The 112,299-nt window shown below is 70.0% G+C and carries 109 protein-coding genes, 2 tRNA genes and 4 pseudogenes (1 of these 115 only partly in view); 61 read left to right on the top strand and 54 right to left on the bottom strand.

Going from position 1 to position 112,299, the window contains the following annotated elements; genetic code table 11:
• Positions 1 to 150, bottom strand: the beginning of a protein-coding gene (gene rocF, locus J2754_RS12205) for an arginase (protein ID WP_188878414.1). Its footprint begins 777 nt before the window's first position; only the first 150 of its 927 coding nucleotides appear in the window; it begins with the start codon at positions 148 to 150; the stop codon falls past the left edge of the window.
• A gap of 380 nt (positions 151 to 530) precedes the next feature.
• Between rocF and J2754_RS12200 the strand changes: the two genes are divergently transcribed.
• The 3 genes from J2754_RS12200 to J2754_RS12190 all read left to right on the top strand — a co-directional run bounded on the left by J2754_RS12200 (position 531) and on the right by J2754_RS12190 (position 3,331).
• Positions 531 to 1,064, top strand: a complete 534-nt coding sequence (locus J2754_RS12200; RefSeq protein WP_188878413.1) for an Rrf2 family transcriptional regulator — start codon at positions 531 to 533, stop codon at positions 1,062 to 1,064.
• Between the two features lie 84 nt (positions 1,065 to 1,148).
• Complete coding sequence (locus J2754_RS12195) at positions 1,149 to 2,315, top strand: NAD(P)/FAD-dependent oxidoreductase (RefSeq protein WP_211087585.1); 1,167 nt, start codon at positions 1,149 to 1,151, stop codon at positions 2,313 to 2,315.
• A gap of 104 nt (positions 2,316 to 2,419) precedes the next feature.
• Positions 2,420 to 3,331, top strand: coding sequence for a DMT family transporter (locus J2754_RS12190; RefSeq protein WP_188878410.1), 912 nt, complete (start codon positions 2,420 to 2,422; stop codon positions 3,329 to 3,331).
• Here the strand turns inward: J2754_RS12190 and cdd are convergent.
• The 3 genes from cdd to J2754_RS12175 are packed head-to-tail and all read right to left on the bottom strand — an operon-like array spanning position 3,328 to position 5,669.
• Entirely contained in the window at positions 3,328 to 3,747 is a 420-nt protein-coding gene (gene cdd / locus J2754_RS12185) for a cytidine deaminase (protein WP_483420146.1), read from the bottom strand. The two genes, J2754_RS12190 and cdd, sit on opposite strands and share 4 nt — an antisense overlap.
• A 40-nt stretch (positions 3,748 to 3,787) precedes the next feature.
• On the bottom strand, positions 3,788 to 5,143 hold the full coding sequence (locus tag J2754_RS12180) for a phosphohexomutase domain-containing protein (RefSeq protein ID WP_211087583.1): 1,356 nt from the start codon (positions 5,141 to 5,143) through the stop codon (positions 3,788 to 3,790).
• 52 nt (positions 5,144 to 5,195) lie between these two features.
• Positions 5,196 to 5,669 (bottom strand): DUF5793 family protein, encoded by a 474-nt coding sequence (locus J2754_RS12175; RefSeq protein WP_211087582.1) that lies wholly within the window; start codon positions 5,667 to 5,669, stop codon positions 5,196 to 5,198.
• A 108-nt stretch (positions 5,670 to 5,777) separates the two neighbouring features.
• On the opposite strand from J2754_RS12175, the gene J2754_RS12170 reads away from it, so the two are divergent.
• The 4 genes from J2754_RS12170 (at position 5,778) to J2754_RS12155 (ending at position 10,284) form a co-directional block, all read left to right on the top strand.
• On the top strand, positions 5,778 to 7,397 hold the full coding sequence (locus J2754_RS12170; protein ID WP_211087581.1) for a type II/IV secretion system ATPase subunit: 1,620 nt from the start codon (positions 5,778 to 5,780) through the stop codon (positions 7,395 to 7,397).
• Positions 7,398 to 7,400: 3 nt separating this feature from the next.
• Complete coding sequence (locus J2754_RS12165; protein WP_211087580.1) at positions 7,401 to 9,509, top strand: type II secretion system F family protein; 2,109 nt, start codon at positions 7,401 to 7,403, stop codon at positions 9,507 to 9,509.
• Between the two features lie 3 nt (positions 9,510 to 9,512).
• Positions 9,513 to 10,166: a class I SAM-dependent methyltransferase gene (locus J2754_RS12160; RefSeq protein ID WP_188878404.1), complete on the top strand. Its 654-nt coding sequence runs from the start codon at positions 9,513 to 9,515 to the stop codon at positions 10,164 to 10,166.
• A 46-nt stretch (positions 10,167 to 10,212) separates the two neighbouring features.
• Positions 10,213 to 10,284: transfer RNA gene (locus J2754_RS12155), tRNA-Gly, on the top strand.
• A gap of 385 nt (positions 10,285 to 10,669) precedes the next feature.
• Here J2754_RS12155 and J2754_RS12150 read toward each other — a convergent pair.
• The 3 genes from J2754_RS12150 to J2754_RS12140 all read right to left on the bottom strand — a co-directional run bounded on the left by J2754_RS12150 (position 10,670) and on the right by J2754_RS12140 (position 13,505).
• The gene (locus J2754_RS12150) at positions 10,670 to 11,962 is read right to left on the bottom strand and encodes an MFS transporter (protein WP_229772835.1); all 1,293 of its coding nucleotides are present in this window, start codon (positions 11,960 to 11,962) and stop codon (positions 10,670 to 10,672) included.
• A 154-nt stretch (positions 11,963 to 12,116) separates the two neighbouring features.
• Entirely contained in the window at positions 12,117 to 12,944 is an 828-nt protein-coding gene (locus J2754_RS12145) for an HD domain-containing protein (protein ID WP_188878402.1), read from the bottom strand.
• 84 nt (positions 12,945 to 13,028) lie between these two features.
• Positions 13,029 to 13,505, bottom strand: a complete 477-nt coding sequence (locus J2754_RS12140) for a redoxin domain-containing protein (protein ID WP_188878401.1) — start codon at positions 13,503 to 13,505, stop codon at positions 13,029 to 13,031.
• A gap of 94 nt (positions 13,506 to 13,599) precedes the next feature.
• On the opposite strand from J2754_RS12140, the gene J2754_RS12135 reads away from it, so the two are divergent.
• The 3 genes from J2754_RS12135 (at position 13,600) to J2754_RS12125 (ending at position 16,097) form a co-directional block, all read left to right on the top strand.
• Positions 13,600 to 13,896, top strand: coding sequence for a Sec-independent protein translocase subunit TatA/TatB (locus J2754_RS12135; RefSeq protein ID WP_188878400.1), 297 nt, complete (start codon positions 13,600 to 13,602; stop codon positions 13,894 to 13,896).
• Positions 13,897 to 13,953: 57 nt separating this feature from the next.
• Positions 13,954 to 14,026 (top strand) — tRNA-Arg (locus J2754_RS12130).
• Between the two features lie 379 nt (positions 14,027 to 14,405).
• Positions 14,406 to 16,097, top strand: a complete 1,692-nt coding sequence (locus J2754_RS12125) for a polymer-forming cytoskeletal protein (protein ID WP_188878399.1) — start codon at positions 14,406 to 14,408, stop codon at positions 16,095 to 16,097.
• A 9-nt stretch (positions 16,098 to 16,106) separates the two neighbouring features.
• On the opposite strand, the gene J2754_RS12120 is transcribed toward J2754_RS12125, so the two are convergent.
• Genes J2754_RS12120 through J2754_RS12095 form a run of 6 tightly spaced genes read right to left on the bottom strand, consistent with a single transcriptional unit; the run spans position 16,107 to position 23,081 of the window.
• Complete coding sequence (locus tag J2754_RS12120) at positions 16,107 to 16,835, bottom strand: DUF7289 family protein (RefSeq protein WP_211087579.1); 729 nt, start codon at positions 16,833 to 16,835, stop codon at positions 16,107 to 16,109.
• Entirely contained in the window at positions 16,828 to 17,283 is a 456-nt protein-coding gene (locus tag J2754_RS12115) for a DUF7266 family protein (protein ID WP_188878397.1), read from the bottom strand. Before J2754_RS12115 ends, J2754_RS12120 begins: the two co-directional genes overlap by 8 nt.
• Entirely contained in the window at positions 17,271 to 17,879 is a 609-nt protein-coding gene (locus J2754_RS12110; protein WP_211087578.1) for a DUF7288 family protein, read from the bottom strand. The genes J2754_RS12115 and J2754_RS12110 overlap by 13 nt, the downstream gene beginning before the upstream one ends.
• Positions 17,876 to 18,292, bottom strand: coding sequence for a DUF7287 family protein (locus J2754_RS12105; protein WP_211087577.1), 417 nt, complete (start codon positions 18,290 to 18,292; stop codon positions 17,876 to 17,878). Before J2754_RS12105 ends, J2754_RS12110 begins: the two co-directional genes overlap by 4 nt.
• A gap of 2 nt (positions 18,293 to 18,294) precedes the next feature.
• A complete protein-coding gene (locus J2754_RS12100; protein WP_211087576.1) occupies positions 18,295 to 20,325 on the bottom strand; it encodes a type II secretion system F family protein in 2,031 nt (676 codons plus the stop codon).
• Positions 20,322 to 23,081 carry a type II/IV secretion system ATPase subunit gene (locus J2754_RS12095; RefSeq protein WP_245333007.1) on the bottom strand — a complete coding sequence of 920 codons (2,760 nt, stop codon included), beginning with the start codon at positions 23,079 to 23,081 and terminating at the stop codon, positions 20,322 to 20,324. Before J2754_RS12095 ends, J2754_RS12100 begins: the two co-directional genes overlap by 4 nt.
• Before the next feature lie 105 nt (positions 23,082 to 23,186).
• Here J2754_RS12095 and J2754_RS12090 point away from each other — a divergent pair, with 105 nt between their 5' ends.
• The 3 genes from J2754_RS12090 to J2754_RS12080 all read left to right on the top strand — a co-directional run bounded on the left by J2754_RS12090 (position 23,187) and on the right by J2754_RS12080 (position 24,665).
• Entirely contained in the window at positions 23,187 to 23,585 is a 399-nt protein-coding gene (locus J2754_RS12090; RefSeq protein WP_211087575.1) for a CBS domain-containing protein, read from the top strand.
• 165 nt (positions 23,586 to 23,750) lie between these two features.
• The gene (locus J2754_RS12085; protein WP_211087574.1) at positions 23,751 to 24,146 is read left to right on the top strand and encodes an OsmC family protein; all 396 of its coding nucleotides are present in this window, start codon (positions 23,751 to 23,753) and stop codon (positions 24,144 to 24,146) included.
• A 75-nt stretch (positions 24,147 to 24,221) separates the two neighbouring features.
• Positions 24,222 to 24,665 (top strand): DUF5799 family protein, encoded by a 444-nt coding sequence (locus J2754_RS12080; protein WP_211087573.1) that lies wholly within the window; start codon positions 24,222 to 24,224, stop codon positions 24,663 to 24,665.
• A 12-nt stretch (positions 24,666 to 24,677) separates the two neighbouring features.
• On the opposite strand, the gene J2754_RS12075 is transcribed toward J2754_RS12080, so the two are convergent.
• Positions 24,678 to 24,827, bottom strand: a complete 150-nt coding sequence (locus J2754_RS12075) for a DUF7557 family protein (RefSeq protein ID WP_188878388.1) — start codon at positions 24,825 to 24,827, stop codon at positions 24,678 to 24,680.
• A gap of 82 nt (positions 24,828 to 24,909) precedes the next feature.
• Here J2754_RS12075 and J2754_RS12070 point away from each other — a divergent pair, with 82 nt between their 5' ends.
• The 6 genes from J2754_RS12070 (at position 24,910) to J2754_RS12045 (ending at position 29,886) form a co-directional block, all read left to right on the top strand.
• Positions 24,910 to 25,209, top strand: a complete 300-nt coding sequence (locus J2754_RS12070; protein ID WP_188878386.1) for a DUF5779 family protein — start codon at positions 24,910 to 24,912, stop codon at positions 25,207 to 25,209.
• A 44-nt stretch (positions 25,210 to 25,253) separates the two neighbouring features.
• On the top strand, positions 25,254 to 26,183 hold the full coding sequence (locus tag J2754_RS12065; RefSeq protein WP_211087572.1) for a 1,4-dihydroxy-2-naphthoate polyprenyltransferase: 930 nt from the start codon (positions 25,254 to 25,256) through the stop codon (positions 26,181 to 26,183).
• The gene (locus J2754_RS12060) at positions 26,180 to 27,190 is read left to right on the top strand and encodes a mandelate racemase/muconate lactonizing enzyme family protein (protein ID WP_211087571.1); all 1,011 of its coding nucleotides are present in this window, start codon (positions 26,180 to 26,182) and stop codon (positions 27,188 to 27,190) included. The genes J2754_RS12065 and J2754_RS12060 overlap by 4 nt, the downstream gene beginning before the upstream one ends.
• Positions 27,191 to 28,687, top strand: a complete 1,497-nt coding sequence (locus J2754_RS12055; RefSeq protein ID WP_211087570.1) for a class I adenylate-forming enzyme family protein — start codon at positions 27,191 to 27,193, stop codon at positions 28,685 to 28,687.
• 26 nt (positions 28,688 to 28,713) lie between these two features.
• Complete coding sequence (locus tag J2754_RS12050; RefSeq protein WP_211087569.1) at positions 28,714 to 29,415, top strand: NRDE family protein; 702 nt, start codon at positions 28,714 to 28,716, stop codon at positions 29,413 to 29,415.
• 72 nt (positions 29,416 to 29,487) lie between these two features.
• Positions 29,488 to 29,886, top strand: coding sequence for a helix-turn-helix transcriptional regulator (locus J2754_RS12045; protein WP_188878377.1), 399 nt, complete (start codon positions 29,488 to 29,490; stop codon positions 29,884 to 29,886).
• Between the two features lie 39 nt (positions 29,887 to 29,925).
• On the opposite strand, the gene J2754_RS12040 is transcribed toward J2754_RS12045, so the two are convergent.
• The 3 genes from J2754_RS12040 to gatC all read right to left on the bottom strand — a co-directional run bounded on the left by J2754_RS12040 (position 29,926) and on the right by gatC (position 33,574).
• On the bottom strand, positions 29,926 to 31,815 hold the full coding sequence (locus tag J2754_RS12040) for an SLC13 family permease (RefSeq protein ID WP_188878375.1): 1,890 nt from the start codon (positions 31,813 to 31,815) through the stop codon (positions 29,926 to 29,928).
• Positions 31,816 to 32,017: 202 nt separating this feature from the next.
• Complete coding sequence (gene gatA / locus J2754_RS12035; RefSeq protein ID WP_211087568.1) at positions 32,018 to 33,295, bottom strand: Asp-tRNA(Asn)/Glu-tRNA(Gln) amidotransferase subunit GatA; 1,278 nt, start codon at positions 33,293 to 33,295, stop codon at positions 32,018 to 32,020.
• The gene (gatC, locus tag J2754_RS12030; protein ID WP_188878373.1) at positions 33,296 to 33,574 is read right to left on the bottom strand and encodes an Asp-tRNA(Asn)/Glu-tRNA(Gln) amidotransferase subunit GatC; all 279 of its coding nucleotides are present in this window, start codon (positions 33,572 to 33,574) and stop codon (positions 33,296 to 33,298) included. It lies immediately after the preceding gene.
• A gap of 170 nt (positions 33,575 to 33,744) precedes the next feature.
• On the opposite strand from gatC, the gene J2754_RS12025 reads away from it, so the two are divergent.
• Both J2754_RS12025 and J2754_RS12020 read left to right on the top strand, forming a co-directional pair.
• Complete coding sequence (locus J2754_RS12025; RefSeq protein WP_188878372.1) at positions 33,745 to 34,734, top strand: transcription initiation factor IIB; 990 nt, start codon at positions 33,745 to 33,747, stop codon at positions 34,732 to 34,734.
• Positions 34,735 to 34,819: 85 nt separating this feature from the next.
• Complete coding sequence (locus J2754_RS12020) at positions 34,820 to 35,290, top strand: NUDIX hydrolase (RefSeq protein ID WP_188878371.1); 471 nt, start codon at positions 34,820 to 34,822, stop codon at positions 35,288 to 35,290.
• On the opposite strand, the gene J2754_RS12015 is transcribed toward J2754_RS12020, so the two are convergent.
• Positions 35,287 to 35,685: a hypothetical protein gene (locus tag J2754_RS12015; RefSeq protein ID WP_188878369.1), complete on the bottom strand. Its 399-nt coding sequence runs from the start codon at positions 35,683 to 35,685 to the stop codon at positions 35,287 to 35,289. The two genes, J2754_RS12020 and J2754_RS12015, sit on opposite strands and share 4 nt — an antisense overlap.
• Before the next feature lie 38 nt (positions 35,686 to 35,723).
• Positions 35,724 to 36,407: a PHP domain-containing protein gene (locus J2754_RS12010; RefSeq protein ID WP_188878368.1), complete on the bottom strand. Its 684-nt coding sequence runs from the start codon at positions 36,405 to 36,407 to the stop codon at positions 35,724 to 35,726.
• Between the two features lie 153 nt (positions 36,408 to 36,560).
• On the opposite strand from J2754_RS12010, the gene purL reads away from it, so the two are divergent.
• Complete coding sequence (purL, locus tag J2754_RS12005) at positions 36,561 to 38,753, top strand: phosphoribosylformylglycinamidine synthase subunit PurL (RefSeq protein ID WP_188878366.1); 2,193 nt, start codon at positions 36,561 to 36,563, stop codon at positions 38,751 to 38,753.
• A gap of 1 nt (position 38,754) precedes the next feature.
• Here purL and J2754_RS16485 read toward each other — a convergent pair whose 3' ends face one another.
• Positions 38,755 to 38,916, bottom strand: a complete 162-nt coding sequence (locus J2754_RS16485) for a DUF7550 family protein (RefSeq protein ID WP_425350994.1) — start codon at positions 38,914 to 38,916, stop codon at positions 38,755 to 38,757.
• A gap of 50 nt (positions 38,917 to 38,966) precedes the next feature.
• Between J2754_RS16485 and J2754_RS12000 the strand changes: the two genes are divergently transcribed.
• On the top strand, positions 38,967 to 39,626 hold the full coding sequence (locus J2754_RS12000; RefSeq protein WP_211087567.1) for a hypothetical protein: 660 nt from the start codon (positions 38,967 to 38,969) through the stop codon (positions 39,624 to 39,626).
• A gap of 125 nt (positions 39,627 to 39,751) precedes the next feature.
• Complete coding sequence (gene hisF / locus J2754_RS11995; RefSeq protein WP_211087566.1) at positions 39,752 to 40,564, top strand: imidazole glycerol phosphate synthase subunit HisF; 813 nt, start codon at positions 39,752 to 39,754, stop codon at positions 40,562 to 40,564.
• A gap of 12 nt (positions 40,565 to 40,576) precedes the next feature.
• Here the strand turns inward: hisF and J2754_RS11990 are convergent, their stop codons facing one another.
• Positions 40,577 to 40,858: a DNA-directed RNA polymerase subunit L gene (locus J2754_RS11990; RefSeq protein WP_188878361.1), complete on the bottom strand. Its 282-nt coding sequence runs from the start codon at positions 40,856 to 40,858 to the stop codon at positions 40,577 to 40,579.
• A gap of 93 nt (positions 40,859 to 40,951) precedes the next feature.
• Here J2754_RS11990 and J2754_RS11985 point away from each other — a divergent pair, with 93 nt between their 5' ends.
• Complete coding sequence (locus J2754_RS11985; RefSeq protein ID WP_211087565.1) at positions 40,952 to 42,754, top strand: rhomboid family intramembrane serine protease; 1,803 nt, start codon at positions 40,952 to 40,954, stop codon at positions 42,752 to 42,754.
• Here J2754_RS11985 and J2754_RS11980 read toward each other — a convergent pair.
• The 3 genes from J2754_RS11980 to dph2 all read right to left on the bottom strand — a co-directional run bounded on the left by J2754_RS11980 (position 42,745) and on the right by dph2 (position 45,285).
• The gene (locus J2754_RS11980) at positions 42,745 to 43,365 is read right to left on the bottom strand and encodes an METTL5 family protein (protein WP_211087564.1); all 621 of its coding nucleotides are present in this window, start codon (positions 43,363 to 43,365) and stop codon (positions 42,745 to 42,747) included. The genes J2754_RS11985 and J2754_RS11980 overlap by 10 nt on opposite strands.
• Positions 43,366 to 43,409: 44 nt before the next feature.
• Positions 43,410 to 43,928, bottom strand: a complete 519-nt coding sequence (locus J2754_RS11975) for a DUF8173 domain-containing protein (protein ID WP_188878357.1) — start codon at positions 43,926 to 43,928, stop codon at positions 43,410 to 43,412.
• Between the two features lie 322 nt (positions 43,929 to 44,250).
• A complete protein-coding gene (gene dph2, locus J2754_RS11970) occupies positions 44,251 to 45,285 on the bottom strand; it encodes a diphthamide biosynthesis enzyme Dph2 (protein ID WP_188878355.1) in 1,035 nt (344 codons plus the stop codon).
• Positions 45,286 to 45,458: 173 nt separating this feature from the next.
• Here dph2 and J2754_RS11965 point away from each other — a divergent pair, with 173 nt between their 5' ends.
• The 7 genes from J2754_RS11965 (at position 45,459) to J2754_RS11935 (ending at position 52,208) form a co-directional block, all read left to right on the top strand.
• A complete protein-coding gene (locus tag J2754_RS11965) occupies positions 45,459 to 46,595 on the top strand; it encodes an ABC transporter substrate-binding protein (RefSeq protein WP_211087563.1) in 1,137 nt (378 codons plus the stop codon).
• Positions 46,595 to 47,704, top strand: coding sequence for an ABC transporter ATP-binding protein (locus J2754_RS11960; protein WP_211087562.1), 1,110 nt, complete (start codon positions 46,595 to 46,597; stop codon positions 47,702 to 47,704). The genes J2754_RS11965 and J2754_RS11960 overlap by 1 nt, the downstream gene beginning before the upstream one ends.
• Positions 47,704 to 48,600 carry an ABC transporter permease gene (locus J2754_RS11955; RefSeq protein ID WP_342590124.1) on the top strand — a complete coding sequence of 299 codons (897 nt, stop codon included), beginning with the start codon at positions 47,704 to 47,706 and terminating at the stop codon, positions 48,598 to 48,600. Before J2754_RS11960 ends, J2754_RS11955 begins: the two co-directional genes overlap by 1 nt.
• Entirely contained in the window at positions 48,593 to 49,408 is an 816-nt protein-coding gene (locus J2754_RS11950) for an ABC transporter permease (RefSeq protein ID WP_211087561.1), read from the top strand. The genes J2754_RS11955 and J2754_RS11950 overlap by 8 nt, the downstream gene beginning before the upstream one ends.
• 203 nt (positions 49,409 to 49,611) lie before the next feature.
• A complete protein-coding gene (locus J2754_RS11945; RefSeq protein ID WP_211087560.1) occupies positions 49,612 to 50,439 on the top strand; it encodes an MBL fold metallo-hydrolase in 828 nt (275 codons plus the stop codon).
• 65 nt (positions 50,440 to 50,504) lie between these two features.
• Entirely contained in the window at positions 50,505 to 51,413 is a 909-nt protein-coding gene (locus J2754_RS11940; protein ID WP_211087559.1) for a phosphoribosyltransferase HisG-related protein, read from the top strand.
• A 45-nt stretch (positions 51,414 to 51,458) separates the two neighbouring features.
• Complete coding sequence (locus J2754_RS11935) at positions 51,459 to 52,208, top strand: CehA/McbA family metallohydrolase (RefSeq protein WP_211087558.1); 750 nt, start codon at positions 51,459 to 51,461, stop codon at positions 52,206 to 52,208.
• A 4-nt stretch (positions 52,209 to 52,212) separates the two neighbouring features.
• Here the strand turns inward: J2754_RS11935 and J2754_RS11930 are convergent, their stop codons facing one another.
• Positions 52,213 to 52,497, bottom strand: a complete 285-nt coding sequence (locus tag J2754_RS11930) for a DUF8113 family protein (protein ID WP_188878347.1) — start codon at positions 52,495 to 52,497, stop codon at positions 52,213 to 52,215.
• Positions 52,498 to 52,578: 81 nt separating this feature from the next.
• On the opposite strand from J2754_RS11930, the gene J2754_RS11925 reads away from it, so the two are divergent.
• The 3 genes from J2754_RS11925 (at position 52,579) to J2754_RS11915 (ending at position 55,912) form a co-directional block, all read left to right on the top strand.
• Positions 52,579 to 53,121, top strand: a complete 543-nt coding sequence (locus J2754_RS11925; protein WP_211087557.1) for a SprT-like domain-containing protein — start codon at positions 52,579 to 52,581, stop codon at positions 53,119 to 53,121.
• 51 nt (positions 53,122 to 53,172) lie between these two features.
• Positions 53,173 to 54,471, top strand: coding sequence for an MFS transporter (locus J2754_RS11920; protein ID WP_211087556.1), 1,299 nt, complete (start codon positions 53,173 to 53,175; stop codon positions 54,469 to 54,471).
• Positions 54,472 to 54,592: 121 nt separating this feature from the next.
• Positions 54,593 to 55,912, top strand: coding sequence for an MFS transporter (locus tag J2754_RS11915; protein WP_425350993.1), 1,320 nt, complete (start codon positions 54,593 to 54,595; stop codon positions 55,910 to 55,912).
• Here the strand turns inward: J2754_RS11915 and J2754_RS11910 are convergent.
• Together J2754_RS11910 and J2754_RS11905 are read right to left on the bottom strand one after the other, a co-directional pair.
• On the bottom strand, positions 55,909 to 56,205 hold the full coding sequence (locus tag J2754_RS11910) for a DUF7521 family protein (protein WP_188878344.1): 297 nt from the start codon (positions 56,203 to 56,205) through the stop codon (positions 55,909 to 55,911). The genes J2754_RS11915 and J2754_RS11910 overlap by 4 nt on opposite strands.
• A 4-nt stretch (positions 56,206 to 56,209) precedes the next feature.
• Positions 56,210 to 56,563, bottom strand: coding sequence for an ArsR/SmtB family transcription factor (locus J2754_RS11905; protein ID WP_188878343.1), 354 nt, complete (start codon positions 56,561 to 56,563; stop codon positions 56,210 to 56,212).
• 92 nt (positions 56,564 to 56,655) lie between these two features.
• On the opposite strand from J2754_RS11905, the gene J2754_RS11900 reads away from it, so the two are divergent.
• From J2754_RS11900 to J2754_RS16220, 11 genes are all read left to right on the top strand, one after another.
• Positions 56,656 to 57,174 (top strand): PadR family transcriptional regulator, encoded by a 519-nt coding sequence (locus tag J2754_RS11900; RefSeq protein ID WP_188878341.1) that lies wholly within the window; start codon positions 56,656 to 56,658, stop codon positions 57,172 to 57,174.
• Between the two features lie 52 nt (positions 57,175 to 57,226).
• On the top strand, positions 57,227 to 57,526 hold the full coding sequence (locus J2754_RS11895; RefSeq protein WP_188878339.1) for an ArsR/SmtB family transcription factor: 300 nt from the start codon (positions 57,227 to 57,229) through the stop codon (positions 57,524 to 57,526).
• Positions 57,516 to 57,932 (top strand): DUF8036 family membrane protein, encoded by a 417-nt coding sequence (locus tag J2754_RS11890; RefSeq protein WP_245333006.1) that lies wholly within the window; start codon positions 57,516 to 57,518, stop codon positions 57,930 to 57,932. The genes J2754_RS11895 and J2754_RS11890 overlap by 11 nt, the downstream gene beginning before the upstream one ends.
• 177 nt (positions 57,933 to 58,109) lie before the next feature.
• A complete protein-coding gene (locus tag J2754_RS11885; RefSeq protein ID WP_188878338.1) occupies positions 58,110 to 59,333 on the top strand; it encodes a COG1361 family protein in 1,224 nt (407 codons plus the stop codon).
• Complete coding sequence (locus tag J2754_RS11880) at positions 59,330 to 59,995, top strand: ABC transporter ATP-binding protein (protein ID WP_188878336.1); 666 nt, start codon at positions 59,330 to 59,332, stop codon at positions 59,993 to 59,995. Before J2754_RS11885 ends, J2754_RS11880 begins: the two co-directional genes overlap by 4 nt.
• Positions 59,992 to 61,149: an ABC transporter permease gene (locus tag J2754_RS11875; protein ID WP_342590122.1), complete on the top strand. Its 1,158-nt coding sequence runs from the start codon at positions 59,992 to 59,994 to the stop codon at positions 61,147 to 61,149. The genes J2754_RS11880 and J2754_RS11875 overlap by 4 nt, the downstream gene beginning before the upstream one ends.
• Complete coding sequence (locus J2754_RS11870; RefSeq protein WP_342590121.1) at positions 61,146 to 61,556, top strand: DUF8036 family membrane protein; 411 nt, start codon at positions 61,146 to 61,148, stop codon at positions 61,554 to 61,556. The genes J2754_RS11875 and J2754_RS11870 overlap by 4 nt, the downstream gene beginning before the upstream one ends.
• Before the next feature lie 77 nt (positions 61,557 to 61,633).
• Positions 61,634 to 61,879, top strand: a complete 246-nt coding sequence (locus tag J2754_RS11865; protein WP_188878331.1) for a DUF7123 family protein — start codon at positions 61,634 to 61,636, stop codon at positions 61,877 to 61,879.
• Between the two features lie 85 nt (positions 61,880 to 61,964).
• Entirely contained in the window at positions 61,965 to 63,248 is a 1,284-nt protein-coding gene (locus tag J2754_RS11860; protein WP_188878330.1) for a DUF7405 family protein, read from the top strand.
• Complete coding sequence (locus J2754_RS16630) at positions 63,241 to 64,353, top strand: iron transporter (RefSeq protein WP_188878329.1); 1,113 nt, start codon at positions 63,241 to 63,243, stop codon at positions 64,351 to 64,353. Before J2754_RS11860 ends, J2754_RS16630 begins: the two co-directional genes overlap by 8 nt.
• 27 nt (positions 64,354 to 64,380) lie before the next feature.
• Positions 64,381 to 64,695: a hypothetical protein gene (locus J2754_RS16220; protein WP_229772829.1), complete on the top strand. Its 315-nt coding sequence runs from the start codon at positions 64,381 to 64,383 to the stop codon at positions 64,693 to 64,695.
• On the opposite strand, the gene J2754_RS11845 is transcribed toward J2754_RS16220, so the two are convergent.
• The 5 genes from J2754_RS11845 to trkA are packed head-to-tail and all read right to left on the bottom strand — an operon-like array spanning position 64,696 to position 70,116.
• Positions 64,696 to 65,376, bottom strand: a complete 681-nt coding sequence (locus J2754_RS11845; protein WP_188878327.1) for a potassium channel family protein — start codon at positions 65,374 to 65,376, stop codon at positions 64,696 to 64,698.
• A gap of 25 nt (positions 65,377 to 65,401) precedes the next feature.
• Positions 65,402 to 65,623, bottom strand: coding sequence for a hypothetical protein (locus tag J2754_RS11840; protein ID WP_188878326.1), 222 nt, complete (start codon positions 65,621 to 65,623; stop codon positions 65,402 to 65,404).
• Positions 65,620 to 67,200: a TrkH family potassium uptake protein gene (locus tag J2754_RS11835; protein WP_188878325.1), complete on the bottom strand. Its 1,581-nt coding sequence runs from the start codon at positions 67,198 to 67,200 to the stop codon at positions 65,620 to 65,622. The genes J2754_RS11840 and J2754_RS11835 overlap by 4 nt, the downstream gene beginning before the upstream one ends.
• 40 nt (positions 67,201 to 67,240) lie before the next feature.
• Positions 67,241 to 68,782 (bottom strand): TrkH family potassium uptake protein, encoded by a 1,542-nt coding sequence (locus J2754_RS11830; RefSeq protein WP_188878324.1) that lies wholly within the window; start codon positions 68,780 to 68,782, stop codon positions 67,241 to 67,243.
• Positions 68,779 to 70,116 carry a Trk system potassium transporter TrkA gene (trkA, locus tag J2754_RS11825; protein WP_188878448.1) on the bottom strand — a complete coding sequence of 446 codons (1,338 nt, stop codon included), beginning with the start codon at positions 70,114 to 70,116 and terminating at the stop codon, positions 68,779 to 68,781. Before trkA ends, J2754_RS11830 begins: the two co-directional genes overlap by 4 nt.
• 917 nt (positions 70,117 to 71,033) lie before the next feature.
• On the opposite strand from trkA, the gene J2754_RS11820 reads away from it, so the two are divergent.
• The 3 genes from J2754_RS11820 to J2754_RS11810 all read left to right on the top strand — a co-directional run bounded on the left by J2754_RS11820 (position 71,034) and on the right by J2754_RS11810 (position 74,579).
• Positions 71,034 to 72,731, top strand: coding sequence for an ABC1 kinase family protein (locus J2754_RS11820; protein WP_188878322.1), 1,698 nt, complete (start codon positions 71,034 to 71,036; stop codon positions 72,729 to 72,731).
• Between the two features lie 427 nt (positions 72,732 to 73,158).
• A complete protein-coding gene (locus tag J2754_RS11815; RefSeq protein ID WP_188878320.1) occupies positions 73,159 to 73,545 on the top strand; it encodes a DUF5805 domain-containing protein in 387 nt (128 codons plus the stop codon).
• The gene (locus J2754_RS11810; protein ID WP_211087554.1) at positions 73,542 to 74,579 is read left to right on the top strand and encodes a tyrosine-type recombinase/integrase; all 1,038 of its coding nucleotides are present in this window, start codon (positions 73,542 to 73,544) and stop codon (positions 74,577 to 74,579) included. Before J2754_RS11815 ends, J2754_RS11810 begins: the two co-directional genes overlap by 4 nt.
• Before the next feature lie 13 nt (positions 74,580 to 74,592).
• On the opposite strand, the gene gfo6 is transcribed toward J2754_RS11810, so the two are convergent.
• The gene (gfo6, locus tag J2754_RS11805; protein WP_211087553.1) at positions 74,593 to 75,672 is read right to left on the bottom strand and encodes a D-xylose 1-dehydrogenase Gfo6; all 1,080 of its coding nucleotides are present in this window, start codon (positions 75,670 to 75,672) and stop codon (positions 74,593 to 74,595) included.
• 645 nt (positions 75,673 to 76,317) lie between these two features.
• Between gfo6 and J2754_RS11800 the strand changes: the two are divergent.
• Positions 76,318 to 77,536 (top strand): annotated as a pseudogene (locus J2754_RS11800) (anion permease).
• Here the strand turns inward: J2754_RS11800 and J2754_RS11795 are convergent.
• The 4 genes from J2754_RS11795 to J2754_RS11780 all read right to left on the bottom strand — a co-directional run bounded on the left by J2754_RS11795 (position 77,537) and on the right by J2754_RS11780 (position 82,407).
• Positions 77,537 to 77,860 (bottom strand): hypothetical protein, encoded by a 324-nt coding sequence (locus J2754_RS11795; protein ID WP_188878314.1) that lies wholly within the window; start codon positions 77,858 to 77,860, stop codon positions 77,537 to 77,539.
• 241 nt (positions 77,861 to 78,101) lie between these two features.
• Positions 78,102 to 79,607, bottom strand: a complete 1,506-nt coding sequence (locus tag J2754_RS11790; protein WP_188878313.1) for an oligosaccharide flippase family protein — start codon at positions 79,605 to 79,607, stop codon at positions 78,102 to 78,104.
• The gene (locus J2754_RS11785; RefSeq protein ID WP_188878312.1) at positions 79,604 to 81,358 is read right to left on the bottom strand and encodes a glycosyltransferase family 2 protein; all 1,755 of its coding nucleotides are present in this window, start codon (positions 81,356 to 81,358) and stop codon (positions 79,604 to 79,606) included. Before J2754_RS11785 ends, J2754_RS11790 begins: the two co-directional genes overlap by 4 nt.
• The gene (locus tag J2754_RS11780; RefSeq protein WP_211087552.1) at positions 81,355 to 82,407 is read right to left on the bottom strand and encodes a DUF1616 domain-containing protein; all 1,053 of its coding nucleotides are present in this window, start codon (positions 82,405 to 82,407) and stop codon (positions 81,355 to 81,357) included. Before J2754_RS11780 ends, J2754_RS11785 begins: the two co-directional genes overlap by 4 nt.
• 164 nt (positions 82,408 to 82,571) lie before the next feature.
• Between J2754_RS11780 and J2754_RS11775 the strand changes: the two genes are divergently transcribed.
• Positions 82,572 to 83,207 carry a DUF7982 domain-containing protein gene (locus J2754_RS11775; RefSeq protein ID WP_211087551.1) on the top strand — a complete coding sequence of 212 codons (636 nt, stop codon included), beginning with the start codon at positions 82,572 to 82,574 and terminating at the stop codon, positions 83,205 to 83,207.
• Between the two features lie 19 nt (positions 83,208 to 83,226).
• Here the strand turns inward: J2754_RS11775 and J2754_RS11770 are convergent, their stop codons facing one another.
• Positions 83,227 to 83,517 carry a DUF8044 family membrane protein gene (locus tag J2754_RS11770; protein ID WP_211087550.1) on the bottom strand — a complete coding sequence of 97 codons (291 nt, stop codon included), beginning with the start codon at positions 83,515 to 83,517 and terminating at the stop codon, positions 83,227 to 83,229.
• Between the two features lie 85 nt (positions 83,518 to 83,602).
• On the opposite strand from J2754_RS11770, the gene J2754_RS11765 reads away from it, so the two are divergent.
• Together J2754_RS11765 and J2754_RS11760 are read left to right on the top strand one after the other, a co-directional pair.
• A complete protein-coding gene (locus J2754_RS11765; protein ID WP_211087549.1) occupies positions 83,603 to 84,160 on the top strand; it encodes a metal-dependent hydrolase in 558 nt (185 codons plus the stop codon).
• 30 nt (positions 84,161 to 84,190) lie between these two features.
• Positions 84,191 to 85,105, top strand: a complete 915-nt coding sequence (locus tag J2754_RS11760) for an NAD-dependent epimerase/dehydratase family protein (protein ID WP_188878306.1) — start codon at positions 84,191 to 84,193, stop codon at positions 85,103 to 85,105.
• Here the strand turns inward: J2754_RS11760 and glmM are convergent.
• A complete protein-coding gene (gene glmM / locus J2754_RS11755) occupies positions 85,102 to 86,433 on the bottom strand; it encodes a phosphoglucosamine mutase (protein WP_211087548.1) in 1,332 nt (443 codons plus the stop codon). The genes J2754_RS11760 and glmM overlap by 4 nt on opposite strands.
• An 81-nt stretch (positions 86,434 to 86,514) precedes the next feature.
• Here glmM and J2754_RS11750 point away from each other — a divergent pair, with 81 nt between their 5' ends.
• On the top strand, positions 86,515 to 88,527 hold the full coding sequence (locus J2754_RS11750; RefSeq protein ID WP_211087547.1) for a hypothetical protein: 2,013 nt from the start codon (positions 86,515 to 86,517) through the stop codon (positions 88,525 to 88,527).
• Here J2754_RS11750 and J2754_RS11745 read toward each other — a convergent pair.
• The 3 genes from J2754_RS11745 to J2754_RS11735 all read right to left on the bottom strand — a co-directional run bounded on the left by J2754_RS11745 (position 88,524) and on the right by J2754_RS11735 (position 91,639).
• Positions 88,524 to 89,282, bottom strand: coding sequence for a glycosyltransferase family 2 protein (locus tag J2754_RS11745; protein ID WP_211087546.1), 759 nt, complete (start codon positions 89,280 to 89,282; stop codon positions 88,524 to 88,526). The genes J2754_RS11750 and J2754_RS11745 overlap by 4 nt on opposite strands.
• A 150-nt stretch (positions 89,283 to 89,432) precedes the next feature.
• Positions 89,433 to 90,437 carry a glycosyltransferase family 2 protein gene (locus J2754_RS11740; RefSeq protein ID WP_188878302.1) on the bottom strand — a complete coding sequence of 335 codons (1,005 nt, stop codon included), beginning with the start codon at positions 90,435 to 90,437 and terminating at the stop codon, positions 89,433 to 89,435.
• Positions 90,434 to 91,639, bottom strand: coding sequence for a glycosyltransferase (locus tag J2754_RS11735; protein ID WP_188878301.1), 1,206 nt, complete (start codon positions 91,637 to 91,639; stop codon positions 90,434 to 90,436). Before J2754_RS11735 ends, J2754_RS11740 begins: the two co-directional genes overlap by 4 nt.
• 82 nt (positions 91,640 to 91,721) lie before the next feature.
• Between J2754_RS11735 and J2754_RS11730 the strand changes: the two genes are divergently transcribed.
• Both J2754_RS11730 and J2754_RS11725 read left to right on the top strand, forming a co-directional pair.
• Positions 91,722 to 92,501 carry a polysaccharide deacetylase family protein gene (locus J2754_RS11730; protein WP_188878299.1) on the top strand — a complete coding sequence of 260 codons (780 nt, stop codon included), beginning with the start codon at positions 91,722 to 91,724 and terminating at the stop codon, positions 92,499 to 92,501.
• Positions 92,502 to 92,522: 21 nt separating this feature from the next.
• Positions 92,523 to 93,755, top strand: a complete 1,233-nt coding sequence (locus tag J2754_RS11725; protein ID WP_211087545.1) for a hypothetical protein — start codon at positions 92,523 to 92,525, stop codon at positions 93,753 to 93,755.
• Here J2754_RS11725 and J2754_RS11720 read toward each other — a convergent pair.
• The 4 genes from J2754_RS11720 to J2754_RS11705 are packed head-to-tail and all read right to left on the bottom strand — an operon-like array spanning position 93,752 to position 98,573.
• Positions 93,752 to 94,900: a glucosamine inositolphosphorylceramide transferase family protein gene (locus J2754_RS11720; protein ID WP_211087544.1), complete on the bottom strand. Its 1,149-nt coding sequence runs from the start codon at positions 94,898 to 94,900 to the stop codon at positions 93,752 to 93,754. The two genes, J2754_RS11725 and J2754_RS11720, sit on opposite strands and share 4 nt — an antisense overlap.
• Positions 94,893 to 96,134, bottom strand: coding sequence for a bifunctional sugar-1-phosphate nucleotidylyltransferase/acetyltransferase (gene glmU, locus J2754_RS11715; protein WP_211087543.1), 1,242 nt, complete (start codon positions 96,132 to 96,134; stop codon positions 94,893 to 94,895). Before glmU ends, J2754_RS11720 begins: the two co-directional genes overlap by 8 nt.
• 31 nt (positions 96,135 to 96,165) lie before the next feature.
• Positions 96,166 to 97,482, bottom strand: coding sequence for a hypothetical protein (locus tag J2754_RS11710; RefSeq protein ID WP_211087542.1), 1,317 nt, complete (start codon positions 97,480 to 97,482; stop codon positions 96,166 to 96,168).
• Entirely contained in the window at positions 97,479 to 98,573 is a 1,095-nt protein-coding gene (locus J2754_RS11705) for a LamG domain-containing protein (protein ID WP_211087541.1), read from the bottom strand. Before J2754_RS11705 ends, J2754_RS11710 begins: the two co-directional genes overlap by 4 nt.
• A gap of 254 nt (positions 98,574 to 98,827) precedes the next feature.
• Between J2754_RS11705 and J2754_RS11700 the strand changes: the two genes are divergently transcribed.
• On the top strand, positions 98,828 to 99,835 hold the full coding sequence (locus J2754_RS11700) for a glycosyltransferase (RefSeq protein WP_211087540.1): 1,008 nt from the start codon (positions 98,828 to 98,830) through the stop codon (positions 99,833 to 99,835).
• A 25-nt stretch (positions 99,836 to 99,860) separates the two neighbouring features.
• On the opposite strand, the gene J2754_RS11695 is transcribed toward J2754_RS11700, so the two are convergent.
• The 6 genes and pseudogenes from J2754_RS11695 to J2754_RS11675 all read right to left on the bottom strand — a co-directional run bounded on the left by J2754_RS11695 (position 99,861) and on the right by J2754_RS11675 (position 106,977).
• Positions 99,861 to 100,529, bottom strand: coding sequence for a response regulator (locus J2754_RS11695; RefSeq protein WP_188878291.1), 669 nt, complete (start codon positions 100,527 to 100,529; stop codon positions 99,861 to 99,863).
• A 7-nt stretch (positions 100,530 to 100,536) separates the two neighbouring features.
• Positions 100,537 to 101,613 (bottom strand): two-component system sensor histidine kinase NtrB, encoded by a 1,077-nt coding sequence (locus J2754_RS11690; RefSeq protein WP_211087539.1) that lies wholly within the window; start codon positions 101,611 to 101,613, stop codon positions 100,537 to 100,539.
• A gap of 90 nt (positions 101,614 to 101,703) precedes the next feature.
• Positions 101,704 to 102,741: a zinc-dependent alcohol dehydrogenase family protein gene (locus J2754_RS11685; protein WP_188878289.1), complete on the bottom strand. Its 1,038-nt coding sequence runs from the start codon at positions 102,739 to 102,741 to the stop codon at positions 101,704 to 101,706.
• A gap of 115 nt (positions 102,742 to 102,856) precedes the next feature.
• Positions 102,857 to 103,576: pseudogene (locus J2754_RS16745) on the bottom strand (helicase-related protein); the annotation flags it as partial.
• 12 nt (positions 103,577 to 103,588) lie between these two features.
• A pseudogene (locus J2754_RS16740) lies at positions 103,589 to 105,658 on the bottom strand (DEAD/DEAH box helicase family protein); the annotation flags it as partial.
• Positions 105,659 to 106,278: 620 nt separating this feature from the next.
• Positions 106,279 to 106,977: an ArsR/SmtB family transcription factor gene (locus J2754_RS11675; RefSeq protein ID WP_211087537.1), complete on the bottom strand. Its 699-nt coding sequence runs from the start codon at positions 106,975 to 106,977 to the stop codon at positions 106,279 to 106,281.
• 153 nt (positions 106,978 to 107,130) lie between these two features.
• Between J2754_RS11675 and J2754_RS11670 the strand changes: the two genes are divergently transcribed.
• From J2754_RS11670 to J2754_RS11655, 4 genes are all read left to right on the top strand, one after another.
• Positions 107,131 to 107,793 carry a DUF47 family protein gene (locus tag J2754_RS11670; protein ID WP_188878287.1) on the top strand — a complete coding sequence of 221 codons (663 nt, stop codon included), beginning with the start codon at positions 107,131 to 107,133 and terminating at the stop codon, positions 107,791 to 107,793.
• 279 nt (positions 107,794 to 108,072) lie between these two features.
• Positions 108,073 to 108,849: a helix-turn-helix transcriptional regulator gene (locus J2754_RS11665; RefSeq protein WP_188878286.1), complete on the top strand. Its 777-nt coding sequence runs from the start codon at positions 108,073 to 108,075 to the stop codon at positions 108,847 to 108,849.
• 96 nt (positions 108,850 to 108,945) lie between these two features.
• Positions 108,946 to 110,100: a thiolase family protein gene (locus J2754_RS11660; RefSeq protein WP_211087536.1), complete on the top strand. Its 1,155-nt coding sequence runs from the start codon at positions 108,946 to 108,948 to the stop codon at positions 110,098 to 110,100.
• The gene (locus J2754_RS11655) at positions 110,097 to 110,465 is read left to right on the top strand and encodes a Zn-ribbon domain-containing OB-fold protein (RefSeq protein ID WP_188878283.1); all 369 of its coding nucleotides are present in this window, start codon (positions 110,097 to 110,099) and stop codon (positions 110,463 to 110,465) included. Before J2754_RS11660 ends, J2754_RS11655 begins: the two co-directional genes overlap by 4 nt.
• 99 nt (positions 110,466 to 110,564) lie before the next feature.
• Here the strand turns inward: J2754_RS11655 and J2754_RS11650 are convergent, their stop codons facing one another.
• Both J2754_RS11650 and J2754_RS11645 read right to left on the bottom strand, forming a co-directional pair.
• Complete coding sequence (locus J2754_RS11650) at positions 110,565 to 111,254, bottom strand: DUF7547 family protein (protein ID WP_211087535.1); 690 nt, start codon at positions 111,252 to 111,254, stop codon at positions 110,565 to 110,567.
• Between the two features lie 42 nt (positions 111,255 to 111,296).
• Positions 111,297 to 112,205: pseudogene (locus J2754_RS11645) on the bottom strand (oxidoreductase); the annotation flags it as partial.
• Positions 112,206 to 112,299: the final 94 nt, after the last annotated feature.

Genomic DNA, 112,299 nt, shown 5'->3' with positions numbered 1-112,299 from the left:
GCCGACGTCCGTGACCGACGCCCCGGTCGCCTCGATCCCGGCCGCGAGGTCCGCGTACCGGATGGCGGACGGCCCCATGTCGACACCGCGTCGGTTCGCGCCGTAGTCGGAGGGCGCACCGATGATCCGCACGTCTCGCGCTTGCGTCATGTGTATCCCGATGCGTGGCCGCGGGTAAAAGCCGACGGGCTCCGGCGACGCCGGCGCGCACCCGTGGTGACACGACGGGGCGTCCCGCCGGTGCGACCGCCCCGATCACCCCCCGCGGCTCGCGGACCGAGGCGGCTCGCGGGCCATCTCGACGCCGTCCGTCCGAGCGCTGTGCGTACGACACCTTCCCCGACGACCCGGTTCGTTAGGCGTCGCCCGTTCGCCAATACCCGCTCCGAGAACCGGGGCGTTGACACTCTCGTACCGCTTCGGTGGTCGCGGCCGAGTGGACGATTCTGAGCGTGTGTCGTGCGTCCACGTGTGTGGGTGGTAGTTTGGTAGTCGGGGGATTTATGCGCGCGCCAACCGTACAATGAGCAATGTCATCGATCGAACTTACGCCGAGTCAGAAGACCATTTTGCGGGCGCTCGTGGATCTCTACACGCAGCAGGACGGGGCCGTGAAAGGCGAGGACATCGCGGAAGAGGTCGATCGAAATCCGGGAACGATCCGAAACCAGATGCAGAGTCTGAAGGCCCTCCAACTGGTCGAGGGCGTCCCCGGCCCCAAAGGCGGGTACAAGCCGACTTCGAACGCTTACACGGCACTCGACGTCCAGGAACTCGACTCGGCCGCCGAGGTACCGGTGTACCACAACGGGGAGCCACACGAGGAGGCGAACGTCCAAGAGATCAGTCTCACGAGCGTCCATCACCCCGACCTCTGTCGCGCCGAGATCCACCTGCGCGGAAGCGTCCGGGACTTCCACGAGGGCGACGACGTGAGCGTCGGCCCGACGCCGCTCTCGAAGCTCGTCGTCGAGGGAACGGTCGACGGCAAGGACGACACAGGGAACGTCCTGATCCTGAAGATCGACCGGATGGAAGCCCCCGCGGAACCCCCCGAGCACTGAGCTGACTCGGCGACCGTCGATTTCGACCCTTCTCTCTCGTCGCAATCCAAAGGCTTTGTATCCCCGGCCGGCGCACGATACCGTATGGCAACACGAGTCGTCGTTCTCGGCGCCGGCTACGCGGGTGCCGGGGCGATCAATTCGCTCCAGAAGCACCTCCCGGAGCGAGCCGAGCTCACGTGGGTGGCGGAGAACGATTACCACTTCGTCCTCCACGAGTCCCATCGCATCATCCGCGACGCGGGCGTGCAGGACAAACTCACCATCCCCGTCGGCGAGATCGCCGAGCCCGAGACGGAGTTCGTCGAGGGCGAGGTCGTCGACGTGGACGTCGACGAGCGCGTCGTCCACCTCGCTGACGACACCACCGTCGACTACGACTACGTCCTCGTCGCGATCGGGTCGGAGACCGCGACGTACGGCATCGAGGGCATGGACGAGCACCCCCTCACCCTCAAGAGCCGCGCGGACGCCCTCGAGATCCACGAGCAGGTGCGCGAGGCCGCGCGCGACGCGACGCGCGACGACCCAGCACAGGTCGTCGTCGGCGGCGCGGGGCTCTCGGGCATCCAGTCCGCGGGCGAGGTCGCGGAGTTCCGCGACAGGAACCACGCGCCGATCGACGTGACGCTCGTCGAGGCGCTCCCCGAGATCTTCCCGCCGGGCAACGCGGAGATCCAGGGCGCGCTTCGCCACCGCCTCGAAGGGCGCGACATCGACATCCTGACCGACGACCCGATCACGGCCGCGACGGCCGACCACATCGAGTTCGACGAGCGCGACGACCTCGACTACGACGTCTTCCTCTGGACCGGTGGCGTCACCGGCCCCGCCGAACTCGGCGACGTCGATCTGGAGAAGGAGCACAACCGCCTGAAGGCGGGCTCGAACCTCCGAACGGAGGACGATCGGGTCTTCGCCATCGGCGACAATTCCCTCGTCGATCAGGGTGAGAACCCCGCGCCGCCGACCGCCCAGGCCGCCTGGCAGGCCGCGGACGTCGTCGGCGAGAACATCGCCGCCGCCATCGAGGGCCACCCGCTCAAGCGCTGGACGTACGAGGATCAGGGGACGCTCATCAGCATCGGCGAGGAGGCCGTCGCCCATCAGGTGTCGTTCAACGGCTTCGACAGCCCGATCGAGACGTTCGGCGGCCCCGCGGCGAAGAACCTGAAGAAGGCCGCCGCGGCCCGCTGGATCAACAAGATCACCGGCCCGAAGCGCGTCGTCGACGCGTGGAGCGTCCTGTAACGGCCGCTCACACTCGACGCGGGCGACGGAGACCGTACGCGACGCGGCCGCGTCGCGTGCCGCTTCCGACAGCTGAAAACACCACCCGATCGTAGCGACGTCTCGTGTCACGGAACCGGATCGCCGCCCTCTTCGCGTACGTCGCGCTCGCGTGGGGCGGCTCCTTCGTCGCCATCAAGGTCGGTCTGAACGCCCTCCCGGACGCCCCGGTCTTCTTCGCCGCGCTCCGACTCCTCGTCGCGGGCGTCGTCGCCGTTCCCGCGGCCGCGCTCCTCGCCGACAGCGATGACCGGTGGCTCCCGCGCTCGCGCAGCGACTTCGTCGTCGTCGGCTTCGGTGCGCTGTTCATCACGGGCGGCGCGAACGCCCTGCTCTTCGCTGGCCAGCAGTACGTCACGAGCAGCGTGAGCTCCGTCCTCTTCAGCCTCAACCCCGTCATCGCCACGGCGCTCGCGGCGATCGTCGTCCCCGAGGACGAGCTCTCGGCGAGTCAGGCCATCGGCGTCTTCCTCGGGATCCTCGGCGTCGTCGTCATCGCGCGGCCCGACCCGAGCCAGTTCGGCGGCGCGCACACGCTCGGTGAGGTCCTCCTGCTCGGCGCGGCGATCTGCGTCGCCGTCGGGAGCGTCGGGAGCCAGCGTTTCCCGGCGGACATCGACACGGTCGCGAGCACGTCGTGGGCGCTCCTCTGTGGCGGGATCGGCCTCGCCGCGACGGCGTGGGCACTCGGCGAGCCGCTCACTCTCGGTGCCGCCGGTCCGACCTTCTACTGGTCGCTCGCGTATCTGGCGATCGCCGCGACCGCGATCGCGTACGTCGCGTACTTCACGCTGATCGCGGAGATCGGCGCGGCCAGAACGACGCTCGTCTCCTACTTCGTCCCGATCGTCACCGCGGTCGTGAGCGTCCTCTTCCTCGACGAGCCGCTGACGCTCCCGCTCGTCGGCGGCTTCGCGCTCATCGTCTGCGGGTTCCTCCTCGTCAACCGACGCGTCGTCGCCCGACTGCTCGCCTAGTCGAGGTTCGCGGCGGTGATCGTGTCCGGCAGCAGGACGCCGAGCTCGTGGCGCTCGACGCCGTCTCCGGTGTCGCAGTAGATCGGGAGGTCGTCGTCGCAGAACTCGACGAGCGTCTGCCGACACATCCCGCAGGGCGTCACGCCGTCGCGGGCGCCCGAGGAGACGGCGAGCGCGTCGAACGCGTCGTGGCCGTTTTTCACGGCGTCACCGAGCGCGACCTCCTCCGCGTGCAGGCTGTTCGAGTAGTTCGCGTTCTCGACGTTACAGCCGACGTACACCGTTCCGTCGGCGGTTCGGAGCGCGGCGCCGACCGGGTAGTCGGAGTAGGGGACGTGAGCGTTCTCGCAGGCGTCGCGGGCGGCGTCGAGCAGCGCGTCGACTGACATAACTACGATATCGGGCGACGCCGACAAAAGCGTCGCGCGGTCCGACGACGGGACGGGTAGTCCTCGACTACGTCGCGTCCGAGATTGCGTCCGCGACGACCGCGCGCACGTCCGCGACGAGCGCGTCGACGTCCTCGCTCTCGGCGTAGATTCGGACGTAGGGCTCCGTTCCGGACGGACGCACGAGCGTCCACGCGTCGTCGGGGAGCGTGAGGCGGACGCCGTACTCCGTCTCGACGTCCGCGTCGGGGAACGCCGCCGGGAGCGTCTCCTCGAGAGCGGCCATCGCGTCCGCCTTGGCGTCGTCCGGACACTCGACCGAGACCTTCCGATAGGGGCGTTCGGTCACGGGCGCGCGGAGGGTCACGAGGTCGCCGGCGTCGGCGACGAGACGCGCGAACACCGCCGCGGAGGCGACGCCGTCGATCCACCCGCCGAACGCCGGATGGACGTGTTTCCACGGCTCGGCCGCGAAGACGACGTCGCCACCGGCCTCGCGGGCGGCCGCGATCCCCTCGTGGAGCGCACCGAGGCGGACGCGTTCGGTTCGCCCGCCGGCCGCGCGGACGCGCTCGTCGATCCGCGCGGAGGCGTTCGGCGTCGTCACGACCATGGGGTCGTCGGCGTCGCTCGCGCGCGTGTAGTGCTCGGCGAGCACCGCGAGCACGGTGTCCTCGTGGACGATGTCGCCGTCGCCGGCGACGACGACGATCCGATCCGCGTCGCCGTCGTGCGCGAGGCCGATATCCGCGCCGCCGTCGGCGACGACCCCTCGGAGGTCGCTGACCGTCTCGGGCGTCGGCTTGCTCGGCCGTCCCGGGAAGTGCCCGTCGACGTTGGCGTTCAGCGCCGTGACAGTCGCGCCGAGCGCACGCAGGACCTGCGGGACCGCGCGCGCGGCCATCCCGTTCCCGCAGTCGCAGGCGACGCGGAGCCCGTCGAGGGGCGCGCCGTGGCCGCGGGCGTAATCGACGACTGCCGTGCGGTAGTCATCGAGGACGTCGACGCGCTCGCGCGACCCCCACGCGTCCCACGCGACGGGACCCTCGTCGGCCGCGACGCCCGACTCGATCGCCGACTCGGCGTCGTCGCCGTACTCGACGCCGTCCGCGAAGAGCTTGATGCCGTTGTCCGCCGGCGGGTTGTGCGAGGCGGTGAGCATGACGCCGTGGCGGCCGCGCGAGGCCCACGCGAGGGCGGGCGTCGGTACCCGTCCGACGACCCGGACGTCCGCGCCGGCGGATTCGAGACCGGCGACCATCGCCGCTTCGAGGGCGTCGCCCGTCTCGCGGCCGTCGCGGCCGACGACGAACGCGTCGGAGCCGACGCGCCGACCGGCCGCGCGACCGACGGCGAGGGCGAGTTCCGGCGTCACACGGTGACGCGCGCTCCCGCGGATACCCGCGGTGCCGAAGAGGTCCATACGGGGGAGTGGCGGCGCCGTGGAGAAAGGCCTATGGTTCGGTTCGCTTCGACTACAGCTCGACGCCGCCCGGGATGAGGCTGCGGCTGCGCAGGAGGTCGCCGTCCTCGCTGTAGACGAGGAAGGTCTCCTTCTCGTAGGCGCGCACGGGCTCGCCGTCGACGGCGACGACGACGCGATAGCCGCCGTCGTCGGTCTCCGAGCGTTCGCCGTACGTGCGCGCGGCCCGGACGAACCGGAGCACGTCGTCGGCGTCCTCGTCCAGTTCGAGGAGGAGGCCGCCGGTGACTCGATCCGTGACGGCGACGACGCCCGTCGTCGTGGGATCGTCGGGGTCTCCCTGCAAACGGAGCGTTACGTCGGTCTCGTCGGCATCGAGCGCCTGCTCCTCGGGGCCGGTGAGTCGTTCGTCGAGATCGGTTCGTGAGCCGTCGAAGTCGATGGTGACCGTCGGCCGCTGCGGGTCGCCGCCCGTCTCCACCCACTCCACGTCGCTGACGTCGAGCGTGAAATCCTCGCGCCGCATCTGAGTACGCTCTACGGTACGGTGTCCCACGACTTGAACGTGACGCCGCGATTCCGCGTGCGGACAACTTTTTACCTGCCGGCGGTGTGGTTGTCGGGTAGAGCCTCGATGTCCAGTCAGTTTCCCGACTCGGTCTCGGGCCGCGTCGAGCGGTTGCAGTGGCGTCTCGCCCGAACGGTCGAGGTGCTCCGCGGTTCGACGGTCCCCGCCGAGGACTACCGACCGGCGGACCACGATCCCCTCGTCACGTTCGACGGGCTGGAGGGGTACGAGGAGGTGGACCGCTACTGGGTCAACGCCCCGTACGCGTTCGTCTGGGTCGGGTACGACGACGAGGCCAACGAACACCGATACCACGTCGTCGAACCCGACCTCGACGACGTCGAGCGCGACCTCCTCTCGAACCTCTTCGCCGACGTCCGCGACACGCTCGTCTACGACGCCGAATACGACCCCGACGAGGCCGAATCCGTCCTCCGGGATCGGACCCGTGAGCTCTTAGAGGAGTACGGCGCGGACGTCACTCCCGAGACCTTCCACCGGCTCTTTTACTACCTCCACCGGGCGTTCGAGGGGTACGACCAGCTCGACCCGGTGATGCACGACGACCACGTCGAGGACATCTCCTGCGACGGGTACGAGATCCCGCTGTTCGTCTATCACGACCGCTATACCGACATCGAGACGAACATCTCCTACGAGCGCGAGGAGCTCGACAACTTCGTCGTCCGCCTCGCCCAGCAGTCGGGTCGCCACATCAGCGTGGGCGATCCCGTGACGGAGACGACGCTCCCCGACGGCTCGCGGGCCGAGCTCGCACTCGGCGAGGAGGTGACGCCGCGCGGGTCGGCGTTCACCATCCGCCAGTACTCGGAGGAGCCATTCACGCCCGCGACGCTCGTCGACTACGAGACGTTCGACCTCGATCAGATGGCGTACCTCTGGCTCGCCATCGAGTCCAACAAGAGCCTGCTGTTCGCCGGCGGGACGGCGTCGGGGAAGACGACGAGCATGAACGCCGTCTCGATGTTCGTCCCGCCGCGCTCGAAGGTGCTCACCATCGAGGACACCCGCGAGCTCACCCTCTACCACGACAACTGGCTCTCCTCCGTGACGCGCGAGAGCCTCGGGGAGAACTCGGACATCACGATGTACGACCTGCTGCGCTCCGCGCTGCGCCACCGCCCCGAGTACATCATCGTCGGCGAGGTGCGCGGGGAGGAGGCGATGACGCTGTTCCAGGCGATGAACACCGGCCACACGACGTACTCGACGATGCACGCCGACAGCGTCCAGACCGCGATAAATAGGTTGGAAAACGACCCGATCAACGTCCCGCGGGCGATGATCCAGAGCCTCGACATCCTCTGCGTCCAGACGCTCACCTACGTCGGCGACGAGCGCGTCCGGCGCAACCGCGTCATCGCCGAGATCGAGGGGATCGATCAGCGGACCGGCGACCTCGACTACTCGACGGCGTTCGAGTGGGACGCGGGGAGCGATCGCTTCGTGCAACACGACAGCGCCGTCCTCGACGAGATCCGCGCCGATCGCGGCTGGGGGCGCTCCGAACTCCTGCGCGAACTCCGCAACCGCAAGCGCGTCCTGCGCTATCTCGTCGAGCGCGACGTCACGGACTACCGGGAGTTCACCGCCCTCGTCAACGAGTACTACGCGGACCCCGAAGCGGTCGTCGAGCGCGTCGATCGCCACCTCGAAACGGAGTGAGCCGTGCTGGAGTACCTCCCGCTCGCCGTCGGTAGCGTCCTCCTCGTCGGTCTCGCCTGCGTCCCGTTGAGCGACACGGTCGAACGACTGATGCGACGCCTCGCCATCGGCCTGTTCGGCTCGCTCGCCCGCTCGCGCCAGCGCGTGAATCAGGGACACGTCCGCTCGCTCCGTGCCGCACACGTCTCCCGACCGTACGCGGCGTACGCGTCCGTCACCTACCTCTACACGAGCGTCGCGCTCGTCATCGGCAGCGTCTTCGGCCTCTATCTCGGCGTCGCGGCTCTCCTCCTCCTCGACGTCGCCGCCGCCCGACTGAGCACGACGGTCCCGATCGCCGCGTCGTTCTCCCCGGTCGAGCTGTTCGCGGTCGTCGCGCTCGCAGGCGTCGGCGTCGGCCTGCTCGCGGGCGTGAGCGCGTACCAGTACCGGTGGTACCTCCCGCAGTACAGGGCGGGCGAGCGCGAGCGCTTCATCGACAACACCCTCCAGCGCAACATCGCGTTCATGTTCGCGCTCTCGCGCTCCGGGATGGGGTTCACGAAGATCCTGCGGATCCTCTCGGGCAACCAGCACGTCTACGGCGAGACCGCCGCCGAGTTCGGCGTCACCGTCCGCGACATCGACCTCTTCGGCGCGGACGTCATCAGCGCGCTGCGCCGGACCGGCCGGCGGACCCCGAGCGAGGAGCTCCAAGAGTTCGTCGAGAACCTGACGAGCGTCCTCCAGTCGGGGCAGAGCGTCAGCGTCTTCCTACGCAACGAGTACGACCAGTACAAAGAAGAGGCCGAAAGCGACCAGCAACGCTTCCTCGAACTGCTCTCGACGCTCGCCGAGGGGTACGTCACCGTCTTCGTCGCCGGTCCGCTCTTCCTCATTACCATCCTCGTCGTCATCGGCCTCGTCTCCGGCGGGACGCTGGACTTCCTCCGCGCGTTCACCTACCTGATCCTCCCGCTGGCGACGCTGGGGTTCGTCGTCTACCTCGATACGATCACGAGCGACACGCAGGGCGGGAACGGCGAGCAGGAGGCCACGGTGCGCTACGACTACGTCACCCGGACGCCCGACGAGGTCAGCACCGCGGCCGACGGCGGCGTCGCGGCCCGAGCGATCGAGTCGGACGGCGTCACGACCGCCGCGCGAAATCGCGCGCGCCTCCGTGCCTACAACGCCCTCGCTCCGATCCGGTACGCGCTCACGCATCCGATCGAGACGGTCACCGAACGCCCGGTCTGGCTCCTCGCCCTCACCGCCCCGCTCGCCGTGCTCTCGATCGCCGTCCGCTGGGGGCTCACGCTCGCCGAGCGTGAGCTCTCGCTCCTCGCGCTCGCCCGCCCCGCGACCCTCGAAACCCTCCTCCCGGTGTTCGACGACGCCGTCGTGCAGGCGCTGCTCTTCGTCATCGGGACGTTCGCGGTCGTCTGGGAGATCCGAAAGCGCCGACTGGAGGCCGTCGAGCGCGCCGTCCCCGACTTCCTCGATCGGCTGGCGAGCACGAACGAGGCCGGGATGCCGATCGTCGCCAGCATCGAACGCGTCGCCCGCGGGGACCTCGGCGGCCTGAACGAAGAGGTCGACCGGACGTGGACGGACCTCCGCTGGGGCGCGCCGGTCGAGGCCGCGCTCAAGCGCTTCGAGACCCGGGTTCGAACGCCGATGATCACCCGCGTCGTCACGCTCACGACGAACGCGATGAGCGCGACGAGCGATCTCGCTCCCGTCCTCCGGATCGCCGCCGACGAGGCCCAATCGACGCAGCGCCTCAAGCGCGAACGCCGGAACGAGCTCGTCACCTACCTCGTCGTCATCTACCTCGCGTTCTTCGTCTTCATCGCCATCATCGTCGCGCTCGACACCATCTTCGTCCCCGCGATCCCGACCGCCGATCAGTTCGCCGGTCCCGCCGGCCAGTCGCTCGGGAGCATCGGGCAACTCACCGAGGAGAAGAAGGCCGCCTACAGCCTCCTCTTCTTTCACACCGCCCTCGTCCAAGCCGTCTGCTCGGGGTTCGTCGCCGGGCAGATGAGCGAGACGGACATCCGCTCGGGCGCGAAACACGCCTTCATCATGCTCGTCATCGCCTACGGCGTCTTCCTATTCTCGGCCTGATCCATGCCCGATCCACCCACCCCGACCGGCGATCCCGCCCCGCACCGCGTCTACGACCGCATCGCCGCGCACTTCTCCGAGACCCGCGCGCACCCGTGGCCCGACGTCGCCGACTTCGTCGCGGAACGCGAGGGAGCACGCGGGCTCGACCTCGGCTGCGGCAACGGTCGGCACGCTGAGCTCCTCGTCGAGCAGTGCGAGACCGCGATCGGCGTCGACGCCAGCGCGGGCCTCCTCGCTGAGGCGCGAGCGCGCGCCGCCGAGAGGGGATACGCCGACGCGCTCGCGCTCGTCCGCGGCGACGCCCGACGCGTCCCGCTCGCCGCCGAGACGATCGACCTCGCCGTCTACGTCGCCACGCTCCACCACCTCCCGAGTCGAACGGCGCGCGTCGCCAGCCTCGACGAGCTCGCGCGCGTCCTCGCACCCGGTGGCGAGGCGCTCGTGAGCGTCTGGAGCACGACCCACGAGCGCTTCGCGGAGGACGAGGGCTTCGACACGACCGTCGAGTGGACGCTCCCCGGTGGCGACGTCGAGGGACGCTTCTACCACATCTACGACCCCGCGGAGTTCCGCGCCGACCTCGACGCGTCGGCGCTCGGCGTCGTCGACGTCTCCGAGTCCCGGGGAAACTCCTACGCCGTCGTCACGTCGTGAAAGGAAACCGTCTTTAGCGACCGACGAGAAGATGGGAGCGAAGCCAGCACCGATGGTCTAGTGGCTAGGACCTGAGCCTTCCAAGCTCATGGCCCGGGTTCAAATCCCGGTCGGTGCATCTCGCGGCTCACTGTCCGTACCACATCGGAGTCTCGACTCTCCAGTGTGGTACTCGCTCCGTTCGTACCTCTCCTCTGGGCGTTTCCGACACCGCGGTTCCGGCAGATGGACGGAGGTATCACTCTCTCACCGACTCCGATGAGTATGGTGTCTCCTACGATCGGATTGGGCGGAAAGTTCCTCTTCGTCGCACTCTCGGGGGCCGTCGTCGCGTACCCCGGGACGCGTTCGCCGGGATCCGGGCCGTCTTCTTCCTCGCGGCCGGGCTGGTCTCGGTTTTCGGAACGGCGTGGGCGATCACGCCGACCGTTCGCGGTATGCTGATCGACCGGGAAACCGCCGCGGGCGAAGCGAACTAACGGGAAGCCGACGAGCGCCTCTCGTCAGCCCGCCCCCGCCCGCGCTCCGCCCATCACGTGGTGGCCGTAGCGGTACATGAGGAAGAAGCCGGCGCTGGCGACGAGGATGAAGGCGGCGGCGGTCCAGAAGGCGATGGCCATCCCGTACCCGTCCTTGATCGCGCCGACGGCGACGGGGCCGACGACCTGTCCGACCTTCCACGAGAGAGAGCGCAGGCTCATGGCGGAGGCGACGGAGTCGAGGCGCTCGCCCTCCTCGACGAAGAGCGACATGCTCGCGGGGAGGCGGATGCTGTCGGCGACGCCGATGATCCCGTAGGCGACGAACATCGTGAGAAAAGCGCCGTCGAGGCCGATCGTGTGGCCGAGTGCACTAATGTCGAACGCGGGGAGGAGCGCTTGAGCGGGGCGCGCGAGGGGGATGAGCGCGGTTCCGAGGGCGTACGTCAGCGCGCCGCCGAGGACGAAGTACTGCTCGTTGCCGAGGCGGTCCGTGAGATCGCCCATCCACCCCTGAAGGAGCGCCTTGATCAGCTTCCCGCCGGCGAGCAGGAGGCCGATGGCGAACGCGGAGACGCCGAACTCGGTCCGGGCGTAGATGGGCAAGAAGAGGATGACCGCCATCTTCCCGACGCTGAAGGCGAAGCGGAAGGTGACGAGGGAGTTGACCATCGGGCGCGCGAGGAGGTCGCGGAAGGTCTCGATGCCGCCGGCCTCCTCGGGGTCCATCGTGCCGCCGGGGTCGTCGCGGAGGTAGAGGTAGACGAGGCCGAAGGCGACGAGCGTGACGCCGGAGAGGAGGACGAACGTGACCGACGTCTCGAAGGTGTAGAGGAGCGCGCCGCCGACGAGGTCGCCGACGAAACTGGAGAAGGCGGCGACCTGGTTGTACGAGCCGAGCCAGCGCCCGCGCTCGCCGTCGGGGCTGATCTCGCCGACGACGCTGGAGCCCGTGATCCAGAGGACGCTCGAACCGAGCCCCTGTAGCATCCGGACGAGGATCACGTCGATGGCGTTCGAGACGAAGATGAAGCCGACGAACGTGGCGACGTTGACGAGGAGGCCGACGAGGAGGAAGCGCTTCGCGTTCCGGGTGTCGACGAGGCGGCCGAGGGGGAGGACGATGAGGAGCTGGACGGCGGCGAACGCGGTTCCGAAGAGCCCCTCGACGAACCCGGTCGTGCCGAAGGCGTCCGCGAACAGCGCGATGGCGATGAGGATCGTCGAGTACGCCTGCGCGCGGGCGAACGCGGTCCCGGAGAGGGCGATGAACTCGCGGTCGGCGAAGACGCCGAGCCGGCCGTCGGTCGTGGACACGTGGTGGCAGCTTATCGCGCTGGCGGGCATAAACGACCCGACACGCGGACGACGCGAGAACGGAAGGGGGAACAGACCGTGCGGACGAGGATGCGAGGATTGGGGACGTGGGAACGGCCGGAACCGCCGCGTCGTCCGCGTCTCGCGCGTCTCCTCAGAGCTCGATCCGCTCGACGAGCTGGTCGTCGTCGCTGCCGACGTTCACCGCGACGATGCGGATGTCGGATTCGAGGGTCGACTCGTGGAGTTTCTCCTTCAGGAGGTTGTCGACCTGGTAGACGCCCGCGGCGTTCCGCATCCGGATCTCGACGAGGACGGGCACGTCGTCGCCCGATCGGAGCGTCACGGACTCGATCGCCTGACTCGAGATCGTGTTGATGCCGCGCCCGCCGCGCTCGTAGGGGATGCGCGAGCGCCCGCGCTCCATATCGAGGCCGTCCGCGACGCGGATCACGCCCGCCTCGCGCGTCAGGGGCTTTTCCTCCGTGTGGTGACAGAGGATCGCGTGGAGCACCTCGGACTTCACGCGGACGGCGTCTGCGGTGTCGTAGAACTCCGGGAGGAGGCGATCCAGGACGTCGGCCGCGAGCGGAATCGACCAGTAGGCGTGCTCGTCTCGGTGCACGACGTGACCGATGTCGTGGAGGGTCGCGGCGAGCGCGACGATGACCGGCTCGTCCGCCTCGTCGAGGCCCTGGTCGGCCGCGCCGTTGAACTCGACGTCGCCGCGCTTGAGTAGGTCGTAGAGGCGCAACGCGCGGTTTCGGACGATCTCGACGTGTTTCGCCCCGTGATCGTTGTACCCCTTGCGCGTGACGGGGTTGACGTTCTGGGCGTCGAGGAGCGCGGTGATCTCGGGGTCCTCGCGGACGACGGCGAGGACGTCGTTGAGTCGCTCGTCCGGGAAGGCGTGCTCGGCCTCGGGGTCGTACTCGCGGAGTCCGCCGGACCCGTCGGCGTCGGGGAAGTCGCTGTCGCTCATGTGTGGACGTGCGACCGGACGCGCTAAAAAGACGGTGGGGTCGGGTCGGTGTGCCGGCGTGTCCGCGCGACACCGATGGGTGCGTTACGCGGCGTCGGCGGCCGCGTCCTCGACCTCGTCGTAGTCCGGCTCGACGCCGGGGTCGTCGGTCACCCACTTGTAGACGACCTCTCCGTCGGTGTCGACGACGAAGACGGAGCGCTTGGCGGCCGCGTAGCCGAAGCCCGCGAAGTCGTCGTCGACGACGTCGAAGGCCTCGATGGCCTCCTTATCGGAGTCGCTCACGAGGCCGAACGAGAGGTCGTTCTGCTCGCGGAACTCGTTGTTCGCGAAGGGCGTGTCGACGCTGACGCCGTAGACGGTCGCGCCGATGTCCTCGAACGCGTCGAGGTTGTCGCGGAACGTGCACATCTCGTCCGTACAGACGCCCGTGAACGCGCCGGGGTAGAAGGCGAGGACGAGCGGCTCGTCGCCGACCGCCTCGGAGAGGGTGAACGAGTCTACGTCGCCGTCGGCGAGCGGTGCCGTGAAGTCGGGTGCGTCGTCTCCAACGTCAACCATACGCGTCGTTTCGGACGCATCCGGTATGACGGTTGCGCTCTCGGCACAACGAGCAAAAGGCCTATAACCAGCAATTTGCTACGGTGTGGTAGAGATGGTCACCAGTACGCCACTGTTCCTGGGCGGCTTCCCCGGCGGGATGGAGTTGGCGCTCGTCCTGCTCATCGCGGTACTGCTCTTCGGTGCGAACAAGATCCCCAAGCTCGCACGCTCCACCGGGCAGGCGATGGGGGAGTTCCAGCGCGGCCGCGAGGAGATCGAGAACGAACTCGAAGAGGTCCGCGAGGGCGGTTCCACGACGGAGAGCGAGGCCGACATCAGCACGGACACCGACGTCGAGACGGAGTCCGTCGGCGCCGACGCCGAGAGCGCGTCGTCGAAGAACGCCTGAACGCCGCCACCTGAAGAGCAACCGTTTTTCATCCCCGGTCGCGTAGCCACCGCCGCGGGGCGTGTGGCCAAGCGGATACGGCGAGCGGTTCCTAACCGCTAGACCGCGGGTTCAAATCCCGCCACGCCCGTGCAGTGAGGAGCGAAGCGACGGTCGAACCGGCACGGTGGAATTTGAATCAGTGAGGTCGCGCGCAGCGGAGCGAACACGTCCGACCGTGGTTCGAATCCCGCCACGCCCGTTTTCACGACTGCGTCGGAAAACGGGGGTGGCTCCGCGAGACCTACGGTCTCGCTGAGTCTCCCCCCCTCGCTCACTACGTTCGCTCGCGAGACTCCCGTCACGCCCGCTATTCTGTCGAACGTCGTGGGACGAATAGCCGACGCGTCTGAGGTGTAAATCAACGAGTGGATCGACGCGATCCGCTCTCCGCGGAACGTCTCGTGGCCGACGGCTCGATGTCCGACGGCGCCAATAGGTTCATCCGTAACGAAGCGCTCACTAGGCGTATGAACGGCCCGCGACGGGCCCAGTCCGAGGTCGTCGGCGTCGTCCTCCTGCTGGGGTTGACGATCGTCGTCACGGGCGCGACCGTGGCGATCGGGAGCGACGCGATCGATTCGACCCAACAGCAGGTCGAGTCCACGAACGCCGAGAACGTGCTGTCGCACGTCGACGCGAAGGCCTCGCTCGTCGCCCTCGGTTCCGCCGAGAGCCAGTCGATCGACCTCCCGCGGACGGACGCCGATCGGTACGCGGTGAACCCGGACGCCGGATGGGTACGCGTGCGCTACGTGAACGGAACGGGCGACGAGAACCTGAACGAGACGATGCCGCTCGGCGCGGTGACGTACACGAACGACGACGCCGAGATCGCCTATCAGGGTGGTGGCGTCTGGCGCTCGCAAGGGAACGGGACGATGATGATCACGCCCCCCGAGATCCACTACGAGGACGGGACGCTGACGCTCCCGATCATCTCGATGAACGGGTCGGCGAACGGCGGCGGTTCGACGATGACGCTCACCCAGACCGGGGCGTCGACGGTCGTCTACCCGAACGCGAGTCGGGACTGGACGAACCCGCTGACCGAGGGGACGGTCTACGTCACGATCCAGAGCGACTACTACCGCGCGTGGGCGCGGTACTTCGAGTCGCGGACGCGAACCGACATCGACGTCGACGATTCGCGCCAGCAGGTGACGATGCGTCTCGTGGAGTCGACGAACAACCCGACCGTCGGTGGGGCGATCGTCTCGACCGCGGGCGACCACCTCCGCATTCAGAGCGGTGCGATCGTGGACAGCTACAACTCTTCCGTGGGGAACTACAGCGAGACCGCGGCGGAGAACACGTCCGTCATCACCGCCGGCTCCGTGAAGGTACAGGGGTCGGGGACCCGAGTCAAGGGCGATCTCGTCGCGGGCGGTGACGTCACCGTGCAGAGTGGTGCGCAGATCACGGGGGACCTCTCCTACGGCGGCGACCTGACGCTTCGAGGGAGCGACCCGGTCGGTGGCACGGTCTCCGGTGACGTCTCGATCCCGTCGCTCAGTTCGGCGGACGGTATGATCAACGCCAAGCGAGACACCCTCCGGAACGACTCGGTGAACGATAACGACGCCGCGGACGACATCGACGCCAGTACCGACTCCCTCCGCGACGGCCAGACCTCGTGGGAGCTCGACGCCGGTCGCTACTACCTCTCCGACCTCGTGTTGAAGCAGGACGAGCAGCTCACGCTCGACACGACCGACGGGAACATCGAGCTCGTCGTCGACGGCCGGTTGAAGCTCAAGGGCGACTCCGACGTCACGGTCGAGGGGGAGGGGCGCGTCAACGTATACACGAACGGTCCGCTGCGCGTACAGAGCGACGCGAGGATGGTCGTTCCGGATCAGAACGCCCCCCAGCTCTGGGTGTACATGAAGTCGCACGAGCAGGCGAAGATTCAGGGGCACGGCGTCTTCGTCGGGGTCATCTACGGTCCGTCGTCGGGACCGAATCCGGGGGTGTCGGTCCGCGTCCAGAGTACGGCTGACGTCTACGGCGGGATCGTCGGCTACGTCGACCACACCCAGGGATCGGGGAACATCCACTACGACGAGGCGCTCCGCGGCGAGAACGTCTTCGACACCGAGTACGTGGCGACGATCAACTACCTCCACGTCACGAACCAGACCGTGAACGTCTCGACGTGAAGCGCGCCGCTAGCGGAACGTGACGTCGATGTCCGTCTCGGAGACGACGACGGACTCCGTGTCGACGGTGCACGTGAGCTCGGTCCGGCCGTCGCCCACGTTCGTCTCCGTGCAGTCTTCGACGCGCGCTTCGTCCGTGAAGTACCGCCGCCACGGCGCCGGGCGCGGCGTCGTGAGCGTGACGTTCGCGCTGCCCCCGGCATCGTGGATCCGAGTGGCACGGTCGTTGGCCGCGACGCGGACGAAGACGCGCGTCTGCCCGCCGACCGTCGTCGGGTCGCTGAACTCCGTGTCCACGACAGGGACGAGCGAGCGTTCGCCGAACCGGAAGTCGGGCTCTTCGAGCATCGCGGCGCCGCCGTCGGGTTCGACGCGAATGACGGCACCGTGGGCGTAGACGAGTTTCGCCCCGCCCTCCGACGTGTACACGACGGGTCTGACGGTCGTGTTCGACGCCGTCCCGGCTCCCGAGACGTTGATCGAGACGCGGTCACCGGGACCGAGACGGGCGTTCGAGAGGCGGATCTCGGTCATCCGCGACGGTGCGCCCCGATACCGGACGTCGTTCGTGTTCGACTGAAGGACGGCCAACGCCTGCTCCGCGTTCGAGACGCGCTCCGCGTCCCGCGTGTCTTGGAGCGTCGTGACCCCCGTCGTGTAGACGACGCCGACGCTGGTGAGGATGAGCGAGATGATGAGGACGTATCCGACGACGTCGCTGACGGCGCGCTCAGTCATCCGCCACCACCAGCGTCCCGTTCCCGTCGGTGCGGACCCGGATGGGGCCGCCCGCGCGAGTCGTGTTCTCCACGTCCGTCTCGATCGGCACGCGGCTGATCACGGAGATGTCGGACTGGGGTTCGACCAGACGGATCTCGACCGTCGATCCGTAGTCGGTGACGGAGACCCGGTAGGAGCGCCCGGCGACGCGCCGCGGGAAGTCGGACGTCACGGCGACCCGGCTCCCGCCGCCCTCGGCGGCGCGCGCGAGGCGGTCGGCGGTGGCGAGGTCGGCCGCGACGCGCTCCTCGATCACGGTGAGTTCGGTCCGGACCGCGCGGTCTCGCTGATCGGTGATTAGCCCCGAGGCGGCGACGAGGAGGCCGGTGACGAGCAGGAGCGCGACGGCGAGGTTCAACACGTAGCCGACGGCGGTCGAGACGCCGCGGCGGTCTACATCCGCCACGCGACCACCTCCACGGAGACGGTCGTGTGCACCGGCGACCCGCGCGCCGTGTCGTTGTTGGCGAAGTACACCGGGTCGGAGACGGTCCGTCCCGACGAGCCGTTCGGACCGACGAGGCGGTCGTGGTCGTAGAGGGTGACGACGCGGGTCGCCGTCACGGCGTTCGACGTCGGACGCCCGTTGTAGACGAACTGCTGTCGCACGCGATCCCCGTCGGGGTCGACGTAGACGAACCGGACGTTGTACGCGATCCCCGTCCCGGCGAACGTCTCGTTCAACCGCGAGAGGAATCCGAGCTCGTCGACGGGACCCTCGCTCGTGTAGTAGGGTTCGGGGTCGGCACCGTAGAAGCCGGCCGTCGTCTCGTTCGTCGCGTTCCAGTACCGGACCGCGCGCCGGAGCTCGCCGTCGTCGCTCGTGGCGAGGACGCCCTGCGCCGCGGCGCGCTCCTGTGCCTGGATGTACTGATTCGACGTCGAGGCCGTCAGCGGCGTCACCGCCGTCATCTGGAGCGCGAGGAGCATGCTCATCACGACGAGGAGCGCCGCCGCCACCCCTTCGAGCGTGTGCGCCTGCCCCCGATCGGTTCCGCTCACCACACTCGCACCTCGAGTTCGGCGTGCTCGCCGTCGACGGTCACGACCCGCCACGCGACGGACGTATCGGCGTTCGGTGAGACAGACGGGCCGCGCGACGCGACGACGCCGCTGGCGTTCGTGACGGTCACGTTCACGGACACCGTCCCCGGCGCGCTCAGCGTCGCGTTCGTCAGCCTCGCGTCGACGTCACCGCCCAACGCGTACGGCTCGTCCGGAGCGGCGAGTTCGTCCTGTACGAGGTCGTTGGCGATCCGGTCTGCGACCGTCGAGGTGGCGACGTTCCCGCCGGCGAACGGGCTCAACAGCCCCGGCGCGGTGGCGAAGACGAGGACCAGCGTCACGAGGAAGACGCTCGTTCCGATCGTGAAATCGAGCGTCGTCTGCGCGCGGTCTCGGGTGTTCCGTGCCATCGTCAGATGAACGCGAAGACGAGCAACGCCACGGTCGGCAGGACGATGGCGAACTTCACGCCCGAGAGGAGGTCGGCGTCGCGGATGTATCCCGCGATGAACCCGGAGAGGATGCCCTGAATCGTCACCGCGTGGAAGAACATCATGTTCATCATCTGGATGTCGATGTTCGCGCCGAAGCTCATGCTCCCGCCGCCCGCGCTGCTCGACGCGCCGCCGCTGGCCTGCGTGGCGAGCCCCGCCATCACGTCGAGGAACTTCACCTTCAGGATCGCCATGACGGCCAGCAGGGTGAGGTACGTCATCATGATGATGACGATCTGCATCCGGGTGCGGGACTTGCGCTCGCGTTCGAGGTCGTCCTGCGTCTCGGAAGCCTGCGCGGCCGTCGTGAGCACTGCGGAGATCTGACTGGACGCCTCCTGGGCCTTGCTGACGAGCTTGAGGGTGCGCGCGAGGCGGGGGATGTGGTACTTGTTGTTGAATTCGACGAGCGCGTCGCGCAGGCTCGTCCCGTAGTTCACCTTCGCGTGGATGACCCGGAACTCCTCGGCGAGCTTCCCCGAGGACGTCTCGGAGACCGTCTGGATAGATTCGAGGAGGGTGAGGCCGGTGTCGTTCGCAGAGGAGAGCTTTCGGAGGTCGTCCGAGAGGTTGTTGACGACGCGTCGACGCGAGCGGAGGTTCCACATCCGGAAGACCGCGAGCGGGAGAAAGACGATGTACAGCGGCACGTAGACCCACACGAACGTCCCCGCGATCGGGTTGGCCTCCATCCGGGCGAGACTCGTCGGCGCGGTTCCCTGCGCGACGGCGAGCCCGAGGATGACGAGCGCGACCGGGACCGTGAGACCGAGCGTGTAGAGCGGGTGGCGCTTGAAGAACAGGTGGGGATGCGTGAGGAGCCACTTCGCCTCGTGGGTCCCCTCGCGGCTGTAGATGCGCTCGAAGAGCCTGCCGTTCCCGCGGAAGCGTTCGATGAGGCCGAGGTTGAAGAGCCCGGGTTCGCGGCTCGTCGAGGCGGCGTCGCCCTCCTCTCCCTCGTTGAGACGGAGGTAGCCGTCGCCGGGTTCGTCCTCCTTCACCGTCGAGACGAGGACGAGGAAGCCGACGCCGACCAGCGGGATGAGCGCGTACACCGTCCCGTAGAGGAGCGTCGTCTTCGAGTCCCCCATCATGCTCATGATCACGAGGATGATGATGAGGAGGAGCGGGAACAGCGAGAGCGTCATGTACATCTCGCCGAAGAGCTCCAGGGTGTCCAGGGTGAGCTCCTGTTCCTGTTTCGCCGTCCGCATGTGCTTGTCCTTCTTATCGGAGAGGAAGTCCGTCATGTCGCCCCCGCTGTTGACGATGGAGAGCATGTCCGTGAGGAACTGTCCGAGTTCGTCCGACGGCGTCTCCATCGAGCGGTTGCGCACCGCGCTTCGGTAGTCCGTATCGAAGTATTCGGTCTCCTGGACGATGCTGCGGAACTCGAGGGCGACTTCGCCGTACGTGTCGTCCGCCTTCGCCATCGCGGAGAGGATCTCCAGTTGGTTCATCCCTCCCATCGAGAGGGCGTACATGAACGCGATGGCGTCCGGGAGCAGCATGTTGATCTCGCGTTTGCGCTCGCCGGCCTGCATGTACGGGACGCCGACGAGGCCGCCGAACCCCGCGGCGAACCCGATCGAGCCGAAGAAGATCCCGGTCAAGAGCACCAGCGCCGGGACCTTGATCGCGTTGATGACCGCGAGCAGCGCGTCGTTGGCGACGTAGAGGCCGATGATCGTCTCCGTGTTGATCACCGTCACGAACAGCACCCAGCCGAGCAGCGTCCCCACGATCCAAAAGAGACCCCCGACGATCGCGCCGACGCCGAGCGCGCGCGAGAGGAACAACTCGACGGTCTCGTCGCGGCGCGCCTCGGCGAGCGTCGTCTCGACGCTGGCGACGAAGTCGCTCGAATCGTCGAACAGCCACTGATAGAGCGGGAAGAAGGCGTCGCCGAGCGCGTCCGACGAACTGTAGCTCGCGTCGCCGAGGCTCATGCGTCCGACGCCCCGGTATCCGTGTCGTCCGTCTCGTCGCCCGTCACGCCGTCAGCGGCCGAGGGCTCGCCGCCGTCCGCTTCGGCGTCGCGTGATCCCGCCGCCTCCTCACTGGCGGCCTCGATTGTCGGCGTGTCGCCGCTGTCGTCGACGACGAGGTCCTCGTCGGCGGCGCTCGCCGCCGCCTCCGAGAGCGCGAAGCTGATGTCCGGGGCCTCCTCGCCGCGGTACTCTTCGAAGAGGCCGTCCTCCGCGCGCGCAAGGATCTCCCCGGCCTCCTCGTAGACGTCCTCGGTCGGGTCGGGACGGGGAACCATCTCCTCTTTCTCCGGGTCGACGTCGATGAGGACGGACTCCATCCCGCGCAGGTCATCGAGGCTCGCCGTGAGCGCGTCGTTCGCCAGCAGCGTCAGAATAGTGTCGGGATCCGCGATGTACGCCTGAAGCGTCGCCGCGACCTGCGTGTAGTCGCTGAGCCCGTTGCGGACGAGGTAGGCGAGGACGACCTGTCGCTCGAAGACCTCGCGTTCGAGGCGATCGCGCGACCAGCCGCGGTCGAACTGGATCTCGTCGAGGGTGTTCGAGTCCGTGAGCTGGCGGAACTCGTCGCCCTCCGGTTCCCACTGGAAGACGTCGCTGACGTTGATCTCGTCGTTCTCGGCGTCGTAGCGGTTGATCTCCGTGATGTTCCGGTTCCGGCGGACCTTCCGGCCGTTCACGCGGGTCTGCGCCTGAATGGAGACGAGATCGAGGGCGGTGAACAGCGTCTTCGAGACGTTGATCGGCTCCGTCGTGAAGCGCTTGAGCACCTCCCCGACGTTGTCCGCGTGGAAGGTCGTGTACGTCGTGTGGCCGGTGCTCATCACCTGGAAGAGCGTCCGGCCCTCCTCCCCGCGCACCTCGCCCATGACGATGTAGTCGGGCCGCTGGCGGAGCGCGGCCTCCAGCAGATCGAACTCGTCGATGTCGCCCTTCTCGTCCTCGCCGAAGCTCGGACGGGTCACCGACGCGACCCAGTTGCGCTGCGGGAGCTCGACCTCCCGGGTGTCCTCGATGGAGACGATCTTCGCGTTGGACGGGATGAACAGCGACACGGCGTTCAGGCTCGTCGTCTTCCCCGACGCCGTCCCGCCCGCGAAGATGAGGCTCTTGTTGTTCTCGATGCAGAGCCAGAGGAACGCCATCTCCTCCAGGGAGAAGGTCTTCCAGTTGATGAGGTCCACCGGCGTGAACGGGACGTCCTTGAACTGCCGGATGGTGTAGTTCGTCCCGTGGTCGCTGACCTCCTGCCCGAGCGTGAGCTGGGCGCGCGAGCCGTCGGGGAGCGTCGCGTCCACCTGCGGTTGGCGCTTACTGATCCCCTTCCCGGAGCGCTGGGCGAGCTTCACGACGAAGTCGTCGAGGCTCTCCTTGCCGTGGTAGACGTTCGTGATCAGCTGCTCGTAGTCGGAGTGGTACGCGAACACCGGGGAGTTGTAGCCGTCACAGGAGATGTCCTCGACGTTCACGTCGTGTTTGATGCCGTCGATGCGCTCGTAGCCGATGAAGTCGCGCTTGAGGTAGTAGAGGAGCTTCTCCACTTGGTACTGCGTGAGGGTGTCCGTGTCCTCCGCGAGCACCGCGGGCTCGGGACGCGCCGCGATGCCGTCGAGCGCCGCCGGGACCTCCGAGCCGTCTCCCTCGTCGCCCGTTTCCGCGTCGCCCTCACCGCCGCTCAACAGCCCCTTCACGCGCTCCAGCGGCGAGGCGTCCTCGTCGCCGTCGAGGGCGTCCCGGAGCCGATCGGCCGCCGAGCGGGAGTCGTCGTCGCTCCCGTCGCCGTCCGCGTTCGACGCCGATCCGTCGCTCGTGCCGTCACCGTCCGCCTCGTCGTCCGCATTCGCCGTCGTTTCGTCGACCTCGGAGCCCGTCGAATCGCCGCCGTCCGTTACGCTCGGCGCGGTGTCGTCGGCGTTCTCTCCGCGATCGACGAGCGAGCGAAGCCGCTCGGTGACCGGCACGTCGTCGGTCGCGTCGCCCTGCCCCGTGAGCGTCTCGACGAGCGAGCGAAGCCGCTCGGCCGCCGACGGGCCCCCGCGCGTCTCGGCGTAGATGTCGTATCGTTCGAGCAGGTCGCGGGTCTCGCGCTCGATGACCGCGCGGCGCTCGTCCATCGTCCCCTCCGCCGCGACGTCGCCGCTCGAATACTTGATCGCGGTGCGGAGCTTCCCCGTCAGGAACTCTTGGAGGTCGTCCTCGATCGCGTTCCGGTACGGCTCGACGAGGTAGTACTTCATCTCGTTCTCCTTATCGGAGTGGAAGAGGACGACGAACGCGTACGGCTTGTTGACCCAGTAGCGCTCGACCTCCGAGAAGTGGGTCTTCTTCGGCGTCGCGACGGCCTTCTCCAGGTCGTAGCGGTTGGCCATCGTCGTGTTGCCGTGGACGTCGGAGAAGAACGCGTCCTCGTCGACTTCGGCCTCGACGTCGATCGTCCGCTCGTCGACGACCGACTCGATCGCGGTCGCGGCGTCGGCCCCGCGCGCGAGGACGTCTTCGAGGTCGTCGCGCTCGAACCCGAGGTAGTCCGCGGGGTCGAGCGCCCCCTCGGCCTCGTCCTCGTCGCGGTGTTCGGCTTCGAAATCCGCCCACGTGTACTCGTCCTTGGCGACGCGTGGGCCGTCGTCCGCCGCCGGTGTGGTGGTCGCACCGTCGACGTCGTCGGTCGGGCCCCCCGCGCTCCCGACCGCCGCGTCGTCGGCGTCGTCCGTGGACATCATGCAACGTTCGGCAATCTACTTGAAAAACGTTTGTGGCCGACTCACCGCGCGATCGGATCCGCTTCGATAGCACTTAACTCGCGGGCGTCCGATGACGAGTGCATGGAAGACGTCTTCATCGCACGCCTGATGACGGCCGGAGCGACGACCGTCACCCCGGAGACCTCCGTCGAGGAGGCCGCGCAAGTGATGCTCGATCAGGGGATCGGCTCCGTCGTCGTCGTCGACGAGGAGGGACGGCTCGCGGGGATCCTGACGACGACTGACTTCGTCCGCATCGTCGCGGAGCGCCAGCCGAAAGACGAGTCGACCGTCGCCGAGTTCATGACCACGGACGTCGTGACGGCGAGCGCACAGGACGTCGTGACCGACGTCGCGGAAAAGCTGCTCGAACACCGGATCCACCACATCCCGGTCGTGACCGACGACGACCACATCATCGGCATCGCGACGACCACGGATCTCACCTCCTACGTCACGTCGCTCGAAGAGTACGAATAGCGACCCGCGGCCCCACGAGCACGACGCCGTCGTCGGTTCTCGCGGCGTTCGATCCCGACGCGGAGCGTCGCCGACGCCGCGCGGGGCGTGCCCCGTACCGGGTGCGTCGACACGAGCGGGACGGGGACAACGCTTAGGCGGGGGGCACGCGTCCGATCCGACACCATGGCCGACCTCGAAACCACGACCGTCTCGACCGAGGGACACGTCGCGTCGTCCCGACTCGGCGACTTCCGCCTCACCACCGGCGCGGACGGCGACGCCGGCCCGAACCCGAGCGCCGTCCTCCTCGCGGACTACGCCGCCTGCTACGTCTCCGCGCTGCGCGTCGCGGCCGCGGACGCGGGCCACGACGACCTCGGGGAGATCCGCATCGAAGCCGAAGCGGACCGAGCGGACGGGGTGCTCGACGCGATCCGCTTCGACGTCGCCGTCGAGGCCGCCATCGACGCGACGGACGCGAACGCGCTCGCAGCGGACGCCCTCGACGCGAGTCACGTCGGCGCGGCGCTTCGTGAGGGCCTCCGCGCCGACGTCTCCGTCGAAACGGACGCCGTCTGAGCGCGGGATCGTAGCCGCGGCCGGCGGTTCTCCCGCAGGGCAAGAGACAAACCACCCACGGTCGTATCGTGAAGTATGGCAGATTGGAAGGACCGCGTCGTCGGCGAGCGCATGAGCGTCGACGACGAGTTCGGCGAGCAAGTCGAGGCGTCCTCGTTCTCACGCCAGCAGTGGGGCCTCATCATGACGGCAGTCAATTTCCGCATCGAGAACCCGGACGATCCGGAGACGGCGCGTCTCACGGTCGACACCGGGAAACTCCCGCAGGTGATGCCCGAGATCGACAACGTCGAGAAGCAGATGGCGTCGATGGGCGCCGGCGGAAGCGGGAGCACGTCCTCCGGCGAGGGGTTCCTCGGCGGCGTCAAGCGCGCACTCGGCTTCGGCGGGGGCGACGAGGACGAGCGCTACGAGGAGGCCGAGACCCTCGTCCGCGAGTACGCGTCGCTCCTCCAAGAGCGCCTCGAAGAGAACGGTCGGTGGGCGGAAGCCTGCCGCGTCGCCGCTAGCGACGAGTAACGCGCGCTCGGCTTATTCGACGTCGCCGCCGTGGAAGATCGTCAGCTCCTCGGCCTCGTAGATGTCGATCAGTTCGTTCACGATCTCGTCGTACGACTCGTCCTCGGTGCGGAGGCCATCGAGGCGCTCGATGGTCTCCTCGTCGAAATGCACTTTCGGCATACACCGACCGACGTGGGCGAGGGGGATAAATAGACGGGCTCCGCCGCGAAGCTTTGAGGTGACTGGCCGCGACAGTAGCCGTATGAGCGACGGCTTCGGTCTCGACTTGCGGAACGCGGAGGACCAGATCGACGAGTGGGACGTCGAGGGCGGGGCGGACGACGTCGTCCTCGGGGTGCTGAACGGCGAGACGCCCGACGCGGAGTGGTTGGCGGCGCTCGAGGCCGGCCGCGTGCTCGTCCTCGCCGTCGACGGCGACCTCAACGACCTCGCGGCGGGGTTCGCGGGCCCGGCGAAGGACGCGGGCGCGACCCTGATGCACTTTCGGGGCTTCCTCGTCGCCACGCCGCCGGGGGTCTCGCTCGACACCACGCGGCTGTAGGTCGTTCCGCAGTCGCTTTCACGCTCCCGCCCGAACGCGGGCGTATGAGTGACGAAGCGGTCTCGCGGCGGCGCGCGTGGCTGATGGCGGCGCGCCCGCACACCTTCCCGGCCGGGATCTCGCCGGTCGTGGTCGGCGTCGGCGTCGCGTACGCGCTCGGCGTCTTCGCGGCGCTGCCGGCGCTCGCGGCGCTGGTCGGCGCGCTGCTCATCCAGATCGGCGCGAACTTCGCCAACGACTACTACGACGCGATCAACGGCGCGGACACCGAGGAGCGCGAGGGGTTCACTCGCGTCACCCAGTCCGGGCTCATCGAACCGGGATCGGTCAAGCGCGCGATGTACCTCGCCTTCCTCGCCGCGACGGTCGTCGGGTGCTACCTCGTCTCCGTCGGCGGCCTCCCGATCGTCGTCGTCGGCCTCGCCAGCATCGTCGCGGCCGTCGCCTACACGGGCGGTCCGTTCCCCTTCGGCTACCACGGCCTCGGCGACGTCTTCGTCTTCCTGTTCTTCGGCGTGATCGCCGTCGTCGGCACCGTCTACGTGCAGGCCGCGGCGTACGCGCCCGCGTTCCCGCTGACGCCCCCGCCCGGCACGCTCCCGATCGCGGCGGTCGTCGCCAGCGTCGGCGTCGCCTGCATCTCCACCGCCATCCTCGTCGTGAACAACCTCCGCGACATGGAGACCGACCGCGAGACGGGCAAGTACACTCTCGCCGTCTACATCGGCTACACGTGGAGTCGCGTCGAGTACGTCGCGCTCCTCGGCGTCGCCTACCTCGTCCCGTGTTGGTTCGTGGCGAACGGGTTCGGCCTCGGCACCCTCCTCCCGTGGCTCTCGATCCCGCTCGCCGCCTCGGTCGCCCGAACGGTCTGTCGACGCACCGACGCCGACCACCTCGATCCGGCGCTCACCCGGACGGGTCAGGCGCTCGCGCTCTACTCGGTGCTGTTCGCCGTCGGGATCGCGCTGTGAACGTCGAGCCCTTCTCCCTGCCGCTCGCGGACCCCGTCGACACCGCGCGCGGGACGGTGAGCGAGCGCCGCGGCTTCCTCGTGACGGTCGAGCGCGACGGCGAGACCGGCGTCGGCGAGGCGACGCCGCTCCCCGGGTGGACGGAGTCGCGCGAGGCCTGTCGGTCGGCGCTCGAACGCGCCGCCGCGACGGACGCGAGAGACGAGGCGCTCGCGGCCTGTGAGGGGGCGCCCGCGGCCCGCCACGGCGTCTCGCTCGCGTTCGCCGACGCCGCGGCGCGCGCCCGCGAGCGTCCGCTCTACCGACAGCTCGGGGCGGACGGACGCGTCGAGCGCGTTCCGGTCAACGCGACGGTCGGCGACGCCGACCCGGCGACGACCGCCGCGCGCGTCCGCGGCGTCCTCGACGACGGCTTCCGGACGGCGAAGCTGAAGGTCGGCGCGCGGTCGCTCGCCGACGACATCGCCCGCCTCGACGCGGTGCGCGCGGCCGCCCCCGACGCCGCGTTGCGCGTCGACGCGAACGGCGCCTGGGACGTCGGGACGGCGCGGCGCGCGCTCGACGCCGTCGGCGACGTCGAGTACGTCGAACAGCCGCTCGCGGCCCCGTCGCTCGACGAACACGCCGCCCTCCGCGACCGCGGACGGATCGCGCTCGACGAGTCGGTCGCGGCGGCCGGCGTCGACGAAGTGGTGGCCACCGACGCGGCGGACGTCGTCGTCCTGAAGCCGATGGCGCTCGGCGGCGTGGATCGAACGGTCGACGCGGGTCGGAGAGCGCGCGCGGCGGGCGTCGAGCCCGTGGTGACGACGGCCTTCGACGCCGTGTACGCGCGGACGGCGGCGGTCCACGCCGCGGCGGTCCTCGCCCCGCTTCCGGCGTGCGGGCTGGCGACGGGCGACGCGCTCGCTCGGGACCTCGCCGCCGATCCCGCGCCCGTCGCCGACGGTGCGATCGCCGTCCCACAGGGAAAGGGCAATGGCGTCGCCGGGCCTCACGTCGAGTAGATGCGCGACCTCCTCGCCACGCGGGCGCGGGCGTCCCCCGGCGACGCCGCGCTCGTCGACGACGCCAGCGGGCGCGAGTGGACGTACGCCGCGCTCGACGCGGCGGTCGACCGAACGGCGGGCCGACTCGCCGCGCTCGGCGTGACGCGCGGCGACCACGTCGGCGTGCTGATGGAGACGCGGCCGGCGTTCGTCCGTCTCGTCTTCGCCGTACAGCGCCTCGGCGCGACGCTCGTCCCGCTGAACGCGCGCCTCTCGCCGAGCGAACTGGAGACCCAGCGCGAGCGGGCGGACCTCGTGTTGCTCGTCTGCGAGGACGACACGGCGTCGGACGCCCGCGCCGCGTCCGGCCCGGTCCCGGTCGCCGCCGTCGACGACCCCGACGCCCCGGACGTCCGCGCCCTCGACGAGTGCGTCCCCGACACCGTCGCTCCCGCGGAGTGGGGGCTAGAGGATACCCTCGCGCTCCTCTACACGTCGGGGACGACCGGCGACCCCAAGCCTGTGACGCTGACGTTCGGGAACGTCGTCGCCGCGGCGGGCGCGAGCGCGTTCGTGCTCGGCGTCCTCCCCGACGACCGCTGGCTCTGCTGTCTCTCGATGTACCACATGGGCGGGCTCTCGATCCCCCTGCGGTGCGCGCTCTACGGGACGACGTGCGTCCTCCAGCGCGGCTTCGACGCCGAGGAGACGGCGCGCGCACTCGACGAGCACGACTGCACGGGCGTCTCCGTCGTGCCGACGATGCTCGATCGACTGCTCCGGGCGGACCGCACGCTCCCCGACTCCCTTCGGTTCGTCCTCTGCGGGGGCGCGCCGACGCCGACGGACCTCGTCGCGGCCAGCGAGGACGCGGGCGTGCCGATCCACCCCTCGTACGGCATGACGGAGACGACCTCGCAGATCGCCACCGCGCGCCCCGCGGAGTCGTACGCGAACCCCGAGACGGTCGGCCGACCGCTCTTCGGGACGACGGTGACGGTCGTCGACGACGCGGGAGACCCGATCCCGGCGGGCGAGACGGGGGAGCTCTGCGTGGCCGGCCCGACCGTCACGCCGGGCTACTACGACGCGCCGGCGGCGAACGAGGCGGCGTTCGGACCGCACGGTCTCCGCACGGGCGACGTCGGCTACCGCGACGACGCGGGGCGGATCTACGTGCTCAATCGCCGCTCGGATCGGATCATCACCGGCGGTGAGAACGTCGATCCCGGCCGGGTCGCGGAGGTGGTCCGATCGCACCCGGGGGTCCGCGACGTCGCCGTCGTCGGCGTCGACGATCCCGAGTGGGGCGAGCGCGTCGCCGCGCTCGTCGTCCCGGAGGACCGGGCGACCCTCGAACGCGACGCCCTCGAAGCGCACTGGGCGGACCGGCTCGCGGGCTTCGCGCACCCGCGAACGGTCGTCTTCGTCGACGCCCTCCCGCGGACCGCCTCCGGGACGGTCGATCGCGCGGCGGCGCGCGAGCGCGTCGTCGCCGCGGCCGACGACCTTTAAGCCGATCGGCGGCCTATCCGTCTCCCGTGTGTACGCTCGCCGTCGCGTGGCGCGTCTACGACGACGCCCCCGTGGTCGTCGCCGCGAACCGCGACGAAGCGACCGATCGCCCCGCGACGCCGCCGCACGTGTGGTCGGAGGCGTCCGACGCACGCATCCTCGCCCCGCGCGACGAGGAGGCCGGCGGCACTTGGACCGGCGTCACCGACGCGGGCTTCTACGTCGGGCTCACGAACCGCTGGAGCGACCTCGATCCCGGGCGCTCGCGGGGGCGCCTCGTCGTCGACGTCCTGCGCGCCGGCGACCCGGGACGCGCGCGCGCCCTCGTCGAACGCGAGGTGGCGACGCGCGACTACGCCGGGTTCAACATCGTGCTCGCGTCCGCCGAGCGCGCGTACCTGCTTCGATGGGACGGCGACCTCCGCGCGGGCACGCTCGATCCGGGCGTCACGGTCGTCACGACGACCGGCGCGCCCGACGCGGCCGGCCGGCGCGAACGGGTTCAGGACGCGCTCACCCGCCGGCGTCCCGGCAGTGCCGCGGGGTTCCGCGGACGGGCGAAGCGCGTTCTCGCGGCCGGCGACGTCGGCGCGTGTCTCCACGGCCACGGCTACGGCACCCGCTCGTCCTCCGTGATCACCGTCGGCGGCGCGATCCGCTACGAGTTCGCCGACGGCCCGCCGTGTCGCACGCCGTATCGGGACGCCGGCGGGTTCGCCCGATTGTGAGGATGAGCCGATGCCGGCAGTCGGGCGGTCGGACGGTCACATTTAAACCGCTCGCGGCCGGCGTATGCGAGTATGAGCGCCGAGGCAGAGGACCTCTCCGAGGACGAGGCGCGCGCCCTCGAACTGGTCCGCGAGCAGGGGCAGATCTACCAGAGCGAGTTCTGGAAGTCACTCGACGTCTCCTCGCGCAAGGGGAGTCGGATCGCGAAGAAACTCGAGGAGAAGGGGTACGTCGAGCGCGAGGACGCCGTCCACGCCGGGAACACGACCTACCTCATCAAGCCGATCATCAAGCCCGAGAACCTCGACTTCTCGCTGCTGATGGCCGGCGACATGCTCTCGCCGTTCGTCGGCGAAGAGGAGGTCGATCCGCGCAGCGACGCCTTCTCCCAGTGGATCATGAACCTCGTCTACGAGGACCCCGTGATCCCCGAGGAGGAGGCGGGCGCGCCGCCCGAAGAGCAGGGATAGCGCGACGGAATCCGGCCCGGTCCGGTCGTCGCCGTCGAGTCAGGGGGAGAGCCCCCAGAAGAACGCGATCCCGACCGTCGTGACCACGGAGAGGAGTAACTGGAGCGGGCCCCCCACGCGGGCGTAGTCCGAGAACTTGTAGCCGCCGGGCCCGTAGACGAAGAGGTTCGTCTGGTAGCCGACGGGCGTCATGAAGGCCGTCGAGGCCGCGAACGTGACGGCGAGGACGAACGCGAACGGGTTTCCGCCGACTTCGTGGGCCGTCTCGACGGCGACGGGGATCATCAACACGACGCTGGCGTTGTTCGAGACGACGTTCGTCACGAGGCCCGTCACGATGTAGAACACCCAGAGGACGCCGATGACCGGGAGGTAGTTCCCGGAGAGGGCGACGAGCGCGCCGAGGAACGTCGCCGCGCCCGTCTGTTCGAGGGCGATGCCGAGCGGGATCACGCCGGCGAGCAGGAAGATGACGCTCCAGTCGACGCCCTCGTACATCTCGCCGGGCTTGATGACGCCGGTGACGGCCATGGCGACGACGCCCGCGAGCGCGGTCTGGACGATGCTGAAGTCGAGCGAACCGAACGCGTCGACGCCCGTGAGAGTCGCGACCGTCCCCCACGGGACACCGACGAGGCCGACGACGCCGAGGACGATGGCGACGGCCCACGGGATCTTCTCCGTCCGGTAGTTCGGCGTCTCGGACTCGTGTGCGACGATGAAGTCCGAGTTCGTCGAGAGCCGATCGATGCTGTCCGTGGGAGCCTGCACGAGGAGGGTGTCGCCCACGCGGAGCTCGACGTCGTCGAGGCGCGATCGGATCGTCTCGCCGCCGGACCGGAAGGCGAGGACGCTGGCGTCGTAGCGCTGGCGGAACGCGGAGGTGGTGAGCGTCTCTCCGAGGAGGCTCGATCCGGACTGGATGACGATCTCGACGAGCGTCTGTGCGTCCGGGTCCGCCTCCAGCTCCTCGTCGGTCGGCGGCGTCCCGACGAGGTCGAGCCCGTCGAGTTCGCGAAGCGACGCGAGCGTCTCGCGGTCCGTGCGGATGGTGAGGACGTCGCCGGAGCGGATGTGCTTGCTGGCGATCCCCTCGAAGTACGTCTCGCCGTCGCGGACGATCTGGAGGATGTCGGCGTCGAAGCGCGCCTCGTCGATGGCGTCCTGCACGGTCTGCCCGGCGATCGGGGCGTCGTCGCGGACGACGACCTCCGTGACGTAATCCTGTAGCTCGTACTCGCTGAGGTAGTCCTCGCGCGCCGGGACGCGCTCGGGGATCAAGCGATGGCCGATCGTCATCAGGTAGGCCGTCCCGGCGACGAGCACGACGATCCCCAGCCCGGTGAACGTGAACATCGAGAAACCGCGGCCGATGAGCCGCTCGGCGACGCTCGAAGCCAACAGGTTCGTCGACGTCCCGATGAGCGTGAGCATCCCGCCGAACATGGAGGCGTAGGAGAGCGGGAGGAGGAGCTTCGAGGGCGAGGTCTTGCCCTTGTGTGCGAGGTCGGAGATGACGGGCACGAGGATGGCGACGACGGGCGTGTTGTTGATGAACCCGGAGACCGGCCCCGCGACGCCGATCGTCGCGGCGAGCTGCTTCGGCTGGCTGTCGCCCGCGAACGCCGCCATCTTCCGCCCGATGATCTGGACGACGCCGGTGCGGTTGACGCCCGTCGAGAGGATGAGCATCGCCAGCACGGCGACGGTCGCCGTGCTGGAGAACCCGGAGATGCCCTCGGCGACGGACACCTCCGTCCACGGCAGAACGGTGAGCAACACCATCACGAGGATCGCCGTGACGTCGATCGGCAGGAGCTCGGTGATAAAGAGGAAGAGCGCGAGCAGGACGACGCCGAACACGACGAGCATCTCCGTCGTGACCGGCGGTACGGACCCGGCTTGCGCTACGAGGGTCGTGATCGGCATACGGACGTGGTCGGCCGCCTCACTCAAAGCGGTTCCGGGTAGCGCCGACGGACGGGATCCAGTCCGGACGCGTCGCCCCCGATCGTGGTCGGCGCCGTCGACGCGCACCGGAACACACGCGTCGATCTCGAATCTGTCGCCGGCGATCGATCGGATCCGAACACACGCCGCAGAAACCCCCGCTCGACGAAGTCGGGCGGCATTAGCCCAGCAGCGCCGCCGCGTCGATGATCGTCTCCTCGCCGAACTTCGGCCCGACGAGCTGGAGCCCGACCGGGAGCCCCTCGTCCGATTCGCCGGCGGGAACGCTGATCGCCGGGAGGTTGGCGAGGTTCACGGGGACGGTGTTGGCGTCCATGAGGTACATCTGGAGGGGGTCGTCGACGCTCTCGCCGAGTTTCGGCGGGAGGACGGGCATCGTCGGCGTGGCGAGGACGTCGACGTCCGCGAAGGCCTCCTCGAAGTCCTGACGGACCCACGCGCGCGCCTCCTGGGCCTGCTTGTAGTACTTGTTGTGGTAGCCCGCGGAGAGGGCGTACGTTCCGAGGAGGATGCGGCGCTTCACCTCGTCGCCGAGGGTCTCGGCGCGCGTCTCCGCGAACGACTCGTTCCAGTTGCCCTCGAAGCCGCCGGACTCGCCGTATCGGACGCCGTCGAAGCGCGCGAGGTTCGAGGAGGCCTCGCTCATCGCGATGACGTAGTAGGCGGCGACGCCGTACTCGACGGAGGGGAGGCTCACGTCCTCGACCTCGGCCCCGGCGTCGCGGTAGGCGTCCAGAGCGCCCTCGAAGACGCGGCGTACCTCGTCGTCCGCGCCCTCAACGAGCTCCGTCGGGACGCCGATCGTCAGGCCGTCGACGTCGCCGGTCGCGGCGGCCGCGTAGTCGCTCGACGCGCCCGCGTTGTGCGTCGTCGCGTCGTGCTCGTCGGGGCCGGCGATGACGTCGAGGAGCTCGGCCGCGCCCTCGACGGTCGGGGCGAGCGGCCCGATCTGTTCGAGGCTGTTCGCGTACGCGACGAGACCGTACCGGGAGACGAGCCCGTACGTCGGCTTGATGCCGACGACGCCGCAGAAGGCGGCGGGACAGCGGACGGAGCCGCCGGTGTCGCTCCCGAGGGCGTAATCGGCCTCGCCGGCGGCGACGGCCGCCGCGCTCCCCCCGGAGGAGCCGCCGGGGACGCGCTCCTCGTCGACGGGGTTCGCCGTCGCGCCGAACGCGGACGTCTCCGTCGTCGTCCCCATTCCGAACTCGTCCATGTTGGTCTTGCCGACGATGGTCGCGCCCGCGTCCGTCAGCCGCGAGACGACCGTCGCGTCGTAGGGGGGCACGTAGTCCGCGAGCATCTCGGAGCCGCAGGTGGTGCGGACGCCCTCGGTCGAGATGTTGTCCTTGACGGCGACCGTCGCGCCCGAGAGCGGCCCCTCAGCGGCGCCCTCGATCTTGACTCGGGTGACGAAGGCGTTGTGTGCGTCCGCCATCTACGACACCTTCGGCCCCTTGAAGAAGCCGTCCTCGGTCTCGGGGGCGTTCTCCAGCGCCGCCTCCTGATCGAGGCTCTCCGTGACCTCGTCGGGACGCATCACGTTCACGAGGTCGGGTTCGGCCTCGACGTCCGGGACCTCCTCTAAGGTCTCGAAGTGACCGAGGATCTCCGCGAACTGGTCCGCGTACCGTCCGACGTCGTCCTCGTCGAGGGCCACGCGGGCGAGGTCTGCGACGTGCCGAACCTCGTCGGCGTCGACGGTCGAATCGCTCATGGTCGCCCTGCGTCCCGCGTTCGTCTAAGCGTTTCGGAAGACGCGACGGGGGCAGTAGGGGCGATACGGACCGCGAACAGTCATCAAGCTTATGCCGCCGCCGCACGATACACTAGTGAATCACGGCCCGTTCGGCGGCGGGAGCCGAGTGCGACCAGTTCGATACCACCATGAGTAACTCACGTACACGACGACGGGAGCGACGGCCGACGCAATCGGACGAACAGGAGCGAGAACAGGAATCCGCAGCCGACGAGGAACTCGTCTGCCCGGAGTGCGGCGGGAACCTCGTCGTCGACGAGTCCCACGGCGAGACCGTCTGTGAGGAATGCGGCCTCGTCGTCGACGAGGACGAGATCGACCGGGGGCCGGAGTGGCGGGCGTTCAACAGCCAGGAGAAGGACCAGAAATCGCGCGTCGGAGCCCCGACGACGAACATGATGCACGACAAGGGGCTCTCGACCAACATCGGCTGGCAGAACAAGGACGCCTACGGCAACTCGCTGTCGAGCCGCCAGCGCCAGAAGATGCAGCGCCTGCGCACCTGGAACGAGCGCTTCCGCACGCGGGACTCGAAGGAGCGGAACCTGAAGCAGGCGCTCGGCGAGATCGAGCGCATGGCCAGCGCCCTCGGCCTCCCGAAGAACGTCCGGGAGACCGCGTCGGTCATCTATCGCCGCGCGCTCGACGAGGACCTCCTCCCCGGTCGCTCCATCGAGGGCGTCGCCACCGCCGCCCTCTACGCCGCCGCCCGACAGGCGAGCACGCCGCGCTCGCTCGACGAGGTGACGAACGTCTCGCGCGTCGAGAAGGACGAGATCGCGCGCACGTACCGGTACGTCGTCCGCGAGCTCAGCCTCGAGATCGCCCCCGCGGACCCGACGAGCTACGTCCCGCGCTTCGTCAGCGACCTCGGCCTCAGCGACGAGGTCGAACGCCAGGCCCGCGACCTCCTCGAATCCGCGAAGCGCGAGGGCATCTACTCCGGGAAATCGCCCGTCGGCCTCGCCGCCGCCGCCGTCTACGCCGCCGGCCTCCTCACGAACGACCGCGTCACGCAGAACCAGGTGAGCGAGGTGGCGAACATCTCCGAGGTCACGATCCGCAACCGCTACCACGAGCTCCTCGAAGCGCAGGACGACATCCCGGTCGAGGCGTAGGCCCGACGCGCCGACGGCGCGGTCCCTCTCTCCCCTCGTTTTCGCGTCGACAGACGTTAGGCCGACGCGCCGATGCGTGGTTCGTATGGAGACCACTCGCCACAACACCGCCACCGTCTACGTCGTCCATGACGGCGCGACGGCGCTCCACGAACACGACCGCCTCGGCCTCTGGCTGCCGCCGGGCGGCCACGTCGAGCGCGACGAACTCCCCCATCACGCCGGCGAGCGCGAGGTACGCGAGGAGACCGGCCTCGACCCGACGCTCCTGCTCGCAGACCCCGAGATCGAGACCGGGGTCGTGCGATCGCTCCCCCAGCCCGAACACCTGCTCTTGGAGGACATCCACGCCTACGAGGGCGGCGAGGTCGGCCACCAGCACGTCGACTTCGTCTACTTCGCCGCGGTCGACTCGCGGGCGATCGACCCGGACGGCGACGAGCGCGACCCCGAACACTGGGAGTGGTTCACGCCCGAACGGCTGCGCGAGGCGGACGTCGGCGACGAAGTCGAGACGATCGGGATCGAGGCGATCGAAGCCGTCGGCGAGCGCTAACGCCCCGTTCGGAGCTGCCCCTTCGCGTCCGTGAGCCAGCCGAGCGTCGCAGCGACGGCTACGTCGAAGGAGAGCACCAGGACGCCGATGGTGAGGACCGCGACGACGACCCGGTAGGGCGCGTCGACCGGGACGAGGGTCACCGAGAGGAAGCCCGCGACGACGCCGACAACCCCGAACAGCCGGTCCCAGACGCTCGTGCCAAACGAGTCGACGCGCGCGCCGACGGCGGCGTGGACGCAGCGCAGGAGGTAGGCACCGACGCCGTAGAGCGCGCCAAGCGCGACGGCGACGTAGAGCGACGGGAGGACGAGCGTGTAGAGGCCGGCGCCGACGGCGACGCCGGCGAAGAGGCCGAGGCCAACTGACGGGGCGTCGGTGCGGAAGACGTTCACGCCAGACGTGTCAGACCCGGCACGATAAAAACCCCCGCTCAGAGGAGTTCGCGCAGACGGTTTTTCACGCGGCGTTTCGCACCGCCGGCGGCCTGCCGGAAGCTGACGTGCCACGGCGTCCGACGGCCCTCGACGCTCGTGCGACCGTCGCGGATCGCGTCGAGTATCGCGTCGAGATCGGCGCGTTCGGCGTCGACGCGCGTCACCGCTTGACCGACCATCTCGGCGATGTGGGCGTCCGATCCGGCGGTCATCGGGAGGCCGTGCTCGCGGGCGAACGACTCGGCCTTCCGGTTCGCACGGCCGGTGAGGAGTCGGGAGTTGTACACCTCGATGGCGTCGGCCGAGGCGAGTTCGGCGTCGGTGACGCGTGCGGCGACGCCGCTGCGCGACCCCTGGAACGGGTGAGGGACGACGGCGATCCCGCCGGCGTCGCGGATGTGTTCGAGCGTCTCCGCGAAGGGGCGGCCGACCGGGACGGGCTCGCGGACGCCGAGCGCGAGGACGTGACCGGCCGCGCTCGTCACCTCCATGCCGGGGATCCCGACCAGCCCGTAGTCGGGGGCGAGCTCGGCCGCGCGGGCGCTCGCCTCGTACTCGTCGTGGTCGGTGACGGCGATCGCGTCGAGACCGACCGCCGCCGCCTGCTCTAGGAGCATCTCGACGGGATCGCGGCCGTCGTAAGAGTGCGACGAGTGGGTGTGGAGCTCGACCGACAGCACACGCGGCGCTTCGCGGCCGGCGGGCAAAAGCGCGCCGGTCCGAGGGACCGGAGGCGGACTCGCCGCCCCCGCCGCGCGCCGTCGCCACCGTCGAATATACACGACCGTGGATATAGAAACGCATAAATCCGGCCCGACGAACCATGGAGGTGAATGACTCTCGCCGAGTCGGACCGCGAGCGCGTCGTCGGGGAGCTGGGCCGCGACCCGACGCGCGCCGAGGCCGCGCTGTTCGAGAACCTCTGGAGTGAACACTGCGCCTATCGCTCCTCGCTGCCGCTGCTCTCCGCGTTCGACTCGGAGAGCGAGGACGTCGTCGTCGGTCCCGGCGACGACGCCGCGGTCGTCGAGGTGGGCGACGGGCTCTACGCCACGTTCGGCGTCGAGTCCCACAACCACCCCTCGTACGTCGACCCGTTCGACGGCGCGGCGACCGGCGTCGGCGGCATCGTCCGCGACACCCTCTCGATGGGCGCGTATCCGGTCGCGCTCGCCGACTGCCTCTACTTCGGCGGCTTCGAGCGCGAGCACTCGCGCTACCTCTTGGAGGGCGTCGTCGAGGGGATCAGCCACTACGGCAACGCGATCGGCGTCCCCACCGTCGGCGGGAGCACGGCCTTCCACGAGGGCTACGAGGGCAACCCGCTCGTGAACGTCGCCTGCGTCGGCCTCCTCACGCCCGACCGGCTCGTCACCGCGGAGGCCCAACGCCCCGGGAACCGCCTCGTGCTCGTCGGCAACAGCACGGGCCGCGACGGGCTCGGCGGTGCCTCCTTCGCCTCCGAGGACCTCGCGGAGGACGCCGAAACCGAGGACCGACCCGCAGTGCAGGTCGGCGACCCGTACGCGGAAAAACGCCTCATCGAGGCGAACGAGGAGCTGATCGACGCCGGTCTCGTCCAGTCCGCGCGCGATCTCGGTGCGGCCGGCCTCGGGGGCGCGTCCTCCGAGCTCGTCGCCAAGGGCCACCTCGGGTGCGAGATCGACCTGAACGCCGTCCACCAGCGCGAACCCGGGATGAACGCCACCGAGATCCTGCTCGCCGAGTCCCAAGAGCGGATGGTGTACGAGGTCGCCCCGGAGAACGTCGACGCCGTCCGCGAGGTCGCCGCGAAGTTCGACCTCGGCTGCTCGGACATCGGCGAGGTGACCGGCGACGGGCAGTACGTCTGCGGGTTCGACGGCGACGTCGTCGTCGACGCCCCCGCGGAGTTCCTCGCGGACGGCGCGCCGCTCAACGACCTGCCGATGACGGAGCCCGAGACGCCCGCGACCGACTACGACCTCCCTGCCCTCGACGAGGCGTTCGAGACCGTCGTCGCCAACCCGAACACCGCCTCGAAGCGGTGGGTATACCGGCAGTACGACCACGAGGTCGGCGCGCGTACCGCCGTTCGGCCGGGCGAGGACGGCGCGGTGCTCGCGCTCCACGAGCTCGCCGACGCGGCGGGGGGCGCCATGGCGACGTCGAACGGCGACGGCCGCGAAGACGGGGATACCGGCGGTGACGTCGCCGACGCCCCCGGGCTGGCGCTCGCCGCCGGCGCGAACCCGAACTGGACCGCCTGCGAACCCTACGCGGGCGCGTACGCCACCGCGGTCGAGAACGCGACGAACCTCGCGGCGGTCGGCGCCGACCCCGTCGCCGCGGTCGACTGCCTCAACGGTGGTAATCCGGAGAAGCCCGACGTGTACGGCGGCTTCGGCGCGATCGTCGACGGGCTCGCAGACGGCTGCCGCGACCTCTCCGTCCCCGTCGTCGGCGGGAACGTCTCGCTCTACAACGACAGCGAGGCGGGCCCGATCCCCCCGACGCCGACGCTCGCCATGCTGGGCACGACCGACGGCGTCGACGCCCCCGGGAGCGCACTCGCGGGCGACGGCACGCTCCTCCTCGTCGGCGACCACGACGAGACGCTCGGGGGCTCCGAGCTCCTCGCCGAGTTCGGCGGGAGCGACGCCTTCCCGGACGTCTCGGAGAACGCGGGCGACGTCGTGGCGACGCTCGGCGCCGTCGCGGGCGACGACACGACGACGGCCGTCCACGACGTCAGCGACGGCGGCCTCGCCGTCACGCTCGCGGAGACGATCACTGCCGACGCGGGTGCGGACGTCTCCGCGCCGTCGACGGAGGCGCTCTTCTCCGAGGCGCCCGGACGGGCCGTGATCGAGACGACCGATCCCGAGGGCGTGAAGGCCGCCTTCGACGGCGTCGCGACGGTCGTCGAACTCGGTGCGAGCGACGCGAGCGGGACGCTGACGCTCACCACCGGCGACGAGACCGCCGCCTACGACCACGCGGAGATCGTCGCGTTCCGCGAGACGATCGCGGCCGCGATGGACTGAGCTATCCGAGGAGCGGGAGGACGAACGTGACGACCGCGCCGACGACGAAGGCCGCCGCGCCGTAGGCGACCTGTCTCGTCGTGAACGACTGCATCGGTGACGTGGTTCGTCCCTCGTGTGTCGTGTCCATGCCCGCGTATTCTGTGGCGCGGTACTTTCGGATTTCGGTCGCTCCACAGGACGTATGTCACGCCCCGTCGAGTGTCGTCACGTATGCCCTCCAGACGCGCGATCCTCGCGGCGGCCGGCGCGAGCGCGTTCGGCACTCTCGCCGGCTGTGGCGGACGCGATGCGAGCGAGGAGACGGCGACGAACCCGACGACCGCCGCGAACGAGACGAGCACCACGACCGCGCCGGCCGATCACGAACCGTTCCCCCCGGACGCGACGTCGTTCGAGGCGGATCTCGTCCGCGGCGTCACGGTCGACCACCCGCCGCGGTTCGCGGCGACGCTGACGAACGAGGGGAACAAGGCCTTCACCGTCATGTGCGGGTTCGCGCCGCCGTTCTCGGTGACGACGCTCGACGCCGTCGACGGGGACGCGTCGCTCTTCTGCTATCCCGTGGCTCCGGAGGCCCGCCAGCACGTGCGCGCCGTCGCGCGGTTCGGGGAGAACGCGACGGACACCCCCGATCTCCCGCCCGAGAGCCGCGCCGACGAGTGTTGGCGCGTCACTGGAAGCTACGCGACGGACGACGTCGCGTACGCACGGACGCTCGCCGCAGGCGAGTCGCTGGCGTCGCCTACGACGTCTACACGTACGGCGACGGGTCGTGCCTCCCGGACGGCGACTACCGCGCGACGAGCGGCGCGTCGGCGTTCCTGGGGACGAGCGCGGACGGGCCCGAGACGAAGTGGACGTACGGCGTGACGTTCGCGTGCCGCGACGGCTCCGTGACGGGCGTCACGGGGAGCGGCGTCCGCGAGGTCGCGCTCACGGACGAGTAGAGTCGAGGAGTCGGACACCTTTTCAGGGGGTGGCTGCCTATCACGGGTATGACCCTCACGAAGCGCGTCATCCCCTGTATCGACGTCGACCTCGACGAGAACGGGGACGCGGCCGTCTACACGGGCGTGAACTTCGAGGACCTCGAGTACACCGGCGACCCGGTCGAACTCGCCAAGAAGTACAACGAGGCCGGCGCGGACGAGTTCGCCTTCCTCGACATCACGGCGAGCGCCGACGGACGCGAGACGATGCTCTCCGTCGTCGAGGACGTCGCGGACGAGGTGTTCATCCCCCTCACCGTGGGCGGGGGCATCCGGGACACCGACGACATCAAGGAGACGCTGCGCGCCGGCGCCGACAAGGTCTCGATCAACACGGGCGCGCTCGAACGACCCGCGCTCATCACGGAAGGCGCGAAGGCCTTCGGGAGCCAGTGCATCGTCATCAGCGTCGACGCGCGTCGGCGCTTCGACGAGGGCGGCGAACACTACGTCGACGTCGACGGCGAGTCCTGCTGGTTCGAGTGTACCGTCAAGGGCGGGCGCGAAGGTACCGGCATCGACGTCGTCGAGTGGGCCGCCGAAGCCGAGGAGCGGGGCGCGGGCGAGCTCTTCGTCAACTCCATCGACGCCGACGGCACGAAGGACGGCTACGATCTCCCGCTCACGGGCGCCGTCTGCGACGCCGTCTCGACGCCCGTCATCGCCTCCTCCGGCTGCGGGGAACCGAAGCACATGTTAGAGGCCTTCGAGTCGGGCGCGGACGCCGCGCTCGCCGCCTCCATCTTCCACTTCGAGGAGTACACCATCGGAGAAGTCAAGGAGTATCTCGACGAGCGCGGCGTGCCGGTGCGGCTGTAGTCGGCGTTTCGTTTAGCGGGCGTTCTCGAAGGCGGTTCGGAACTCGTTCATCTGCTCGCCGACGAGCGCGGCGCCCTCTTCGAGGCAGTCGAGCGGCTTCGCGCCCTCGGTCTTCAGCGTGAGGACGGGCTCGGTCTGACCACCGGACTGCTCGGGGTTCTGGTCGTACGTCGCGGCCGCGACGTCGTCGAGTTCGAGGAGCGCTCCCTTCAGCACGTTCATGAAGGTGTGGTCCTCGTTCGCGATCTCGATTGTGAGCTCTGTGTCCTGCTGCTCGATGACCCGGAGATCCATGCGTACACCTTGGTTTTACGGCGTTTCAACGTTGCGGTCGCGCCCGTCTCGATCCCGCCGACGTTTAAGGGCACGCGGGGCGAGCGATCCCACATGCTCTCGTCCGTCCTCCTCGCCGGCGGCGCCGGCGCACTCTGCTGCTGGCTCCTCGTCGTTGCGGTCGTCGCGTTCGGCGGCGTTCGCGCGGGGACGGCGCTCCGGGTCGGTCTCCCGCTCGGCCCGCTCGTCGGGCTCGGCTGTGCGACCGCGCTCGGTCTCCCGCCCGCGGACGCGCTCGCCCCCGCCGTGCTCTCGGGAACGCTCGTCTCGCTCGCCTGCGTCCGCGCCCTCGACGGCGTCGGCGACGAGTGGGGCCGTCGCCTCCGCTCGCGCTTCCTCTTCGGCGTCCCGTGGGGGACGCTCGTCGTCGTCGCGGGGGTCGCGGGCTTCTACCTGTTCGTCCAGCAGGGGTGGACGCACCCGAACGATCCGCTCTCGCTGCCCTTCACGTCGTGGTCGTATCTCTACCCGCTGGGCGTCCTCACCGCGCCGTTCGCACACGCGGGCCTCTCGCACGTCACGGGCAACCTCCTCGGGACGCTCGTCTACGCGCCGCTCGCGGAGTACGCGTGGAGTCACTATCCGACGCGGCGCGGCGAATCGACGTTCGGCTCGCTTCGGACGAACCCGCTCGCGCGGATCGGCGCGTTCGTCCTCGCCGTCGCGGTCGTCGCCGTCTTGACGAGCGCGCTCGCGTGGGGCCCGATCGTCGGATTCTCGGGCGTCGTCTTCGCCTTCGGCGCGTTCGCGCTCACGCGCTACCCCGTGGGGACCGTCGTCGCCAGCGCCGCGAGCGGCTTCGCGTCCACGTTCTACTACGCGCTTCGCGATCCCGTCGTCGTCGCGTCCGCGGGCCCCTCCTACGGTGGCCCGTGGTGGGCGGGAGTCGCCGTGCAGGGCCACGCCGTCGGCGTCCTCGTGGGCGTGCTCCTCGGCGCGCTCCTCGTCGCCGCGCGCGACGAACGCCCGAGCGCCCTCCGACTCTGGGGCGCGGCGATCGTCTACGCCGCGAGCGTCCCGCTCTACGCCGTCTGGTGGTATCGAGGTCCCTCGACGTACGTGCTCTATCGCGGCCTTGGCGTCCTCCTCGTCGTCGCGCTCGGCCTCTTCGTCGCCGCCGGCGTCCGCGCCCGCTCCCGGCCGCTCCTCGACCGCGTCGACACCGGCCTGACGCGGCGGCAGGTCGCCACCCTCTGTCTCCTGTTTCCCCTCCTCGTCACCCTCGCGGTCGCCGTCCCGACCAACCTCGCCGCCGTCTCGTCCGGCGGGGGCGAGAGCGCGGCCGCGAACGCCGTCCACGTCGAGGGGTACACCGTCACCTACGCGGAGGACGTCCGGAACGAACGCGTCGGCGCGTTCGACGTCGAGCTGTTGAACGAGTCGACGAGCGTGAACGCGAGCGGCGTCATCGTCTCGAACCCCGAGCGCGCCATCTGGACGCAGGCGATCTCGGCCGGCACGCTCGCGTACTCGGGCCGCGAGTCGGTCCGCGTCGGGGGCGTCGGCTGGAGCGACACCGTCGCGGCGACGCGATCCGGGTGGGTCCCGACGGGCGCGTCGCCCGTCTACCGCGTCTCGCTCGTCGGCCCCGACAGCGAGCGGTCGCTCGCCTACACCTCGCCGAACGCGACCGCATCGCCCGTGATCGACGGGCGGAACGTCACCGTCGCCAACACCGCCGACGGATTCAGCGTCGTCGTCACGCACGCGAACGAGACGCTCGGCCGCGCGCCGCTCCCCACGGACAACGGGACGGCGACCGCCGGCGGCCTCGGCTTCGGGCGCGTGGGGAACACGCTCGTCGCCGCGCGCAACGGGACGCGCGTCACCGTGGCGACCCGCGAGACCTACTCGTAGGGCCACTCGATTCGATACACCTCGACGTCGAGCGTCTCGCGCTCGCGCGTGTGAAAGTCGAACTGCCGCGCGACGTCGAACGCCGCCGCGAAGGCGTCGGTCACCGCGCCCTCCCGGTCGGCGGCGAACGACTCCACGAAGTCGCGGCTCCCGGCGTTGTGAATCGACCACGAGACGGCGGCGAGGTCGGCGGCCGCGGCGAGGAACCGCCGATCCGCGTGCCGGTTCCCGCGCTGCGCGCCGAAGGGCGGGTTCATCACGACCGTCGGGGCGTCGGCGAAGGCCAGCGGCGGATCGGTCGCGTCCCCGCGCACCCACGATACCGGGACGGCGGGCGCGACGCGCCGCTCGTTCTCGCGCGCGGTCGCCAGCGCGTCGCCGTCGACGTCGAGGCCGACGACGCGCCGCGGTGAGCGACACGCCGCACCGAGCGCCAACATCCCCGTCCCGGTGCCGAGGTCGAGGACATCGCGGTCGAGGTCGCCGCGGAGGTCCGCGACGTGGAGGACGTGTGCCGCGAGCTCCGCCGGCGTCGGATACTGCTCGCGGGCGACGTCCGGGTCGTCGAACCCCGCGACGGCCGCGAGTCGCCGTTCGAGGGCGCGCTTCATGCCCGGAGACAAGACCGCGAGCGGAAAAGCCGCGTCGATCGCCGTCACGCCTCGTGCGATCGGTACCACGTGTGGACGATCGCGCCGACGCCGATACTGCTGACGACGAAGCTGACGAGGCCGCCGACGGCCGGGAGGGCCGCGACGACCGCCGCGAACGCGGCGCCGACGAGGAGGTGTCCCCATCGCGTCGTCTCCCAGCCGAAGCCGTCGGCGGCCCGCCCGCCGACGTAGACGTAGACGAGCACGTTCCCGACGTAGTAGACGGCGGCGCCGACGACGAGCAGCGGGACGACGACGATGATGCCGACGATCGTGAGCACGAGCAGGACCGCCACGCAGACGAACACGACGAGCGTCCCGATCCCCCAGAGGAACGACGGGACGGGCTCGTCCGCCACGACGTCCACGAGCCGCTCGACGCGCTCGCCGGCGAACGCGAGCATGAGCGCGCCGATGAGCATCGTCCCGAGGAAGGCACCCGCGGCGCGACCGCCGACGCCAAGCGCCTGTTGGACGCCGTACGGGTCGACCTGCTGGAGGGGAACGAAGAGGGGGTCCATGCCCGTCGGAGGACGCCCGAGGACAAAGCCGTTGTGTGGCCGCCGCTCCAGCCCCGGAGAGGGGCGGAGAGGAGAACGTGCGACGCGACGGCGCGAGTCGCACCGCCCCTGAGTACCAAGAACGTGGCGCGTGCACGGAACACGACGCGTGCACCGAGGCCGCGCGTCGCGCCTCGCTATCGCTCGGCGTCCGCGCCGATGTCGCGCGCCGCGAGCGCGGCGGACACGCCGCGTATATCCCACGCTCTCAAGCGATCTCTCTCGCTACGAAACCGCGCCGTCCGCTCCCGCTCGCAGTAACGCGGTTTCGACGGAGCCGCGCTCACCACGTCCCGTGGAAGGTGTCGAACTCCATCTCGTCGAGGGGCTTGTTGCCGACGGCGCACTCGTACTCGCCGGGCGTCAACATCGGCTTGTGGAATTGCGGGCCGTCGTCGGTCGTGATGCGCGGACAACCCGTGTTGACGAACGCGTCCATGTCGAAGTTCCGCAGTCGATCCGGCGTCACCTCGTCCATCGTGATGAGGTAGGCGTCGTCGTTGTTCTCGACGATCTCGTTCGCCTGCTCCCAGCGTCCCTGTCCGATCTTCGTGCAGAAGATGACGCCCCACTTCTCGGCGTCCATCGCCTTGTGGACCGACGCGTAGCGCTGTTTCATGAACTGCTCGTGGTCGGCGATCGTCACCACGTTGTTCACGGGGTCGGCGATGACGACGTTCTTCTCGGGATGCTCCATGGCGAGCCCGACCGGGTGGAACTTCCCGCCGCCGACGTAGAGCACCTGATCGGCGTCGATGTCGGCGGAGGCGTAGTTACACCCGAGGACTTGGCCCTCGTTGGTGAGGCGCTCGTCGCCGCGGCGCGTGTGAACGGTGAAGCCGCGCTCTTCGAGCCACTCGCGCATCTCCTCGAACTTGTTCATGTGCTGGGCGGTCGTGACGAGGCCGACGTCCCCAGTTTCGAGCTCCTCGGTGGCGTCCTCCATGATCGGCGTCACCTCGACGTTCGAGAACAGCGGGACGTAGATGATCTTCTCCGAGTCCTTCATCGGGGAGTGCCCGAAGTGGACGAAGACGTCCGTCCGGCGCATCATGTACGTGTCGAGGTCGCACGCGCCGTAACAGGGCTTCCCGGAGATCATCACGCGGACGCCGTCGGGGAGGAGTTCGCGCAGGTCGTCCGCGACGTGGGGCGCGCGGCGCTTGAGTCCCTCGGGGAACTGCATCCCGACCTTCTCGGCGTCGCGCTCCTCGACGGCCTCGACGATCCGTTCGAGTTCGTAATCCCACGTCCGGTCGTGTCGCAGCGACAGCCCCGTGTTCCGGAGGTCGCCCGCCGACCGCTCGTCCTGACTCATTGGCCACTCGTACTGTATCTGGCCGTATAACCTCGGCGTTTCACGGGGTGCGCGCCGCGTGCCACGCCTCCGCGCACCGCGTGCGAGCGGTGCCGCCGCCGTCGCATGCCCACGAGTCGCACACGCCTGCTGCAGACAGCACCCTTTTCAGTGACATGCTGTATGTACCCCTCGTGTCCGAACGTCAGCACTCGCAGAGCGGGGCGGATCGCGTCGGTGAGACGGGTCACTCCGCAGTGAACCGCCGGACCTTCCTCGGCGTGGCCGGTGCCGCGGCGACGACCGCGATGGCCGGCTGCAGCGGGATGGGGGGGAGCAGCGGCGACGGCACGCCGACCCTCCGCGTGACCGCGTGGAGCGGGAACTACGGCGAGCGGTTCACGCAGGCGATCAAGCCCATCTTCGAGTCGCGCTTCGACGCAACGCTGGAGGTGAACACCGGGTGGAACAGCCTCCTGGCGAAGATTCAATCCGCACCGCCGGACGACCCGCCGTTCGACGTCACGGTGACGTGCGAGCCCATCTACTACAACGGACGGAACGCGGACCTCTTCGAGCCGTTGCGCTACGACGAGAACATCCCGAACATCGACGGCGTCTACGACTACTACAAGGACGTCCGGCCGATCTCGCACGGCGCCCCCGTCGACGGCGCGCCCCTCACGATCCTCTACCGGGACGGCCTCGATCAGCCCGTGGAGACGTGGGGCGACTTCACGAGCGAGACGGTGACGAACTCCGCTGGCGTCGGCGTCGACTCCGGCTTCTGGATCTACCCGCTGCTCGGCGCCGCGGTCGGCACGGACGCCGCGCCGGGCGCGGGCGAGCTCTACGAGGAGCAGTACCACGACACCCTCATGGACACGCTGGAGACGTGGCCGATCACCGGGTGGGCCTCCTCCGGCACCGACGTCTGGCAGCAGTTCCAGAACGGCATCATCGACGCCGCGCAGTGGTACTTCGGACAGGTCTACTACGACATGGAGAACCACGAGGGCATCTCGTTCTCCATGCCGGAGGCGAACGCCGGCTACATGGACAACTGGGCAGTCGTCCGCGGGACGGACAAGCGCACGCTCGGCGAGGAGTTCATCAACATGCTCCTCGATCCCGAGGTGCAGAGCAAGTGGTCCGAGGACCACCCGCTCTTCTTCACGACGGAGGGGATGTCGTACGCGGGCGACCTCGGCGACTACCTCCCGACGACGGCCGAGGAGGCCGAGCAGATGGCCCTCCCGCGCTGGGACGACGTCGCGCCCTACTCCGAGACGTTCTCGAACAAGTTCAAGCAGATGAAGACCCAGGGCTGATGGCCTCCGTCACCCTCAGCGGCCTCCGCAAGGAGTACGGCGACCTCACGGCCGTGGACGGCCTCTCGCTCGACGTCGACGACGGGGAGCTCCTCTGCCTGCTCGGCCCGTCGGGCTGCGGGAAGTCCACGACGCTGCGCATGCTCGGCGGCCTCGAAACGCCGACGGACGGTGACGTCCACATCGGTGGCGAGCCGGTGACCGACCAACCGCCGTACGAGCGGAACACGTCGATGGTGTTCCAGTCGTGGGCGCTCTTCCCGCACAAGACGGTCCTGGAGAACGTCGCCTTCGGCCTGAAGATGGACGGCGTGAGCGAGGACGAGCGCCGCGAGCGCGCCCGCGAGATGCTCGACGTCGTCGAGATGGGCGGGTTCGCGGACCACGACCCGACCGACCTCTCGGGCGGGCAGAAACAGCGCGTCGCGCTCGCGCGCTCGCTCGCCATCGAACCCGACGTCCTCCTGCTCGACGAGCCCCTCTCGAACCTCGATAAGCGCCTGCGCGAGCAGATGCAACTCGAACTGCGGAACATCCACGACGCGGTGGAGACGACGTTCGTCCACGTCACGCACGACCAGAACGAGGCGTTCACGCTCGCGGACAGCATCGCCATCATGAACGACGGCCAGATCGAGCAGGTCGGCGCGCCCCGCGAGGTCTACGACGACCCCGTGAGCCTGTTCATCGAGGAGTTCCTCGGCGACACGAACCTCGTGGAGGCGACCGTCACCGAGACCACCGAGGCGGGCGTCGTCGCGGACGTCGCGCTCGGGACCGCGGTCGAACTCCCGACGGGCGACGCGTCGGTCGCCGCGGGCGACGACCTCACCGTCTCCTTCCGCCCGGAGGAGCTCGACGTCGAGCGCGCCGACGCGTCCGCCACCGACGGGACTCCGTCGATCACCGGCGAGATCACGGACGTCCTCTATCGCGGATCCACGGTCCGCTTCTACGTCGAGAGCGCCGGCGAGTTCCTCTTCTTCGAGCAGAGCGTCGGCGCGGACGTCGACTTCGCGGTCGGCGACGCCGTCACGGTGTCGTGGGACCCCGCGGACCTGCTCGCGTTCGCCGCCGACGGCGACCGGGTCGGCGGGGGTGGTGCGTAGTGTCGGAGTCGACCTTCGCGTGGCTCGGCGAGCGGATCAAGCGTCGGGACGCGGGGAGCGTCTTCCTCATCGCGCCGCTGGCCGCGTTCGAGCTCGTCTTCTTCGTCGTGCCGTTCCTCATCCTCGTGCGGATGAGCCTGAACGCGAACGCCGATCCGGGGTTCTACCAGCCGGCGTGGACCCTGGAGGCCTATCGAGCCGTCCTCGCCTCCGGGCTCTACAGGGACCTCGTCGTCTTCTCGTTCAAGCTCGGCGTGATCGCCACCGTCGTCGCCGTCTCGCTCGCGCTGTTCTACGCGTACGCCGCCTACCGGGCGGACGGGCTTCGCAAGTCGCTGTTGTTGTTCTCGATCATCCTCCCCCTCCTCACGACGCTCGTCGTGAAGACGTACGCGTGGCGGCCGCTCCTCGCGCCCAACGGCGTCCTCAACGACGTGCTGCTGGGCGTCGGTCTGATCGGAAGCCCGATCCAGTTCGCGCCCGGGATCGTCGGCACGGTGATCGGGCAGGTGTACATCGTCTTCCCGTACGCCGTCCTCTCCATCTACAGCGTCCTCTCGACGTTGGACTGGGACACCGTCGAGGCCGCACGCGACCTCGGCGCGTCGCGCCCGCGGTCGTTCCTCGAAGTCGTCGTCCCCGAGGCGCTCCCCGGCATCGCGGTCGCCACCGTCGTCTCGTTCGCGTGGAGCGTCGGCGCGTACGCGGCGCCCAGCCAGCTGGGGTCGGGCGCGCAGACGACGTTCGCCATGGAGATAGAGAGCCTGATGCTCACGCAGTTCGACTACCCGACGGGCGCGGCGTTCAGCCTCCTGATGCTCGCGGCGATGCTCGTCGTCTCGCTCGGCGTGATGCGTCTCCTCACCGGATCCATCGGGGGTGTCGAGGGTGTCTGAGGTCGAGGTGACGCGCGAGCGCGTCGAGGACGCGCTCTTCCGCGCGGGCTACTGGCTCCTGTTCGCGATCGTCATGCTCCCCATCGTCGTCGTCTTCGCCACGTCCTTCCAGCAGGGGGAGTATCTCACCTTCCCCCCGGAGGGGGTCAGCCTCCGGTGGTACGCGCAGTTCTTCGCCAGCGCGGAGTGGCTGAGCGCCGTCCGCGACAGCGTCGTCATCGGCGTCGGCGCGTCCGTGCTCTCCACCGCCCTCGGCGTGACGGGGTCGCTCGCCGTCCAGCGCTCGGACTCGACGCTGGCGCGCGTCCTCCCGCCCGTCATCCTCCTCCCGCTCCTCCTCCCGCCCGTCGTCATCGGGCTGACGCTCCTCATCTACTTCAACCGCGTCGGCTTCGGGAGCACCTACCTCACGATCGTCATCGCGCACGCGCTGTGGGCGACGCCGCTCGTCTTCTTCGTGATGCAGTCGGTCTTCGCTCGCTTCGACTGGGACCTGCGCGACGCCGGCATGGACCTCGGGGCGCGACCGAGTCGCGTCTTCTACCACGTCGTCCTGCCGAACGTCCGGAGCGGGGTCGTCATCTCCGCCGTCGTGGCGTTCATCGTCAGCCTCCAGGAGTTCATCATGGCGCTGTTCCTCAAGAGCTACGAGGTACAGACCGTTCCCGTCCTCGCGTGGACGTCGCTCCAGTCGTCGCTGACCCCGCTCGTCAGCGTCGTCTCGGCGTTCCTGGTCGGGGTCTCCATCCTCGGCGTCCTCGTCTCCGCGGCGCTGATGAACATCGAGTGGCTCGCCGAACAGCTCTAGTCCGGCGGGCCGGCGCTCTTCGAGGAGCGCGTGAGCGCGCTCGAAGGCGAAGTACTCGGCAGCCCGTCCGAACGACCGAAGGCGCCGACGCGCCTCTCGCTTCCGGCGTTCCGTGACGACGGCTCCCGGGACGCGTACGACGCGGCGGACGACTGGCGCCGCCGGTCGCAACCCTTAGGATCGGGGCATACACAGAGTCGTCTATGGAGAGCGATTGGGGCGACTGGCTGCCGCAGGCCGTCGCCGACGCCGACCCCGATGGCGTCGACGTCTGGTATCTCGGCTGTAACGGCTTCGTGCTGAAGGCGAGCGACGGAACGACGGTCTTCGTCGACCCCTACGTGGGCACGGGCGATCCGCCGCGCACCGTGCGGATGATCCCCGTCCCCTTCGATCCGGAGGACGTCGTCGCCGCCGACGCCGTGTTGGCGACGCACGAACACACCGATCACGTCCACGGGCCGAGTCAGGCCCCGATCCTCGAAACGACGGGGGCGACCTTCTACGGCCCCGACGACTCGCTCGCCGTCGCCGAGGACGAGGAGTGGGCGGTCGAGTACGGCGTCGCCGACGACCAGTTCGCCGAGGTGGCGGAGGGCGACACCGTCGAGGTCGGTTCGTTCACCGTCCACGTCGTCGAGACGCACGACCCGGACGCAACGCATCCGGTCGGCTACGTCTTCGAGCACGACGCCGGGACGTTCTTCCACGCCGGCGACAGCAAACCCAGCGATTCCTTCGCCGCCCTCGCCGGGCGCTTCGACATCGACGCGGGCGCGCTCGCCTTCGGCACCGTCGGGAACGTCCCCGATAAGGAGACCGGCGAACCGAAGCGCACCCGCTGGTACAACGACGAGAACCAGATCGTCGAGTGCGCCAGCGACCTCGAACTCGACCGGCTCGTCCCCACGCACTACGACATGTGGCGGGGCCTCACCGCGGATCCGACGGTCCTCCACCACCACGCGAAGAGCTTCGCGTACCCCGCCGAGCTCGAACTCGTCGAGATCGGCGATCGCTTCTCGCTCTGACGGGGCTCCCTGCGACGCATCCTCACGAAACACAAAAGCCCCCGCGTCCCGTTCGTCCGACACCGATGGAGCCAGTCACCGTCGCCGTCCCGCGCAAGGGTCGCCCGCTCGAAGCCGTCCTCGACCGGCTCGCGGGCCATCCCGACGCCCGACGGGTCGTCGACGACGTGACCGAGACGCTCCGCCACGAGAAGGCCGTCACGAAGGGGAACGCGACGGCCGCCGCGGGGGTCTACGAGCGCCTCGCGGCGTATAGCGATCCCGACGACCCCTACCGACCCGACTACACCCTCCTGCGCGACGACCGCGAGGGCAAACCCCGACGCATCGTCTTCGACACCCTCACGCTCGACGTCGCGGGCGTTCCGGTCCAGCTCGTCGGCCGGGAGGAGCCCTTCCGCGCCCTGCGCAAACACGAGTTCGCACTCGGCTTCGACAGCGCCGATCTCGTCCTGGAGGAGGTCGTCGGCCTCCGGGGCGAGCCCCTCGCCACCATCGCGGACGTCAACGAACGCATCGACCCGCAGGACACCGACGTCCGCGTCGTCACCGGGATCGGTGACACCGTATACCACACGTTGATGGGCGATACGGAGGCGCTCGACGTCGACGCCTTCGACCGGTCGTTCCTCGAAGCCTACGAGGGCCCGCTCTGCATCTCGCCGCGCTACGAGCGCCTCGTCGAGGCCGTCGTCGGCCTCGAAGCCCTCGCAGGCGTCGACTTCGTCTATCCAGCCGACGGGGAAGAAGAGGAGGCCGCCATCGCGGACGTCGGTCTCGGCGTCTACCTCACGGTCACCGGGTCGACCGCGCGCGAGCACGGCCTCACGCTCGGCGAGCGGCTCTTCCCGAGCGAAACCGTCCTGATGGAGAACGCGAGCGAGGTGAGCGAGCTGACTGAGAACGGCGACGCGATCGAACGCGTCCGCAACGCCGTCGCGGAGGGCGTCGACACCGAGCTGCCCGTCGCCTGATCCGCGGGACGAAACGCTATACGTCACGAACCCCTTCGAAGGCCTATGTCTACACTCCGATTGGACCTCCACGTCCACTCGGACGGTTCCTACGACGGCCACGAGCCCGTCGAGCTGCTCTTAGAACACGCCGCCGATATCGGGCTCGACGGAATCGTCGTCACCGATCACGACGAGATCGACGCGTCGCTGCGCGCGGCGCGCCTCGCGTCCGACTACGGCCTCGTCGGCGTCCCCGGCGTCGAGGTGTCGACGAAGCACGGGCACCTGCTCGCGATCGGCGTGGAGGAACCGCCCGACCCCGGAATGGGATACCGCGAGACCGCCGCGACGGTCAGAGACGCCGGGGGCGTCGTCATCGCACCCCACCCCTTCCAGCGCTCGCGCCACGGAGTCCGACGCCGGCACCTCACGCCGCGGGACGGCGAGCACCCCGTCGACGCGATCGAGGTCTACAACTCGATGCTGTTCACGGGATACCGGAACCGCCGCGCGCGGCGCTTCGCACGCTCGCAGGGCCTCCCCGGCGTCGGGTCGAGTGACGCACACTACCTCATGAACCTCGGGCGGGCGTACACGACCGTCGAGATACCCGATCCCGACGCGCCCGCGAACGTCGACTACGGCGACGTCGTCGCCGCGATCCGCGACGGCGCGACGGGCGTCGAGGGCGGACGGACGCCGGTCCGGCGGAGCGCGAGCCAATACGCGAAGGGAGCGGTCCGCAAGAGCGTCTTCGCGGCGACGTCGTACGCGCCCTTCGTGTCCGCGTACCCCGTCTCGATGCGGGACTGACGCCTCAGCGCTGGACGCCGAGTTCGTTCGCGCGCTCCGCGGCGAGGTTCGCCACCTGCTCGACCGTGAGGTCGGACTGGTCGGCGAGCACGCGACAGAGCATCCCGAGCTGCGTCGCGGCCGTCCGCTGGAGCGCGTGGGGGTCCTCCGTCTCGTTGCCGAAGAAGAACTCGTTCTCCTCGCTCGCGTCGAGGATGCCGACGTAGACCGACCGCAGGTCCTCGCGCTCCAACGCCTCGATCGCCTGTTCGCGGACCTCCTCGAACTCCGTCGTCGGACTGTCGCTCATGGGCACGCTTGCGGCCGGGCGGCGAAAAGGCCACGGACTCGCCGTCGAAAGTTCAAGTACCGGGACGCCTCACCGTCCCGTATGCGTTTCACGGACGCCGCGGCCCTGCGCGGGTGGATGGCCCACGAGACCCGCCGGGCCGTCACGGAGACGGCGCTCGACGTCGACCCCGCGCTCGTCACCTACGCGGTGTCGTCGCGCGCGAAGCGCCGCGCGGGCGCGTGTCGCTACACGCCGCTCCCGACGGGGACGGTCGGCGTCGAACCCGCGTGGGGCGAGCGCACGCGACTCCACCGGGAGGCGACGGTGACGCTCGCCGCGCGCGCCGCCGCGGCGTTCGACGAGGCGACGCTCCGCGGCGTCCTCCGTCACGAGCTCCTCCACGTCGAGCAGGTACAGGCCTACGGCGTCACCGACCACGGACCGGCGTTCCGCGAGCGCGCCGCCGCCCTCGACGTCCCGCTCGACTGCCCGCCGTTCGCCGACCCGGCGTATCGGCTGCGCTGTACGGACTGCAAGACCGTCGTCGGCCGACGCTACCGGCGGTGTCCGACGGTCGAGACGCCCGAGACGTACCGGACGGCGTGTTGTGCGGCGCCGCTGGCCGTCGAGGAGGTGCGGTGACGCGGGCCCGGATCCGTCCGCTTACAACACCGCGCTGACTACCCGGTAGGTATGTACGACGGCGACGGCACGACGGTCGAGTACGACACGCGGACGGTCGTCGCCAGCCTCGTCGTCGGCGTCTTCTTCGGCGGGATGGTGGGCGGCGTCGCGTTCCCCACGCTCCCCCGACTGGGGTCGGTCCTCGGTTTTTCGGCGCTCGTCGTGGGGGTCATCCTGGCGATCAACCGCGCGACGCGGATGGTCGTGAACGCGCCCGCCGGCGCCGTCCTCGACCGCGTCGGGACGCGACGGCCGATGCTCGCCGGCTTCCTCCTGGAGGGCGTCGCGCCCGTCGGCTACGTCCTCGGTCTCACGGACTGGTGGACGAACGGGCTCGCCCACCTGCTCCCGGCGAGCGCGACGGCGGCGAGCGCCGCGACGTTCGTCCTCGCACGCGTCGTCTGGGGCGTCGGCTCGGCGTTCGTCCTCGTCGGGGCGTTCAGCACCGTGACGAAGGTGACGACGCCCGAGAACCGCGGCACGTGGACCGGATACATGCGGGGCGGACAGAGCCTCGGATTCCCGGCGGGACTCGTCGCCGGCGGCCTCGTCGCCGACCTCGTCGGCTTCCGCGCGGCGTTCGCCGTCGCGGGAGTCGCCGCCGCCGTCGCGCTCGTCGTCTGCGCGCTCGTCCTCCCCGACCTCCAGTCCGGCGCCGACGGCCACGAGAGTCGCCTCCGCGACGTCCCCCGCCTCGCGTTCGGCGACGCGCGCGTCTTCGCGGTCGGCGCGACGAACTTCGTCGTTCGCCTCCTCTACGCCGGCGTCCTCCTCTCCACGGTCGTCGAGTACGCGGCCGCGAACGACATCCGCGTCGGCTCGCTCTCCGCGACCGGTGTCAGCGGCGTCGTGATGGCCGTCTGTGCGCTCTTCGCCGCCGCGGCGACGGTCGTCGCCGGCCCGCTGGCGGATCGCGCCCCGTCCCGGTCGTCCGTCGCCGTACCGTCGCTCGGCGTGCTCGGCGTCGGGTTCGCCTGCCTCGCGCTCGCACCGACGCTCGTCGGGACGATCACTGGGGTCGCGCTCATCGGCCTCGGCGTCGAGGGCGCGAACCTCCCGCTGCTCGCCTATCTCGGCGACATCAGCCCCGCGGACGACGTCGGGAAGCTCGGCGGCGTCTACAACGTCTTCGGCGACTTCGGCTCGACCGTCGGTCCGCTCGTCGCGCTACCGATCGCCACGACGTACGGGTACGCGGCCGAGTACGCCGGGTGCGCGCTGCTCTGCGTGGCCGCGATCGCGCTCGTCGCCCGCGCCGTCACGGACGACGGTCCCGTGACGACGCCCCGCACGGCCGCTGACGGCTGACTTTCCGGGTCCGCACGGTTTTTACTCGCGCCGGTCCGAGTGGGGGGCAGATACGCATGTCTCGGCGCCACCGCTCAGTGACGACCGGCCCGTCCGGGGACGGGGGCACCGCGTGAACCCGATCGCGTACGTCCGACGGCTGTTCGCGGTCGACCGTCGGGTCCTCGTCCTCGCGCTCGCGCGCGCCGTCGACTCACTGGGCAACTCGTTTTTGATCATCGTCCTCCCGCTCTATATCGCCGACGTCATCGGCGCCGCGGGCGCCGGCATCACCGTGGGCGTCGCCGGGATCGACGTCACGCTCGCCCAGAGCCTCGCCGTCGGGATCGTGCTCTCGATGTTCGGCTTCCTCAACAGCTTCGGCCAACCGTTCACCGGCCGGTGGTCAGACCGGGTGGGTAAGCGCCGCGCCTTCGTGCTCTTCGGACTCGCCGTCCTCGCCGTCACGAACGTCGCGTACGCCTTCGCCGAGAACTACGTCAGCCTGTTCGTCATCCGGGCAGTCCAGGGCTTCGGCGTCGCGTTCACCGTCCCCGCGACCATCGCGCTCGTGAACGAACTCGCCACCGACGACACCCGGGGGAACAACATGGGCGTCTTCAACACCTTCCGCCTGCTCGGCTTCGGCCTCGGGCCCATCGTCGCGGGCGGTCTCGTCCACGGCGGTCCGTACGCCCTCGGGCCGATCTCGATCAGCGGCTACAACGCCGCGTTCGCCATCGCCGCCGGAGGGGCGCTCCTCAGTCTCGCCCTCGTCGCCCTCCTCGTCACGGACCCGGAGCGCGTCGAGGCGGACGCGGGCGACGACCTCTCGATCGCCGTCCTCGATCACGAGCGCGACGAGAAGCTCCTCGATCCGGTGTTCACGCTTGGTCTCGCCTCGCTGTTCATGGCGATCGGGATCGCCCTCATCTCCGCGATCGAGGCGGACGTGAACGCGCGCCTCGACCAGACCGCGTTCCTCTTCGGCATCGAGTTCGCCGCGTTCGTCCTCGCGCAGGTCCTCCTCCAGGCGCCGATCGGCTCCGCGAGCGACGACTACGGGCGCAAGCCGTTCGTCTTCTACGGGCTCCTGTTGCTCGCGCCCTCGACGGCCGTTCAGGGGTTCGTCACCGAACCGTGGATGATGATCGTCGCGCGCTTCGTGCAGGGGATCGCTGGCGCGGCCGTCTTCGCGCCCGCGCTGGCGCTCGCCGGTGACTACGCGCGCGCCGGGCAGTCCGGAACGCAACTCTCCGTGTTGACGATGGCGTTCGGCCTCGGCGTCGCCATCGGCCCGCTGGCCTCCGGCGCGCTCGCCACGATCGCGTACGCCGCGCCGTTCGTCCTCGGCGGCCTGCTCGCGCTCCTCGGCGCCGTGCTCGTCTACACGCAGGTCTCCGATACGGTGAAACCGGGCGAGGAGGCGTCGGCGCCGTCGGGGGCCGCCGGGAGCGACTAACGGTAGAGCGAGACGTAGAGCGTGGCGAACCCGACGAGGAACGGGAGCGTCGCGCCGATGTGGAAGACGGGACCGACCGGGAGTTGGTCGGCGAGCGCCGAGAGACCGACGCCGATGCTCACGAACGCGAACCCGACGAAGGCGTACTCCAGTCGGCGCGTCCGCGCGCGCCGATACGCCCGGAAACTGATGAGCGTCAGCCCGAGCGTGAGCGCGAACGTCGCCATCCGGACGGCGACGAGGACGACCGACGCGATCGAGGTCACGACGTGAGGGTGTGTTAGCGCGCGCATAAACTTACTCCTCTCCCCCGCTCAGCTCCGTCCAGAGGTCGTCGAAGCGATCTGCGAGTCCGTCCGTGCGCTGGACGTCGACGACGTACTCGTCGCCGTCGAGGCGGATCGAGAGCGCCGCGAACGCGCAGGCGTACTGCTTGTAGTGGTTCCCGTCGTCCGCGACGGTGGTCTGGGCGGTGACGAGATCCGACTCCTCGAGCGTGTCGAGGCGCCGGTACACCGTCGGCAGTGAGACGTCGAGGGCGTTCGCCAGCTCTTTCGCCGAGCGCGGCTCCTCGTTGAGCGCGGCGAGGACCGCGCGCGACCGCTCGTCGCCGAGGGCGTCGAGGAGGTCGTCGACCCGCTCGGAGTGCACTGTTCGTCTGTCACCGTCGGGTTGGATTAAGCTTTCTCAAACGCTGAAACCGCACGCCCCTCCTTAATCCGATGAGGTCCGAACGCGAAAGTATGAAACGGACGACGGAGCGATACGGCGAGTCGAGCGCCACGGGATCGGCGAGTGCCAGCGTCGAGACGCTGCTCCGCGAACTCGGGGACGAGCGGACCCCCGGTCCGTCGACGGACGTCTCGCCCGCCCGTCTCCTCGACGCCATCCGACCGACCGAGGGCGGCGGGGGGGACTTCGCGTTCGATGAGGCCACGATCAAGCACAGCCTCGACGAGTTGCTCCTCGCGCTCATCGCGCTCCGGGGCGACGGCACGCACGGCAAGCAGTTGATGGACGACCTCGAAGGGACGTTCGACGCCGAGTTGAGTCCGGGGACGGTCTACCCCCGCCTCCACGGGCTGGAGGAGTCGGGCGCGATCGACGTCCACGAGATGGTGCGCACGAAGGAGTACACGGTCGCCGACGAGGCGGCCGCGCGCGAGCGGGTCCGCGAGGCGATGGCCCAACACCTCGCCATCGGACGCGTGCTCCAGCACGCTCTCGCCGACGGTGCGGTGCTCGCGGCGGACGACGGCTGACGCCGTCGCCGAGACGGAACTGTTTCATTCTCTCGCTGTCGACGTTCGAGCGATGCGACAGCTGCTCTGGTGGCTCATCGGCGGTTCTCGTGGCGGGAAGAACCGCCTGCGGATCGTCCGGACGCTCCAGGCGCGTCCGATGAACACCAATCAGCTGTCGAACGAGCTCGCGTTGAACTACAAGACCGTCCAACACCACCTCGAAGTGCTCGAGGAGAACGACGTCGTCACGACGCGCGGAGACAACTACGGCAAGATGTACTTCCTGACCGATCGCATGCGCGAGAACCTCGACATCCTCGAGGAGATCGCCGACCAAGCAGACATCGAGGTAGAGTCCGATGACGCGTGATCTCGCGCCGCTGACGAAGACCGCGGTCGTCGCGGCCGTCGCCGGGATCTGTGGTGCCGTCGCCGGGATCGCGCTCCCCGTCGTCCCGATGCCGCCGCCGATCGACCACCACGCGATCCTGGAGACGTTCGCCCGCGTCCAGTTCGCGGTCTCGACGTTCAACCTCGTGCTCCTCGCGGCGCTCGTCGTCGCCTACGTCCGGCTCTATCGCGGCCTCCCGAACAAGTACACGCTCAGCCTCCTGTTGACGAGCGTCGCGCTCTTCCTGTACGCGCTCTCCTCGAACCCGCTCGTCCCGATGGCGTTCGGCTTCCCACCGATCACCGGTCTCGGCCCCTTCACCTTCCTCCCGAACTTCTTCGTCGGGGTCGCGGTGGTCGTGCTCTTCTATCAGAGCCAGACGTGAGAAGCGGGCCGAATTTGGGCCTCTTCTGTGAGCGACTCCGGCGCCATCTCGGTAAAGTGCTAAACCCCTCGCGTCACTCCATCCGCACGTGAGCACGCAGTCCGATACCGACGCAGCGGAACCGCCGACTCGAACGACGCGACGAGCACGCCGCGAGGCCCGCCGGTGGTGGCGCGTATGAGGGGGCGGCGACTCGGCTCGCTGGCGCTCGCCGCGCTCGTCGTCGTCAGCGCGCTGGGCGCGTTCGCGCCGACGGCGTCCGCGGCGACCGGGAGCGGCGACGCCGCGGCGGCCACGTCGATGGGCGCGTACGTGACCATCGGGAACGTCACCGTCGAACCGGACGACCCGGTCGTCGGCGAACGGACGTCGATCACTGCGACCTTCGAGAGCGCCGAGGCGAGCACGGAGAGCGCGGAAGTCACCGAGGTGAGCGTTCGGGGCCCCTCGACGTTCGTCACCGCGAACGACGTCGGGACGCTCGGCCCCGGAACGGACCTCACCGTCCCGTTCTCGACGTCCTTCGAGTCGGCGGGTGAGAAGCGCCTCACCGTCACGCTCCGCGGGATCGCGTCGAACGGGAGCGTCTTCGTCGTTCGAAAACCGATCTACGTCGACGTCGACGAGGCGACGGTCGATCCGGACCTCAGCGCGAGCGCGACCGTCGAGAACGGCTCGTCCGTCCTGGAGGCCACGCTCGCCGAGCGCGGGACGGTCGACCTCGAAGACGCGCGCATCGACGCGGTCGTCGACGGCGAAACCGTCTCGCGGGCGTCCATCGCGGACGTCGCGGCACAGGGCGAACAGTCGGTGACGTTCGACGGGGCGGACGTCCCGACCGGCAACGTGTCGCTCGTCGCGCACTACACCGTCGCCACCACCGACGAGCGCGCGTCGACTGAGACGACGCTCCGATACGCGCCGCAGGACGCCGGGAACATGGCCATCACGGGCCTCGAAGTCACCGGCGGCGGCGGGAGCTACACGATCAGCGGCGACGCCTCGAACCTCGGGAGCGCGGACGCGAAGTCCGTCGTCGTCAGCGTCGTCGACACCGAGGCGGTCTCCGAGACGAACTCCTACTACGTCGGGGAGATCGAGACGAGCGAGTTCGCCACCTTCGAGGTGTCCGCCGACGTCTCCGGCGACGTCGACAGCGTCCCGGTCCGTCTCGACTACGCCGCGGACGGCGAAGAGTACTCGACGGTCGTCGACGTGGACGTGGACGGGACGAACGCCGCGAGCGCGAACGCGGGGTCGGGATCGAACGCCGGGAACGCCGCCGGACAGAGCGGTTCGCCGAGTCGGTCGAGCGGCGGCCCGCCCGTCCTCCTCATCGGCGGCGGCGTCATCGCCCTCCTCGTCGTCGGCGTACTCGTCTACCGCTGGCGCAACCCATGAGCGTCATCGAGCTCGACGACGTCGTGAAGCGCTACGAGAGCGGCGCGCAGACCGTCACGGCGCTCAAGGGCGTCGACTTCCACGCCGACCGCGGCGAGATGGTGACGATCATCGGTCCTTCCGGTTCCGGGAAGAGCACGATGCTCAACATGATCGGCCTCCTCGACACGCCGACCGAGGGGACGGTCCACCTCGACGGTCGGAACGTCACGGGGTTCACGGAGGACGAACTGACCGAGGAGCGCCGGACGACCCTCGGGTTCGTCTTCCAGGACTTCCACCTCCTCCCGATGCTGAGCGCGGTCGAGAACGTCGAGTTGCCGTCCGTCTGGGACACGTCCGTCGACCGGCGCGACCGGGCGATCGACCTGCTGAAGCGCGTCGGCCTCGGCGACCGCCTCGATCACACCCCCGACGAGCTCTCCGGGGGGCAACAACAACGCGTCGCCATCGCGCGATCGCTCATCAACGGGCCGGACATTCTCCTCATGGACGAGCCGACCGGGAACCTCGATCAGGACACCGGACGGACGATCCTCGAAGAGGTGACGCGGCTCAAAGAGGAGGAGAACATCGCCGTCGTGGCCGTGACGCACGACGAGCAGATGCTCGACTACACGGACCGCACCGTCCGCATCGTCGACGGGGTGATCCAGTCGTGAGCGTCGCCGACGCCCTCTGGCGCTTCCCGAGCGCGATGATGGCGTGGCGGAATCTCGGTCGTAACCGGATGCGCACCGCGCTCGCCGCGCTCGGCATCGTCATCGGCGTCGTCGCCATTTCCTCGCTCGGGATGGCGGGCGTCGCACTCCAACAGCAGGCGACGTCGAACCTCGGGAGCCTCACGAATCAGGTGTCGGTCTCCGCCGGGCAGGACAGCGACTACGACGGCGTGACCGAGGATCAAGTCGAGGAGATCAGGAGCATCATCACCGACGCGGAGGTGATCCCGCAGAAGTCGAACTCGACGACGGTCTCCTCGCGCGGTCAGGAGGCCTACGTGAGCGTGACGGGGGTGACGAACGCCGCGGCGCTCTACGACGTCACGTCCGGCGAGGCCCCCGAGCGCCTCCAGACGGGCGCGCTCATCTCGAACAGCACCGCCCGAGAGCTCGGGCTCGAACTCGGCGACCCCGTCGAGTACGACGGTCACCTCTATCGCATCACGGGCTTGATCGACTCCAGTAGCGGCTTCGGGCCGGGCGGCGGCCGCGGCGAGCTCGTCATCCCGATCTCCGGGCTCGCCGACCAGGAGCACTACGACAGCGTGACGATCATCGCGGCGGACGGCGACGCCGCGACCGAGATCTCGGAGACGCTCGACGAGCACTTCAACACCGACGGCCGCGACGAGGAGGAGATCCTCCGCGTCTCCAGCTACGCCAGCACGCAGGACACCATCAATTCGTTCCTGAACACGCTCCAGCTCGCGCTGCTCGGGATCGGCGGCATCTCGCTCGTCGTCGCCAGCGTCGCCATCCTGAACGTCATGCTGATGAGCACCGTCGAACGCCGCGGCGAGATCGGCGTCCTGCGCGCCGTCGGGATCAGACGCGGCGAGGTCCTGCGGATGATCCTCACCGAGGCGACGTTCCTCGGGACGCTCGGCGGCCTCGTCGGCGCGGGTTGCTCGCTCGTCGTCGGCGCGGTGATGTTCCAGTTAGTCGTCGGCGATCCGACCGGCGTCCTCCAGTGGGCGAGCGCGCGCTACCTCCTCTACGGGTTCGCGTTCGCTGTCTTCGCCAGCGTGCTGAGCGGGATCTACCCGGCGTGGAAGGCCGCGAACGACTCGCCCGTGGAGGCCCTGCGCGGGTGAGCGTGCACGGGGACGCCCTGCGCCGGACCGCGGCCCTCCTCGCCGTCGCACTCGCGGTCGCCGCGGTCGTCGTGCTCGCGGTTCCACGGCTCGCCGTGCCGTTCTACCCGCCGGGCGTCTTCGGCGTCCTCGTGCGCCTGAAGGTGTTCTTCGCGACGCTGGCCGTCGCCCTCCTCGCGGCGCTGTTCGTCACGTACGTGCGACTCTATCGGGAGGTCCCCACGGGGTTCAGCCGCGGCCTCGTGCTGTTCACGGCGGCCCTCCTCCTCTACGCCGCGACGACGAACCCCCTCGTCCCACTCCTGCTCGGGTTCGGTCTCTTCCACCCGATCGGCCCGTTCACCTTCCTCCCTGAGGTCTTCGCCTGCGTCGCCGCGCTCGTCCTCTACTACCAGAGCAACACGTAGTCGGGTCGAATTTGGGTCCCACTCGGGACGAATCTCGGCAATCGTACTTACCGGGCGGCCGCGAACGACCGACCGTCATGTCGACTGGCGACACGCGCCGGAACCCGAAGGCCGCGCGCCTCGAACGCCACCTCCGCGAGCGTCTCGACGGCGGGGCGTTCTACTGTAAGAGCAAGGACCTCGCCGCGGACCTGCCGCTCTCGGCGAGCCAGATCGGGCAGTTCCTCGGGGGACTCGACGGCGAGGAGACGGGGATCGTCGCGGAGCGCTGGGCGTATTCGAGCGGCACACGGTGGTACGTGCACGCGACGGACGACGGGTAGCGCCGCGAGGTCGAGGGAAAAGGGACGAAACGCGGCTCACCGCGGACCAGTAGCGCATATGCCTCCGCGTCCCCAACCGACGCGCATGAGTGACGGACCGAACCGCGGGATCGAGCGACGAGCGTTCGTGAAGTCGGCGCTGGCGATCGGCGGGGCGAGCGCGCTCGCGGCGTGTCTGGACCGCGGCGGGGGCGACGCCGACGTGCCGACCGGCTCGCCGGACGCCCGCCCGGAGCGCCAGCACGCGTGGACCGACGCGCTCGCTCGCGACGACCACGGGAACGTCGTCGAACCGACGCATCGCCTCATGCTCCTCCTCGACTACGAGGGCGAGGGCGCACCGACGGACAGCGACCGCCAGCAGGTCGAACGCGCTCTCTCGACGCTCGATCGGGCGTACGCGTGGAGCCACGACGGCCTCCTCTCGACGATGGCGTACTCGCCGGCGTACTTCGAGCGCTTCGACGCCTCGCTTCCGGCGAGCGTCGACCTCCCCGCACCCGAGGCACTGGCCTCCTTCGAGGACCCGACGCTCGACGCGCCCGACGCCCTCCTCTACCTCGCCAGCGATCACGCACACGTCCTCCTCGCCGCCGAGCAGGCCCTCACCGGCGAGGAGGACGCTCTCAACGGCGTCGACGTCGCGGCGTCGCTCCGCGGGGTCTTCTCCGTCACGGAGCGCCGCACCGGCTTCAAGGGCGACGGGACGCCCGCCGACAACCAGGACGCCGACGGCGTTCCCACCTCCCACCCCGTCTCCGAGGACGCCCCCCTCTACATGGGGTTCAAGTCCGGCTACGAGAAGACCCAACCGCCCGAGGAGCGCGTCACCATCCAGGACGGCCCGTTCGCCGGCGGCACCACCCAGCACGCCTCGTACATGCGCCTGAACCTCCAACAGTGGTACGAACAGGACGATCGCCGACAGCGCGTCGGGAAGATGTTCTGCCCCTATCACGCCGAGAACGACGTCGTCGAGGGGACGGGTGACAACCTCGGCACCGACGCCGGCATGGACAAAGCCAAGCCCGCCGGGCAGGCCGCCGAGGAGGACGGCCTCGTCGGCCACAACCAGAAGATGGTCGACGTCCGCGAGGACGGCCGCCCGATCATCCTCCGGCGCGACTTCGACTCGACCGACGGCGGCCACGCCGGCCTCCACTTCGTCAGCTTCCAGCGCGCCATCGACGACTTCGTCGCCACCCGCGAGGCGATGACCGGTGCCGACCTCGCCACCGATTCCCCCGTCGGGCAACGCACCAACAACGGCATCCTCCAGTACATGGACGTCGCAAACCGCGGCAACTACCTCGTCCCGCCACGCTCCGAGCGCTCCCTCCCGACGCCGACGGGTGACGGCGGTGCGTGAGGACGAGGCGCGGCGGCCGGGGCCCCGTCGCGCGACCCCGCCGGCGAACAGCTCTCGCCGGACGTCCCGTCGGGCGTTCCTCGCGGCGGCGGGGGCGGGCACGCTCGCCGGTCTCGCCGGCTGTTCGTCGCTGAACCTCACCAGCGAGGAGACGGGGAGCAACGGTCGGCGCACGACGACGATCGACCGGCCCGCGGCCGTCTACTACCCGACGCACGCCACCGGCATGCAGATGAGCGGCGTGCAGAAGACCCGCGGGTACGCCTGCGCGCTCACCTACACGATCCCGGAGACGTTCTGGCTCGTCGGCGGCACGGACGCCGCGAAAGCGACGCCGGCGGCCGGCGACGAACTCCACGTCATGCCGGTCGTCTGGGACGTCGAAACGGGCCAGCGGCTCACCGACGTGAGCCCGATGCTCCGGTTCGTCGACGACGGGAGCGTCGTCGCGTCGAACGCGCCGTGGCCGATGCTCGCCCAGCGGATGGGGTTCCACTACGGTGACAACGTCGCGCTCCCCAGCGGCGGGACGTACGACGTCACGGTCCACGTCGGTGCGCCCGCCGCGCGACGCACCGGCGCGCTCGCCGCCCCCGAGTCCGCGACGTTCGAGTTCTCGCTCGCGTACTCCGCCGCCGAGATCGACGCGATCTCCTACCGCACCATCGACCGCGCGGGCGAGCGCGGCGCCCTCGATCCCATGTCGATGCGAATGATCCCCGGGGGCGCGCTCCCCGCGGTCGATGCGCTCCCCGGCCGCCGCCTCGGGACCGGGACGATCGGCGACGCCGCCGTCGCCGCGACCCTCCTCGACGACGCGACGGGCTTCGGCGGGGACGAATCCGACGTCTACCTCGCCGTCTCGCCGCGCACGCCGTACAACGACTATCCCCTCCCGATGGCGGGCTTCGGCGCCCGCGTCGACGGGACCGACCACGACCTCGTCGAGACGATCGACGCCGCTCTCGGCCACCACTACGGCGTCGTCCTCGACGGCGACGTCTCGCGCGTCACGATCGGCCTCGACGTTCCGCCACAGGTCTCGCGCCACGGCGGCTACGAGACCGCGTTCTTCGACACGGCGAGCGTCACGCTCGGCGAGTAGCGACGGTAACGTGCGGATCCGCGCGCTGTGCCCGCGCTCAGGGGACGCGGCTCACCGGAGGACGTCGCGGAGGCGTCTGAGCCAACCGCGGATGCCCTCGGGGCGTTTCGTCACGATGACGGGGCTCTCCGAGCGCTGCGCGACGGATTCGGGGATCGAGCCGAAGAGGAACTGCTCGACGGCACTCTCGCGCGTCGCGCCGAGGACCGTGAGGTCGGCGTCCGCCGTCGCATCGACGATGGCGTCCGCGACGTCCGCGCCCTCAAGCAGCGTCGTCTCGACAGCGATGTCGTCGTCGAAAACGACGCGACACGAATCGGTGCCGTGGGGGCCCTCGCGTGATCAGCGACCGTCGTCGGCACCGGTGAATATCGAGATGACGTCGTCGGTCATGCCGACCCGCGAGAAGACGGTGACGACGTCGCCCGCCTGCACGTCGGTGTCGCCGCGCGGCGTGATGAGGGTGTCCTCGTCCCGTTCGATCGCGACGAGCAGGAGGTCGGTTCCGAGCAGACCGTCGTCGCCGACATCGCTGAGCGTCCTGCCGGCGATGGGCGAACCGCGCGAGACGGTCACCTCGAAGATCTCCGCGTCGCCGCCGACCTCCATGAAGTCCTCGACGGACGGTCGCTCGACGGCGCGAAAGAGATACTGGGCGATGAGACGCTGCGGATTCTCGAGGACGGTCGCGCCGACGCGACGGAAGATGTTCATGTGCTCGGGGTTCTGGACAACGGTGACGAGGGAGGGAATCTCGAACTCCTTCGCGAGCAGGAGGACCATGATGTTGGTGGCGTCCTCGTCGGTCGTACAGATGATGGCGTCGGCATCAGCGGCGCCCGCGTCTTCGAGCGTTTCCTTCTCCGTCGCGTCCGCGTTCAACACGAGGCAGTCGTAGGTCTGACTCGCGGCCTCGGCGACCTCGGGGTCGCGCTCGACGACCACAACCTCGTTCGCGGAGGCGGTCGCGAGTTCGAGCACCTGCGAACCGATCTGCCCGGCGCCGACGACGATGATGTACACACTCGTGGTGGGGCCGGCCAACCAGTTAATCGCTTGTGGTGCGGGCGGTACGGACGGCGGCGGCCGCGACGTACGTGGGGAGCGCGAGGACGTATCCGGCGGCGAGCACCTCGGTGACGGGGCCCCGTCCGAGGAGCGCGAGGAGCGCGAGGACGGAGGGACCGAGGAGGACGAAAGCGTCAAGGACGCGGTCGTCCGGCCCGGCCTCGCGGAGCGCGGTGTAGAGCGCGGGGAGACCGCTACTCATCGTCGACGCACCCCGAAGCCGTAGAAGAGCCCGCGGAGCGTGACGAGCACGGGGACGATCTCGAGGCGGCCGATCCACATGTTGAAGAGGAAGACCACCTTCGCGGGCGTCGGCATTTCGGGACCGGTGATACCCGCCGAGAGCCCGACGTTCCCCTGCGTACTCGCCACCTCGAAGAGGACGTTTTCGAGCGTGAACGACGAGTCGACGGTGAGCAGGAGCACGGCGGCCCCGAAGCCGAGGAAGACGAACCAGAGGAGGGTGATGATAGCGGCCTCCTCGAACTCCCGGGCGAGTTCGTCGCTCGTGAGCGTGCGGTCGTCGAGGCGGAACGACCGGACGGCCGAGCGGGGGTAGAAGACGCCGGCGATGCGGAACGCGGCGCCCTTCAGGAGGGTGGCGACGCGAACGAGTTTGATCCCGCCCGCCGTCGACCCGGCCGCGGCGCCGACGACCATGCCGAGCGAGACGAGGAGGTGTGCGCCCGCGCTCCACTGCGTCCCGATGGCCGCCGTCTGGAAGCCCGCACAGGAGGCCGCCGAGACGAACTGGAAGATGGCGTAGCGAAACGACTGGAAGACGGTGGCGCCCGTGCCGGTGAGGCTGACGCCGAGCGCGGAGACGGGGCCGGTCGCGGCGTAGACGCCGTTCGCGTAGAGGAGTGCGGTGAGCGCGAGTGTTCCGAGGCCGAAGAAGCCGACGATCCACCGCGTCTGGAGGTCGTCGAGCGCGTCGCCGAGGTGGCCTTGGAGGGCGAGGTAGTGGACGGGGAACGCGATGCTCCCGAGGAGCATGATGGGGACGAGCGCGAAGTCGATAGCGACGCTGTCGTAGGTCGCGATGGAGTTGTCGGTGACGGAGAACCCGCCGGTGGCGAGTCCGGTCATCGCGTGATTGAGCGCCTCCCAGAGCGGCATGCCGGCGAGCCAGAGGACGCAGACGGAGAGGAAGGTGAAGAGGAGGAAGATCCACCAGATGGTGCGGACCGTCGAGACGATGCTCGGGTGGATCTTCTCCGAGCGCGCTTCGCTCTCGTAGAGCGTCAGGCTCCCCGAGCCGGGGCGCGCCAGAATCGCCGTCGTCAGGACGATGACGCCCACGCCGCCCACCCACTCCATGAACGAGCGCCACCACTGCAGGACGCGGGGCAGTCGGTCCTCATGGACGGTCATGGTCAGCCCGGTGCCGGTGAAGCCGCTCATGGACTCGAAGAGCGCGTTCAGCGGGTGGCGGAACGCGGCGACGGTGTCGTTGAGCGCGGGCGCGCCGAAGAGGCCGGCGTGCATCGTCGCGGCGAGGAGGAGGAAGGGGAGCGCACCGAAGACGGCGACGAGGAACCACCCGGAGGCGGCGATGACCATGCCGTGGAGCTTCCCGGGTTCGGTGACGTCCGCGTAGCGCTCGGAGAGGCCGTAGCCGACGGCGAGCGGGAGCGCCGCCGAGGCGAGGAGCGCGGGCGCCGCGTAGAACTCCCCCCAGACGAACGCGACGGCGATGGTGGCCGCCGGCATGACCGCGTACACCTGGAGGATCCGCCCCAGATCGCGGCCGACCACTGCGAGTCCGCGCGTAGACATTCGTTGGCCCTATTCGTCGCCGGAGCTAAAAGGATACGTCTCAGCTCCGCCAGTAGGCGTGCGTGAGGAGCACGAGCACCGGGAAGATCTCGAGGCGGCCGACCCACATGAAGAACACCATGAGGAGCTTCGAGGCCCGTGGGAACGGCAGAAAGCTGTTCATCGGGCCGACGATGCCGACACCCGGCCCGACGTTGCCGAGGGTCGCCGCGACGGCGCTCGTCGCCTCGAACGCGGAGAGCTCTTGGCCGGGAACGCCGACGAGGAGGACGACGAGGGTTCCGAACGCGAAGATGACGAGGTAGAGGAGCGTGAAGGCGTAGATGCCGCGAATCGCGTCCTCGTCGATGACCGTCGAGCCGAGGCGGACGGGACGAACCGCCTCGGGGTGGACGGCGGTGAACAGTTCGCGACGCAGCGTCTTCAGAATCACCACCCAGCGGATGATCTTGATGCCGCCACCGGTGCTCCCCGCCGACCCGCCGATGAACATCGCGAACAGCAGGACGTACTTGGCGTGTTGCCCCCAGTTGTTGAAGTCCATGCTCGCGTATCCGGTGGTCGTCACGATGGAGGCGATTTGGAAGGTGGCGTGGCGAAGCGACGGTTCGAGCGCGTTGGTCAGCATGTCGAAGCCCGGCGTCGTGAAGAGGAGACCGGCGGTGATCGCCGTGAGGACGCCTATCGCGCCGAGGTACGTCTTGAACTCGATGTCGTCCCAGACGACGTTGAAGTCGCGGTTCCAGACGTGCCAGAAGAGCGCGAAGTTCGTCCCGGCCGCGACCATGAACGGAATGATGAACCACTGGACGACGGCGGTGAACGCCTCGATGGAGCGCGCTTCCGGGGAGAACCCGCCGGTCGGCATCGTCGTGAACCCGTGCGCGACGGCGTTGTACAGCGTCATCTCGGGCGCCATCCCGAGCTGATGGAAGCCGTAGAGGCCGACGATTTCGAGGACGGTGAGGCCGATATACATCCCCCAGAGCGCGCGCGCCGTCTCCGCGATGCGCGGCGTGAGCTTCTGGATGCCCGGTCCGGGCGCTTCCGCGTCCATCAGCTGGGCGCCGCCGACGGAGAGTTCGGGGAGGATGGCGACCGCGAGGACGACGATACCCATTCCGCCGAGCCACTGCGTCTCCTGACGCCACATCATGAGCGCGCGCGAATGCGTCTCGAAGCTGATGTCGCCCATGACCGTCGACCCGGTGGTGGTGAAGCCGCTCATCGTCTCGAAGAGCGCGTTCACGGGGAGCCGGAGCGTTGACGTCGCACCGTAGGCGGTGAAACTCCCCTCGAAGATGTACGGGAGGGCGCCGACGACGCTGATGAGGAGCCACGTGAGCGCGACCATGAGGAAACCCTCGCGCGCGCCGAGCGCGGCCGCCGGATCGGAGTGGAGGCGTTCGAGCCCCCAGCCGACGACGAACGCGATGGCGATCGCGGGGAGGATCGCCTTCAGCCCGCGCCCGTAGAAGAGCGCGAGCGCGAGCGGGAACAGCATTGGGACGGTGAGCCACCTGACGACGCGACCGGTGAGGCTGACGCTTGCGCGCCAGTCGACTCGGAGTGTCGAGCTCATATCGTCGCGGTCACCGCGTCGAGTGCGTCTTCGCGGACGAACGCGACGACGTGGTCGCCGACTTGGATGACGGTGTCGCCGCGGGGCATTACGAACTCCCCGCCGCGTGTGATGGCGCCGACGACGACGCCGTCCGGGAGGTCGGCAACCGCCTCGCGGATCGAACGTCCGGCGAGCACGCTTTCCTCACCGATCTCCACTTCGAGGACTTCCGCCGCGCCCGGCTCGACGATGGCGACGTTCTCCATGCGACGCTCGCGGGTGAAGCGCGTGATCTCCTCGGCGGTCACCTCCCGCGGGTTGATCGCGATGTCGACGCCGACGGCTTCGAAGAGGTCGACGTACGCAGGGTTGTCCACGATAGCAACGGTTCGACTCACGCCGAGGCGTTTGGCGAGTAGGGAGACGAGGAGGTTCCGTTCGTCGCTGTCGAGCGCGGCGACGAGGAGACCGGCCTCGCCGACGTGCTCGCGTTCGAGGAACTCCGCGTCCGTCGCGTCGTGCTCAAGGACGGTGGTCTTCGAAAGGGCCTCCGCGAGTTCTCGAGCGCGCTCGGGATCCTGCTCGATGAGCCGGGGGACGAACCCGCGCTCGGAGAGCAGCCGCCCCGTGAGTTCGCCCACCGAACTGCCACCGACGATGACGACGTTTCCGACCTCCTCCGCGCCCCCTTCGGGGACGACGGCGGCCGCGAACGCCTCGACGCTCCCGGGTCGGCCGATGACGACGACTTTGTCGCCCGCAGCGATGGCGGTGTCGCCGCGAGCGATCTCGACGTCGTCTCCCTGGATGACGGCGGCGAACGTCAGCGCGTCGAAACGATCGGCTTCTTGGACGGTCTGTCCGGCGAGGGGGCTCCCCTCGGTGACCTCGAACTCGGCCATCTGTACGCGCCCGCCCGCGAACGGGTCGACGTCGCGTGCCGTCGGGAGGCCGACGATGCGGACGATAGACTGGGCGGTCAGCAGATCCGTACAGACCATGAAATCGACGCCAAAGACGCCCTGTGAGTGCCGCCACGTCTCTAGGTAGGCGCGGTTCTGCACGCGCGCAATCGTGAACGCGTCGCTCGCGGTTTTCACCGTCCCACAGATCGCCAGGTTCGTTTCGTCGTCGTCCGTCGACGCGATGGCGATGTCGGCTTTGCCGACGTCCGCCGTTCGAAGCGTGTCGAGCGACGCCCCGTCTCCCTCGACCGTCAGCACGTCGTGTTCGTAAGTCAACTGCTCAACGCGCTCGGAGTCCACGTCGACGACGACGACCTCGTGGCTCTCCGCGAGGCTCGCGGCGATGCTCGAACCGACCTCGCCGGCCCCGACGATCAGCACGCGCATCGCCGACCCCTCCGTGTACACATATCGGCCTCCAAAACGTGCCGGAGAGAAGTGGGTTTCGACCGACGGATACGGTCACGAACGTCAGGAGGACGATACCGACGGGGCAAGCGCGGGCGTCTTCCTGACACCGAGGCGACACCAAGCACGCCGGTGGTCAGTCCCCACTGTCGTTCCTCGGATCGTCGTCACGCAATAATCCTGTAGCCATCAGCCGCCGGACGATCGTGACCAGTCCGTCGTGGAACCCGCGGCCGAAGACGCCCCGTTCGTGTTCCCGACCGTCCCCGCTGGTCTCGGTGACCGAACCGACCGGGACCGCCTCACGATCCACCAACAGTAGTCGGCTGATCTCCGTGTCGTCGGCTGTCGGATCGAGTCCGCACGGTGCGTTCGAAGCGACCGCGTGCGATCGTCGTGCTCCGTCTGAATGGTGTCGACGGCCTCGTCGAGGGATCGCCGCCGCGACGGACCGAGAGACCACCGACCTCCCGCGACTGCACCGGATCGTCGACTCCGACGCGACGCACTGCTCACCGGAGAACGGTCCGCGACGACCACGATCTCGTTTCGGCACGCCGAACCACCGTCTCGATTAACGGCGGCGGCACCTCGCCATCCGGTCCGACGAGCACGTCCCACAGCGCGAACGCGACGGACGCGTCGTAGCTGGTCGCACCGCGCGCTTCGACGACCGCGCCGTCGCTACCGTGTCGCGATAGTCGGAGTGCGGTCCCGGTCGTCCGCCCGATACCGACCGGACTCATTCGATATAGCGTAATGAGATTTACGAGTGGAGTGTGCGACACCGCCGAGACGTCGAGAGCGACGCCGGACGCCGCGAACACCGATCAGCCGTCGAACGCCCGCGCGGAACCTCCGCCACTACTTTATTCGGCGCGAGCGAACGTGAGACGATGCCTCGTGAACTCGGGCCCCTCCGGCGCGCGCTGCTCGCCGGTCGGCGTTTCGTCGCCGTCGTCGTCGCGTTCACGCCGTTCGCCCTCGCGTACTACCGCGATCGGCGGCGGTTCCTCCTCTTCGGCGGCTCGCGCGACGTCTCGGAGGCGACGCGTGAACGACGCGCCGCCGCGCTCCGCGAGACCCTCGTCTCGCTCGGGCCGACGTTCATCAAGCTCGGTCAGCTCCTCTCGACGCGCCCGGACGTCCTCCCACCGGCGTACGTCGAGGAGCTGGCGCGGCTCCAAGACGACGTCCCGCCGGCCGACTGGAACGACGCGCGCGAGGTGGTGGCGGCCGAGGTCGGCCCCATCGAGGAAGCGTTCGACGACTTCGATACCGCTGCGATCAGCGGCGCGAGCCTCGGGCAGGTGTACACCGCCACCTACGAGGGCGAGCGCGTCGCCGTCAAGGTCCGGCGTCCCGGCGTCGAGGCGCTCGTCGACGCCGACCTCCGCGTCGTTCGGACGCTCTTCCCCCTGCTCGTCCGAAGCGCGCCGCCGGCCCAGCGGTTCACGCTCTCGAACGTCACCACGGAGTTCGCTGAAACGATCCGCGACGAGATGGACTACGAACACGAGCGCGAGGTCCTCGAAACCGTGCGCGGGAACCTCGCGGACGACCCGGACGTCGTCGTCCCGGCGTCCGTCCCCGAACGATCGACCGACCGCGTGCTGACGATGCACTACGTGGAGGGGACGAAGATCGACGACGTCGACGCGCTCGACGCGATGGGGATCGACCGGGCGGCACTCGCCGAGCGACTCGAACGCTGCTACATCGGAATGCTCGTCGAGGACGGCGTCTTCCACGCCGATCCGCATCCGGGCAATCTCGCCGTGCAGGACGACGGGACCCTCGTCTTCTACGACTTCGGAATGAGCGGGACGCTCGACGCCGAGCGTCGCGGACACCTACGGGAGTGCTACCTCGCGGTGGCGAACGACGACATCGAGGGCGTCGTCGACGCCTTCGTCGCCATGGGCGCGCTCGATCCCGCGGCTGACCGGCAGTTCGTCACCGACGTCCTCTCGCTCGCCGTCGAGCACCTCCACGGTGAGCGCGTGGAGCGCGCGCAGGTCCGCGACCTCGTCGCGGGCTTCGAGGGGACGCTCCACGACCTTCCCTTCCGGATGCCGCGCGACCTCGCCCTCGTCGTCCGCGTCGCGACCGTCCTCGAAGGCGTCTGTCTCACCCTCGACCCCGACTTCGACTTCGTCGCGGTCGTCGAGGACGCCGTCGAGACCGAACCCGAGGACCCCCGCGAACGCATCGAGGCGCTGTTGGGGGACGCCGGTGACGACGTCGCCGCGTCCGCGCGCGCGGCCCTCGACATCCCGCAGAAACTCGAACGGACGCTCGATCGCGCCGATCGGGACGACCTCACCGTCCGCACCGACGTCGCGGACGAGAACGACGTCCTCCGCCGTCTCGCACGCCGCGTCGTCCTTGGCGTCGCCGCGAGCGCCGGCGTCGTCGTGACGACGCTCTGTTACACCGCCGCGCTGACGGACGCGACCATCGCGGTCGGGACCGCGACGCTCGGGGTCCTCGGTCTCCTCTATCGGTCGTTCGGTTCCTCCGGTCGCCAGCGTGCCGTCCGCGAGGCCGGGCAGGTGGCTCAGCGATCGCTGGAGAACCGCGGGCGACGGTGAGCGATCGCTCCGGCCGCCGTGCGAACCGGTCCACGGAGATCCAACAGATGCGGGAGAGTAGAACTACGAACGCTGTCTCGTAATCCGTCTCTGTGGAACCACATAGAGAATATGCACTTCTGTAGGCCCACAACACGGCGGCAACAGAGTGCTAGCTTCGAGGATAAGTGTATTTATCCGCACTTTCGGAGATACCTTCTTGGTCGTGGCTCGTGACGCACCGACAACGACGACCGATGACTGCTCAAGCGACGCATCCCCGTCCTCGAACCGTATCGGGTAGGGGTCACGGACCGAGAACGGCACTCGACGGAACTGAATCGAAAGTCGGATCGTTGGATCCCGAGTATTCGACGTCTGGAAGCCGCGTCGGCGTCAATCTTCACGAAGTGTCGGAGAATCTACCACCGTCGCGGCGGTGGTGCGCGTGAGCGGCGACGAGCGCGTCTCGGTGAAGACGTACGTGCCGCGCTACCAGAAGGAGGAGTGGGTCGAGCGCGCCGAAGAGATGGACGTCTCGCAGAGCGAGTTCGTTCGCCTGATGGTGCAAGCCGGGGTCCGCGAGCTCGGCCTCGATGACGACGACACCGACGACGGGGGCGGCCACGCCGACGACGCGGGACCGTCGCTGGAACGGCGGGTGCTCGACGAACTCCGTGAGCGCGACGTCGCGGGATGGGAGACGCTCGTCGACGCGCTCGCCGGCGACTTCGAGGAGCGCTTGGAGGGGACGCTGGACGGCCTCACGGAGCGCGGCGTCGTGAAGTACAGCCCGCGCGATGGCGGCTACGTCCTCCGGGGTGACGGCGAATGAGCGGGGCGGAGGCGGACGACGTCGGCGACCCCGTCGCGTACTTCCTCGAAGACATGGGGTATCACGGCAAGCACGAGCGGACGCGCGCGGCCTACGAGCGCGTCCTCCGTGGGTTCGAGGCGTTCCTCGCCGAGCGCGGCGTCCCGGGTCCCGCGGCGGCGGACCGACGCGCCTGTCTCGCGTGGGTCGCGTCGCTGCGCGAGGAGTACGCCGAGTCGACGGTGGCGACCTACGCGTCGTACTGCAATCGCTTCTACGCGTACATGACGCAGGTGGGCGCGTTCGAGGCGAACCCGATGACGCTCGTCGTCGAGGAGATGGACGAGACGATCGATGCCGACCCGACGAGACGGGAGATATCGGTGCCGCGGATGCGGGCGTTTCTCGACGGGATCACGCATCCGGGGGATCGCGCGGTGCTCCTCACGCTCCTCAAGACCGGTCTGCGCGTCGGCGAGCTCTGTAACCTCGACCTGCGGGACGTGAACCTCGCGCACGGGGGCGCTCGGGACGCCTACCCCGCACTCGGGACGCGCGGGCGACTCGACGGCCGACCCGACACGCTCCTCGTCGACCCCGAGGTCTCGGCGGGCGAGGCGACGAACGGCGAGGTGCGATCGGCGTCGAACAAGCGCAAGCGCGTGACGCTCCTCCCGGTCGATCCGGAGTTACGCGACGCGCTCGCGACGTGGCTGGCCGTCCGCCCGGACGCGCGATCGGCGGCGGAGCCGCTGTTCTGCTCGACGCGGGACGCGTGGGGCGCCCGTCTCACCCCGGAGATGGTGCGCGAGACGGTGACCGGCTACGCCCGTGAGGCCGGGTGGTACCGGACGGGCGGCGGCGCGAGCGAGAACGTCACCCCCCACTACTTCCGGCACTTCTTCACGACGCACCTCCGTGACCGGACGGGGGATCGGGGCGTCGTGAAGTACCTCCGCGGCGACGTCGCCGCGGACGTCATCGACACCTACACGCACAACTGGGGCGATCGGGTCCGGGACGTCTACCTCGAACACGTCTACTCGCTCGCGTGAGCGGGTTCGCGTCTCAGAGCGAGCGCGTCGCCGTCTCACCGGCGAGAATCGCTTCGACGGCGCGGATGTCGGTGACGCCGTGCGTGCCGTCCGGGTAGATCTCGCGGCCCGTGAGGAGTCGATCGGCGAAGTAGTCGAACTCCTCTTCCATCTGGTCGACGGAGTCGAAGTCGATATCGGCCGTCTGATCGCCGCGCGCGACGGTGAGGCCGGCGTCGTTTCGGTTGAAGAAGGCGGGGTCGAGGGCGATTTCGCCCTCGGTGCCGACGATTCGGAGGAAGCCGGTCTCGTGGGCCCGTTGGCTCGCGGAGAAGGACGCGAAGACGCCGTCGGGGAAGCGGACGGTGAACGCCGCGCGCTCGTCGGGTACGTCCTCGAAGCCCTCGTGCTCGCTGTAGAGCATGGACTGGGCGGCGAGCGGGTCGGCGTCGAGGACGAAGCGCGTCGTGTTGAGCGGGTAGACGCCGAGGTCCGTGACGGAGGCGCCCGGGCCGGCGAGGTCGGGGTTCAGGCGCCACTGGTCGGGGTCGGAGAAGATGTCGCGCAGCAGCGACTGGCTCATGTGGCCGTGGACGTGCGCGACGTCTCCGACGGCACCCGCCGAAACGAGCTCGCGCGCCCGGCGGACGGCGGGATCGGTCTGCATCCGGTAGGCGATCATCAGCGGGACGTCTGCGGCCTCGCAGGCCTCGACCATCGCCTCGGCGCGCTCCGTCGAGGCCTCCATGGGCTTCTCGCAGAGCACGGGCTTGCCGAGCTCCGCGGCCGCCTCGACGGTTTCGAGGTGCGTGGCGTTCGGCGTGCAGACGTAGACGGCGTCGTAGTCCTCGGCGGCGACGCCGTCGCGGAACTCCTCGCTGGAGAGGCCGTGCTCGACGCCGAGATCAGCGGCGGCCGCCGCGGCTTTCTCCTTGCCGCGCGAGACGAGAGCGGTCGTCTCGCAGAGCTCGCTCGCGGTGACGGCGGGCGCGGCCTGATCGGTCACCCACCAGCCGACGCCGACCATGGCGAACCGCACCGGGCCGTCCGCGGCGGTGGCCGTCTGCCAGTCCCGCTCGTCGAACCCGTCGAGGAACGTCGTGAGGTCGCTCATGGCGCGCGACCGTGCGTAGTCGTCGTCTCGGTGCGTGTCGTCCGTCGCGTGACTGTCTCGATCATCGGTCTCGGGCCGGGGTCGACGCTCGCGGCGGGACGCGGCCCCGGCTGTCGCGTCCCGCGATCTATGCAGAATGATTAATTCAAAACCGGATAAGTATTACCATGCGCGGTATCGGCGTCCGAAATCCAGTCTGTAAATCCCATGTAGCTATATAAAACTAGATGTGTTCTCACGTGTTCGATGGAGTGAGTAATGTGCATTCCGCGAACGAGCCGTGTTTACCTACTGCGTGCGGAAGCCGTGACATCGTCAGAGCCTCGTAACTGTCTACGGGACCTCCCTCCGCTCATGCCGGGTATCTATCGCTTCGTCGTGGGTCGGGCGGGGGCTACTGCCCGTGCCGAGAAATCAATGTTAACGAACACGGAGAATGTGCTGTTTACGCCCCCACCGTCTGGATCCGGACATCATATGAACCGCATCACACATCGAAAATACCATTATCTTGACATCACTCGTATGTGATTCCGACACATTAATCCGATCCATGACGCGGTTTTAGGAACATGACAGTATACGGTTTTATTCGGTCGTACTTGAGTAGCATCTACCAGAGACTGAGTCTGGGTCGTTGAACACATGGCATCTGTAGCGCTTGTTCTCGCGGTTGCGCTGTTCGCGGCACTGTTCATGTCGTTCACAGTCGGGGCGAACAGTAACTCAGCCCCCGTGGCACCCGCCGTTAGTGCGAACGCGCTCTCAGTCCTCCGAGCGGCCCTCTTAGTCGGAGTCGTGGCCGGACTCGGCGCAATCCTCCAAGGAGGCAGTATCTCCGAAACGATCGGCAAAGACCTCGTGACGGGCGTGACGATTACGCCGCTTGCGGCAGCAGCAGCGTTACTTACTGCAGCGACACTCATCACGATCGGGAACACCTACGGATATCCGATTCCGTCAGCATTCACCGTCACGGGAGCGATGGTCGGCGCGGGTATCGCACTCGGAGGTGGGTTCGCCGTTCACGAGTATGTCGTCATTCTCGGGTTCTGGTTCGCGATTCCTCTCGTCGAGAGTGTCCTCGCGTACGGACTCGCGCGTGGCCTTCAGAGCGAATCCATACCCGAAGTCATCGGAATTCCCGTTCTCGGCGGAGCGGTCGGATACACGCTAGCTAACATCCAGCTCACCGTGATTCCGACAGCGAGCGGCGCACAGGGATCAGTCGCCCGATACCTCGCTACCGCGTATCACCTGCTCCCGACAGCCGTTGGTGGATCCTACACGCTCGGGATGGTCGCCGTGAGCGTCGCGTGCGGCCTCCTCGCACTCGTCGGGACACGTGCGCTGTTGTACCGCGACGAGGCGGCGGGTATCAATCAGTTTCTGATCGTGTTGGGTCTCGTCGTCGTGTTTACGAGCGGTGGCACGCAGGTCGGGCTCGCAACCGGGCCGCTCGAAACGGTCTTCGAAACGGATCTTCAGCTTCCGTCAGCCTACTTGCTCGCGCTCGGTGGTGGCGGGGATACTCCTCGGGGCGTGGATCAGAGGGCCACGACTCGTGCAGGCCGTCTCGAACGAGTACGCCTCACTCGGGCCGCGACGATCAATCGCTGCCCTGATACCCGCGTTTCTGATCGCCCAACTCGCCATCGTTCTAGGGATCCCCATCTCATTCAACAAGGTGATGATCGCCAGCATCGTCGGCAGCGGCCTCGCCACGCGCTCGTCTGGAGGAAGTGGTGTCTCACCCCGAAAAGTCGGCGTCACGATCGTATCGTGGGTTGGGTCAATGGTGGGTGCGGGTATCATCAGCTACGGACTATACGACCTACTGAACGCCGCTTCCGGCATGGGCTAGTCAGGAGACGACGTGATCGATGATCGCTTCCTCCGCGGCTCGAGTCTTCATCTCCTCCCACGTTTCGAACGCCGTCGTGACAGCGATGTACTCATTGAGTTGGTCACGAGGAGCACCCTCTAGGTCGCTCGCATCGTCAAGAGCCAATGGACTCTGCGCGCAGAACGTGTCGAAGGACTCGAATTCGGTGTGGTTGCGCATGAACTGCGGCGAAAAGAATACCTCCGACTGGACTTGTGTCCCTGTTTGCAACTCGCCAATTCGATCGACCGCGTCCCGAATCCTACTCTCGAGATCCTCCAGTCCGACGACCTGAAGGTCCATAGCAGACGTCTTTCCTCAATGCGCCTAAAGGCCACGGCCCCGCCGTGCGCTCCACCCTCACACGGCGGCGAGGCGGTCTCGGACGTCGCTCGCGTCGCGGGGCTCCTCGTGACGGATCGCGGCGCGGTCCCGGCCCGCCGGGCCCGACGATACCGACTCGGACGTACGACACGCCGCGCCCGGCGACGTAGTAAGGAGTCGACGACCGGCGCGGGCGGACGAGTGACCGGCGGACGTGCGCTCACACGGCGCTGCGGAGCACCGCGCGCGTCTGCTCGCGCAGCGACGGATCGGCGAGGACGACGCCGAGGTAGACGACGCCGCCGAGCGCGACGAGCGCCCCGAGGCCGATCGGCGTGGTGGGATCGACGACGCGTTCGGCGCCGAGCAGCGTGACGCCCATGGCGACGGCGGCGAGCGCGCACCAGCCGAGGTCGTGCGTGTTGGCACGCAGCGGTGTGAGTCGGGCAAGCGAGGCCCCGACGATCAGCGTGTGAACGACGACGGCGCTCGCGGTGGCGGCGGCGGCGCCGACAAGGCCGTAGCGCGGCACGAGTGCGAGGTTGAGCGCGACGTTCAGCGTCGCGGAGACGACGGTGGCGACGGCGCCCGCACGCGGGTGATCGAACGCGCGGACGGCGGCGTCGAGGACGACGTTCACGGCGGTGACGAGCTTCTCGGCGGCGAGGACGACGAACGCCAGCGCGGCGACGACGTACTCGGGGCCGAAGACGACGCCGAGGATCTCGCGACCGAGGAGGAAGACGCCGACGGCCGCGGGGATCACGAAGAACAGCGAGGCGGTGAGCGCGCTCCCGATCGTGTCGCGGGCGCGCTCGTGTTCGCCGCGGGTGTGCCACGCGCTCAGCTGCGCGAAGACGGTGTTCGAGACGGCGTTCGTCACGAGGAGGAGCATGGTCGTGACGCGCCACGCGAGCTCGTAGGCCGCGACGAACGCCGGCGCGAGGACGTAGCCGACGACGAGGACGTCCATCGTGTTGTAGACGTACCCTCCGAGCGCGCTGATCCCGTTGTACTTGGCGTAGCGGACGAGCGAGCGGAACTGCGCGCGGCCGGGGCGCGCGGGCCGCGTCGAGACGCGCGCCGCACCCAGGGCGCAGAGGACGAGATAGCTGCCGATGAAAGCGTAGACGAGCGCGCGGACGCCGTAGTCGAGTCCGACGAGGGTGACCGCGACGGCGACGTAGACGACGAGGCGAGCGAAGGAGAGGAGCGCGGTCTCGGCGACGCGGAGCTCCGCGCGGAGGACGTGGAGGGTGAGTAGGCCGAACTCGTAGACGAGGACCCCGGCGACGAGCGCGCCGGTGAGCGGCGCGCCGACGTAGCCGTCGATGACGGGCGCGAGAGGGTAGGCGAGCAGGACGAACGGACACAGCAGGGTGAGCTTGAGAACGAGGGCGGCGCCGAGGATCGCGCCGGGGTGTTCGCCCTCGCTGACGCGCTTTTCGACGGCGTCGCGGAGGCCGAAGTCGGCGACGGTGGCGACGGTGCTCAGGACGGCGTCGAAGAGGAAGAAGACCCCGAGCGCGCTCGCGCCGAGCACCCACGCGAAGTAGACGGTGCCCGCGAAGCCGACGAGCGCGCTCAGCGCCTCGACGGCCGTGAGGAGGACGCCGGCACGGGCGAAGTCGACCTGTCTGGCTTCGGGGACGACGACGCCGAGTGCGGGCGAGCGCGGGGCGAGCGAGTCGTGGTCGTCGCCGTCCGCGTCGCTCGCTCCGTTCATTCGCGCTCGCGGAGCGACGGGTGCGTGTTGATCGTGTGGACGAGCACCGCGGTGAACAACAGGAGGACGCCGAGGACAGTCGAGGCGCTCACGGCGACGGTGAGGCCGATGGGGACGGACCCGGTCGTGACGAAGCGCTGGACGTCGAGGACACCGAGGAGCGCGCCGAGGAGGACGCACATCGCGCCCGGGAGGCCGATGAGCACCATCGGACGGGTGCGTTCGAGGAGCCCGGCGAGGTTCCGCAGGAGCCCGAGTCCGTGTTCGAGCACGCCCTCGGTGCTCGTTCCCTCGAGGTCGTAGCGGATCGTCGTCGGCACCTCCGCGAACGTGTAGCGCTCGCGTTCGAGCGCGTAGAGGATGTCGGTGCTCGCCCACATGCCGTCGCCGATGTCGCGCGTCTCGGCGAGGGTGCGAACCGCCTCAAGCGTGTACGCCCGATATCCGCTCTGGGTGTCTCGCACCCACTCGTGCGGGAGGAAACGACCCATGCTGAGGTTCGTGAGGAGGTTCACCGTCCCGAGGCCGATCGCTCGGACGAACGGCATCTCGGTCGTCGCGCCGGCCATGAACCGATTGCCGACGACGACGTCCGCGCGGCCGTCGCGCTGGGCGGCGACGAGCGACGGGGCGTCCGCGGGGTCGTGCTGGCCGTCGGCGTCGAGCGTGACCGTGTACGCCGCGCCGCGGCGGGCGGCCTCGCGGAAGATCGTCTTCAGCGCGCCGCCGTACCCCCGGTTCCGGGCGTGCTCGACGACCGCCGCGCCGGCCTCGCGGGCGCGTTCCGCGGTGTCGTCTCCGCCGCCGTCGACGACGACGAGCACCTGATCGGCGTAGCGGCGGGCCTCGCGAACCACGTCGCCGATGGTCGCTTCGGCGCGGTAGGCGGGAATGGCGACGAGCACGTCGGGGCCGTCGGCGGGACGGGCGCTGCGCTCCGGGACGGCGCGGACCTCCCAGCCGTTCGCGGCGAACGCATCGAGCGTCCGGGCGTAGTCGATCCGGGGGCACGCGAGTGGCTGGTGGACGATGCCGGGGTGGCCGGCGGTGCGGGCCGTGGCGGCGAGCGCGCGCTCCCGAGCGCGTTCGGCCGGTTCGTCCTCGCTCGGCGTCGCGGGATCGACGAGGATCGCGCCGAGCTGCGTCGCGAACCGGGCGACCTCCGCGTCGGCGCCGTCGTGCGTGACGTAGACGCCGAAGCCGCGCGCGTGCGCTCGGAGGATCGTCCGGTAGACCGCGTCGGCGTGATCGTCGGTGGCGATCACGCCGATCGCGGGCATGTCGGTCCCGTCCTGAGCGGCCCGGACGCCGGCGACGACCGGCCCGTCGACAACGCTCGGCTCGCGCACGACGTCGGCGTCCGCGGGGCCGACGAGGGCGAGGGCGCGCCAGTCGCCGTCGGCGTTGGACCAGCGGACCGTGGGGTCGAAGACCGCACCGGTGGACGCGCCGACGTGTGCGATTTCGGCGACGGGAAGCGCGTGCTCGTCGGGCACGCCGCCGTCGAGCGCGTAGTGGAGCGCGGTCGTCTCGCCCGGCGCGAGCGCGAGAGTGGCCTCGAGTCGGCCGCCGAGGAGTTCCGTTTCAGTGGTCGCGGCGAGTCGCCGCTCGGGCGGGAGACGGTCGACGATCCGCGCGACGACGGGGTTCGCCGCCGTCGAGCGGACGACGAGGCGGACGAGGGGGCGGGTGACGCCGTCGGTGATCACCGACTTCTCGACCGTCACGTCGGCCGCGATCGGCCCCGTCACGCCGTCACCCCCGTCGGCGGCACGGGCGTCGGGGTCCGCGTCCCGTCGGGCCTGTTCGCCGCCGTCAGCGTGATCGCGTTCGTCCCCGCGCTCGCCGCCGCGTCGGTGCCCCCGACCGCGACCCAGCGGTGGAGTTCGGCGTCGGCGTTCGCCACGGTCGGATCGGCGGGGACGCCGCCGCGGTAGACGAGGAAGACGAGTCGGGCGTTCGACGCGGGCTGAGTCGGTCTGACGGGGACCACCACGACCGCGGTCGAGTCGGCGTCGACCGATCGCGTCTGTCGCCCGACGACCTCCCGACTCCGCGGATCGGGGAGCGTCGCGTCGTCCGTGGCGTTCGGAGCGTACGTCTCGAGGGCGGCGACGACGGTCGCGTTCGCGGGCTCCGAGTCGGGGTTCGAGACGGCGACGCGATAGGGGGCGGTCGCGTCGGCGGTGAGCGTGCGGGCGTCGCTCCCGTTCGCGGGCGCGAGGAGCGCCGCGCTCGTCGGTCCCGGGTCCGCGGCGTTCGCGTCCGCGTAGACGACGCCGCCGGTCGCGACGAGCGCGACGACGCACGCGCCCGTGAGCACGGCGTCGGTTCGCGTCCCGTGGCTCCACGTGCCGAGACGCGACAGCGCGGCGCTCGGATCGACGCCGAAGGCGTCCGTGCGCCGCCGGCGGCGGTTCCACGCGGTCCCGAGGAGCACGGCGACGAGCGCGCTCACGCCCGCGGCGACCGGGAGCGCGGCGAAGCGACCGAGGAGGGCGAGCGGGAGGGAGACCGCCGCGACGACGGCGGCGCTCCCGCCCAGCGAGAGGACGAGTCGCCCGAGCGCCGACAGCCGCGGATCGTCCGGCCCCTCCGTGACGGACGCGCCGAGCGAGACCGCACGGCCGGGATAGCACGCCGCGACGAACGCGTAGCCGGGCGCGAGGAGGAGGACCGGGAGCGTAAGGGGGCGAAGCGGCGCGAGCGCGGGGACGAACGCGAGCGCGGGGACGAGCGCGGACGCGGCGGCGACGCAGAGGAGGTCACCGTCCGTTGATCCGTCCCCGCGTTCGAACATACCGAGAGCAGTCGACGCGCGGGGGCAAAAGTCCGCCGGTCACGGCGACTCCGGGCGGATCGACCCGCGCCCGTCCGGCAACAGCTAAGCCGCCGGCCGCCGTCGGGGCGACGTGTGACTCGGCGACGGAACGCGGACGGCCGCGAGCACGGGAGGGACGAACGGTGAGCGGCCGGTATCGACGGGGGGCGCTCGCGGCGCTGTTCGGCGTCTGCTGTCTCACGATCGCCGTCGAGCTGCCGGCGTTTCGGCCCCCGACGGGTGGCTGGCGCGCCGACGTGCTCGTCGTCGGCGGCGTCGCGTTCGTCGCCGGCGTCCTCGATATCGTGCTCACGCCCGGCGGCGCCGTCCCGCGATCGGTCCCGGCCGCGATGCAGGCCGCCCGGAACGCGGACGTCAGCGAGCGCATCGACGACGACGCGACGCCGCGATACGCGTCGAGCGACGGTGGCGTTCGACTGCTCGTCGACGGCGCGACGCTCTCGCCCGTCGGCGTACATCTGCTCGCGGCGATCGAGCGCGATCCCATCGGGGGCGCGACGGCCCCGGAGACCGTGACGGCGCGCCTCGCGGACGTCGCTACCGGACGGTTCGAGCTCGCGGGAGACGTGCGTCCGGTCGAGACGGACGGCGTCGCCGCCGTCGTCGTCACCGACGCGATCGGCGATCCGGCGGCCGTCGACGCGCCCGTCGCGTCGCTGCTCGCGGTCGGATTGGTCCGCGGCCGCGACGAGGCGCTGACCGTCGACGCCGAGGCCGAGGCCGACGGGCGCGTTCGGCTGACGTACCGCTCCGAGTAGCGCGAGCGGCGATGAGGAACTACGAGTAGGCGAGCGACGGGTCGAGCGTCCGGGCGACCGTCGCGACGTGCGTCGCCCCGAGGACGACGACGAGGAGCGCGCCGAGCAGGAGGATCCAGCGGAGGCGCGCGCGCCACGGCGGGCGAGCGTACACGGGCGCCGTGAACTCGGCCGCGAGGAGGAGCGCGAGCAGCGACGCCACGACCGCCACCGGGAGCGTGAGGGCGTCGCCGAGCGCGAGCGCGCCGAGCGCGACGAGCGTCAACGCGGCGTGCTGGCGGACGAGGCGGCGCTGTCGCGGCGTCGGCATCGATCCGACGGTGGGGCGGCGGCGGCTTAATACCCGCCGGTACCGATGGCACGCGTTATGTCGGCGGCCGTAGTAGTGTCGAGCGATGTGGCCGTGGGCACACCTCGGACTCGCGTACGTCGCCTACCTGCTCGTGCGACCGCGGGCGTGGTGGCGCGCGGACCGGCTGACGCTCGGTGCGCTCGTGCTCGGCACGCAGCTCCCCGATCTGATCGACAAGCCAGCCGCGTGGGTGTTCGGCGTCCTCCCCTCTGGGCGTTCGCTCGCCCACTCGCTCGTCTTCGTCCTGCCGTTGCTCCTGATCGTCGCGGTCGTCTGCCGGCGGCGCGCGCGCCGGGAGGCCGGCGTCGCGTTCGGCTTCGGCGTCCTCTCCCACCTCGTACTCGACGCCCTCGGGCCGTTCCTCGCCGGCGACTACGGCGAGCTCGGCTTCCTGCTGTGGCCGCTGACGCCGCCGCCGCCCTACGACGAACCGGGGAACCTCGGCGAGCTACTCACGGCCGTGCTCGGCACGCAGTTCTCGCCGGCGTTCGCGCTCCAGCTCGCCGTCGGCGCGCTCCTCGGAACGGTCTTCTGCTACCACGTGTGGCGCGCCGGCAGCGCGGGCACCGGCGACGACCCCGGGCGCCGGCGTCGGCGATAGGGATTTCCCGGCCGGCGTCGAACGCGCCGTATGGCTCGACTCTCAGAGGCGACGGCGCTCGTGACCGGCGGCGCGGGATTCGTCGGCGGCCACCTCGCGCACGCCCTCGGCGAGCGCGGCGCGACGGTCCGCGTCCTCGACGACTGCTCGACCGGCACGCGCGAGCGCGTCCCCGCCGACGCGACGTTCGTCGAGGGCGACGTGCGCGACGACGCCGCGGTCCGCGAGGCGATGGCGGGCGTCGACGTCGTCTTCCACGAGGCCGCGATCGTCAGCGTCGAGCGCTCCGTCGAGGACCCCGAGGCGACGCACGCGGTGAACGTCGACGCGACGCTCGGCGTGCTCGACGCCGCGCGCGAGGTCGGTGCGCGCGTCGTCTTCGCCTCTAGCGCGGCGATCTACGGCGCGCCCGAGACGACCCCCGTTCCCGAGGACGCGGCGAAGGAACCGAGCTCGCCGTATGGCCTCGAAAAGCTCTCCGCCGACCACTACTGCCGGCTCTACGCCGACCTCTACGGCGTCGAGACGGTCGCGCTGCGCTACTTCAACGTCTACGGGCCGGGTCAGCGCGGCGGCCCGTACAGCGGCGTCATCACGACGTTCGCCGAGCAGGCCCGCGCGGGCGGTCCGATCACAGTGCAGGGCGACGGCACGCAGACGCGCGACTTCGTCCACGTCTCCGACGTCGTGCGCGCGAACCTCGCGGCCGCGACGACCGACGAGACCGGCGCGGCGTACAACGTCGGGACGGGGCGAGCAGTCGAGATCCGCGAGCTCGCCGCGCTGATCCGCGATCGCGTCGCGCCCGAGGCCGAAGTCGTCAACGGTGACGCCCGCCCGGGCGACATCCGCGCCAGCGTCGCCGACGTCTCGAAGGCCCGCGCGGAGCTCGGGTTCGAGGCCGAGACGGCGCTGGCTGACGGGCTCGATGCCCTGCTCGGTTAGGCCGCCGCTTCGAGGAGCGCGCGCGCCTCCTCGAAGGCCTCGTCCGCGCGGGCGTCGTCACGGGCCTCGGCGGTGACGCGGACGATGGGCTCCGTTCCGCTCGGACGGAGGAGGAACCACGCGTCGCCGAGATCGACGCGAACGCCGTCGAGCGTGTCCACGTCGTCGTAGGCCTCGCGCACCGTGTCGTGCAACCGCTCCATGACGTCGAGTTTGTCCGCGACCTCCCGGCTCGCTCGCCGGATGGGGTACGACGGGAAGGCGGCGACGCGCTCCGCGAGTCCGGGTCCGTCGGCGACGAGCTCGACGAGCTTCGCGGCGGCGAGCGGGCCGTCCGGGCAGAGGGTGTCGTCGGGGAAGATCCACGCGCCGCTCGGTTCGCCGCCGAACGCGGCGTCCTCGGCGACGGCGCGCTCGGCCACGTGGACGTCGCCGACCTCGGTGTAGACGACGTCCGCGCCGACGTCCGCGAGCGCGTCGGCGACGAGCATGCTAGTGTCGACCGGGACGGCGACGCGGTCGCCGGCGTCGGCGAGCGCCGCGGCGAAGACGGCGAGGAGGGCGTCGCCGGAGACGAAGTCGCCGTCGGCCGTGACGGCCATCATCCGGTCGGCGTCGCCGTCGTGCGCGAGCCCGAGGTCGGCGTCCGTGGCCGCGACGAGGTCGCAGAGGGACTCGCAGTTCGCGGCCGTCGGCTCGCTCGGCCGGCCGGGAAAGCGCCCGTCCGGCTGGGCGTTCAGCGTCTCGACGTCGCAGCCGAGTTCGACGAGCGCGTCGACGGACGCGGCGCCCGCGCCGTTACCGAGGTCGACAACGACGCTCGGGGCGTCCGCGGGGTCGATGGTCACCGAGTCGGTGATGGCCGCGACGTGGCGCTCGCGCGCGTCCGAACGCTCACGGCGCGCGCCCGTCTCGTCCCACGCGGCGAGGTCGTACTCCTCCGCGATGAGGCGCTCGACGACGGCGTCCTGCATCGCGCCGTCGAAGGCCTGTCCGGAGGGCTGCCAGCATTTCAGCCCGTTGTACGCGGGCGGGTTGTGCGAGGCCGTCACGGCGACGCCGGCGTCCGCGTCGTGCCACGCGACGGCTCGCGCGACCGTCGGCGTCGCGGCCGGCCCGAGGTCGACGACGTCACAGCCGCACTCGGCGAGGCCGGCGGCGAGCGCGTCCGCGAGCACGGTGCCGCTCGGTCGCGGATCGCGCCCCACGACGACCGTCTCCGCGTCCGCCGCGAGCGCGCGCCCGACGTGTAACGCGAGGTCGGCCGTGACGTCCTCGCCGACGCGCCCGCGGATCCCGCTCGTACCGAAGTAGCTCCGTCGTTCCATGGCTCGACCAACGCGACCCCGGGTGGTAACGGTTTCCCGGCCACCGGCAGGGTTTTGCGCTCGCCCGCGGTGGGTCGTGGTATGCCGACGCGTCGCCGTCTCGTGTTCGCGCTCGCCGTCCTGGCGTGCTGCGTCGTCGTCGGGCTCCTCGCCGCGCTCGCCGCGCTGGACGTCCTGCAGCCGCCGACGGCGATCCGCTCGACGTACGCGCTCGCCGGTGCCGTCATCGCGCTCGTCGCCTACGCCGCGACGGGAGGCGAGCGCGAGCGGCGCGCGTTCCTCCCCGCCTCCGTCGCGTCGAAGCTCGTCGTCGTCGGCGGAGCGGGATCGATTATCGCCACGGTCGAGCTCGGCTCGCGGCTCCTCCCCGTCGTCGCGTTCCTCCTCGTCGCGTACGTGCTCGTCGCCGACCAGCTCGCGGCCGACGACCCCGACCCCGGCCCGACGCTGCTCGCGCTCACGACCACCTTCGCCGTCCCCGTCATCGCCAAGTACCTCACGACCGGGTTCTACTTCGGCGGGACGGACGTCTTCGCGCACGTCGCCGCGCTCGATCGCCTGCTCTCGACGGGACGCAGCGCCCTCCTCCCCTACGGCTACGACCTCTTCCCCGTCTTCCACCTGTTCACCGGTACCGTGACGTTCGTCACCGGCTTCGTCCCGTACGACGCGATCGTCCTCACCGGCGTCCTCACGTACGCGGCGCTCGTGCCCGTGACGTACCTCGTCGGCGTCCGCCTGCTCGGCGACCGGCGGATCGCGCTCTGCTGCGCCGCGGCGTTCACGATACTCGACCTCCCGGCGTACGACGCGCTCTACTTCTTCCCGCAGTCGTTCGCGCTGGCGCTGCTCGCAGTCGGCTTCTACGCCGTCCTCGCGCGGCGTGCGGTCGGTCACACGGCCCGTCGGCGCGAACACGCCGCCTACGCGCTCGCCCTCGTCCCGACGCTCGTCCTCGCACACCACCTCACGTACGTCCTGCTCGTCGGCGTCGTCGTCGCGGTCGCCGGCGTCTCGGTTCTCCGCGGCGTCCTCGCGGGCCGCCTCGGGTGGGACGCGCTGGCGACGCGGCCGTGGGAGTGGGCGCGCCTCCGGTGGACGTTCCCGATCGTCCTCGGTCTGCTCTGCGTCTTCGCCTACCTCGTCTACTCGCCGAGCCTGATGCTCTACGCGATCGTCGCCATCGCCGCGCAGGTGCTCGGGGACGCGGTGAGCGCGGCGTCGTCGGTCGTCTTCAGCTACGGGGCGACGCTCCCGTCGGACTCGGTCGGGCGCGCGCTCGCGTGGCTGGCCACGCCGGTCGGGGTCTACGCGTCGCTCACCACCGCCGTCCTCCTGCTCGGCGGCTACGAGTTCCTCGAACGCACCGAGACGTACGCTCGCGGCGCGAGCGTCGTCGCCACGGCGTTCGTTCTCGCCACCGTCCTCCTCCCGCTCCCCGTGGCGCTCCCGCAGGGCGAGCGCATCCAGTTCGTCGTCGTCCTGCTCGCCGTCTTCCCGATCGGGCTCGGCCTCGCGCGCCTCCTCCGGGCCCGGCCTCGCTACCGCGTCGTCCTGGTCGCCGCCGTCGTCCTCGTCGCGGCGTTCGGAAGCGCGGGCGCGTTCACCAGATCGAGCGCCGACGATCTCGATGGTCCACCCGTCTACGTCGAACAGCGGGGCGCGCAGGTGGCGATGAGCGACGCCGAGTACGCGGCCGTCGGCGACGTCGCGGCCTACCTCGCGGACACGAACGGAACGGCGGCCGCGGATGTCGTGATGCGGCGCGCGCTCGCGTCCGTTCAGGGCCCACCGGATGCGCGACCGCGCGTCGGCGCGCTGAACGCCACCGCCCGTGGCCTAACCGCGCCCGCGCCCACCGACCGCGTTATCGTCCGTGACGCGTGGACGCGACACTTCGTCCCGACGGCGGAGAGCGACGTCGCCGTCTCCGCGCAGCTCCAGTGGTACACGGTCTCCGAGGAGCGCTATCGGCACGCCCTCGCCACGCGCGACGTCGTCTTCAGTAGCGACGGCGTCCACGTCGTGGAGACGCGCGAGGGCGACGCGCTCTTCGGCAACGGGACCGCGCCGACCGCGGGTCGGCCCGACTAGAACGGCAGGTACGTCCGGGCGAGCGCCGCGAGCGTGTGAGGGTGGAGGCTGATTCGGAGCGCCCGCAGGTAGTACGTCCGCGCGCGCCGAGCGTCGCCGTCCGCCGCGTGCGCCCGCCCGACGTCCGTGTACAGCTGCGTGTAGTAGATCGGGAGGTAGGGCTGGGCTTCGGGGACGCGTTCGCTCACCCGGTAGACGAAGCGCTTGGACTGCGCGAGGTACTCCTCGACGGCCATCCCGCGCGCGGTGACGCTGTCGGCGTGCTCGCGGTGCGCGAAGAGATCCGGGCGCAGACAGACGCCGGCCTGCGTCGCGGCCGTCAGGACGTAGAGGAGGTCTTCGCCGCGTTCGAGATCGTCGTCGAAGCGCGCATCGACCCGCGCGGTGTCGACGAGCACCGAGGACATGAGAGAGGTGAGATCGCCGACGAAGACGTCGTAGACGAAATCGTCCATCGTGCGGGGGTCGCCCTCGACGCAGAGGCCGGCGTCCGCCTCGCGCATCGCGTCGAGTTGGCGGACGAGCTTGTCGTCGGCCCACGTGTCGTCGGCGTCGAGGAACGCGACGTGGCGATGGCTGGCCCGATCCAGTCCCTCGTTGCGCGCGGCCGCGGGACCGTCGTCGCCCCTGACGACGAGGGGTTCGGTCTCGACGGCCTGCGCCTCCACCGAGGCCGTCGCCTCCTCCAGCATCCACTCGGGGGTGTACTGCTCGCTGTACGGGATCACGACGGAGACGGGCGGGTAGTCGGACATGGGCGTTCGGGTGAGGGGAGGACGGGACGCCACTTAGTCGCTCGCACCCGCCGCGCTCGTCGTCTTCGCTCCCGGGGCGCTCGCCCTCCTCAGGCCGTTCCATCCGGTCTCTCGTCGCCTCTCGCCGGAGGTCGACGGCGAGGGTGGAGCTTACGTGCGGAGCGCGACCCGCGCTCCGACGCACGTCCACCACGCGAGGCGCAGGAGGTCGCCGGGGCGAGCGAGCACGCCGGGGTCGAGGTAGCTGAGCGCGTCCCGAAAGCGGCCCTCGTGGAGATAGTGGCCGACGAGACCCATGCGGTGGATCCGCGCGACGTCGATGCCGCGCCCTTCGAGGTCGGCGACGAGGTCGGCGTTGCGTTCGAGATACCGACGGTCGTTGCGGGCGTAGGCGTCCGGGGGCGCGTCGCCGGTGTCGTGGACGACCGCGAGGGGCTCGGCGACGTGCGCGAGCTTCCCGCGCGCGAGCAGGCGGAGGACGAGGTCCCAGTCCTCGTAGATGGAGAGCCCCTCGTCGAAGGCGAGACCGTCGAGGGCGTCGCGGGCGACGAGGAGCGTCGAACCGGGGCCCATGAAGACGCGCATCGTGAGGAGCGATTCGGCGAGCTCGCGCCCGCCCTCGCGGGGCGCGCCGGCGCGAAAGACCCGCTCGGAGACGAGGGCGGCGAGGCGCGCGCCGAGGCCGCCTCCGACGGTCGCGTAGTCGCAGTAGACGCCGATCCAGTCGGCTCCCTTCGCGTCGAGGACGGCGAGCTGGCGATCGAGCTTCCGGGGGAGCCACTCGTCGTCCGAGTCGAGGAAGGCGACGTAGTCGCCCCGGGCCGCGTCGACGCCCGTGTTACGCGCGGCGCTCACGCCGCGGTTCGTCTCGTGGGCGACGTAGCGCACCCGCGGGTCGTCGTACGCGCGGACGACCGACTCGGTGTCGTCCGGCGACCCGTCGTCCACGACGATCACTTCGAGAGCCGTCACCGTCTGCGCGAGCGCGCCGTCGATGGCCCGCGGCAGGACGTCCGCGCGCCGGTAGGCGGGGATGACGACGCTGACGCGCGGCGGCTCGGCGGTGGCGTCGTCGCCGCCGTCGCGTTCGATCGAGCCCCGCCGGCCGCCGCGCGCGTCGTCGCCCTCTCGCGTGTCCGACCGCCGGTCGCTCATTCCCCGATCACCGCGCGATGGATCTCGCGGAGGCGGTCGGCGTGGCGCTCCCACGTCCAGTCGTTCGCCAGCAGGCGCTCGTGGCCGCGCTCGCCCATCGCGCGCAGGCCCTCGGGCGAGTCGAGGAGGGCGTCGATGGCGTCCGCGAGCGCGTCCGCGTCGCGCGGCGGGACGAGGATCCCCGTCTCGCCGTCCGCGACCATCTCGGGGACGCCGCCGACGGTCGTCCCGAGGATCGGCGTCTTCGCCGCCATCGCCTCGTACATGACGGTCGGGCGCGCCTCCGTGTGGCTCGGGTGGACGAGCAGGTCGGCGGCGACGTGCCAGCGCCGCACCGCGACGGGATCCAGCCGCCAGAAGGCGTGCGTGCCGTGGTCCATCTCGCCGAGCTCGTTCACGAACCACCAGCGGAGGTCGCCGTCGTGGCCGATCGCCGCGAGGAAGACGTCGGTCCGGTCGAGCTCGTGCAGTGCGGCGACGAGCTCGCGCACGCCCTTCGCTTCCTCGAAGCGCCCGACGTAGAGGAGGACCTCGGTATCCGGATCGAGGCCGAGCTCGCGCCGGATGGCGTCGCGTCTGTCCGTCGGGAACTTCGAGGGGTCCTCACCGATCGGCACCGTCTCCACCTTCGCCTCGGGCGCGAAGCGCCGCGCGACGCCCGCGAGCTCGTCGCTGACCGTGAGCACGCGGCTCGCGTAGTCGATCGTCTCGCGGATCTTCGCCTGCACGTCGTCGTTGAACGCGTCGTAGTTTCGCAGGTCCCCGGCGTGCGTCATCGCCACCAGGGGGACGTCGTGGTCCCGGCAGTAGTCGAGCGCGCCGTAGCTGTCGAGGTAGACGCCGCAGGTGTGGACGACGTCGTGGGGCGTCTCGAAGGTCTCCGGGACGAAGGCGGCGAGACGCCGACGCATCGAGTTCCCCGAGACCTGATAGAAGCGCGATTTCGGGAGCGCGTAGAGATAGCGTGGGTAGTGGACGCGGTAGCGCCCCCACCGTTCGGTCCGCGGGACGTGTCGGTACTCCGAGTACGGCCCGACCGGCGGCGCGATCGGCGAGGGGGAGACGACGTCGAGGTCGACGCCCGCCTCGCAGAGCGCGTCGAGCGAGCGGTGGTTGAACGGCGTCCGAACCGGATGGACGTGGCTCGGATGCTCGGCGGCGACGGCGAGCGCACGGTAGTCCGGGGGGGCGTCCGCGGGCATACCGATAGGTCGCTCACGCGGGGGTTAACGCTTCCGGGGGTCGGGGAGGAAACGATTACCCGTGTCGATGCGTACCGAGGGTATGATCGGAGACGTGGTCGCGGCCGGGAAAGCGGCGTCGTGGCGGCTCTGCGCGGCGTTCGACGCGTACCTACACGTGGGGACGCCGGGGACGCGGAACGCGGTGATGATGTACCACTCCCTCGACGGCGAGGAGGGGAACGCGGCCGGCCGACGCTTCGACCCGGAGGCGCTCCGGGCACAGCTCGCGTGGCTCGACGCGCGCTACGAGTTCGTCGACCTCCCCGCGGTCCTCGACGCGGGAACGACGCCGCGCGTCGCGCTCACCTTCGACGACGGCTACCGGGACTTTCGCACCCACGCGCTCCCCGTCCTCCGCGAGTTCGACGCGCCCGCGACGGTGTTCGTCATCGCCGACCGGGTGGGCGGCCTGAGCGACAACGGCGTCCCGTACCTCGACGCCGACGACGTCGCGGCGCTCGGCGACGCTGAGCGCATCACCGTCGGCAACCACACGCGAACGCACGCCCACCTCGACCGCCTCGATCCGGACGCGGTCCGCGACGAGGTCGTCGGCGCGAAGGAGCGCTTGGAATCGCGTTTCGGCCTCGACGTGACGCGCTTTTGCTATCCGTACGGCGACCACTCGCCGACCGCCGTCGACGTCGTCCGCGAATCGCACGACTACGCGACGGCGGGCGACGGGCTCGTCGGCCGGCGGGCCGATCCGGCGCTGCTCCCGCGGATCGACGGCGCGCAACCGCCGTCGGTCGTCCGCTGGGAGCTCACCGGGGCCGCCGAGCGCCTTCGGCGCGCGGTTCGGGGCGAAGGGTTATCGTGACGGGCGGAGACCTAAGCGGTAGTGTGTCCCGAGCGAACCGACGTCGACGACCCGCGACGCCGGTCGGTCCTCCGCGCCTCGCTCGCCGCCGCGATCACGGGATCGACCGCCGGCTGCGCGTCGATCCTCGACGTGGACGATGCGAACGGCGGGGACAGGACCGTGTCTGAGGGCGCGTCGATCGAGGGCGGCGCGTTCGCGGCGCTTCGCGACGGTCGCGTCGTCGCGGTAGCCGCGGGGATCGGCGGTGCGGCGTTCGATCCGACGGCGACGGCGACCCCCGTGCAGGACGCCCTCGATGCGGTCGACGCGGTGGGCGGCGGGCGCGTCTACCTCCCGCCGACGACGGTCACCGAAGCGGGCCCGGTCCGCCCGCACCCGAACACGGGGCTCTACGGTTGCGGGATGAACGTCTCCGTGATCCACGTCCGCTCGTCCGGGACGGACGGGGTTCGCTTCGACCGCGACGAGTCCGTCCAGCGCGTCGCGCTCGACGGCTTCGAGCTACGCGGGCCGGGCGTCCGGAAGGACACCGGCGTCGCCATTCACTACGTCGACGCGACGGACGACCCGGCGAACGACCCCGCGGACGTCCACGTGGGACGACTCTACTGTCGCCAGTGGGGGAACAGCGTCCTCCGCGTCGAGGAGGGCGTCGGCCCGTTCCAATGTCGCTACGACTTCCTCCGCGCGGACGACTGCGACGCGGGCGCGGCCGGCGCGCTGCTCGACTGGCGCTCGGAGTACGGGCCCGCGAACCACTTCGGGACGGTCGTCGCGTACCCGAACGCCTGCGCGAGCGGCGCGCCGACGACGGTCCTCCGACAGGCCGGGGGCGAGCTCGCGTTCGAGGACGTCTCCGTCGGCGGGACCGCCGGCACGCTCGTCGAGCAGACCGACGGCCGTCTCCGCGCGGGCCGCCTCCACTGGGAGCCCGAGTCCCAGCCGGCGACGCCCGAGGCGCTCGTCCGCCTCGCCGGATCGGGCGTCACGCACGTCGCCGACGTCGTCGTCGACACCGGGACGGTCCCCTACGTCTACGAGTTGGCGAGCGGCTTCGGGAACAAGCACCTCGTACCGCCGGGCGCCACCCGCGGCACCGTCACGGGGAACGTCGTCCGCGTCAACGGTCGGGGGGAGCGCGGGTCGCGCTCGTGGTACTACGGGGTGCGAGACGACGTGACGGTCTCGCTCGGTGTTCCGAACGAGGGACGCCTGCGCGTCCTCGGGGACGCCGGCGTCGGCCTCGCCTAAGCCCGGAACATCCCGATCGCCCAGTGGTGGTCGCCGGTCAGCCGCCAGCCGAAGCCGGGGTTGCCGTCCACCGCGCACCACCACCCCTCGCCGTCGTACCACGGGTCGAACTGGTGGGTGAACCCCGAGAGCCACCCGAACCGTTCCCCGTCGGCGTGCATCACGGGCGAGCCGTCGGCTTCCCGATCGCTGTACGTCTCCGGGGTGAGATCGGTGATCTCGTACGCGCGCACCTGCCCACCGTAGTGGTTGGTGCCGTCCTGGTAGAAGGCGAGGACGCGCTCGTCGCGGACGACCGGGCGACCCCCGGGACGCGCGCCGGCGGGCCGGCCCGCGACGACGGGGTTCGCGGCGTGCGGCGTCCACCCGTCGGCGTCGAGCGCGTCGCTGTGGTAGGCGTAGAGGTCGCGGCCGTCGCCGCAGAGCGCCCACCAACGCCCGTCCCACCGGAAGAGCGTGCAGTCGTGGAGGTCGCCGGGCGGCGTGAACAGATCGGCGATCGGCTCCCAGCCCCGCGGGAAGTCGTGCGCCCGGTAGAGCGTGACGGGCGCGGGGTTCGCGGGGTCCTTCGACCACGCGTCGGGGACCATGTAGTGGTCGCCGTCCCACCGGAAGGCGTAGGGGTAAGAGAGGTGGTGTTCGGTTTCGAGGACGACGCCGTCGTACGTCCAGTCGGCGCCGTCGGGACTCGTCGCGTGCGCGATGACGGCCGTCGGCCGCCGATGATGGGCGTACACCTCGAAGAAGAGGTGCCACGTCCCCGCGAGCGGGAGGAGGAACGGGTCGGCGACGCAGTGGGCGCCCGCCACGTCGGTCACGTCCGCGACCGTCAACACGGGGTTGACGACGCCGGGCGCGGGCGCGGGATCGAGGGGGTCCGCGATCGCCGCCTCGATCGGATACGTCGGAGCGTCCGGACCGTCGGACAAGCCCGCGATCCGGCCGGCCTCCGCGGTTCCGGGGCGTCGCTCGCCCCCCCCGTGATGGAGCAGTTCGCCGAGGCGCCACGCGGCGTTTCCGACGGCCGGCGACGCGCCGAGGCGAGTGCGGAGGGCGCGCAGGGCGTCGCCCGCGAGGTTGCGGCCTCGGGGGTGGGGCGCGGGCGCGGCGTCCGCGTCGCGCCGGCCCCCCCGGTCGTCACTCATCGTCGCGCTCGCGCCCGTCACGCGCCGCGCGGCCCCGCTCGCTGTCGGGATCGAACATGACGACTTCGCCGGGCCGGGTCGCGCCGTCGGTCGGGAGTTTCACGCCGGCGTTCAGGCTCGTGTTGATCCCCGTCTTCGCGCCGTCGCCGAGGACCACGCCGAGCTTACGGCGGCCGGTCGGGACGACTTCGCCCTTCACGAGCATCTTCACCGAGTCGCCGTCGTGGCGGAGGTTCGCCACCTTCGTCCCCGCGCCGAGGTTCGTCGCTCGCCCGAGGACGCTGTCGCCGACGTAGCTGAGGTGGCCAGCGTGCGCGTCCGCCATCATGACGCTGTTTTTCACCTCGACGGCGTGACCGACCTTCGCGTCGGGGCCGATGTACGTCGCGCCCCGGACGTAGGCGTTCGGCCCGACCGTCGCGCCGCGATCTACGTACGCGGGCCCCTCGATCACGACGCCCGAGCGCACCGTCGCGCCGTCCGCGACGACGACGTCACCGCTGAGTTCGGCGTCGACGTGTACGTCGCCCTCCACGCGACCACCGAGTTCCGCGAGCTTCCACTCGTTCGCCGCCAGCAGCTCCCACGGGCGGCCGACGTCGAGCCAGCGCTCGAAGGCGACCGGGCTGACGGCGAACTCCGCGCAGGCCCGTGCGAGGACGTCCGTGAACTCGAGCTCGCCGCGCGCGGACTCGTCGACGTCGAGCCACGACTTCGCCGCCGCGGGGAGGGCGTACGCGCCCGTGTTCACGAGATCGGAGGGGGGATCGGCGGGCTTCTCGACGACGCCCGTGACGCGCCCGCCCGACTCGTCGGTGAGGAGCACGCCGTACTGCGTCGGGTCCGCGACGCGGAACGCGCCGACGGCGGGCGCGCGGTCGTAGAGGGCGGCGAGCGAGTCGTGATCGTAGAGGGCGTCGCCGTTCAGGACGACGAACGGCGCGTCGTCGAGCGTCGGGGCGGCGGCGCGCACGGCGTCCGCGGTGCCGCGCTGTTCGGTCTGGACGGCGTAGTCGAGTTCCACGCCCGCGTGCTCGTCACCGAAGTACTCGCGCACGGCGTCGTCGTCGGATTGGACGACGAGGACGACGCGCGACGCGCCCGCGTCGGCGGCCGCCTCGACCGTGTGCGCGGCGAGCGGGCGGCCCGCGACGGGCAGCATCGGCTTCAGTCGGCGGTCGGTCAACGGCCGCATCCGAGTGCCACGACCCGCGGCGAGGACGACTGTCTGCATGCCTCACCGGTCGGGCGACGACCACATTAGTCTAGCCGACCGCGGCCCCGGCCTCGCCGAGCGCACGCAGACCGCCGGTCGCGCCGTCGCCGTGCGTGACGTCGACGTCGGCCGCCATGCCCCAGTAGAACGACGGCCGCGCGGCGTCCGCGGCCGCCGCGAGGTTCACGACGGCCGCACCGAGCGACCCCCCGAGACCGAAGTACGGCCCGAGCACCTTCGCCGCGGGCGCGTTCGCGTTGTACGCGTCGTAGCCGAGCTCGTAGACGTGTCGCGTCGCGCCCGTGATGTGTTTGACGTTCCCGATCTGGGCGACGCCGTGGCCGAGCAGCCGCACGATCGCGTCCGGGGTCGAGCGGAGTTCGGTGGGCTCCCAGTGGACGCTCTCGACGCGGAGCTGGGCGTCCCACGTCTGGTGGAGCGCCGTCCCGGCCGAGCCGCCCATCGTGAGGTAGTCGATGGTCTGCGTGCCCCCGCGCGTGAAGAACACCGTCGTGTTCTGCCCGCTCGCGTCCGCGGTCGGATAGGCCGCGATAGTGCCGAACCAGTTCGCCGGCCCGTACCACGAGCGGAACTCGAAGAGGCCGTCCTCGGCCCCGGCGTCGCAGTCGTAGACCGTGATCTCCTCGTGGCGACACTGGAAGGGGCCGACGCCCTGATCGACGCGGTAGACGCTGTTCGTCCACCCCCAGAGGACGAGGCGGCCGATGCGGAGGTTCTGCGTGTCGCCGTTCACGTGGTGGATGGCGACGCCCGAGTCGACGCCCGGCCCGGGACCGTTCAGCGCGAAGCCGTCGAGTTGGGCGTGATCGACGCCGCCCGCTTCGTCGAAGACGACGCCGTCGACGCCGGCGGGCGTGATGGCGACCTTCGAGACGTCCGGTCCGAAACCGAAGATCGCGGCGTTGCTCGGCACGCTGATCGTCCCTCCCTCCGAGACCGTCGTCGGCGGGAGGCGGACGGTGCCGCCGCCGTTCGACGCGAGGCGATCGAGCCCGTCCTGTACCGGAGTGTCCGTCGAGGCGGGGTCGATCGTCTCGGGCGCGGCGAGCTGGCGCCCGAGTACCACGAGGTTCCCCTTCACGAGCGCTTCGGTGACGCCTCCGCCGCCCGCCGCGTCGCCGGAGAGGGATCCGAGGGAGCTCCACGCGGACCCGTCGCCGAGGTAGACGCGGCCGGTGTCGGTCGCGAGGAACTTCGCTCCGGACTTGGGCGCGTAGTTCGTCCGGTTCGCGTCCGTATCGCGGACCTCGACGTCCGCGTCGAAGGCTTCGAAGTTCTCGTTCAGCGGTACGTGCCAGTCGGTCGTGCCCGCCGCGGGCGTGTTGTATCCGTGGTTCTCAGTCATGGTTGGGTGGGAACACCGCCGTAGCCGTACGCGCCGTACCCCTGCTCGCCGTACTCGTCGTCAGCGTCGTCGGTCGGCGTGGTCGTCGTCGTGGTCGGTGTGGTCGTCGACGTGGTCGGTGTGGTCGTCGACGTGGTCGGCGTGGTCGTAGTCGTGGTCGGCGTGGTCGTCGTAGTCGTGGTCGGTGTGGTCGTAGTCGTGGTCGACCCACCGCCGTCGTCGACCGTCGACGTCCCCTCGTAGAGCGCGCGGACGGCGTCGGCGTCGAGAGCGACGTCGTAGAGTCGCACGTCGTCGATCGAGCCCGCCATGTCGTAGACCGTCGTCCACGCGTTGTGCCCGTGACCGATGTGCAACGGGCTGTCGTCGGCGACGAGCGAACCCGACTGGCTCTCGTCGCGCCCGACCTCCTCGCCGTCGTAGTAGAGGACGAGCGCGTCCCCGTCCCACGTGGCGAGGAGGTGGTGCCACGCGCCGTCGTGCGCGTCGAAGTCCGCCCAAGGGTTGACGAACGCGCGCCCGGATTCGACGCCGAGCTTCGCCCGGAACGCGCGCCCGGCCTGAACGTCGAGGACGTACCCCGACCCGCGCACGTGGTCGGTCGCCTTCTGCACGATCGTCTGTTCGGTGTCGTCCGCGCTCGTGCGGAACCACCCCGAGATCGTCAGCGACTCGCGCGGCGCGAGCGTCGGGTCGTGCGGGACCGTCGCGTAGTGGCCGTCGCGTCGACGGCAGTCCAGCGCGCCCGAGCCCCAGACTCCCGGCTCACCGAGCACGGGGTTCCCGACGAGCGTCCCGTCGTGATCGCCGGCGGTGTCGCGGACGACCCGTCCGCCGTTTTCGTCTAACGTCCAGTGCGCGACCGGTGTCGGGAGCGAAACGCTCGCCGTGGCGGTGCCGAGCTCACCGAGGAGCGCGGGCGCGGCGACGCGGACCGCGCCCCCGCCGTAGCCGTACGCTACCCCGTCCGCCGCGGCGGCGCTCGCCGTGCCCGTCGCGGGGCCCGCGAGCGGTACGGCGGCCGCGACGCCGGCGAGCTTCAGCCAGTCGCGTCTGGTGAGTCCGTCGACCGGTTCTCGATCTCCATCCATGTCTCATAGTTCGACGTCCGTCGATATATATGTACCCACGAGGGACGGGGTGCGTACTCACGTCAGCGCTCGCCGTGCCCGACGGCGTCGACGGGCGGTCGAGGGCGGACGAGGCGGTCGACGGCGGCGTACCACAGACGAGGGACCGACCGGATGCCGGCCGTGAGACGGACTATCGCCCGCTTCGTGTTCGACATCTGTCGGTACCGCGGCGGCCCTACACAGTTATTCGGGCGAGCGACGTAGCGGCGACGATGACGGAACGCGACCCGGAGTCGGTCGACCCGACCGTGAGCGTGATCGTCGTGACGTACAACTCGGCCGACACCGTCGCGGAGACGCTGGCGTCGCTCGACCGGCAGCGCTACCCCGACGAGCGCTACGAGGTCGTCGTCGTCGACGGCGGATCGACGGACGCGACGCGCGACGTCGTCGCGGAGTTCGACGCCCGACTCGTGAGCGCGGACGGCGCGGGGATCGGCGCGTGTCGCAATCGCGGCGTCGAGGCGACCGAGGGCGACTACGTCGCGTTCACCGATTCGGACTGTCGGGTGCCCCCGACGTGGCTGGCCGACCACGTCGCGCGCCTCGAAACGTACGCTGACGACCCCGTGGTCGTCGGGGCCGGCGGACCGAACGTCGCCTTCGAGGACGATCCCGCGTTCGCGCGCGTCGTCGGGAGCCTCCAGCGGACCGCGTTCGGTTCCGGGGGCAGCCCCCAGTCCCGCGCCATCGACGACGTCCGGCTCGTGCGCTCCGTCGCGGCGTGTAACGTCTGCTACCGACGCGACGTCTTCGACGAGTACCGCTACGACGACACCGTCAACGTCGGCGAGGACGCCGAGTTCCACTACCGTCTCGCCCGCGACGGCTACCGCTTTTGCTACGATCCGCGGATCGTCGTCCGCCACCACCTCACGCCGACGCTTCGGGCGTTCGCGCGCAAGAGCCGCAGCTACGGCGACGCGATGGCGCGCATCCAGTGTCGTCACCGCCGACTCGTCCGGTGGTACTCCCCGGTCCCGACGCTCGCCCTCCTCGGCGGCGCCGCGGCCGCGCTCCGCGACCTCCGCCGCGGCCCGCGCTACGTCCCCGCGCTCTGCCTCGCGTTCCTCCCGGTCGCCGCGCTCGTGACGCGCGCCGTCTACCGCGAGCGCCGAACGCCGCTCGCGTTGCTCGCGCCGCTGCTCCTCGTCGTGCAGTACGTCGCGTACGGGGTGGGGTTCGCCGAGGGAGTCGCGGCGTCGGTACTACGGTCGTGAGCGGGCGCGCGAACGCGACGGACCGCTAGCCGTCCGTAGAACCCGGCGTGCCCGCGCTTCGTTCCCCGTCGTCGAGTTCGCGGAAGAGCGCGTCGAGTTGATCGGGGTCCATCCGCCCCATCAGGTCGTTCATCCGCTCTTCTTGCTCGTCGAGCTCCCGGAGGAGCGACGCGTACTCGTCGCTCGCGTCGAGTTCCGCGCGGCTCTTCTCGGCCTCCAGCGTCGCGCGCTTCTCCGAGAGCGCGAAATACCGCCGGACCGCCTCGTCGTAGTCGCTCACCGAGAGCAAGCGCTCGACCGTCGCCTGGAGTTCGTCGCGGCCGACCGGCTTCTTGAGGTAGTCGTCGAACGGCATGTCGACGATGTCGAAGTCGGGGTCGACGCCGGTCACCATCGCCACGCGACACCCGTATCCCTCCTCGCGGATGCGTTCGAGCACCGCGTCGCCGGAGAGCCCCGGCATCTGGCGATCGAGGAGCACGACGTCGACGGCGTCGTCGAGGCGTTCGAGGGCCTCCTCACCGCTCGTGGCGGTTCGGACCTCGTAGTCGTCGTCGAGCCAGAGCGCGAACGCCTGCGGAATGCGCTCCTCGTCGTCGACGACGAGGACGACGGGTCGATCGTCGGGCGCGGCGCCGCCGTCGGTCAGGAGGCGAGCGGTTCGAAACGGCGTCGATGGATCAGCGGTGTTCATGTTCGTATCAGGACATGGTGACGTCGTGGAACTCGAAGCGAGCGCCGCGCTCGCCGGTCGAGGCCTCGACCGACCAGCCGTGGGCGTCGGCGATCTGTTCGACGATCGAGAGCCCGAACCCCGTGCCGGTGTCGCTCGTCGTGAAGCCGTACGCGAAGAGGTCGTCGAGCGCGTCCGCGGGGATGCCGGGACCGTCGTCCTCGACGTAGAAGCCGTCGTCGAGCAGGCCCACGCGAACCGTCACGTCGTCGCCGCCGTGCTCGACGGCGTTCCGGAAGAGGTTCTGGAGCAGCGTCTCGAAGCGCTCCCGGTCCGCCTTCACGGCGAGCAGGTCGCCCTCGACGTCGAGCGTCGCGGCGTCGGTGCCGGCGGTCCGCCACGCGTCCTTGACGACGCGTTCGAGGGGGACGCGTGCGGTGTCGCCGATGCTCTCCCCCTGCTTGGCGAGCGTCAGGACGTCCTCGATGAGTTCGTCCATGCGATCGAGCGTGTCGTCGAGCTCGGCGAGCAGCTCGTCACCGTCGTCAGGCTGCGATTCGAGGATGGCGACGTCCGCCTTCGCGGTCTGCAGGGGGTCGCGCAGGTCGTGGCTGACGTTGGAGGCGAAGCGCTCTAACTGCTCGTTCTGGCGCTGCAGCTCGCGCTCGCGCTCGACGCGCTCCGTGATGTCCCGCATGATCCCCGAGAAGACCCGTCGGCCGTCGTAGTGGTGCTCCTCGAAGGTGATCGAGAGCTGGACCTCGTGGCCGTCCTTGTGCCGGGCCGGTAGTTCGACGTTCTGCCAGTCGAGCGTCCGCTCCCCCGTCTCGAGGTACGCGTCGATGGCGGCGTGGTGCGCGTCGCGGAAGCGCTCGGGCATGATCTTCGTCAGCGGCTCGCCGACGAGCTCCTCGGGTTCGTACCCGAAGACCCGCTCCACCGACCGGTTCGCGAAGAGGATCCGGCTCTGCTCGTCGATGGAGACGATCGCGTCCGAACCGTTCTCGACCAACACCTCGAAGAAGTCCTTGTCGAGGACGCCGGGTTCGACGTTCCCGCTCTCGTCGAACATGGGCGAGCCGACGCGCTCCTCGGCGTCGGACAACGGTCCTGATGATGACATAACGGGGGTCTAGCTACCGATAGGATTCGCCCGCCACGCGGATAGCTATTCCGATCACCACCCCCCGTCCGATCAGAGCTTCACCATGACCTTCACGGCGTCGCGCTCGTCCATCGCCGCGTATCCCTCGGGGACGCCGTCGAGGTCCACCGTCTTCGTGAAGATCGGCGAGGGATCGAGGGTGCCCTGCAGGACGTCGGCCATCAGGTCGTCGACGTACTCGCGGACGGGCGCGACGCCCCCGCGGAGCGCGACGTTCTTCCGGAAGGCGTCGTCGAGGAACGCCGCCTCGTCGACGCCCATCGGGACGCCGACGAACCCGACCGTCCCGCCGGGGCGCGCGACCGCGAACGCCGTGTCCATCGAGGACTCCGCGCCGACGCACTCGAGCACGTGATTCGCCCCGCCGTACGTGAGTTCGCGCGCCCGCTCGACGGCCGCCTCGCCGCGGGCCGCGATCGTCTCCGTCGCGCCGAACTCCGCCGCGATCGCCAATCTGTCCTCGTGGTGTCCCATGGCGATCACGCGCTCCGCGCCGAGGCGCTTCGCCGCGAGCACGCCACAGAGGCCGACCGCGCCGTCGCCGACCACGACCGCGGTATCGCCGGCCTCGACGCCCGCGCTCACCGCCGCGTGGTGGCCCGTGCACATGACGTCCGTCAGCGGGAGCAGCGCTTCGAGGACGTCCTCGTCGTTCGCGTGGCGCTCCGGCACGCGGACGAGCGTCCCGTCGGCGTACGGCGCGCGGACCTTCTCGCCCTGCGCGCCGTCGTGCTCGCCGCCCCACCCCTCCTCCTCGACGCAGGACGTGTAGAGGCCCTTCCGGCAGAACTCGCACTCGCCACAGGAGATAGCGAACGGCGCGAGCACCCGATCACCCGGCCGGAGGTGCGTCACGTCGTCGCCGACGGCCTCGACGACGCCCATCGGCTCGTGGCCGACGCGCCCCGGCGTCGGGTAGTCGCGCTGGCCTCGATAGAACCAGAGGTCGGAGCCACAGACCGCCGTGTGTGTGATGCGCACGATCGCGTCCGTCGGCTCCTCGATTTCGGGGTCCGGGACTTCCTCCACGCGGATGTCGCCCTCGCCGTGGTAGACGGCTGCGTCCATGTGTGGGGGATCGCTCGTCCGGGTGAAAAAGCCACCCGCCGCGGCGGGTGACGCCGCGACGGCGCTCACTCCCGCTCGTCGTTCCGTGGCGAGCGAGAGCGAGTCGCCACGTCGCTCACGGGTCGCGCTCGCTCCCCGTTCGCCCGTTCCGCGGATGCTCACCGCCGTTCGCATCCGCGTGCGCCTCCGCGTCCGCCTCCCGCACTCGCGCGCCCTTCTCCGCGAGGTGGCGCGTCTGGTTCCGCGCGAAGTCCTCTTCCTCGGTCCCGCGCGTGGCGAGCACGTAGACGAGCGCGCGCCCCGCGGGTCGCATCGTTCGACCGGCGCGCTGGGCACCCTGACGGCGCGATCCGCCGAGCCCGGAGGCGACGATCGCCAGCTCGGCGTCCGGGAGATCGATCCCCTCGTCGGCGACGCGCGAGACGAGCAGGGTGTCGCGCTCGCCCGCGCGGAACTCGTGGAAGAGCCGTTCGCGATGCGAGTGGGGCGTGTCGCCGCTGACGAACGGGATCGAGAGCGCGTCGCTCAGCTGTTCGCCCTGATCGAGGTAGTCGACGAAGAGCAGCGTCTTCGCGTCGGGGTGGGACTCCAGGATCGCGCGCACTTCGTCGATCTTCGCGGGGTTCGAGGCGGCGAGCATCCGACGCTCGTGGCCGTCCGCGCTCGCGTACTCGTAGCGGTGCTCGTCGTCGGTCCACGGGACGAATCGGATCTCGACCTCGGGTTCCTGAACGAATCCCGCCTCGAAGAGCGCCTCCCAGTCCGTGCCGATCGGCGGCCCGATGAGCGTGTAGATGTCCGCCTCGCGGTCGTCGCCCCGGACTGGTGTCGCAGAGTTGTGACAGAAGAGGTGGTTCCCGAGGAAGTTCTCGTGTTCCGTCGAGACGTCGTAGACGTACTCCTCGCCGTCGACTTCCGTCACGGACTCGACGTCGAGCATCGCAACGTCAGTCTCGGCGAGCCAATCGGCGTCGATACCGCTGCGCGCGGAGATCGTTCGAAGCTCGTCGTCGTTCAACCGCACCCGATCCGAGAGCCCGGAAGTGAGCTGTCCGCCGTCAGCCGCCCGAGACGGATCGCGCGGGAGTCCCTCGTACGCATCCGAGAGCGTCTCCGTGAACGGCGTGAGTGAGAGCCGTCCACCGCTTTGCCGGTTCTTGGAGTTGAACCGGACGAGGTTGTTCGTCACCGTGTCGTGCTCTCCCTCTCGGACGCCGACGTCGCAGTCACGGCGGTAGACGCCGCCCACGTACCCGAGCTCCGCGAGGATCAGGTTCAATCCCTGCGCGAGGCGGTCACTCGACGTCGAAATCGTGACCATCTCACGGCCCCGTTCGCGCGTCGCGCGGTGTCCGTCACCGAGCACGACGCCCTCGAGGAACGGCTCGTACGCGTCCGGGTTCGAGAGAACCATCGGTGGCACGTGCTTCTCGCGCGCGCCGTTCGAGAGCCCGATCTTCTCGAGGATCCGTGGGAGGACGCCGGAGACGCGTAGCGTCGTACAGTTCTCACCGTTCGCCACCGAGTTGATGTCGGCTTCGGGGCAGACCGCGCGGATGACGTCGCGGAACGCGTCTACCTCCGAGGTCTGCGCAGAGTCCTCCGCATAGAATTCGACGCGATGGTCGTCGATTGCGCCGTCCGCGACGAAGAGCCCGGCGAGACGGGCGAACGCCTCGGTCGAGACCACCGGCGGAACGTACGTCCGACGGCCGTGCACGTAGACGCCCTTCACGAACTCGCGCTCGAAGTCGATCTCCCGTGCGACGTCGAGCGGGAGGTAGCGTCGTGACTTCCAGCGATAGCGTGCCTTGTTGTCGCCGACGTCGCGCTCGTACAGTGCGTCGAACGCCGACGTCGGCGCGTCCTCGTTCACGAGCACGTACCCCTCATCGAGCAGTCCCATGACGTCCACGGTACTGGTGTCGGCATCGCCGGTCGACTCCGCGGACGCGACCGCGTCGGGGAGAGTAGACGGTTGGAGGAGAAAGTCGTCGTCGCCAAGGTCGCCCGGGAGCTTACTCGTGATCGCCATCTCGTCGCCGTCGAAGACGATGAGCGAGTGATCCTCGGTGACGGTGACCTCCCGCCCGTTCCGCGCGCGGACGCGATAGAGCGGTCCGTCGTGCGCGTGGCGCATTACCGACGTCAGCGGCGTCCACTCGACTGCGCCGTCCTCGGTGACGGCCAGCGTTTCGAGGTCCGAGACGGACGCGACGCCGACGCCGTCACCGAGATATTCAGACGCGAGGGACTCGATGCGCCGCATCTCGACGCCCGTCTCGGAGCGTACCGGAACGACAGTGTCCCCATCGACCGATAATCCGAGGCGCGCCGACGCCTGGAGGTCCGCGGTCCGGCGAAAGACGTCGCCCGGGATGTGGTGGGCCTCGTCGTAGACGACGAGCCCCCAGCGTTTCTCGTCGAAGAGCCGCCGGTGTCGCTCCATCCCCGCGGAGGAGTACGTGGCGATCGTCACCGGACCGATCTCCTTCACGCCGCCGTGGTACTCGGCAACGTCGTCGTGCGTGAGGGTCGTGTATTCGAGGAGGCTGTCGCGCCACTGGCCGACGAGTTCGCGTCCGGGCACGAGGATCAGGGTCTCGCGGCCGATGTCGTCCATCACGCCGAGCGCGGCGACGGTCTTACCGCTCCCCGGCGGACCGACGAGCACGCCCGAGCCCGATTCGACGAAGCGTTTGACCCACCCGCGCTGGTAGTCGCGCAGCGAGAGGCGGAGGTCGATGTCGATCGCCGCCCCCTCGTCGAGGGTCCGATCGTCCTGGACGGGATAGCCCGCCTCGTAGAGGTCGCGCTTGACGGTGGCGACGGCCTCGGCGGCCACCCACGCCTCCGTGTCGGTGATCGGCGCGCGGATCGTCCCCTCGGAGAGGTGTTGCTCCGCGACGTTCCCCATCATCTCCGGCGAGGAGGCCTCGAGGACGACGTATCCCTCGTCGTGCGTGTAGAGTCGGAACTGGCGCGCCCGCCGCCACTGGTCGGTGACGAACTCCTCCAGCGTCGGATACCGATCGCCGAGGGCCTGTCGGAGCGTGCGCTGCAGGGCCTCGACGTCCCCGTGGGGCGCGCCCCAGACGTCCTCTTCGCGCACGCGATACCGATAGGCGTTCTCGCCCGTCGTGTCGGTGAGCGTGGCGAACTGCGCGAGCTGGGCGCGCGTGAACTGCGTGGGCTGGTCGACGACGACCTCGCGATGTTCCGGGAAGACGACGACGCGTTCGCGCTCCGTCGTGCGCGCCCAGTCCGTCGGGAACCACACGACGGGGTCGTTCGAGACGTCGACGCGCTGGACGGCCGCGTCGTCGTCGGCGAGACGATCGAGCGCGTCGCTCGCCTCGGCCTGCGTCCAGCCGAGCACGCCCGCGAGGCGGCCGGCCGTCACGACCGGGCGGCCGACGGACTCCAGGGCGTCGTAGAAGGCGTCGAGGGAGAGCGTCGGGTCGGTTTCGTCGTCTGTCACTACCCGGCGGTAGGTGATTCGGCTTGAAACGGTTTGCGTCGTCGACCGATCGAGTATCAGCCCCGGCGACGCGTCCGGACGTACCAGTACGCGAGGGCGACGCACAGCACGCAGAGCCCGCCGAGGAAGAACGCGACGCCGGGCTCGGCGAGGAGCGCGAGGAGGCCGTGCCCGCCGTCGGTCGTCGCTGTCGTCGCTGTCGTCGCTGTCGTGGTGGTCGTGCGCTCGACGTCCATCGCGCTGAAGCCGCCACCGCCGTCGCTGGGCGTGGTCGCGGGCGACGACTCGCCGGCCGACCCGAACGCCGGGAGGAGCGACCCGGGCGCGAGGAGGGCTTGGACGACGAGCGCGCCGATTCCGACGGCGGCGACGCCGCCCAGAAAACGTTTGAGGGCGGCGAACGCACCGGTCTTCGCTCCGTCGTCGCCGGCGAAGACCACGACGGCGTCGTTCGCCGGCGCGTACACCTTCATCTCGGTGCCGCGCTCCGAGTACCAGGTGTCGGCGACCGTCACGAGACCGGCGTCGCTGAGGTTGTCGAGGTGATACCGCGCGTTCTGGAGGGAGGTGTCGACGTCGTCCGCGAGGTCGGAGGCGGGGCGGGGATCGTCGTAGATCGCGGCGAGGATGCGGCGGGCGGTGCGCGAGCCGAGGGCGTCGAAGACCTCGTCCGCGGCGTCCTCGTCGATTCCGACGAGCCGTGGGCTCCCCGCGTCCGCCTCGACGTCGGTGCGGAACGGGAACAGGCTACCCATCGTCCGAACCGACGGTCCGTGGGAGACAAATAGCTTCGCGTCCGGACGCGACGGACGGCCGCCCCGGCGCGTCCGCCGACCTCGGAGTCGACTATATACCCCTACGTTTCGGTCATAGCAACCCGTTTCTACCCGTAGCGGCCCGCCTCACGTATGGAGGGAGATCACGCCGACGCCGAACTCGCCGATGCTATGTCGTCGTTCTGTGAGGGAGTCCGTGACTGCACCGCGCACCTCCCGGTCGCCGTCGCGGCCTACGGCGACGGGGACGCGGAATCGTTCCACGAGACCGCGGCCGACGCGGCCGCGATCGAGTCCGCGTGCGACGACCGGGCGCGGGACGTCCGCGACGGGCTCGTGGCACTCGACCCGGAGCTCACCGGCGTGTATCTGCGTGCGCGCGACCTCCTCGAACTCCTCAGTCGCATCGACGCCGTGGCGAACGCGGTCGAGGACGCCCTCGCCGCGCTGGCGGCGATGGAGCCGGACGTCGACGGCGTCGCCGACCGCCTCGTCTCGCTGTCGGACCTCGCGGCCGAGTGCGCGGCGCGGCTCTGTGACGCCGTCGAAGAGTACGTCGCGGCGCTGTGCGACGGTCGCCGTCCGACCGTCGATCACGGCGACTTCGACGACGTCCGCGAGTTCGAAGACCGCTGCGACGAGCTGAAGCAGGCGGCGCTCGCCGCCGCGTTCGAACCCGGGCTCTCCGTCAACGGTCTCGCCCTCAGGGAGGTGGCGCTCGCGCTCGACGCGGTACCGAACGCGGTCGAGGACGCCGCGGATCACTTCTCGTTCGTCGTCGCCGCGACCGTGTAACTGAGAAGACGCAGGACACCGGCAGCGCGCTCGCGGCCGTCGTCGTGCGATGCAGAGAGAACCAGCGTGCGACGTGCCCCGACGGGCCGATGCGGTGGAGGGCCGAAGCGGGCGAGGCCCGGGTGTCGCGGGGCCGGGGGCGTCCGAGAGTTGGGCCCGGTCCCAGTTAGCGTTACGCCGTGCACGCTCGTTCGCACCGTGCACACCCCGACGCCCGCGGCGACTCTCTGATTCGAGGAGGCCGAGGATTGATACCGACAACCCGCGTTACACCCGCTCATGGACGCGACCGAGGCCGCACGGTTCGTCTTCGGATCACCGAACCGTCTCGCCGTGCTGCGCGCGCTTCGCTCGACCCCGGGGCGGCCGCGGGACGTCGCGGAGCGCGTCGACGTCTCGCGGGCGACGGCGCAGCGCTGCCTCCGCGACTGCGCCGATCGGGGGTGGGTCGAGCGCGTCGACGGCGACTACCGACCCACGCCGACGGGCGCGCGCGTCGTCCGGTCCTGCGACGCCCTGCTCGCGGATCTCGACGCCATCGACGCGGCGGGGGCGCTGCTCGACGACCTCCCGTGCTTCGACCCGCCGCTCCCACTGAAGCCGCTCGCCGACGCCGAGCTAGTGGTCTCGACGCCCGAACAACCCCACCGCGCCGCGCGGGCGTTCGCCGAGCGCATCGACGAGAGCGACGCGGACCACTACGCCTGTCTCTCGCCGATGATGACGCGTCTCCACATCGACGCGTTCGACGCGCGACTCGACGACGGCGCGAGCGTCGAGCTCGTCTGTCCGAGCGCGGTCGTCGCCGCCGAGCGGGAGGTGCGACCGGAGACCGTCGCGCGCTCGCTCGCCCTCCCCGAGTTCGACCTCTACGTCCACCCGGAGCGCTTCGAGTACGCGCTCACCGTGACCGACGCCGAAGTGTTCGTCGCCACCGTCGGCCGGGCGCGGGCGATGCGGGCGGTCGCGTGGACGGCCGACGACGCGCTCCGCGAGTGGGCGCGGGAGCGATACGCAGCAGAGAAGCGCGCGGCCGAGCCGGCCGAGACCGAGTGACGCGGATCCGACGAACGGAGCCCGGTTCGACGCGCCGCGACCCGCCGATCGAAACGGGACGGAACCCTCAAGGGCCGCCTCCGTGAGTGGGCGAGTATGGATCGGGTAGCCGTCATCGGCGCGTCGATGACCCAGTTCGGGCAGCGCAACGCCTGGGTCCGCGAGCTGCTCGCGGAGGCCGGCGAAGCCTGCCTCGACGACGCCGGCGTCGCCGCGGACGAGTTGGACCACCTCTACGTCTCGAACATGGCCAGCGGCGAGTTCGAGGGGCAGACCGGGATCCCGAACGCCCTCGCGCACGACCTCGGCGCGATCGGCGCGTACACGCAGCGCGTCGACCAGACGAGCGCGTCGGGCGGCGCGGGCGTCTACGCCGCGTGGCAGTCGGTGGCCTCGGGCGCGAGCGAGCTGACGATGCTCGTCGGCGGCGAGAAGATGACGCATCGCTCGACGGCCGACGCGACGGACGTCATCGCGTCGCTGACGCACCCCGTCGAGTACAAACACGGCGTCACGCTTCCGAGCTTCGCGGGGATGACCGCCCGGCACTACCTCGAAACGTACGACGCGCCGCGCGAGTCGCTCGCGTCGGTCGCGGTGAAGAACCACCGGAACGGCGTCGACAACCCGCACGCGCAGTTCCGAAAGGAGGTCGACGCGGAGACGGTACTGGAGTCGCCGATCGTCGCCGACCCGCTTCGCCTCTACGACTTCTGTCCGATCACGGACGGGAGCGCCGCGCTGCTCTTCTGTCCCGAATCGGTCGCCGCCGAGTACACCGACGACTACTCCGTCGTCTCGGGCATCGGCGGCGCGACGGACACGCACGTCGTCCACGAGCGCGACGATCCGACGGTCATGGGCGGCGTCGTCGACTCCGCGGCGGACGCCTACGAGATGAGCGGGCTGACGCCGGACGACGTCGACGTCGCCGAGCTCCACGACATGTTCACGATCCTCGAAGTCCTCCAGCTCGAAGACCTCGGCTTCTTCGAGAAGGGCGAGGGGTGGAGGGCGGCCGACGAGGGAATCACCGCACGGGACGGCGAACTTCCGGTCAACACCTCCGGCGGCCTCAAGTCGAAGGGTCACCCGCTCGGCGCGAGCGGCGTCGCGCAGGTGTACGAGATCCACCGGCAGGTCACCGGCGACGCCGGCGACCGGCAGGTCGCGGCGGACGTCGGCCTCGCCTGTAACGTCGGCGGCTTCGGGAACTGCGTCACGACCACCGTCGTGGAGGCCGCGGAATGAGCTTCGAGGCCCACCGCTGCGAGAACGGCCACGTCACGTATCCCGGCCACACCGTCTGTCCGGAGTGCGGCGCGGAACAGACGGCGACCGTCGACCTCGAGGCCGAAACCGGAACGCTCGTCACGTGGACGACGAGCACGGCGACGCCGCCGGGCGTCCGCGAACCCAACCACCTCGGGATCGTCGAGTTCGACGTCGAGGGCGGGACGGTGCGCGCGCTCGGCCAGCTCACCACGGGCGACGTCGAGAGCGGGGATCGGATGACGCCGGTCTACTGCGACGAACTCCGCGACCCCGACGCGGGCATCCGCGAACCCGAGAGCCAGTCGTGGGACGGCTATCGCTTCGCGCCCGTCGAGGACTGAGCCGGCCGGTAGCGCCCGGACGCCGCCGGCGTCGATTCGGTCGGGGTCTCAGACACGACACGGCACCGCACCGCTGTCCTCGCTTTCGCCGCCGTCGCCTCAGACGCCGCCGGCGTCGTCAGCGTCGATTCCGCTTCCGCTTCCGTTTCCGTTTCTGCGTCCGTCGCCGTCGTTACTGTCCCCGCCGTCGTCGTACTCGTCGCGTAGCTGATCGAGTTCGTCCTCGACGCGCGCGGTGCGGCGCTCGCGCTCGTCGGCGTCGTGTGCCGCCGACGCGTCCCTTCCGGCTCCCTCGACGTCGCGCGCGTCGCGTGTCTCGCGTTCCTCGCGCGCCGCCGCGACTTCCGTTTCGAGGTCGGCGGTGAGCGCGCGGGCGTCTTCGAGCAGGTCGCGGGCCGCGTCGTCCGCGGGGAGCGCGTCCCCGGAGACGGCGGCGCGGAGGTCGGTCAGCGCGGCGTCGAGTCTGTCGAGCGTCTCGCGGCCGACGCTCGCGCCCGCGTTCTCGTCGCCGGCGCGTCCGGGTTCGACGAGTCGGAGCGCGGCGCGGAGGGCTTCGAGCGCGCGCTTTTGGGCGTCGAGGACCGCGACCGTCGCCGGGATGGCGTCGTCGACGGCGAAGCGGACGAGCTCGCGCGGCGTCGGCGGACGCGGGACGGAGGAGGGACCGCGTCGGCGGGTGTCGCGTCGAGCCGGGCTGGCGTCCGCCCGCGCCGCGCGGAGGTCGGCGACGGCGTCTTCGAGGGCGTCGACGCGCGCCGCGAGATCGTCGTCGGCCGTGTCGTCGGACATACGCGTAGGCGGGGCGGCCGAACGGATAGGGCTACCGCCGGTTCAGAGGCGTTCGGTGAAGCCGCGGCGGTACTGAGCCGGAACCTCGACGTCGTCTTCGTGGCCGAGCTCGTGGGCGGCGTGGAGACCGAAGTAGGGGTCGCGCAGGAACTCGCGGCCGACGATGACGAGGTCCGCGCGGTCGTTGCGGACGATGGCCTCGCCCTGCTCGGGCGTGGTGACGCCGCCGACGGTCCCCACGCGGATATCGCTCTCCGCGTTCTCGCGGACGTGCTCGGCGAGCGCGAGCTGGTAGTTCGGTCCCGTCCAGTCCGGGAAGGAGGCGGGGCTGATCCCGCCGGAGGAGACGTCGATGAGGTCCGCCCCGGCCTCGTGCAGGAGGTCGGCGAGGCGCGCGGACTGCTCTACCGTCCACGACTCCTCGTCGTCGATCCAATCGGTCCCGGAGAGCCGGACGAGCACGGGCTTTTCGGCCGGCCAGACGTCACGGACGGCTTCGGTGACCTCGCGGATCAGACGCGCGCGGTTCTCGAAGCTGCCCCCGTACTCGTCGTCGCGGTCGTTCGTGACGGGGGAGAGGAACTCGTGGAGGAGGTAGCCGTGCGCGCCGTGGACCTCGGCGACCTCGAAGCCGGCGTCGAGGGCGTGCTCGGCCGCCTCGCGGAAGGACGCGATCACGGCCTCGATGTCGTCTGCGTCCATCGCTCGCGTGGGCGGCGCCGCCTGGTCCTCGTAGGGCCACGGGTCGTCGCTCGGTCCGACGACCTCCCAGCCGCCCTCGTCGGGCTGGAGGGGATCGTGGCCCTCCCAGGGGCGGCTCGTGGAGGCCTTCCGGCCGGCGTGGGCGAGCTGGATGCCGGGCACCGAACCCTGACTCTTGACGAACTCGGTCGTGTCGCGGAGCGCGTCCGCGTGCTCCTCGCTCCAGATGCCGAGGTCGTTGGGCGTGATGTACGTGTTTACCCCGAGGACGGAACAGCGGGTACAGCCTGGGCTCGTGAAATCATCTCGTTGTTTCGAGCGATTCGCTTGAACTCTTCGTAGG

The sequence above is a fragment of the Halarchaeum nitratireducens genome, from assembly GCF_017874695.1.
Lineage (GTDB): Archaea > Halobacteriota > Halobacteria > Halobacteriales > Halobacteriaceae > Halarchaeum > Halarchaeum nitratireducens.
The sequence above is the reverse complement of the archived record's forward strand: the minus strand, read 5'-3'. Positions and strand labels throughout refer to the sequence as shown.

Coding starts and splice junctions, on each gene's coding strand:
- J2754_RS12200 (WP_188878413.1), top strand. CDS start 531: ATGTCATCGATCGAACTTACGCCGAGTCAGAAGACCATTTTGCGGGCG.
- J2754_RS12195 (WP_211087585.1), top strand. CDS start 1,149: ATGGCAACACGAGTCGTCGTTCTCGGCGCCGGCTACGCGGGTGCCGGG.
- J2754_RS12180 (WP_211087583.1), bottom strand. CDS start 5,143: ATGGACCTCTTCGGCACCGCGGGTATCCGCGGGAGCGCGCGTCACCGT.
- J2754_RS12175 (WP_211087582.1), bottom strand. CDS start 5,669: ATGCGGCGCGAGGATTTCACGCTCGACGTCAGCGACGTGGAGTGGGTG.
- J2754_RS12170 (WP_211087581.1), top strand. CDS start 5,778: ATGTCCAGTCAGTTTCCCGACTCGGTCTCGGGCCGCGTCGAGCGGTTG.
- J2754_RS12160 (WP_188878404.1), top strand. CDS start 9,513: ATGCCCGATCCACCCACCCCGACCGGCGATCCCGCCCCGCACCGCGTC.
- J2754_RS12145 (WP_188878402.1), bottom strand. CDS start 12,944: ATGAGCGACAGCGACTTCCCCGACGCCGACGGGTCCGGCGGACTCCGC.
- J2754_RS12140 (WP_188878401.1), bottom strand. CDS start 13,505: ATGGTTGACGTTGGAGACGACGCACCCGACTTCACGGCACCGCTCGCC.
- J2754_RS12135 (WP_188878400.1), top strand. CDS start 13,600: ATGGTCACCAGTACGCCACTGTTCCTGGGCGGCTTCCCCGGCGGGATG.
- J2754_RS12125 (WP_188878399.1), top strand. CDS start 14,406: ATGAACGGCCCGCGACGGGCCCAGTCCGAGGTCGTCGGCGTCGTCCTC.
- J2754_RS12120 (WP_211087579.1), bottom strand. CDS start 16,835: ATGACTGAGCGCGCCGTCAGCGACGTCGTCGGATACGTCCTCATCATC.
- J2754_RS12105 (WP_211087577.1), bottom strand. CDS start 18,292: ATGGCACGGAACACCCGAGACCGCGCGCAGACGACGCTCGATTTCACG.
- J2754_RS12100 (WP_211087576.1), bottom strand. CDS start 20,325: ATGAGCCTCGGCGACGCGAGCTACAGTTCGTCGGACGCGCTCGGCGAC.
- J2754_RS12095 (WP_245333007.1), bottom strand. CDS start 23,081: ATGTCCACGGACGACGCCGACGACGCGGCGGTCGGGAGCGCGGGGGGC.
- J2754_RS12090 (WP_211087575.1), top strand. CDS start 23,187: ATGGAAGACGTCTTCATCGCACGCCTGATGACGGCCGGAGCGACGACC.
- J2754_RS12085 (WP_211087574.1), top strand. CDS start 23,751: ATGGCCGACCTCGAAACCACGACCGTCTCGACCGAGGGACACGTCGCG.
- J2754_RS12080 (WP_211087573.1), top strand. CDS start 24,222: ATGGCAGATTGGAAGGACCGCGTCGTCGGCGAGCGCATGAGCGTCGAC.
- J2754_RS12075 (WP_188878388.1), bottom strand. CDS start 24,827: ATGCCGAAAGTGCATTTCGACGAGGAGACCATCGAGCGCCTCGATGGC.
- J2754_RS12070 (WP_188878386.1), top strand. CDS start 24,910: ATGAGCGACGGCTTCGGTCTCGACTTGCGGAACGCGGAGGACCAGATC.
- J2754_RS12065 (WP_211087572.1), top strand. CDS start 25,254: ATGAGTGACGAAGCGGTCTCGCGGCGGCGCGCGTGGCTGATGGCGGCG.
- J2754_RS12055 (WP_211087570.1), top strand. CDS start 27,191: ATGCGCGACCTCCTCGCCACGCGGGCGCGGGCGTCCCCCGGCGACGCC.
- J2754_RS12045 (WP_188878377.1), top strand. CDS start 29,488: ATGAGCGCCGAGGCAGAGGACCTCTCCGAGGACGAGGCGCGCGCCCTC.
- J2754_RS12040 (WP_188878375.1), bottom strand. CDS start 31,815: ATGCCGATCACGACCCTCGTAGCGCAAGCCGGGTCCGTACCGCCGGTC.
- gatA (WP_211087568.1), bottom strand. CDS start 33,295: ATGGCGGACGCACACAACGCCTTCGTCACCCGAGTCAAGATCGAGGGC.
- gatC (WP_188878373.1), bottom strand. CDS start 33,574: ATGAGCGATTCGACCGTCGACGCCGACGAGGTTCGGCACGTCGCAGAC.
- J2754_RS12025 (WP_188878372.1), top strand. CDS start 33,745: ATGAGTAACTCACGTACACGACGACGGGAGCGACGGCCGACGCAATCG.
- J2754_RS12020 (WP_188878371.1), top strand. CDS start 34,820: ATGGAGACCACTCGCCACAACACCGCCACCGTCTACGTCGTCCATGAC.
- purL (WP_188878366.1), top strand. CDS start 36,561: ATGACTCTCGCCGAGTCGGACCGCGAGCGCGTCGTCGGGGAGCTGGGC.
- J2754_RS12000 (WP_211087567.1), top strand. CDS start 38,967: ATGCCCTCCAGACGCGCGATCCTCGCGGCGGCCGGCGCGAGCGCGTTC.
- hisF (WP_211087566.1), top strand. CDS start 39,752: ATGACCCTCACGAAGCGCGTCATCCCCTGTATCGACGTCGACCTCGAC.
- J2754_RS11990 (WP_188878361.1), bottom strand. CDS start 40,858: ATGGATCTCCGGGTCATCGAGCAGCAGGACACAGAGCTCACAATCGAG.
- J2754_RS11985 (WP_211087565.1), top strand. CDS start 40,952: ATGCTCTCGTCCGTCCTCCTCGCCGGCGGCGCCGGCGCACTCTGCTGC.
- J2754_RS11980 (WP_211087564.1), bottom strand. CDS start 43,365: ATGAAGCGCGCCCTCGAACGGCGACTCGCGGCCGTCGCGGGGTTCGAC.
- J2754_RS11975 (WP_188878357.1), bottom strand. CDS start 43,928: ATGGACCCCCTCTTCGTTCCCCTCCAGCAGGTCGACCCGTACGGCGTC.
- dph2 (WP_188878355.1), bottom strand. CDS start 45,285: ATGAGTCAGGACGAGCGGTCGGCGGGCGACCTCCGGAACACGGGGCTG.
- J2754_RS11960 (WP_211087562.1), top strand. CDS start 46,595: ATGGCCTCCGTCACCCTCAGCGGCCTCCGCAAGGAGTACGGCGACCTC.
- J2754_RS11945 (WP_211087560.1), top strand. CDS start 49,612: ATGGAGAGCGATTGGGGCGACTGGCTGCCGCAGGCCGTCGCCGACGCC.
- J2754_RS11940 (WP_211087559.1), top strand. CDS start 50,505: ATGGAGCCAGTCACCGTCGCCGTCCCGCGCAAGGGTCGCCCGCTCGAA.
- J2754_RS11935 (WP_211087558.1), top strand. CDS start 51,459: ATGTCTACACTCCGATTGGACCTCCACGTCCACTCGGACGGTTCCTAC.
- J2754_RS11930 (WP_188878347.1), bottom strand. CDS start 52,497: ATGAGCGACAGTCCGACGACGGAGTTCGAGGAGGTCCGCGAACAGGCG.
- J2754_RS11925 (WP_211087557.1), top strand. CDS start 52,579: ATGCGTTTCACGGACGCCGCGGCCCTGCGCGGGTGGATGGCCCACGAG.
- J2754_RS11920 (WP_211087556.1), top strand. CDS start 53,173: ATGTACGACGGCGACGGCACGACGGTCGAGTACGACACGCGGACGGTC.
- J2754_RS11910 (WP_188878344.1), bottom strand. CDS start 56,205: ATGCGCGCGCTAACACACCCTCACGTCGTGACCTCGATCGCGTCGGTC.
- J2754_RS11900 (WP_188878341.1), top strand. CDS start 56,656: ATGAAACGGACGACGGAGCGATACGGCGAGTCGAGCGCCACGGGATCG.
- J2754_RS11895 (WP_188878339.1), top strand. CDS start 57,227: ATGCGACAGCTGCTCTGGTGGCTCATCGGCGGTTCTCGTGGCGGGAAG.
- J2754_RS11890 (WP_245333006.1), top strand. CDS start 57,516: ATGACGCGTGATCTCGCGCCGCTGACGAAGACCGCGGTCGTCGCGGCC.
- J2754_RS11885 (WP_188878338.1), top strand. CDS start 58,110: ATGAGGGGGCGGCGACTCGGCTCGCTGGCGCTCGCCGCGCTCGTCGTC.
- J2754_RS11880 (WP_188878336.1), top strand. CDS start 59,330: ATGAGCGTCATCGAGCTCGACGACGTCGTGAAGCGCTACGAGAGCGGC.
- J2754_RS11865 (WP_188878331.1), top strand. CDS start 61,634: ATGTCGACTGGCGACACGCGCCGGAACCCGAAGGCCGCGCGCCTCGAA.
- J2754_RS11860 (WP_188878330.1), top strand. CDS start 61,965: ATGAGTGACGGACCGAACCGCGGGATCGAGCGACGAGCGTTCGTGAAG.
- J2754_RS11840 (WP_188878326.1), bottom strand. CDS start 65,623: ATGAGTAGCGGTCTCCCCGCGCTCTACACCGCGCTCCGCGAGGCCGGG.
- J2754_RS11835 (WP_188878325.1), bottom strand. CDS start 67,200: ATGTCTACGCGCGGACTCGCAGTGGTCGGCCGCGATCTGGGGCGGATC.
- J2754_RS11830 (WP_188878324.1), bottom strand. CDS start 68,782: ATGAGCTCGACACTCCGAGTCGACTGGCGCGCAAGCGTCAGCCTCACC.
- trkA (WP_188878448.1), bottom strand. CDS start 70,116: ATGCGCGTGCTGATCGTCGGGGCCGGCGAGGTCGGTTCGAGCATCGCC.
- J2754_RS11820 (WP_188878322.1), top strand. CDS start 71,034: ATGCCTCGTGAACTCGGGCCCCTCCGGCGCGCGCTGCTCGCCGGTCGG.
- J2754_RS11810 (WP_211087554.1), top strand. CDS start 73,542: ATGAGCGGGGCGGAGGCGGACGACGTCGGCGACCCCGTCGCGTACTTC.
- gfo6 (WP_211087553.1), bottom strand. CDS start 75,672: ATGAGCGACCTCACGACGTTCCTCGACGGGTTCGACGAGCGGGACTGG.
- J2754_RS11795 (WP_188878314.1), bottom strand. CDS start 77,860: ATGGACCTTCAGGTCGTCGGACTGGAGGATCTCGAGAGTAGGATTCGG.
- J2754_RS11790 (WP_188878313.1), bottom strand. CDS start 79,607: ATGAACGGAGCGAGCGACGCGGACGGCGACGACCACGACTCGCTCGCC.
- J2754_RS11780 (WP_211087552.1), bottom strand. CDS start 82,407: ATGTTCGAACGCGGGGACGGATCAACGGACGGTGACCTCCTCTGCGTC.
- J2754_RS11770 (WP_211087550.1), bottom strand. CDS start 83,517: ATGCCGACGCCGCGACAGCGCCGCCTCGTCCGCCAGCACGCCGCGTTG.
- J2754_RS11765 (WP_211087549.1), top strand. CDS start 83,603: ATGTGGCCGTGGGCACACCTCGGACTCGCGTACGTCGCCTACCTGCTC.
- J2754_RS11760 (WP_188878306.1), top strand. CDS start 84,191: ATGGCTCGACTCTCAGAGGCGACGGCGCTCGTGACCGGCGGCGCGGGA.
- glmM (WP_211087548.1), bottom strand. CDS start 86,433: ATGGAACGACGGAGCTACTTCGGTACGAGCGGGATCCGCGGGCGCGTC.
- J2754_RS11750 (WP_211087547.1), top strand. CDS start 86,515: ATGCCGACGCGTCGCCGTCTCGTGTTCGCGCTCGCCGTCCTGGCGTGC.
- J2754_RS11745 (WP_211087546.1), bottom strand. CDS start 89,282: ATGTCCGACTACCCGCCCGTCTCCGTCGTGATCCCGTACAGCGAGCAG.
- J2754_RS11740 (WP_188878302.1), bottom strand. CDS start 90,437: ATGAGCGACCGGCGGTCGGACACGCGAGAGGGCGACGACGCGCGCGGC.
- J2754_RS11735 (WP_188878301.1), bottom strand. CDS start 91,639: ATGCCCGCGGACGCCCCCCCGGACTACCGTGCGCTCGCCGTCGCCGCC.
- J2754_RS11730 (WP_188878299.1), top strand. CDS start 91,722: ATGATCGGAGACGTGGTCGCGGCCGGGAAAGCGGCGTCGTGGCGGCTC.
- J2754_RS11720 (WP_211087544.1), bottom strand. CDS start 94,900: ATGAGTGACGACCGGGGGGGCCGGCGCGACGCGGACGCCGCGCCCGCG.
- glmU (WP_211087543.1), bottom strand. CDS start 96,134: ATGCAGACAGTCGTCCTCGCCGCGGGTCGTGGCACTCGGATGCGGCCG.
- J2754_RS11710 (WP_211087542.1), bottom strand. CDS start 97,482: ATGACTGAGAACCACGGATACAACACGCCCGCGGCGGGCACGACCGAC.
- J2754_RS11705 (WP_211087541.1), bottom strand. CDS start 98,573: ATGGATGGAGATCGAGAACCGGTCGACGGACTCACCAGACGCGACTGG.
- J2754_RS11700 (WP_211087540.1), top strand. CDS start 98,828: ATGACGGAACGCGACCCGGAGTCGGTCGACCCGACCGTGAGCGTGATC.
- J2754_RS11695 (WP_188878291.1), bottom strand. CDS start 100,529: ATGAACACCGCTGATCCATCGACGCCGTTTCGAACCGCTCGCCTCCTG.
- J2754_RS11685 (WP_188878289.1), bottom strand. CDS start 102,741: ATGGACGCAGCCGTCTACCACGGCGAGGGCGACATCCGCGTGGAGGAA.
- J2754_RS11675 (WP_211087537.1), bottom strand. CDS start 106,977: ATGGGTAGCCTGTTCCCGTTCCGCACCGACGTCGAGGCGGACGCGGGG.
- J2754_RS11670 (WP_188878287.1), top strand. CDS start 107,131: ATGGAGGGAGATCACGCCGACGCCGAACTCGCCGATGCTATGTCGTCG.
- J2754_RS11665 (WP_188878286.1), top strand. CDS start 108,073: ATGGACGCGACCGAGGCCGCACGGTTCGTCTTCGGATCACCGAACCGT.
- J2754_RS11660 (WP_211087536.1), top strand. CDS start 108,946: ATGGATCGGGTAGCCGTCATCGGCGCGTCGATGACCCAGTTCGGGCAG.
- J2754_RS11655 (WP_188878283.1), top strand. CDS start 110,097: ATGAGCTTCGAGGCCCACCGCTGCGAGAACGGCCACGTCACGTATCCC.
- J2754_RS11650 (WP_211087535.1), bottom strand. CDS start 111,254: ATGTCCGACGACACGGCCGACGACGATCTCGCGGCGCGCGTCGACGCC.